This is a genomic window from Paracoccus sp. BR5-17, from assembly GCF_055693925.1.
The window spans coordinates 2,510,231-2,622,419 of sequence record NZ_JBVFUV010000003.1; the positions used below are offsets into that span (position 1 = coordinate 2,510,231).

97 protein-coding genes, 1 tRNA gene, 1 other RNA gene and 10 pseudogenes (2 of these 109 cut by a window edge) are annotated in these 112,189 nt (G+C 68.8%); 47 read left to right on the forward strand and 62 right to left on the reverse strand.

What is annotated here, in order from left to right; all coding sequences use genetic code 11:
- Positions 1-121, forward strand: partial view of a DsbA family protein gene (locus tag ACZ1HC_RS13970; RefSeq protein ID WP_472700495.1) — the final stretch only. Its footprint begins 479 nt before the window's first position; only the last 121 of its 600 coding nucleotides appear in the window; the start codon falls outside the window, past its left edge; the stop codon is at positions 119-121.
- On the forward strand, positions 118-894 hold the full coding sequence (locus ACZ1HC_RS13975) for an alpha/beta fold hydrolase (protein ID WP_472700496.1): 777 nt from the start codon (positions 118-120) through the stop codon (positions 892-894). Before ACZ1HC_RS13970 ends, ACZ1HC_RS13975 begins: the two co-directional genes overlap by 4 nt.
- On the opposite strand, the gene ACZ1HC_RS13980 is transcribed toward ACZ1HC_RS13975, so the two are convergent.
- From ACZ1HC_RS13980 to rsmI, 3 genes and pseudogenes are all read right to left on the reverse strand, one after another.
- Positions 891-1,238 carry an H-type lectin domain-containing protein gene (locus ACZ1HC_RS13980; protein WP_472700497.1) on the reverse strand — a complete coding sequence of 116 codons (348 nt, stop codon included), beginning with the start codon at positions 1,236-1,238 and terminating at the stop codon, positions 891-893. The two genes, ACZ1HC_RS13975 and ACZ1HC_RS13980, sit on opposite strands and share 4 nt — an antisense overlap.
- Positions 1,239-1,311: 73 nt before the next feature.
- Positions 1,312-1,662, reverse strand: a complete 351-nt coding sequence (locus ACZ1HC_RS13985; RefSeq protein ID WP_472700498.1) for a YraN family protein — start codon at positions 1,660-1,662, stop codon at positions 1,312-1,314.
- An 89-nt stretch (positions 1,663-1,751) separates the two neighbouring features.
- Positions 1,752-2,667, reverse strand: a pseudogene (rsmI, locus tag ACZ1HC_RS13990) (16S rRNA (cytidine(1402)-2'-O)-methyltransferase).
- 89 nt (positions 2,668-2,756) lie between these two features.
- On the opposite strand from rsmI, the gene ACZ1HC_RS13995 reads away from it, so the two are divergent.
- The 3 genes and pseudogenes from ACZ1HC_RS13995 to murJ all read left to right on the forward strand — a co-directional run bounded on the left by ACZ1HC_RS13995 (position 2,757) and on the right by murJ (position 8,286).
- Positions 2,757-3,965, forward strand: a complete 1,209-nt coding sequence (locus ACZ1HC_RS13995) for a penicillin-binding protein activator (RefSeq protein WP_472700499.1) — start codon at positions 2,757-2,759, stop codon at positions 3,963-3,965.
- Between the two features lie 92 nt (positions 3,966-4,057).
- Positions 4,058-6,751, forward strand: coding sequence for a [protein-PII] uridylyltransferase (locus tag ACZ1HC_RS14000; protein ID WP_472700856.1), 2,694 nt, complete (start codon positions 4,058-4,060; stop codon positions 6,749-6,751).
- Positions 6,752-6,755: 4 nt separating this feature from the next.
- Positions 6,756-8,286: pseudogene (gene murJ, locus ACZ1HC_RS14005) on the forward strand (murein biosynthesis integral membrane protein MurJ).
- On the opposite strand, the gene ACZ1HC_RS14010 reads toward murJ, so the two are convergent.
- The gene (locus tag ACZ1HC_RS14010) at positions 8,283-8,984 is read right to left on the reverse strand and encodes a rhomboid family intramembrane serine protease (protein ID WP_472700500.1); all 702 of its coding nucleotides are present in this window, start codon (positions 8,982-8,984) and stop codon (positions 8,283-8,285) included. The pseudogene murJ and the gene ACZ1HC_RS14010 sit on opposite strands and share 4 nt — an antisense overlap.
- Before the next feature lie 74 nt (positions 8,985-9,058).
- On the opposite strand from ACZ1HC_RS14010, the gene trpS reads away from it, so the two are divergent.
- Positions 9,059-10,093 (forward strand): tryptophan--tRNA ligase, encoded by a 1,035-nt coding sequence (trpS, locus tag ACZ1HC_RS14015; protein WP_472700501.1) that lies wholly within the window; start codon positions 9,059-9,061, stop codon positions 10,091-10,093.
- Between the two features lie 56 nt (positions 10,094-10,149).
- Here trpS and ACZ1HC_RS14020 read toward each other — a convergent pair whose 3' ends face one another.
- The 4 genes from ACZ1HC_RS14020 to rplU form a co-directional block, all read right to left on the reverse strand.
- Entirely contained in the window at positions 10,150-11,136 is a 987-nt protein-coding gene (locus ACZ1HC_RS14020; protein ID WP_472700502.1) for an LLM class flavin-dependent oxidoreductase, read from the reverse strand.
- A gap of 141 nt (positions 11,137-11,277) precedes the next feature.
- Positions 11,278-11,826, reverse strand: a complete 549-nt coding sequence (locus ACZ1HC_RS14025; protein WP_472700503.1) for a GNAT family N-acetyltransferase — start codon at positions 11,824-11,826, stop codon at positions 11,278-11,280.
- Positions 11,827-11,937: 111 nt separating this feature from the next.
- On the reverse strand, positions 11,938-12,210 hold the full coding sequence (gene rpmA / locus ACZ1HC_RS14030; protein ID WP_472700504.1) for a 50S ribosomal protein L27: 273 nt from the start codon (positions 12,208-12,210) through the stop codon (positions 11,938-11,940).
- A gap of 12 nt (positions 12,211-12,222) precedes the next feature.
- Positions 12,223-12,585 carry a 50S ribosomal protein L21 gene (rplU, locus tag ACZ1HC_RS14035; protein WP_472700505.1) on the reverse strand — a complete coding sequence of 121 codons (363 nt, stop codon included), beginning with the start codon at positions 12,583-12,585 and terminating at the stop codon, positions 12,223-12,225.
- Positions 12,586-12,849: 264 nt separating this feature from the next.
- Between rplU and ACZ1HC_RS14040 the strand changes: the two genes are divergently transcribed.
- Positions 12,850-13,824 carry a zinc-binding metallopeptidase family protein gene (locus ACZ1HC_RS14040; protein WP_472700506.1) on the forward strand — a complete coding sequence of 325 codons (975 nt, stop codon included), beginning with the start codon at positions 12,850-12,852 and terminating at the stop codon, positions 13,822-13,824.
- Here ACZ1HC_RS14040 and ACZ1HC_RS14045 read toward each other — a convergent pair.
- Complete coding sequence (locus ACZ1HC_RS14045; RefSeq protein WP_472700507.1) at positions 13,821-15,629, reverse strand: ABC-F family ATP-binding cassette domain-containing protein; 1,809 nt, start codon at positions 15,627-15,629, stop codon at positions 13,821-13,823. The genes ACZ1HC_RS14040 and ACZ1HC_RS14045 overlap by 4 nt on opposite strands.
- A 112-nt stretch (positions 15,630-15,741) precedes the next feature.
- Here ACZ1HC_RS14045 and ACZ1HC_RS14050 point away from each other — a divergent pair, with 112 nt between their 5' ends.
- Positions 15,742-16,680 carry a nucleoside hydrolase gene (locus ACZ1HC_RS14050; protein WP_472700508.1) on the forward strand — a complete coding sequence of 313 codons (939 nt, stop codon included), beginning with the start codon at positions 15,742-15,744 and terminating at the stop codon, positions 16,678-16,680.
- Positions 16,681-16,687: 7 nt separating this feature from the next.
- Here ACZ1HC_RS14050 and ACZ1HC_RS14055 read toward each other — a convergent pair whose 3' ends face one another.
- The 8 genes and pseudogenes from ACZ1HC_RS14055 to pyrH form a co-directional block, all read right to left on the reverse strand.
- Entirely contained in the window at positions 16,688-17,344 is a 657-nt protein-coding gene (locus tag ACZ1HC_RS14055) for an OmpH/Skp family outer membrane protein (protein WP_472700509.1), read from the reverse strand.
- Positions 17,344-19,655, reverse strand: a pseudogene (gene bamA / locus ACZ1HC_RS14060) (outer membrane protein assembly factor BamA). The gene ACZ1HC_RS14055 and the pseudogene bamA overlap by 1 nt, the downstream one beginning before the upstream one ends.
- 104 nt (positions 19,656-19,759) lie before the next feature.
- A complete protein-coding gene (rseP, locus tag ACZ1HC_RS14065) occupies positions 19,760-21,091 on the reverse strand; it encodes an RIP metalloprotease RseP (protein WP_472700510.1) in 1,332 nt (443 codons plus the stop codon).
- The gene (dxr, locus tag ACZ1HC_RS14070; protein WP_472700511.1) at positions 21,088-22,245 is read right to left on the reverse strand and encodes a 1-deoxy-D-xylulose-5-phosphate reductoisomerase; all 1,158 of its coding nucleotides are present in this window, start codon (positions 22,243-22,245) and stop codon (positions 21,088-21,090) included. The genes rseP and dxr overlap by 4 nt, the downstream gene beginning before the upstream one ends.
- Positions 22,246-22,248: 3 nt before the next feature.
- Complete coding sequence (locus tag ACZ1HC_RS14075) at positions 22,249-23,094, reverse strand: phosphatidate cytidylyltransferase (RefSeq protein ID WP_472700512.1); 846 nt, start codon at positions 23,092-23,094, stop codon at positions 22,249-22,251.
- A complete protein-coding gene (gene uppS, locus ACZ1HC_RS14080; RefSeq protein ID WP_472700513.1) occupies positions 23,091-23,825 on the reverse strand; it encodes a polyprenyl diphosphate synthase in 735 nt (244 codons plus the stop codon). The genes ACZ1HC_RS14075 and uppS overlap by 4 nt, the downstream gene beginning before the upstream one ends.
- 9 nt (positions 23,826-23,834) lie before the next feature.
- Positions 23,835-24,398 carry a ribosome recycling factor gene (frr, locus tag ACZ1HC_RS14085; RefSeq protein WP_472700514.1) on the reverse strand — a complete coding sequence of 188 codons (564 nt, stop codon included), beginning with the start codon at positions 24,396-24,398 and terminating at the stop codon, positions 23,835-23,837.
- A 119-nt stretch (positions 24,399-24,517) separates the two neighbouring features.
- Positions 24,518-25,252 (reverse strand): UMP kinase, encoded by a 735-nt coding sequence (gene pyrH, locus ACZ1HC_RS14090; protein WP_472700515.1) that lies wholly within the window; start codon positions 25,250-25,252, stop codon positions 24,518-24,520.
- An 87-nt stretch (positions 25,253-25,339) separates the two neighbouring features.
- Here pyrH and miaA point away from each other — a divergent pair, with 87 nt between their 5' ends.
- The 3 genes from miaA (at position 25,340) to ACZ1HC_RS14105 (ending at position 27,394) form a co-directional block, all read left to right on the forward strand.
- Positions 25,340-26,218, forward strand: coding sequence for a tRNA (adenosine(37)-N6)-dimethylallyltransferase MiaA (gene miaA / locus ACZ1HC_RS14095; protein WP_472700857.1), 879 nt, complete (start codon positions 25,340-25,342; stop codon positions 26,216-26,218).
- A 106-nt stretch (positions 26,219-26,324) separates the two neighbouring features.
- Positions 26,325-27,188 carry a hypothetical protein gene (locus ACZ1HC_RS14100; protein ID WP_472700516.1) on the forward strand — a complete coding sequence of 288 codons (864 nt, stop codon included), beginning with the start codon at positions 26,325-26,327 and terminating at the stop codon, positions 27,186-27,188.
- 35 nt (positions 27,189-27,223) lie between these two features.
- Positions 27,224-27,394 carry a helix-turn-helix domain-containing protein gene (locus tag ACZ1HC_RS14105; protein WP_472700858.1) on the forward strand — a complete coding sequence of 57 codons (171 nt, stop codon included), beginning with the start codon at positions 27,224-27,226 and terminating at the stop codon, positions 27,392-27,394.
- Here ACZ1HC_RS14105 and ACZ1HC_RS14110 read toward each other — a convergent pair.
- Both ACZ1HC_RS14110 and ACZ1HC_RS14115 read right to left on the reverse strand, forming a co-directional pair.
- Positions 27,385-28,134: an RlmE family RNA methyltransferase gene (locus ACZ1HC_RS14110; protein ID WP_472700517.1), complete on the reverse strand. Its 750-nt coding sequence runs from the start codon at positions 28,132-28,134 to the stop codon at positions 27,385-27,387. The two genes, ACZ1HC_RS14105 and ACZ1HC_RS14110, sit on opposite strands and share 10 nt — an antisense overlap.
- Before the next feature lies 1 nt (position 28,135).
- Positions 28,136-29,257 (reverse strand): Ppx/GppA phosphatase family protein, encoded by a 1,122-nt coding sequence (locus ACZ1HC_RS14115; RefSeq protein ID WP_472700518.1) that lies wholly within the window; start codon positions 29,255-29,257, stop codon positions 28,136-28,138.
- A 165-nt stretch (positions 29,258-29,422) separates the two neighbouring features.
- On the opposite strand from ACZ1HC_RS14115, the gene ACZ1HC_RS14120 reads away from it, so the two are divergent.
- Positions 29,423-29,869: a PaaI family thioesterase gene (locus ACZ1HC_RS14120; protein WP_472700519.1), complete on the forward strand. Its 447-nt coding sequence runs from the start codon at positions 29,423-29,425 to the stop codon at positions 29,867-29,869.
- Positions 29,870-29,938: 69 nt separating this feature from the next.
- Complete coding sequence (gene gndA, locus ACZ1HC_RS14125; RefSeq protein WP_472700520.1) at positions 29,939-31,339, forward strand: NADP-dependent phosphogluconate dehydrogenase; 1,401 nt, start codon at positions 29,939-29,941, stop codon at positions 31,337-31,339.
- Positions 31,340-31,382: 43 nt separating this feature from the next.
- Here the strand turns inward: gndA and ACZ1HC_RS14130 are convergent, their stop codons facing one another.
- Complete coding sequence (locus ACZ1HC_RS14130; RefSeq protein WP_472700521.1) at positions 31,383-31,640, reverse strand: PepSY domain-containing protein; 258 nt, start codon at positions 31,638-31,640, stop codon at positions 31,383-31,385.
- 49 nt (positions 31,641-31,689) lie between these two features.
- Between ACZ1HC_RS14130 and ssrA the strand changes: the two genes are divergently transcribed.
- The 3 genes and pseudogenes from ssrA to ACZ1HC_RS14145 all read left to right on the forward strand — a co-directional run bounded on the left by ssrA (position 31,690) and on the right by ACZ1HC_RS14145 (position 33,927).
- Positions 31,690-32,043, forward strand: a transfer-messenger RNA (tmRNA) gene (gene ssrA, locus ACZ1HC_RS14135).
- Between the two features lie 141 nt (positions 32,044-32,184).
- Complete coding sequence (locus tag ACZ1HC_RS14140; RefSeq protein ID WP_472700522.1) at positions 32,185-32,646, forward strand: SspB family protein; 462 nt, start codon at positions 32,185-32,187, stop codon at positions 32,644-32,646.
- 520 nt (positions 32,647-33,166) lie between these two features.
- Positions 33,167-33,927: pseudogene (locus tag ACZ1HC_RS14145) on the forward strand (IS5 family transposase).
- A 361-nt stretch (positions 33,928-34,288) separates the two neighbouring features.
- Here ACZ1HC_RS14145 and ACZ1HC_RS14150 read toward each other — a convergent pair.
- A complete protein-coding gene (locus tag ACZ1HC_RS14150; protein ID WP_472700523.1) occupies positions 34,289-35,884 on the reverse strand; it encodes a peptide chain release factor 3 in 1,596 nt (531 codons plus the stop codon).
- Positions 35,885-35,942: 58 nt separating this feature from the next.
- Entirely contained in the window at positions 35,943-36,728 is a 786-nt protein-coding gene (locus tag ACZ1HC_RS14155; protein ID WP_472700524.1) for an IclR family transcriptional regulator, read from the reverse strand.
- A gap of 196 nt (positions 36,729-36,924) precedes the next feature.
- Here ACZ1HC_RS14155 and ACZ1HC_RS14160 point away from each other — a divergent pair, with 196 nt between their 5' ends.
- The 10 genes from ACZ1HC_RS14160 to ACZ1HC_RS14205 all read left to right on the forward strand — a co-directional run bounded on the left by ACZ1HC_RS14160 (position 36,925) and on the right by ACZ1HC_RS14205 (position 47,479).
- On the forward strand, positions 36,925-38,145 hold the full coding sequence (locus tag ACZ1HC_RS14160; RefSeq protein WP_472700525.1) for a CaiB/BaiF CoA transferase family protein: 1,221 nt from the start codon (positions 36,925-36,927) through the stop codon (positions 38,143-38,145).
- A gap of 13 nt (positions 38,146-38,158) precedes the next feature.
- Positions 38,159-39,325 carry an acyl-CoA dehydrogenase family protein gene (locus ACZ1HC_RS14165; protein WP_472700526.1) on the forward strand — a complete coding sequence of 389 codons (1,167 nt, stop codon included), beginning with the start codon at positions 38,159-38,161 and terminating at the stop codon, positions 39,323-39,325.
- Positions 39,326-39,356: 31 nt separating this feature from the next.
- The gene (locus tag ACZ1HC_RS14170; RefSeq protein WP_472700527.1) at positions 39,357-40,631 is read left to right on the forward strand and encodes an acetyl-CoA hydrolase/transferase family protein; all 1,275 of its coding nucleotides are present in this window, start codon (positions 39,357-39,359) and stop codon (positions 40,629-40,631) included.
- The gene (locus ACZ1HC_RS14175; protein ID WP_472700528.1) at positions 40,624-41,715 is read left to right on the forward strand and encodes a CaiB/BaiF CoA transferase family protein; all 1,092 of its coding nucleotides are present in this window, start codon (positions 40,624-40,626) and stop codon (positions 41,713-41,715) included. Before ACZ1HC_RS14170 ends, ACZ1HC_RS14175 begins: the two co-directional genes overlap by 8 nt.
- A gap of 173 nt (positions 41,716-41,888) precedes the next feature.
- Entirely contained in the window at positions 41,889-42,473 is a 585-nt protein-coding gene (locus ACZ1HC_RS14180) for a TRAP transporter small permease (protein ID WP_472700529.1), read from the forward strand.
- Complete coding sequence (locus tag ACZ1HC_RS14185) at positions 42,470-43,753, forward strand: TRAP transporter large permease (RefSeq protein WP_472700530.1); 1,284 nt, start codon at positions 42,470-42,472, stop codon at positions 43,751-43,753. Before ACZ1HC_RS14180 ends, ACZ1HC_RS14185 begins: the two co-directional genes overlap by 4 nt.
- A 36-nt stretch (positions 43,754-43,789) precedes the next feature.
- Positions 43,790-44,887 (forward strand): TRAP transporter substrate-binding protein, encoded by a 1,098-nt coding sequence (locus tag ACZ1HC_RS14190; RefSeq protein WP_472700531.1) that lies wholly within the window; start codon positions 43,790-43,792, stop codon positions 44,885-44,887.
- A 113-nt stretch (positions 44,888-45,000) separates the two neighbouring features.
- Entirely contained in the window at positions 45,001-46,275 is a 1,275-nt protein-coding gene (locus ACZ1HC_RS14195; protein WP_472700532.1) for an MFS transporter, read from the forward strand.
- Positions 46,272-46,745 (forward strand): MaoC family dehydratase, encoded by a 474-nt coding sequence (locus ACZ1HC_RS14200; RefSeq protein ID WP_472700533.1) that lies wholly within the window; start codon positions 46,272-46,274, stop codon positions 46,743-46,745. Before ACZ1HC_RS14195 ends, ACZ1HC_RS14200 begins: the two co-directional genes overlap by 4 nt.
- On the forward strand, positions 46,742-47,479 hold the full coding sequence (locus ACZ1HC_RS14205; protein WP_472700534.1) for a nitroreductase: 738 nt from the start codon (positions 46,742-46,744) through the stop codon (positions 47,477-47,479). The genes ACZ1HC_RS14200 and ACZ1HC_RS14205 overlap by 4 nt, the downstream gene beginning before the upstream one ends.
- A gap of 80 nt (positions 47,480-47,559) precedes the next feature.
- Here the strand turns inward: ACZ1HC_RS14205 and ACZ1HC_RS14210 are convergent, their stop codons facing one another.
- The gene (locus ACZ1HC_RS14210) at positions 47,560-48,966 is read right to left on the reverse strand and encodes a class II 3-deoxy-7-phosphoheptulonate synthase (protein ID WP_472700535.1); all 1,407 of its coding nucleotides are present in this window, start codon (positions 48,964-48,966) and stop codon (positions 47,560-47,562) included.
- 130 nt (positions 48,967-49,096) lie between these two features.
- On the opposite strand from ACZ1HC_RS14210, the pseudogene ACZ1HC_RS14215 reads away from it, so the two are divergent.
- A pseudogene (locus ACZ1HC_RS14215) lies at positions 49,097-50,073 on the forward strand (GlxA family transcriptional regulator).
- Between the two features lie 53 nt (positions 50,074-50,126).
- Here ACZ1HC_RS14215 and ACZ1HC_RS14220 read toward each other — a convergent pair.
- From ACZ1HC_RS14220 to ACZ1HC_RS14245, 6 genes and pseudogenes are all read right to left on the reverse strand, one after another.
- Positions 50,127-50,576, reverse strand: a complete 450-nt coding sequence (locus ACZ1HC_RS14220; RefSeq protein ID WP_472700536.1) for a F0F1 ATP synthase subunit epsilon — start codon at positions 50,574-50,576, stop codon at positions 50,127-50,129.
- A gap of 9 nt (positions 50,577-50,585) precedes the next feature.
- A pseudogene (atpD, locus tag ACZ1HC_RS14225) lies at positions 50,586-52,011 on the reverse strand (F0F1 ATP synthase subunit beta).
- 17 nt (positions 52,012-52,028) lie between these two features.
- Complete coding sequence (locus tag ACZ1HC_RS14230; RefSeq protein ID WP_472700537.1) at positions 52,029-52,907, reverse strand: F0F1 ATP synthase subunit gamma; 879 nt, start codon at positions 52,905-52,907, stop codon at positions 52,029-52,031.
- 12 nt (positions 52,908-52,919) lie between these two features.
- Complete coding sequence (atpA, locus tag ACZ1HC_RS14235) at positions 52,920-54,455, reverse strand: F0F1 ATP synthase subunit alpha (RefSeq protein ID WP_472700538.1); 1,536 nt, start codon at positions 54,453-54,455, stop codon at positions 52,920-52,922.
- Complete coding sequence (locus tag ACZ1HC_RS14240; protein WP_472700539.1) at positions 54,455-55,021, reverse strand: F0F1 ATP synthase subunit delta; 567 nt, start codon at positions 55,019-55,021, stop codon at positions 54,455-54,457. The genes atpA and ACZ1HC_RS14240 overlap by 1 nt, the downstream gene beginning before the upstream one ends.
- Before the next feature lie 492 nt (positions 55,022-55,513).
- Positions 55,514-56,359, reverse strand: a complete 846-nt coding sequence (locus tag ACZ1HC_RS14245; RefSeq protein ID WP_472700540.1) for a class I SAM-dependent methyltransferase — start codon at positions 56,357-56,359, stop codon at positions 55,514-55,516.
- A 58-nt stretch (positions 56,360-56,417) separates the two neighbouring features.
- Between ACZ1HC_RS14245 and gloB the strand changes: the two genes are divergently transcribed.
- Positions 56,418-57,164, forward strand: coding sequence for a hydroxyacylglutathione hydrolase (gene gloB, locus ACZ1HC_RS14250; protein WP_472700541.1), 747 nt, complete (start codon positions 56,418-56,420; stop codon positions 57,162-57,164).
- A gap of 209 nt (positions 57,165-57,373) precedes the next feature.
- Positions 57,374-59,695 (forward strand): ATP-dependent Clp protease ATP-binding subunit ClpA, encoded by a 2,322-nt coding sequence (gene clpA, locus ACZ1HC_RS14255; RefSeq protein WP_472700542.1) that lies wholly within the window; start codon positions 57,374-57,376, stop codon positions 59,693-59,695.
- Between the two features lie 134 nt (positions 59,696-59,829).
- On the opposite strand, the gene ACZ1HC_RS14260 is transcribed toward clpA, so the two are convergent.
- The 4 genes and pseudogenes from ACZ1HC_RS14260 to ACZ1HC_RS14275 form a co-directional block, all read right to left on the reverse strand.
- Positions 59,830-60,465, reverse strand: a complete 636-nt coding sequence (locus ACZ1HC_RS14260) for an aminotransferase class IV (RefSeq protein ID WP_472700543.1) — start codon at positions 60,463-60,465, stop codon at positions 59,830-59,832.
- On the reverse strand, positions 60,426-61,553 hold the full coding sequence (locus ACZ1HC_RS14265; RefSeq protein WP_472700544.1) for an aminodeoxychorismate synthase component I: 1,128 nt from the start codon (positions 61,551-61,553) through the stop codon (positions 60,426-60,428). The genes ACZ1HC_RS14260 and ACZ1HC_RS14265 overlap by 40 nt, the downstream gene beginning before the upstream one ends.
- Positions 61,550-65,013, reverse strand: a pseudogene (mfd, locus tag ACZ1HC_RS14270) (transcription-repair coupling factor). The gene ACZ1HC_RS14265 and the pseudogene mfd overlap by 4 nt, the downstream one beginning before the upstream one ends.
- A gap of 36 nt (positions 65,014-65,049) precedes the next feature.
- The gene (locus ACZ1HC_RS14275) at positions 65,050-65,622 is read right to left on the reverse strand and encodes a hypothetical protein (protein ID WP_472700545.1); all 573 of its coding nucleotides are present in this window, start codon (positions 65,620-65,622) and stop codon (positions 65,050-65,052) included.
- An 82-nt stretch (positions 65,623-65,704) separates the two neighbouring features.
- On the opposite strand from ACZ1HC_RS14275, the gene hemB reads away from it, so the two are divergent.
- Both hemB and ACZ1HC_RS14285 read left to right on the forward strand, forming a co-directional pair.
- Positions 65,705-66,709: a porphobilinogen synthase gene (gene hemB, locus ACZ1HC_RS14280; RefSeq protein WP_472700546.1), complete on the forward strand. Its 1,005-nt coding sequence runs from the start codon at positions 65,705-65,707 to the stop codon at positions 66,707-66,709.
- 150 nt (positions 66,710-66,859) lie between these two features.
- The gene (locus tag ACZ1HC_RS14285) at positions 66,860-67,450 is read left to right on the forward strand and encodes a lipid-binding SYLF domain-containing protein (protein WP_472700547.1); all 591 of its coding nucleotides are present in this window, start codon (positions 66,860-66,862) and stop codon (positions 67,448-67,450) included.
- A 5-nt stretch (positions 67,451-67,455) separates the two neighbouring features.
- On the opposite strand, the gene ACZ1HC_RS14290 is transcribed toward ACZ1HC_RS14285, so the two are convergent.
- Positions 67,456-68,115, reverse strand: coding sequence for a GntR family transcriptional regulator (locus tag ACZ1HC_RS14290; RefSeq protein WP_472700548.1), 660 nt, complete (start codon positions 68,113-68,115; stop codon positions 67,456-67,458).
- 71 nt (positions 68,116-68,186) lie between these two features.
- Entirely contained in the window at positions 68,187-68,885 is a 699-nt protein-coding gene (locus ACZ1HC_RS14295) for a M48 family metallopeptidase (protein WP_472700549.1), read from the reverse strand.
- Positions 68,886-68,997: 112 nt separating this feature from the next.
- Between ACZ1HC_RS14295 and ACZ1HC_RS14300 the strand changes: the two genes are divergently transcribed.
- Complete coding sequence (locus ACZ1HC_RS14300) at positions 68,998-69,312, forward strand: FYDLN acid domain-containing protein (RefSeq protein ID WP_472700550.1); 315 nt, start codon at positions 68,998-69,000, stop codon at positions 69,310-69,312.
- A gap of 57 nt (positions 69,313-69,369) precedes the next feature.
- Here the strand turns inward: ACZ1HC_RS14300 and guaB are convergent, their stop codons facing one another.
- Entirely contained in the window at positions 69,370-70,824 is a 1,455-nt protein-coding gene (guaB, locus tag ACZ1HC_RS14305; RefSeq protein WP_472700859.1) for an IMP dehydrogenase, read from the reverse strand.
- 255 nt (positions 70,825-71,079) lie between these two features.
- On the opposite strand from guaB, the gene ACZ1HC_RS14310 reads away from it, so the two are divergent.
- The 6 genes and pseudogenes from ACZ1HC_RS14310 (at position 71,080) to ACZ1HC_RS14335 (ending at position 76,876) form a co-directional block, all read left to right on the forward strand.
- The gene (locus tag ACZ1HC_RS14310) at positions 71,080-72,222 is read left to right on the forward strand and encodes an OmpP1/FadL family transporter (RefSeq protein WP_472700551.1); all 1,143 of its coding nucleotides are present in this window, start codon (positions 71,080-71,082) and stop codon (positions 72,220-72,222) included.
- 102 nt (positions 72,223-72,324) lie between these two features.
- Positions 72,325-73,188 (forward strand): ATPase, encoded by an 864-nt coding sequence (locus ACZ1HC_RS14315; RefSeq protein WP_472700552.1) that lies wholly within the window; start codon positions 72,325-72,327, stop codon positions 73,186-73,188.
- A 1-nt stretch (position 73,189) separates the two neighbouring features.
- Positions 73,190-74,115, forward strand: a pseudogene (locus ACZ1HC_RS14320) (homoserine O-succinyltransferase).
- Positions 74,116-74,118: 3 nt separating this feature from the next.
- Entirely contained in the window at positions 74,119-74,997 is an 879-nt protein-coding gene (ppk2, locus tag ACZ1HC_RS14325) for a polyphosphate kinase 2 (RefSeq protein ID WP_472700553.1), read from the forward strand.
- 10 nt (positions 74,998-75,007) lie between these two features.
- Positions 75,008-75,730, forward strand: coding sequence for an SDR family NAD(P)-dependent oxidoreductase (locus ACZ1HC_RS14330; protein ID WP_472700554.1), 723 nt, complete (start codon positions 75,008-75,010; stop codon positions 75,728-75,730).
- Positions 75,731-75,823: 93 nt separating this feature from the next.
- A complete protein-coding gene (locus tag ACZ1HC_RS14335; protein ID WP_472700555.1) occupies positions 75,824-76,876 on the forward strand; it encodes an ABC transporter substrate-binding protein in 1,053 nt (350 codons plus the stop codon).
- A 65-nt stretch (positions 76,877-76,941) separates the two neighbouring features.
- Here ACZ1HC_RS14335 and metH read toward each other — a convergent pair whose 3' ends face one another.
- The 8 genes and pseudogenes from metH to xdhA form a co-directional block, all read right to left on the reverse strand.
- Positions 76,942-79,659, reverse strand: coding sequence for a methionine synthase (gene metH, locus ACZ1HC_RS14340; RefSeq protein WP_472700556.1), 2,718 nt, complete (start codon positions 79,657-79,659; stop codon positions 76,942-76,944).
- Entirely contained in the window at positions 79,652-80,695 is a 1,044-nt protein-coding gene (locus tag ACZ1HC_RS14345) for a homocysteine S-methyltransferase family protein (RefSeq protein ID WP_472700557.1), read from the reverse strand. Before ACZ1HC_RS14345 ends, metH begins: the two co-directional genes overlap by 8 nt.
- Before the next feature lie 153 nt (positions 80,696-80,848).
- Positions 80,849-82,282 carry a mannose-1-phosphate guanylyltransferase/mannose-6-phosphate isomerase gene (locus ACZ1HC_RS14350; protein WP_472700558.1) on the reverse strand — a complete coding sequence of 478 codons (1,434 nt, stop codon included), beginning with the start codon at positions 82,280-82,282 and terminating at the stop codon, positions 80,849-80,851.
- 133 nt (positions 82,283-82,415) lie between these two features.
- Positions 82,416-82,679 carry a DUF1236 domain-containing protein gene (locus tag ACZ1HC_RS14355; RefSeq protein WP_472700559.1) on the reverse strand — a complete coding sequence of 88 codons (264 nt, stop codon included), beginning with the start codon at positions 82,677-82,679 and terminating at the stop codon, positions 82,416-82,418.
- Between the two features lie 91 nt (positions 82,680-82,770).
- Positions 82,771-84,063 (reverse strand): guanine deaminase, encoded by a 1,293-nt coding sequence (guaD, locus tag ACZ1HC_RS14360; protein WP_472700560.1) that lies wholly within the window; start codon positions 84,061-84,063, stop codon positions 82,771-82,773.
- A complete protein-coding gene (xdhC, locus tag ACZ1HC_RS14365; protein ID WP_472700561.1) occupies positions 84,051-84,791 on the reverse strand; it encodes a xanthine dehydrogenase accessory protein XdhC in 741 nt (246 codons plus the stop codon). The genes guaD and xdhC overlap by 13 nt, the downstream gene beginning before the upstream one ends.
- Positions 84,788-87,094 carry a xanthine dehydrogenase molybdopterin binding subunit gene (xdhB, locus tag ACZ1HC_RS14370; protein ID WP_472700562.1) on the reverse strand — a complete coding sequence of 769 codons (2,307 nt, stop codon included), beginning with the start codon at positions 87,092-87,094 and terminating at the stop codon, positions 84,788-84,790. Before xdhB ends, xdhC begins: the two co-directional genes overlap by 4 nt.
- Before the next feature lies 1 nt (position 87,095).
- Positions 87,096-88,552, reverse strand: a pseudogene (gene xdhA, locus ACZ1HC_RS14375) (xanthine dehydrogenase small subunit).
- Positions 88,553-88,677: 125 nt separating this feature from the next.
- Here xdhA and ACZ1HC_RS14380 point away from each other — a divergent pair.
- Complete coding sequence (locus tag ACZ1HC_RS14380; RefSeq protein WP_472700563.1) at positions 88,678-89,571, forward strand: LysR family transcriptional regulator; 894 nt, start codon at positions 88,678-88,680, stop codon at positions 89,569-89,571.
- Positions 89,572-89,575: 4 nt separating this feature from the next.
- Here ACZ1HC_RS14380 and ACZ1HC_RS14385 read toward each other — a convergent pair.
- The 3 genes and pseudogenes from ACZ1HC_RS14385 to ACZ1HC_RS14395 form a co-directional block, all read right to left on the reverse strand.
- A pseudogene (locus tag ACZ1HC_RS14385) lies at positions 89,576-90,837 on the reverse strand (urate hydroxylase PuuD).
- Between the two features lie 3 nt (positions 90,838-90,840).
- Positions 90,841-91,194, reverse strand: coding sequence for a hydroxyisourate hydrolase (gene uraH / locus ACZ1HC_RS14390; RefSeq protein ID WP_472700564.1), 354 nt, complete (start codon positions 91,192-91,194; stop codon positions 90,841-90,843).
- 118 nt (positions 91,195-91,312) lie between these two features.
- Entirely contained in the window at positions 91,313-92,791 is a 1,479-nt protein-coding gene (locus ACZ1HC_RS14395; RefSeq protein ID WP_472700565.1) for a nucleobase:cation symporter-2 family protein, read from the reverse strand.
- A gap of 304 nt (positions 92,792-93,095) precedes the next feature.
- On the opposite strand from ACZ1HC_RS14395, the gene bhcR reads away from it, so the two are divergent.
- Complete coding sequence (gene bhcR, locus ACZ1HC_RS14400; RefSeq protein ID WP_472700566.1) at positions 93,096-93,896, forward strand: HTH-type transcriptional regulator BhcR; 801 nt, start codon at positions 93,096-93,098, stop codon at positions 93,894-93,896.
- Positions 93,897-93,926: 30 nt separating this feature from the next.
- Here bhcR and ACZ1HC_RS14405 read toward each other — a convergent pair whose 3' ends face one another.
- A complete protein-coding gene (locus ACZ1HC_RS14405) occupies positions 93,927-95,228 on the reverse strand; it encodes an NCS2 family permease (RefSeq protein WP_472700567.1) in 1,302 nt (433 codons plus the stop codon).
- A 220-nt stretch (positions 95,229-95,448) separates the two neighbouring features.
- On the opposite strand from ACZ1HC_RS14405, the gene puuE reads away from it, so the two are divergent.
- Positions 95,449-96,855, forward strand: coding sequence for an allantoinase PuuE (gene puuE, locus ACZ1HC_RS14410; RefSeq protein WP_472700568.1), 1,407 nt, complete (start codon positions 95,449-95,451; stop codon positions 96,853-96,855).
- 125 nt (positions 96,856-96,980) lie between these two features.
- Positions 96,981-97,757 carry a bifunctional allantoicase/(S)-ureidoglycine aminohydrolase gene (locus ACZ1HC_RS14415; RefSeq protein ID WP_472700860.1) on the forward strand — a complete coding sequence of 259 codons (777 nt, stop codon included), beginning with the start codon at positions 96,981-96,983 and terminating at the stop codon, positions 97,755-97,757.
- A 60-nt stretch (positions 97,758-97,817) separates the two neighbouring features.
- On the opposite strand, the gene ACZ1HC_RS14420 is transcribed toward ACZ1HC_RS14415, so the two are convergent.
- The 3 genes from ACZ1HC_RS14420 to ACZ1HC_RS14430 are packed head-to-tail and all read right to left on the reverse strand — an operon-like array spanning position 97,818 to position 101,202.
- A complete protein-coding gene (locus tag ACZ1HC_RS14420; protein ID WP_472700569.1) occupies positions 97,818-99,290 on the reverse strand; it encodes a carboxypeptidase M32 in 1,473 nt (490 codons plus the stop codon).
- Positions 99,287-100,435 carry a heme A synthase gene (ctaA, locus tag ACZ1HC_RS14425; protein WP_472700570.1) on the reverse strand — a complete coding sequence of 383 codons (1,149 nt, stop codon included), beginning with the start codon at positions 100,433-100,435 and terminating at the stop codon, positions 99,287-99,289. Before ctaA ends, ACZ1HC_RS14420 begins: the two co-directional genes overlap by 4 nt.
- 38 nt (positions 100,436-100,473) lie before the next feature.
- A complete protein-coding gene (locus ACZ1HC_RS14430; RefSeq protein WP_472700571.1) occupies positions 100,474-101,202 on the reverse strand; it encodes an RNA methyltransferase in 729 nt (242 codons plus the stop codon).
- A 69-nt stretch (positions 101,203-101,271) separates the two neighbouring features.
- Between ACZ1HC_RS14430 and ACZ1HC_RS14435 the strand changes: the two genes are divergently transcribed.
- Positions 101,272-101,886 (forward strand): thiamine phosphate synthase, encoded by a 615-nt coding sequence (locus ACZ1HC_RS14435; RefSeq protein WP_472700572.1) that lies wholly within the window; start codon positions 101,272-101,274, stop codon positions 101,884-101,886.
- On the opposite strand, the gene purN is transcribed toward ACZ1HC_RS14435, so the two are convergent.
- Together purN and purM are read right to left on the reverse strand one after the other, a co-directional pair.
- Positions 101,883-102,473, reverse strand: a complete 591-nt coding sequence (gene purN, locus ACZ1HC_RS14440) for a phosphoribosylglycinamide formyltransferase (protein ID WP_472700573.1) — start codon at positions 102,471-102,473, stop codon at positions 101,883-101,885. The two genes, ACZ1HC_RS14435 and purN, sit on opposite strands and share 4 nt — an antisense overlap.
- Positions 102,470-103,510: a phosphoribosylformylglycinamidine cyclo-ligase gene (purM, locus tag ACZ1HC_RS14445; protein ID WP_472700574.1), complete on the reverse strand. Its 1,041-nt coding sequence runs from the start codon at positions 103,508-103,510 to the stop codon at positions 102,470-102,472. The genes purN and purM overlap by 4 nt, the downstream gene beginning before the upstream one ends.
- Positions 103,511-103,622: 112 nt before the next feature.
- Here purM and ACZ1HC_RS14450 point away from each other — a divergent pair.
- Positions 103,623-103,695, forward strand: a tRNA-Ile gene (locus tag ACZ1HC_RS14450).
- On the opposite strand, the gene modC is transcribed toward ACZ1HC_RS14450, so the two are convergent.
- The 4 genes from modC to ACZ1HC_RS14470 all read right to left on the reverse strand — a co-directional run bounded on the left by modC (position 103,693) and on the right by ACZ1HC_RS14470 (position 106,934).
- On the reverse strand, positions 103,693-104,817 hold the full coding sequence (modC, locus tag ACZ1HC_RS14455) for a molybdenum ABC transporter ATP-binding protein (protein WP_472700575.1): 1,125 nt from the start codon (positions 104,815-104,817) through the stop codon (positions 103,693-103,695). The two genes, ACZ1HC_RS14450 and modC, sit on opposite strands and share 3 nt — an antisense overlap.
- Entirely contained in the window at positions 104,814-105,524 is a 711-nt protein-coding gene (gene modB / locus ACZ1HC_RS14460; protein WP_472700576.1) for a molybdate ABC transporter permease subunit, read from the reverse strand. Before modB ends, modC begins: the two co-directional genes overlap by 4 nt.
- Positions 105,521-106,282, reverse strand: a complete 762-nt coding sequence (gene modA / locus ACZ1HC_RS14465; RefSeq protein ID WP_472700577.1) for a molybdate ABC transporter substrate-binding protein — start codon at positions 106,280-106,282, stop codon at positions 105,521-105,523. The genes modB and modA overlap by 4 nt, the downstream gene beginning before the upstream one ends.
- A gap of 199 nt (positions 106,283-106,481) precedes the next feature.
- Complete coding sequence (locus tag ACZ1HC_RS14470) at positions 106,482-106,934, reverse strand: Hsp20 family protein (RefSeq protein WP_472700578.1); 453 nt, start codon at positions 106,932-106,934, stop codon at positions 106,482-106,484.
- Between the two features lie 166 nt (positions 106,935-107,100).
- On the opposite strand from ACZ1HC_RS14470, the gene ACZ1HC_RS14475 reads away from it, so the two are divergent.
- On the forward strand, positions 107,101-107,862 hold the full coding sequence (locus tag ACZ1HC_RS14475) for a DUF599 domain-containing protein (protein ID WP_472700579.1): 762 nt from the start codon (positions 107,101-107,103) through the stop codon (positions 107,860-107,862).
- Here the strand turns inward: ACZ1HC_RS14475 and ACZ1HC_RS14480 are convergent.
- On the reverse strand, positions 107,783-108,967 hold the full coding sequence (locus tag ACZ1HC_RS14480; RefSeq protein WP_472700580.1) for an MFS transporter: 1,185 nt from the start codon (positions 108,965-108,967) through the stop codon (positions 107,783-107,785). The genes ACZ1HC_RS14475 and ACZ1HC_RS14480 overlap by 80 nt on opposite strands.
- A gap of 96 nt (positions 108,968-109,063) precedes the next feature.
- Positions 109,064-109,462: a hypothetical protein gene (locus tag ACZ1HC_RS14485; RefSeq protein WP_472700581.1), complete on the reverse strand. Its 399-nt coding sequence runs from the start codon at positions 109,460-109,462 to the stop codon at positions 109,064-109,066.
- A gap of 55 nt (positions 109,463-109,517) precedes the next feature.
- Between ACZ1HC_RS14485 and ACZ1HC_RS14490 the strand changes: the two genes are divergently transcribed.
- Positions 109,518-110,291, forward strand: a complete 774-nt coding sequence (locus tag ACZ1HC_RS14490) for an alpha/beta fold hydrolase (protein WP_472700582.1) — start codon at positions 109,518-109,520, stop codon at positions 110,289-110,291.
- Here ACZ1HC_RS14490 and ACZ1HC_RS14495 read toward each other — a convergent pair.
- From ACZ1HC_RS14495 to ACZ1HC_RS14505, 3 genes are read right to left on the reverse strand one after another with little or no spacing between them, the layout of a single operon-like run.
- Positions 110,269-110,595 carry a hypothetical protein gene (locus tag ACZ1HC_RS14495; RefSeq protein ID WP_472700583.1) on the reverse strand — a complete coding sequence of 109 codons (327 nt, stop codon included), beginning with the start codon at positions 110,593-110,595 and terminating at the stop codon, positions 110,269-110,271. The genes ACZ1HC_RS14490 and ACZ1HC_RS14495 overlap by 23 nt on opposite strands.
- Before the next feature lie 35 nt (positions 110,596-110,630).
- A complete protein-coding gene (locus tag ACZ1HC_RS14500; RefSeq protein ID WP_472700584.1) occupies positions 110,631-110,993 on the reverse strand; it encodes a cell division protein ZapA in 363 nt (120 codons plus the stop codon).
- Entirely contained in the window at positions 110,993-111,490 is a 498-nt protein-coding gene (locus ACZ1HC_RS14505; RefSeq protein ID WP_472700585.1) for a hypothetical protein, read from the reverse strand. Before ACZ1HC_RS14505 ends, ACZ1HC_RS14500 begins: the two co-directional genes overlap by 1 nt.
- Positions 111,491-111,605: 115 nt before the next feature.
- Here ACZ1HC_RS14505 and hisB point away from each other — a divergent pair, with 115 nt between their 5' ends.
- Positions 111,606-112,189: the 5' portion of an imidazoleglycerol-phosphate dehydratase HisB gene (hisB, locus tag ACZ1HC_RS14510; RefSeq protein WP_472700586.1), read on the forward strand. 4 nt of this gene lie beyond the right edge of the window; the window shows 584 of its 588 coding nt (coding positions 1-584); its start codon is at positions 111,606-111,608; its stop codon lies off the right edge, out of view.

Genomic DNA, 112,189 nt, shown 5'->3' on the forward strand with positions numbered 1-112,189 from the left:
GGAACAGGCGGTCGAGGCGGGCGTCTTCGGCGCGCCCTTCTATGTCGTCCGCGAAAGCGGCCAGAAGTTCTGGGGCCAGGACCGGCTCGATTTTCTCGACCGGCACCTCGCCACGCTATGACGGGCATTTACAGGTGGCACTGGGCGGGCGACCGGGATCGCCCCGCCCTTGCCCTTCATTGCATGATGGGCAGTTCGGCCTATTGGGGGCCCATCGCCGAGCGGCTGGAAGGGCGGATCGACCTGAGGAGCTTCGACATGCCCGGCCACGGGCGCAGCGGCCCCTGGCTGCCCCAGCCCCAGGGGCCCGACTTCCACACCTCGGTGACGCGCATCGCCGCCAGCTTCATCGACCGGCCGCTGGACCTGATCGGCCACAGCATGGGGGCGACCGTCGCCCTGCGCCTGGCCGTCGCCGCCCCCGAGGCGGTGCGAAGCCTGACCCTGATCGAACCGGTGCTGTTCGCGGCGGCACCCGACGCCGATCAGGCCGCCCGCGACCGCGCGGTGGCCGGGCACCTTGCGCGAGGCCAGGCCGAAGAGGCCGCGCGCGCCTTCCTCGACGTCTGGGGGGCGCTGCCGTTCGACAGGCTGCCGCCAGCGGTCCGCCGCGCGGTGACGGATCAGGTCACGCTGGTGGCGGAAACCGACGAGACCCTGACGCGGGATCGCGCGGGCATCCTGCGCGCCGGCGGGCTCGAGGCCATCGATGCGCCCGTCATGATCGTCTCGGGACGGGACTCGCCCGCCGTCATCCACCGGATCGCGGATGCCTTGGCAGCGCGTCTGGCCGACGTGGGACGGGCGGTGGTTCCGGCTGCCGGGCACATGCTGCCCCTGACCCATCCAGACCAGACGGCGGCGCTGATCGCCCTCAACCTCGACCGGGGCTAAAGGCTGAAGTCGTCCGCATGAGCCACCGGACCGATCGCCAGCCATTCGGCCCGGATCCGCGCCACGCGGGTATCGCCCCAGGTCCTGAACACGATGTCGAAGCCCTGCCCTGCGATCGCCTCGGCCGAGATGTCCGCCCGCTGGTTGGCCCGGCCGTCGATATCCCACATGGCGATCGAGACATGCACCGCCGGCGCGCCTGAAAAGGCGCTGTCGAACGTGATCGGGTGGCGGATGGCGCGCTGTCCCTCGCCGACCCACATCTCGCCCTGATCCTCGAAGGCCGAAAACAGCAGCACCGATCCCTGGCAGATGCCGACAGCATGATGATCCAGCCGCTTCATCCCGACCTTCCCCCACAGCCAAGGGGTCTGATGAAGGTGACTTGCCCGCCCGGGCAGAAGCGCCCGCGGCCCATCACATGCAGCAGTCCTCGAAGGCGCGCTCGAGGATCTCGATCCGGCCCAGGGCATCGACGAGAGCCGCATCGAACCGCATCTCGGGCAAGGGCGCCTGCCCCATCGTCTCGCAATACTCCAACGCGGCGCGCATGATGCGCCCACGCTGGGCGGCGCCAAGCCTTTGGGCCGCCGCCTCGTGGGTCGAAGACCGCTTGACCTCGACGAAGACCAGGCATCGGCCGTCGCGGGCGATCAGGTCGATCTCGCCGACCTTGCCGCGCCAGCGCTGCGCCAGGATCGTCATGCCGCGCCGTTCCAGCAGCCGCGCGACGCCGTCTTCCGCAAGATTGCCCGACAGGTTGGCCATGCGTCCCCGCGCCGTCCGCACCGGCGACACCCGCCCGGCGGGGACAGCCACGGCCCAGGGCAGTTCAGGCGATCTTGCAACGCATCCCATCATCCATTCCCGTCTTCAGCCAGGCCCAGGGCGATCTGATAGACATCGCGCCGTGCCAATCCCATCTCTGCCGCGACCTCGCGGGCCGCGTCCTTCACCGTCATCCGTCCAAGCCGTGCCCGCAGCGCGGCCTGCACCGTCCGGTCGTCCGCAACAGCCGCCCCGGCCCGGTCGATCAGCACCACCACCTCGCCCTTCAGGGCGGCCATCCGCGGATCCGCCGCCAGTTCGGCCGCCGTGCCGCGGATCACCTCCTCGAACTTCTTGGTCAGTTCGCGCGCCACCACCGTAGTGCGATTCGCATCAATCTCGCAGATCTCCTTCAATGTCTGATTAACGCGCCGGGGGCTTTCGAACAGGATCAGCGTCGCATCGACCGCCATCGCGTCGCGCAGCCAGGTCATGCGGGCGCCCCGGCCGGTGGGCGGAAATCCCAGGAACAGGAAGCGGTCGCTGGGCAGGCCCGACAGGCTCAGCGCGACCAGGGGCGCCGAGGGGCCGGGGATCGCCTGCACGCGGTGCCCCGCGGCCGCGGCCTCTCGGGCCAGGCGATAGCCGGGATCGGCCACCAGCGGCGTTCCCGCGTCCGAGGCATAGGCGATCTCTGGCGCCGCCTGCCAAGGCCGCCAACAGCCCCGGCCGCGCCCGTTCGCCGTTGTGGTCGTGATAGGGCAGGATCCGGCGGCCGCGCAGGGGAATGCCGTGGATGTCCAGAAGGTGGCGCAGCACCCGCGTGTCCTCGGCCGCCAGCAGATCGGCGGCGTTCAGCACGTCCAGGGCGCGCAGCGTGATGTCGCGGGCCGTGCCGATGGGGGTGGCCACCAGGTAAAGGCCCGCCTCGAGCCGCGGCGCCTCGACATGGGCGGACAGGCGCTGCGGCGGCTGAGGCCGGCTGTCGTCGCGTTTCCCGGTCATCGCCTTCTCCTTCCGACTGATTGCCAAGCCCGGACGATGGTCCTAGGCTGACCGCAGCTCGCCGATATCCTACAGCAGGGAAGTTTCATATGGTCGTTTCCGCAACAACCCGGCCCGGAACCGGATTGCGCCGCATCCTTGCCCGCGCGGCCGCCGTGCTGTCGGCCTTCGTCCTGGCCGCCTGCGACCCCGGCGCGGGATCGCAACAGGCCAGCGGCCCGGCCATCGGCCCCCTGATCGCGCCGGGCGAGCCGGTGCGGGTGGCGCTTCTGGCGCCCGGCGGCAGCGGTTCGGCGGATCTGGAATGGCTGGCGCGCAGCCTCAAGAACGCGGCGCGCATGGCGGCGGCCGATGCCCAGGGCGCCAGCATCGACCTGCGGGTGTACGACACCGGCACCAGCACCGAACAGGCCGTGGCCCAGGCCAATGCCGCCGCCGACGCGGGCGCGCAGATCATCGTCGGCCCGCTGTTCGCAGAGGGCGCGAATGCCGTCGGAAACGCCATGCGCCCGCGCAACATCAACGTGCTGTCCTTCTCGAACAACGCCGAGATCGCGGGCGGCAACGTCTTCATCCTGGGCAACAGCTTCGCCAACATCGCCGATCGCCTGGTCGGCTATGGCGTCCGGCAGGGCAGGCGCAACATCTATGTCGTGGCCGAATCCGACGTGGCGGGCCAGATCGGCGGGCGCGCCATCCAGACGGCCATCGCCCGCAACGGCGCGCGCATGGCCGGGCGGATCGACCACCCCGTATCGGTCACCGGCATCGACGCGGTGGTGCCGCAGATCGCGGCGGCGGCGCAGTCGGGCCAGGTGGATGCGGTCTTCATGACCGCAAACAACCAGGCGGTGCTGCCCTACCTGACGGAACGGCTGGCGGCGGCGGGCGTCCGCTCGCCGGTGACGCAGATGATGGGGCTGACCCGCTGGGACCAGCCGCCCGCCCGGATGACGATGCCGCAGCTGCAGGAAGGCTGGTTCGCGATCCCCGACCAGGGGCTGCGGGCGCAGTTCGACGCCCGCTATCGCAGCGCCTATGGCGAACAGCCCCATGAGCTGGCAAGCCTGGCCTATGACGGGGTGGCGGCCATCGCGTCGCTGGTGCGCAGCGGGCAGCGCAACGCCCTGACGACGACCGGGCTGACGCAGCAGGCGGGCTTTGCCGGCGTGGGGGGCGTCTTCCGGCTGCGGCCCGACGGGACCTCGGAACGGGCGCTTGCGGTGGCGACGCTGCGCGGCAACCGGCTGGTGATCCTCGATCCCGCGCCGCGCGGCTTTGGTGGCGCCGGGTTCTGATCTTGGCCGCTCCGTCCTCCACGGCGATCCTGCAAAGCGCCCCGGCCCTGTCCGGGGCGCATCCCGTCTTCGACCCCCCCAGCTTCCTGCCGATGCTGGACGCGGCCCTGCACGGCCTGACCGACGGGCGAGAGATCCGCGCCCGGACCGTCGCCATCCTGTCCGAGGCCCGCGCCGAGGCCATGCGCGCGATCGAGGCCGGGCTGGCCAGCCACCCCCGCGCCGCCCGCGAGACGGTCCGCGCCATCGCCAGCCTGACCGACGGCATCATCATCGCCGCCCACCACGTCGCGACCACCCGGCTGCATCCCCAGCAGTCGCCCTCGGAGGCCGAGCGGCTGGCCGTGCTGGGCGTGGGCGGCTACGGGCGGGCGGAAATGGCCCCGGCATCGGACGTGGATCTGCTGTTCCTGACGCCCTGGAAGATCACCGCATGGGCCGAAAGCGTGGTCGAATCCATGCTGTACATGCTGTGGGACCTGAAGCTGAAGATCGGCCATTCGATCCGCAGCGTGGACGACTGCATCCGCCTGGGCGCCGGCGACATGACCATCCGCACCTCGCTGGTCGAACACCGGCTGGTCACGGGCCATGCCCCCCTGGCCGAGGAACTGCGCGAACGGCTGTGGGTCGAGCTGTTCTCGAAGACCGTCCCCGCCTTCATCGAGGCCAAGCTGGAGGAACGCGCCGCCCGCCACCAGCGGCAGGGCGGGCAGCGCTATGTGCTGGAGCCGAACGTGAAGGAGGGCAAGGGCGGGCTTCGGGATCTGCAGACGCTGTACTGGATCGCCAAGTACATCCACCGGGTCGATCGCGCGGTCGAACTGGTGGATCTGGGCGTCTTCACCCGCGAGGAACACCTGGCCTTCTGGCAGGCCGAGGACTTCCTGTGGGCGGTGCGCTGCCACCTGCACCTGATCGCAGGCCGGCCGGCCGACGTGCTGTCCTTCGACATGCAGGTCGAGGTCGCGCGTCGCATGGGCTATCGCGACACCTCGGCGCGGCGGGGCGTGGAATACTTCATGCAGGACTATTTCCGCCACGCCACCCATGTGGGCGAACTGACGCGGGTCTTCCTGACCGAGCTTGAGGCGCGCCATGTCCGCAGCGCCCCCTTCCTGGGCCGCCTGTTCCGCCGCCGCCGCAAGCTGCGCGCGGGGTTCGTGGACAATCTGGGCCGGCTGGGCATCAGCGACGAGGTCGCCTTCCTGCGCGATCCGCTGAACATCCTGCGCCTGTTCGAGGAGGCGCTGCGCACCGGCATCCTGATCCACCCGGACGCCATGCGCCTGGTGGCGGCCAACCTGCATCTGATCGACGACAAGGTGCGCGCCGACCCCGAGGCGATCCGCATCTTCATGGACATGCTGCTGAAGCACGGCAACCCCGAACGGGGGCTGCGCCGCATGAACGAACTGGGCGTGCTGGCCGCCTTCATCCCCGAATTCGAGCCGATCGTGGCGATGATGCAGTTCAACATGTATCACCACTACACGGTGGACGAACATTCGATCCAGTGCGTCGCGGCCCTGGCCGAGATCGAGCGCGGCGAGCATCCCGACGACCTGCCCCTGTCCAGCGAGATCATGGCCACAACCATCAACCGCCGGGTCCTGTATCTTGCGACGCTTCTGCACGACATCGGCAAGGGACGGCGCGAGGATCACTCGATCCTGGGGGCGCGTCTGGCCCGGCGGGTCGCGGCGCGCTTCGGCTTTCCGCAGGACGACATCGACACCGTCGAATGGGTGGTGCGCCATCACCTGCTGATGTCGGACGTGGCGCAAAAGCGCGACATCGGCGACCCGCGCACCCTGCGCGATTTCGCCAAGGCGGTGAAGACCCGCAAGCGGCTGGACCTGCTTCTGGTCCTGACGGTCTGCGACATCCGCGGCGTCGGTCCCGGCACCTGGAACAACTGGAAGGCCGCGCTGCTGCGCAAGCTGCACACCGAGACCGCGCTGGTCCTGGAAAACGGCCTCGAGGAATTGAACCGCGGCCGCCGCCAGAACGAGGCAAAGCGCAGCCTGCGCCACTTCCTGGCCGCCAAGGGCTGGGAGGCGCGCGACATCCGCGCCGAACTGGGCCGGCACTACGACAGCTACTGGTCTGGCCTGCCGACCGAGACGCAGGCAAGCTTCGCCGAACTGCTGAACGGCATCGGCCCCGACGAGATCCGCATCGACCTGCGCGCCGATCCCGACCGCGACGCCACGCGGGCGGCCTTCGTGCTGGCGGACCATCCGGGCATCTTCTCGCGCCTGTGCGGGGCGCTGACGCTGATGGGCGCGAACGTGGTGGACGCGCGGACCTACACCACCCGCGACGGCTTCGCCACGGCGGTCTTCTGGGTGCAGGATCCCGACGGCAGCCCCTTCGACGAGGATCGCCTGCCCAAGCTGCGCCAGACCATCCTGCGCATCCTGAAGGGCGAGATCGTCGCCCGCGAGGCCTTTGCCAGCCGCGACAAGCCCAAGAAGCGCACCCGAGAGTTCCGCTTTCCCACCCACGTCACCTTCGACAACGAAGGCAGCGACATCTATACCATCATCGAGGTCGATACCCGCGACCGCCCCGGCCTGCTCTATGACCTGACCCGGACGCTGGCGGCCAACCATATCCAGATCGTCAGCGCGGTGATCGCGACCTTCGGCGCGCAGGTGGTGGACAGCTTCTACGTCAAGGACATGTTCGGCCTGAAACTGCACAGCGAGGCCAAGCGCGACGCCTTGGAAAAGAAGCTGCGCGCGGCTATTGCCGACGGGGCGAAACGGGCAGAGGCATAAGGTCATGAAATCGGGATTGGTGCGCGGGTTCCTCTCGGTGGGGATCTGGACCTTCGTTCTCGCGCGTCTCGGGCTTTGTCCGCGATATCCTGATGGCCGCCTGGCTGGGCAGCGGCGCGGTCGCCGACGCCTTCTTCGTGGGCCTGTCGCTGCCCAACATGTTCCGCCGGTTCTTCGCGGAAGGGGCCTTCAACACCGCCTTCGTGCCGATGTTCGCCAAGAAGCTGGACGACCGGGCGGACGCGCAGCGCTTCGCCTCCGAGGCGTTCTCGGGGCTGCTGATGGCGGTGCTGGTGCTGTCGGCCCTGGCGATGGTCTTCATGCCCGGGCTGGTCTGGCTGATGGCCTCGGGGTTCGCGGGCGACGAACGCTTTGCCCTGGCCGTGCAATACGGCCGGATCATGTTTCCCTATATCCTGCTGATCTCGCTGGCCTCGATGATCTCGGGCGTGCTGAACGCCAACGGCCGCTTCATGGCGGCGGCGGCAGCGCCGGTGCTGCTGAACCTGCTGTTCATCGCCGCGATGGCGGTGGCCTGGTGGCGGGGATGGGACGTGGGGCTGACGCTGGCCTGGTCCACGCCGCTGACCGGGATCGCGCAACTGGCGCTTGTCTGGTGGGACGCGCGGCGCACCGGCTGGTCCTTTCGTCCGCAGCGCCCGCGCCTGACCCCCGACATGCGCCGCCTGCTGGCCGTGGCCCTTCCCGCGGCCTTCGCGGGCGGGGTCGTGCAGATCAACCTGCTGGTGGGCCGTCAGGTCGCCAGCCATTTCGAGGGCGCGATTTCCTGGCTGTCCTATTCGGACCGGCTGTATCAACTGCCGCTGGGCGTGGTCGGCGCCGCCGTGGCCGTGGTCCTGCTGCCGGAACTGGCCCGCCGCCTGCGGGCGGGCGATCACGCCGGCGGCCAGTCGGCCTATTCCCGGGCCACCGAATTCGGGCTGTTCCTGACCCTGCCCGCCGCCTTCGCCATCGCCGTCATCGCCGAGCCGATGGTCCGCACCCTGTTCCAGCGCGGCGAATTCACCGCCCATGACACCACCCAGACCGCGCGCGCCCTGGTCGTCTATGCCTTCGGCCTGCCCGCCTTCGTGCTGCAGAAGATCCTCCAGCCGCTGTATTTCGCGCGCGAGGACACGCGGACGCCCTTCCGCTATGCCCTGTGGTCGATGGTGGTGAATGCCGTCGTGGCCTTCGGCCTGATGCCCTTCCTGGGCTTTCTGGCCGCGGCGCTGGGAACCACCATCGCCGCGTGGATCATGGTCGCGCAACTGTGGTGGGGCACCCGCGCGATGGGCGACGCGGCCCGCGCCGACGGCCGGCTGCGCCGCAAGGCGCCGCTGATCGTGCTGTCATCGGCGCTGATGGCCGGGGGATTGTGGCTGGCGATGGACTGGCTGGACGGCGCCGGCATCGGCCGGGTGCCTAGCCTGGCGATCCTGGTCTTCGGCGGGGCGGCGGTCTACTTCGCGCTGAGCTTCCTGACCCGCGCCTATCGGCTGTCCGACCTGAAGGCGGCGGTGCGGCGCGGCTAGCGCGCGCGGATCTGGCGCAAGACCCGCTGCACGCCGCCATCGACCAGCACGAAGCTGAGCAGGAAGCCCGCGCCGAAACCCGCGATCTCGGCGATCCAGCCATAGCCCGCGCCGCCGAAGACGATGCCGAAGACCAGCTGGAAGGCCAGCAGCATCCCGATCAGCGTGAAGGCGCGCAGCCGGTTGGCATGGACCGCCCCCAGCCGCGACCACAGCAGGAAGGTGAAGGCGCCGACCAGCCCATAGACCGCCGGATAGCCGCCGATCAGCGGCCCCGGACGCCCCGGCAGGACCGAGATCGCCGCCGTATAGACCAGCGCACCGCCGATGGCCGACCCCAGGAACAGCGCGACCACGGCCCAGGGGCGGAACTCGCGCGCGATCATGTTGCCAAGCGCCAGCGTAAAGACCACCACGAACAGCGCATGGGTGAAGGACGTGTTGACGAAGCTGTAGGACAGGATGCGATAGGCCTGGTCCCAGTCGATCGCGCCCAGCTGCCACATGCGCTGCACCATCTCGGGGGCGAAGGCGGTCATCTGCATCGCGTTCAGCCGCAGCCCGACGCCTTCGGCCCCGCCGATCAGGCCCGTGCGGCCCAGCAGGAACACCACCTCGCCCGCGATGGCCGGCAGGGCCAGGGCCCACAGCACGACAGGCAGCGGGTTGAGGGGCGAGACGGGGTTGGCCTGGCGCATCGGTTTTCCTTCGCGGTTGCGGACGCTGTGGCCAAGGGCTAAGCCACTGGCAGCGAAAATCCAAGCAGGCCGACATGACCGAGACGACGAAATCCCGTTTCACGCCGCGCATCTTCTCGGGCATCCAGCCCTCGGGCGGGCTGACGCTGGGCAACTATCTGGGAGCGCTGAAGCGCTTCGCGGCCCTGCAGGGGGGCGAGGCCCAGACGATCTATTGCCTTGTGGACCTGCACGCGATCACCGTCTGGCAGGAGCCCGAAACCCTGCGCCGCAACATCCGCGAAGCCGCCGCGGCCTTCATGGCGGCCGGCGTCGATCCCGCGCAATCGGTCCTGTTCAACCAGAGCCAGGTTTCCGCCCATGCCGAAATGGCCTGGCTGTTCAACACGGTCGCCCGCGTGGGCTGGATGTACCGGATGACCCAGTTCAAGGACAAGGCCGGCAAGAACACCGAAAACGTCAGCCTGGGCCTGCTGGCCTATCCCGCGCTGATGGCCGCGGACATCCTGACCTACCAGGCAACGGCCGTGCCCGTGGGCGAGGATCAGAAGCAGCACCTGGAACTGACCCGCGACATCGCCGCCAAGTTCAACCACGATTACGGGGTCGAGCAGTTCCCGATCACGGAACCGCTGATCGAAGGCGTCGCCACCCGCGTCATGTCGCTGCGCGACGGCAGCAGGAAGATGTCGAAATCCGATCCCTCGGACGCCAGCCGCATCAACCTGACCGACAGCGCCGAGGCCATCGCCCAGAAGATCCGCAAGGCCCGCACAGACGCCGATCCCCTGCCCGGCAGCACCGAAGGCCTGAAGGACCGCCCCGAGGCGCGCAACCTGGTCAACATCTACGCGGCCCTGGCCGACCAGACCCCCGACGCCGTCCTCGCGCGGTTCGAGGGTCAGGGCTTCGGCGCCTTCAAGCCCGCGCTTGCCGAACTGGCCGTGGCCTCGCTGGAACCGATCACCCGGCGGATGAACGACTACATGGCCGACCCGGCCGAAATCGACCGCATCCTGGGCCAGGGCGCCGTTCGCGCGGACGAAATCGCCACCCCGATCCTCGAGCGCACCAAGGAGATCATGGGCCTGCTGCGCAGCCGGCCCTGACCGGCGCGAACCGGGCCGCCACCCGGGACAGCCCCCGCAGCGGGCTGCCCTTGCCTTCAGATCGCCTTCATCACGTCGGCGGCAATCTGGAAACTGCGCAGCCGCGCCTGATGGTCGTGGATCTGGCCGGTCAGGATCACCTCGTCGGGGCGATAGGCGGCGATCAGGCCGCGCAGTTGCGCCTCGACCTCATCAGGGCTGCCGACCGCGCTGATCCTCAGCGCCTCGTCCACCATGCGCCGCATCGGACCGCCGATCTCGGCCTCCAGATCGCGGACCGGCGCCGGAAGCTTGCCCGGCATCCCCGTCCGCAGCCGGGCGAAGGCCAGTTGCATCGAGGTCCGCAGGAAGCGCGCCTCCTCGGCGGTTTCGGCGGCGAAGACGTTGATGGCCAGCATCACCTGCGGGCGGTCGTTCCACGGCCCAGGCCGGAACCGTTCGCGATAGATGGCGATGGCGCGGTCCAGATCCCCGGGCGCGAAATGGCTGGCAAAGGCATAGGGCAGCCCCAGATGGGCGGCAAGCTGCGCGCCGAACAGGCTGCTGCCCAGGATCCAGACCGGTACGTTGGTCCCCTCGCCCGGCAGGGCGCGGACCGCGGCGCCGGGGCGTTCGGGGCCCAGATAGTCCAGCAGTTCGACCACGTCCTGCGGAAAGCTGTCGGCCATCGGATCGCGGCGCAGCGCCCGGATCACGGCGCCGTCGCCCTCCGGGGCGCGGCCCAGGCCCAGGTCGATGCGGTCGGGGAAGACGGTCGCCAGCGTGCCAAAGGCCTCTGCCACGGTCAGCGGCGCATGGTTGGGCAGCATGATCCCGCCGGCGCCGACGCGGATGCGCGAGGTCGATTGCGCCACCAGCCCGATCAGCACGGCGGTCGCGGCGCTGGCGATCCCCGGCATGTTGTGATGTTCGGCCAGCCAGAAGCGGCGATAGCCCCAGTCCTCGGCGTGGCGGGCCAGGTCAAGGGTGTTGCGGATCGCATCGGCCGCCTCGAAACCCTCGGGGACCGGCGACAGATCAAGAAGAGAATAAGGAGTGCTCATGACGGACGAGGTATGGCGGGTGCATCGGTTTGCAAGGCCGGCATCTGCATAAACTGCAACCTGGCCATCTTCTGTGCCCAAATATCCTCGGGGGTGAATGGCGCCGCAGGCGCCAGAGGGGCGCGAGCGCCCCCTTCGCCATCACATCCTGCGCAGATAGGTCCAGGTCGGAACCCGCGCGTTGCGGGCAACCGACCAGCTTTCGGCATCGCCCAGATAGACGAAGCCGCAATTGGTCAGCACCCGCGCCGAACCCGGATTGTCTTGGAACGCCTCGGCGAACAGGGTGCGGGCGTTGTGGGGGTTGGCCCGCACCAGGGCATCCACGGCTTCGGTGGCAAAGCCCGTGTTCCAGAACCCCGCGCCGATCCAGAAGCCCAGTTCGGACTGGTCGTCCTCCATCCGGGTCAGGGACACCACCCCCAGCAGTTCCGCCAGGCGGTTGGCCGAGCCGTCGATGGCCCAGACATCCTCGGTCCGGTCGGCGGACAGGGCGCGGGCGACGAAGGCCTCTGAAGCCTTGGGCGGCAGCGGATGGGGGATGGCGCGCGTACCCTCGGCCACCCGCTTGTCGGCGGTGTAATGGGCGATCATCCCCGCATCCGAAGGACGCAGGGGACGCAGGACGAACCGTTCGGTGGTGATGACGGGCTGGTTCAGCGTGGCGGCCGCAACATTCAGGTCGTCCAAACGCGTTCCTTCCCTCATCGGTGCTGACATGACCAATTTTCCCTCCCCGGAAAACAGGCGGGGGACCGGCTTCCGCCGATCCCCCTCTAACAGTGAAATGTTAAGCTCGGGTTACTCGGCCGCTTCGAGGGTCGCGGGAACCACCGAAATGAAGGTGCGCCCCTTCAGACCCTTCTTGAAGGTCACGTGGCCGTCGGCAAGGGCGAACAGCGTGTGGTCCTTGCCCATGCCGACATTGGCGCCCGCCCACCATCTGGTGCCGCGCTGACGCACGATGATGTTGCCGGCGACGGCTTCCTGGCCGCCATACAGCTTGACGCCCAGACGGCGGCCAGCCGAATCGCGGCCGTTGCGGGACGAACCGCCTGCTTTCTTGTGTGCCATGGCTCAGTCTCCTTACGCGTTTTCTTTGGTGCGCGCGCCGACGGCGGTCTTCACGCCGGTCGATCCCGCGCCTTCGGCCAGCACATCGGTCACCCGCAGCAGGGTCAGTTGCTGGCGATGCCCGCGCGTGCGCTGCGAACTGTGCTTGCGGCGGCGCTTGACATAGGTGATGACCTTGTCGGCCTTGATCTGGTCGATCACTTCGGCCTGCACGCAGGCGCCGTCCACCAAGGGTGCGCCCAGGGTCGAGCCGACCATGAGGATTTCGTTGAACTGGACCTTGTCGCCAGCCGCGGCATTCAGCTTTTCAACGCGCAGGACGTCGCCCGCCTGCACCTTGTACTGCTTGCCGCCCGTCTTCAAAACCGCGAACATCGCTTCGTTTTCCTTCGTTGCCGCGTCCTTCGGCCCCAGATCGCTCTGGCGTTGGGGTTTCCCGCCTTCGGACAGCGCATCCCGCGCGGCGGGATGTCATTGAAAATAACATGCCGGCCAAGGGCGGATGCCCGGCCGGTCAGGCTGCATATGTCCGATCGCGCGGCCGAAGTCAAGCCGGCAGGGGCCGCACCATTTTTGTCAGTCGCGCCGGAACCCGGGCGGGGGGCAGCGTTTTCCTAGAGCCCGCCAAGGACATCGCCCATGCAAAGCCTCACCTGCCCCGTCTGCCATACCCGCGTCTATTTCGACAACCTGTTCTGCGCCTGCGGCACGCCGCTGTTCTACGACCCCGAGGCGCGCGCGATGGTCAACGACGCCGCGCCCTGCGCCCATCGCGACACCATCCAGTGCAACTGGGTGGCCGCCCCCGGGGGAAGCCTGTGCCGGTCCTGCGCCATGTCCGATACCGTGCCGGCGCTGAACGTGGGCGACAACCAGCAGCTTCTGGCCCGGGCGGAACGGGCCAAGCGATGGGTTCTGGCCAACCTCTCCAACTGGGACTGGTTCACCGATGCCGACCGCGGCAGGCGGCCGCGCTTCCAGATGCTGTCGGAAAACACCGGCACCGGGCGGGCCGAACAGATCATGATGGGCCACGACAACGGCGAGATCGTCATCAACGTCACCGAGGCCGACGACCTGATCCGCGTCCAGCGAAAGCACCAGCTTGGCGAACAGTACCGCTCGATGGTCGGGCATTTCCGGCACGAGCTGGCGCATTTCCTGTTCGACCGGCTGGCGCTCGCCCCCGGCTTCCTGCCCGCGTTCCGGGCGCTTTTCGGCGACGAGACCGCGGATTACGCCGCAGCCCTTCAAGCCCATTACGACAATCCCAAGGACCCGGGCGACGACTACATCACCGCCTATGCCACCGCCCACCCGCACGAGGACTGGGCCGAGACGGTCGCGCACATGCTCCACATCGTCGATTTCACCGACAGCTTCGTGAACGCGGGGCTGCTGATGAAGGACGTCCCCGAAGGCTATCAGCCCTATACGGAACGCGACGGCGACAGGCTGCTGACAATCGCCGCGCCCATCGCCATCGCCATCAACGACATCAACCGCGCCCTAGACAATTCGGACCTGTATCCCTTCGTCCTGACGCCGAAGATCCGCGAAAAGATCAAGTTCGCGCATGGCTGGATCAGCCAGCACGGCGGCCGGGGCGCCTAGCCTTCGGCCTTTTCCTCAAGGGTCAGCCATTCCTCCTCGGCCTGGGCCAGCGATGCCTGGCGCTCCGCCAGGGCCTCGGTCGCCTTCTGGAACTTGGCAGGGGCGGTCTGGAACAAGCCGGGCTGGGCCAGAAACTCGGACAGCTTGGCGATCTCGGCCTCCAGCCGCTCGATCACGGCGGGAAGCGCCTCGAGACGGTGGCGTTCGGTGAACGAGAGGCCGGGCTTGCCCGTCCGGGGCCGTTCCGGCGCGGCTTCGGGCTTGCGCGCGGGTGCGGGCGTGGCAAGGGGCGTGCCCTCGCCGCGCTGCGCGCGGTAATCGCTCCAGCCGCCGGCATAGACGGTCGCCTGGCCGTCGCCCTCCATCGCCACAGTGGTGTCGGCCACGCGGTCGATGAAGTCGCGGTCGTGGCTGACGAGCAGCACGGTGCCTTCGTAATCGCCCAGCAGATCCTGCAGCAGGTCCAGCGTTTCCACATCCAGGTCGTTGGTGGGTTCGTCCAGCACCAGCAGGTTCGACGGCCGCGCCATCAGCCGCGCCAGCAGCAGCCGCGCCTTCTCGCCCCCCGACAGGCTGCGCACGGGCGCGCGGGCCTGCGCCTCGTCGAACAGGAAGTCCTTGAGATAGGCCACGACATGCCGGGGCTGGCCGCGCACCATGACCTGATCGGCCCGGCCCGAGACGCGCATCTCGGGGTCGCCGGTCAGCGATTCCCACAGCGTCTGGTCGGGGTTCAGCGCCGAGCGGGTCTGGTCGAAGACCGCAAGTTCAAGATTGGTGCCCAGCGTCACGCCGCCCTGGTCGGGTTCGATTTCCCCGGTCAGCATCTTGATGAGCGTGGTCTTGCCCGCGCCGTTGGGACCCACGAAGGCCACGCGGTCGCCCCGGTTCACCAGCAGGTCGAATGGCCGCAGGATCGTGCGGCCGCCGAAGGACTTGGCGATGCCCCTGGCCTCGATCACCTTCTTGCCCGATTGCTGCCCGGCATCGAAGGCCATCGCCGCCGTGCCCTGCCGCCGGATCTGGGCGCCGCGTTCGGCCCGCAGCGCGGCAAGCGCGCGGACCCGGCCCTGGTTGCGCTTGCGCCGCGCGCTGATGCCCTCGACCGCCCAGCGGGCCTCGGCCCTGATCTTGCGGTCCAGCTTGTGGCGCGCGTCATCCTCGGCCGCCCAGACCGCCTCGCGCCAGTCCTCGAAGGCCTCGAAGCCCTTTTCCTGGCGGCGCACCTCGCCCCGGTCGATCCACAGGGTCGCGCGGGTCAGGCGGCGCAGGAAGGCACGGTCGTGGCTGATGATGACATAGGCCGCGCGGGTCTGGGACAGGTGATCCTCGAGCCAGCCGATCGCCTGGATGTCCAGGTGGTTGGTCGGCTCGTCCAGCAGCATCAGTTCGGGCGCCTGCGCCAGCAGCCGGGCCAGGGCCGCACGGCGGCGTTCCCCGCCCGAGGCGGTGGCGACCGGGCGCGCGGGATCGAACTTCAGCCCCTCGGCCGCCATCGCGACGCGGTAGGCTTCGGCCTCGGGCAGGCCGGCGGCCGCGAAGTCCCCCAGGGTCGCGAAGCCCGACAGGTCGGGATCCTGCTCCATGTAGCCGGTGGTCACGCCCGCGGCCAGAACCACCTCGCCCCGGTCAGGCTCGACCAGGCCCGCCATGACCTTCATCAGCGTCGATTTTCCCGATCCGTTCCGGCCGACCAGGGCCACCCGGTCGCCGGGCTGGATGGTCAGGGAAAGCCCTTGGAAGACGGGGTCGCCGCCATAGGTCAGGGAAATGTCGGACAGTTGGAGAAGCGGTGCGCGTGCCATGCCTGCGGCCCTAGCGCGGGGCGCGCAGGCGGTCAATGGCGGGCGGACATACAGGGGGCTTGCGCCGCCCCGGTTTCCCTTTCAAAACAACCGCAGGTTTCACGAGGTTCAGATGGCCCGCAAGATCATCATCGACACGGATCCCGGCCAGGACGACGCCGTGGCGATCCTTCTGGCCTTGGCCAGCCCCGAATTGCAGGTGCTGGGACTGACGGCCGTCGCCGGCAACGTGCCGCTGGCGCTGACCGAACTGAACGCGCGCAAGGTCGTCGAACTGGCGGGGCGCGGCGATGTTCCGGTCTTTGCCGGCTGCGAGCGCCCGCTGCAACGGCGCCTCGTCACCGCCGAACATGTGCATGGCAAGTCCGGCCTCGACGGGATCGACCTGCCCGCGCCTTCGGTCGCCCTGCAGCCGCGGCACGCCGTGGACTTCATCATCGAGACCCTGCGCCGCGAACCCGCGGGGACGGTGACGCTGGTGCCCATCGGCCCGCTGACCAACATCGCCCAGGCCTTCCGCCAGGCCCCCGACATCATCGCCCGCGTCCAGGAGATCGTCCTGATGGGCGGCGCCTATTTCGAAGTGGGCAACATCACCCCCGCCGCCGAGTTCAACATCTTCGTCGATCCCGAGGCCGCGGCCGAGGTCTTCGCCACAGGCGCGCCGCTGGTGGTCATGCCGCTGGACGTCACGCACGAGGCCATAACCTCGCGCGACTGGGTCGAGGGGATGCGCGCCCAGCCCGGCCGCTGCGGCCCCGCCATCGCCAGCTGGACCGACTTCTTCGAGCGTTACGACAAGGAGAAATACGGCAGCCAGGGCGCCCCCCTGCACGACCCCTGCACCATCGCCTGGCTGCTGCGGCCCGACCTGTTCACCGGCCGCCACATCAATGTCGAGATCGAGACCGCCGGCAAGTTCACCACCGGCATGACCGTGGCCGACTGGTGGCGCGTGACCGACCGTCCGGCCAATGCCGACTTCATCCGCCACGTGAACCGCGACGGCCTGTTCGCGCTGCTCAGCGACCGGCTGTCGCGCCTGCCGTGACCTTTATTTAGGGGCCCGCGGCGGGCAGCGGCACCGTCCCGGCGCCGTCGCCCAGGTCGGCGTTCAGGCGGGCCACCAGATCCTGCGTCATGTCGATGGCATCCATCGACACGAACACCGTGCGCCGGTCCAGGACCGCCACCGCCCCGCGTTCCTGCATCATCTCGCCCATCAGCGGCAGGGCGGCGCGATAGAAGGCGGCGCGGTCGGATTCGGCCCAGGCGTTCAGATCCTGGACCACCTGCGCGCGTTCGCGGCGCACCTCGGTCGCGCGGGCGTCGAAGGCCTCGGCAAGCTGGCGGAAGCGGGCCGGGTCCAGCGTCGCCCGCTGCTCGGTCAGGGCCGCCTCCTCCTGCGAGAGCTGGGCGGCCAGACGCTCGTTCTCGGCGGCGATCTTGCCACCCTCCTCCTCCAGCATCCGCTGGGTGCGCTTGCCCCAGTCCGAGGCCGCGAACAGAAGGTCCTGATCCACGGTCAGGATCGGCGCGGCGGCGGGCCCGGCGTCGCCCGGGGTCTGGATGGTGCGCGACGGCAGCGGCGCAAGGTCGGGCAGCTGCGGGGCATCGGCGGGGGCCGTGGGCGCGGCCTCTGGGACCGCCTGCGACAGGGCAAGGTCTGGCAGGGCCAGCAGCGCGCAGACCGCAAGACCGCGCGCCAGCCGCATCAGAACCGCGTCGAGATGGTCAGGTCGAAGTTCTGCTCCTCGTCGTAGTCTTCCTTCAGCAGCGCCTTCGAGAAGTTGAACCGCAGCGGACCGATGGGCGTGGTCCAGAAGATCGACGCGCCCACCGAGGCGCGGATATCCATGCTGTCGTCGATGTTGATCGTCTCGCCAGCCGCATTTTCGTAGCTGGTCTCGTCCAGGCCCCAGATCGACCCGACATCGGCGAACAGGCCGCCGGTGATGCCGTATTCCTCGGGCAGCCCGATCGGGAACTGCGCCTCGGTGCGCACCGCCCAGAAATAGTTGCCGCCCAGCCCGTCCTCGTTCTCGGCCGCCAGGTCGCGGGGGCCGATGCCGTTCGGCTCGAAGCCGCGGATGCGCGTGCCGCCGCGATAGCGGTCCAGGATCCAGGTCGAATAGTCGTCGAGGGAATGGATCGCGCCCACCTCGAACTCGGCCCGCAGGCTGACCTCGTCGCGCCAGGCGTTGCTTTCGACGCCGGCCAGCGCACTGGTCGTCACGCTTTTCGTGTCGCCCCCCAGCCCCGCGAAATCCTGCGAGAAACGCAGCTTGTAGCTGGTCAGCGGGTCCAGGCCGGTGATGCGCGTGTCCCACAGATAGCTGTAGCCCAGCGCCGAGGTGACGCGCTGCCCCTCCTCGGCCTGCAGCAGGGGGAACTGTCCTCCTCGACCCCGCCAAGCGTCTCTTTCGAGATGCGATAGCGCAGTTCCAGGCGGCCGTTCTGCGAGATCGGAAACTCGATCGACGGACGAACTCCCACCGACCGGGTGTTGTAGTCCGAGTTCAGGCTTTCGGTTTCGTTGTAATAGACGTTGAAGCCGAAGCGCAGGTCGCGGCCCAGGAAGTAGGGCTCGATGAAGGTCAGCGACGAGGCCTGGTCGCCGTCCGCCGTCGACAGCGACAGCCCAAGCGTCTGGCCCCGTCCCAGGAAGTTGTTTTCCTGCAGGGCGGCGTTCAGGCCGACGCCCGATGCCACGCCGTAAGACGCGCCGAAGGACAGCGAACCGGTCGGCTGTTCCTCGACGTTCACGTCCACGATCACCTGTTCGTCGGTGCTGCCCGGACGGCTTTCCACCTGCGCGTCGCTGAAATAGCCAAGCGCGCGGATGCGTTCGGCGGCGTTGCGGATTTCGCGCGGGTTGAAGGGATCGCCTTCAACGGTGTTGAACTGGCGGCGGATCACCTGGTCCAGCGTGGTCGTGTTGCCCTCGATGTCGATGCGCTCGACGAAGACGCGCGGGCCGCGGGTCAGCGCGAAGGTCAGGTCCAGCGTCTGGTTCTGCGGGTTGCGCGTCACCCGCGGCTCGATGTTGACGAAGTTCAGCCCCTGCTGCAGGGCGATCGTCTCCATCCGCCGGATGGTGTTGTCGATGGCGGCGGGGTTATAGACATCGCCGCGGTCCACCCGGTTCTGCGCCGCGAAGGGGGCGGCGTCCACGCCCGGGATCTCCGAGACGGTGCTGACCTGCGCGAAGCGATAGCGCGGGCCTTCCTGGATATTGAAGGTGATGTAGAAGGCGTCGCGTTCGCGGGCGATTTCCGGCGCCACCGCCTGCACCCGGAAGTCGGCATAGCCGCGGGACCGGTAGAAGTCGGTCAGAAGCTGTTCGTCCAGTTGCAGCCGTTCGGGCGCGAAGGTGTCGCGGCGGATGAAGGTGCGCAGGATGCCCGCCTGCTTGGTGTCCAGGACGTTGCGCAGCTGGCGGTCGCTGAAGGCGCGGTTGCCGGTAAAGCCGATGCGCTCGATCTCCGTGACGTCGCCCTCGCGGATCTCGAAGACCAGATCCACCCGGTTGTCGCTGCGGCGGATGATGCGCGGATCGACGCGCGCGGCCAGGCGGCCCTGCGCGGCATAGGCCTGGGCGATGTTGTTGGCGTCCTGGATCGCCTGGCTGGGCTGATAGACCCGGCGCGACTGGCTTTGCACGACCTGGGCCAGCTGCTCGTCGTCGATGCGGCGGTTGCCCTCGAAGCTGATCTGGTTGATCGTCGGGTATTCGCTGACGCGGATCACCAGGACATTGCCCTGCGGCACGATCTCGACAGTCTCGAACAGGCCCGAGTTCTGCAGCCGCTGCAGGGCGTCGTTCAGTTCCCCCGCCGACACGTCCTGGCCGCGGGCGATGTTGGCATAGGACAGGACCGTGGCGGGCTCGACCCTGGAAGCCCCCTCGATGCGCACGTCGTTGAAGACATAGGCCGCCGCACTGCCCGGGATCAGCGCCGCCGGAGCGGCGATCGCCAAGGCCGTCACCAGGGCGACCGCGCCCCTGCCCAGTTTCCGTGTCATTGCTGCCCCTCTTGTCGTCAGCCTGCAACGGCGCCCTTAGCGGCGCCTTCTTTTGTGTCAAGCTTGTGCCTCAATCCGCCTGTCCTGTCAAAACGCATCGCGCGTCAGGGGCAGAAAAGATCGTTGGTCAGGCCGAAAATCATCAGCGACAGAACCGCCGCCATCCCCATCGCCGTCAGAAGGTTCAGCGCCTTGTCCGACGGCGGGCGGCCGGTGACGGCCTCCCACGTGTAGAACATCAGGTGCCCGCCATCCAGCACCGGGATCGGCAGCAGGTTCAGAAACCCGATCGCCGCCGACAGCACCGCGATCCACCACAGGAAATTGCCGCCGCCCGCGCTTGCCGCCTGGCCGGTGCTTTCGGCGATGCTGATCGCGCCGCCCAGGTTGCAGGTGTCGATCTGCCCCGAGATCATCGCCCACATCCCCGACAGCGACGACAGGATGATCCCCCAGGTCTGCCGGACGCCCAGGCCCAGCGATTCCAGCAGGCCGGCATCGCGGGTCGCGGGCGAGAAGAAGCTTTCCCCGCCCGTGACGCCGATCAGCCAGCGGCGTTCGTAGCCGCCGCCTTCGGCGGGAAGATCCTGCATCTTGGGCACCAGCGTATAATCCGCCACCCCTTCGCCCGGCCGCCAGACCTGCAGCGAAACCGGCCGGCCCTCGGCGGCCTCGACGGCCTCGCGCATCTGCGTGAAGCGGGTCACGGGCCGGCCCTCGATGGCCACCACGACATCGCCCGCCCGCAGCCCCGCATCGGCTGCCGCGCTGCGCGGCGCGACGCCGCTGATCCGGGCGGGAACCGGGTCGGGGCCGGGGACGGTGATCTCGGCGCCGTCGCGCAGCACGGTCCAGTCCTGGTGGTCGGCCAGCGGCAGCGTGCCGGCGATGCGGCCGATGTCGCTCCAGTCCCGGACGGGCTGGCCCCCCAGGGCCAGGATCCGGTCGCCGGGCTGCAGCTCGTTGACCACGCCGGGCGGCGCGGGGGCGATCGCGCCCACTTGCGGCTCGTCCGTCGGCAGGCCCTGGAACAGCGCGAAGCCGCCGAAGATCAGGATCGACAGGATGAAGTTGAACACCGGCCCCGCCAGCAGCGTGGCGAAACGCGCCCACAGCGGCGCCCCGGTCAGCGTCTGCCGGCGCAGCGCCGGATCGACCGCCTGCCCCGGGCCCGCGCTTGCCGCGTTGGCATCGCCCAGGAAGCGGACATAGCCGCCCAGCGGGATGGCCGCCACCTGCCACAGCGTGCCGCGCCGGTCACGCCGCGACGCCAGCCGCGGCCCGAACCCGACCGAAAACACCTCGGCGCGGATGCCCGAAAGCCTGCCGATGTAGTAGTGGCCGAATTCGTGGACGGTGACGATCACCGCCAGGGCCACGAAGAAGGCCGCCAGCGTCCACAGCATCCCTCCGAATTGCGGGATCAGGTCGGTCATGCGGCGGCTTCCCTGCGTGCTTCGCGGTCCCAGTGCAGGACCGTCTCGAGATCAGGCGGATCATCGCCGAAACCGGCGCGCCCCGACAGGGCCTGCAAGGTCATTTCCACGCGAGGCGCCATCGCCGTGAAGCCGATCCGCCCGGCGATGAAGTCGTCAAGCGCCTGTTCCTTGGCGGCGTTGAACACCGCCCCCGCCATGCCGCCCGCCGCCATCACCTCTCGCGCGAGGCGCAGGGCGGGCCAGCGGACCTCGTCGGGCGCCCGGAAGGTCAGGCTGCCCAGCGCCGCCAGATCCAAGGGCGCCACCGGCAGCGGCGCGCGGTCGGGCCAGTGCAGCGCGTAGCCGATGGCATGGCGCATGTCGGGCGCGCCCAGATGCGCGATGGTGCCGCCGTCCACATGGCTGACCATCGCATGAACGATGGATTCGGGATGGACCAGGACCTTGATCCGGTCGGCGGACAGGCCGAAGAACTCCTTGGCCTCGATGACCTCCATGGCCTTGTTGAACATCGAGGCGCTGTCGATGGTGATGCGCTGGCCCATCGCCCAGTTGGGATGGGTCGAGGCCTCGGCCACGGTCGCCGCCGCCAGCCGTTCCAGCGGCCAGTCGCGGAACGCCCCGCCCGATGCGGTGATGGTCACGCATTCGACGGTTTCAAGATCTTCCGCACCAAGCGCCTGGAATATCGCGGAATGTTCGGAATCCACCGGCAGGATCGTCGCGCCGCTGGCGGTGGCCGCGCGGCGCAGCAGCGGGCCCGCGCAGACCAGCGATTCCTTGTTGGCAAGCGCCAGGATGCGGCCCTGCCCAAGCGCGGTCAGCCCCGGCACAAGGCCCGCCGCGCCGACAATGGCCGACAGCACCCAGTCGGCCGGGCGCGCGGCGGCCTCGACCAGGGCCTCGGGGCCGGCTGCGGCCTCGACTCCGCTGCCGGCAAGGGCCTGGCGAAGGTCGTCCAGCAGGTGGGCATGTGCGGTCACCGCCACCTCGGCCCGCAGGTCACGGGCCATGCCGGCCAGCCGGGCGATGTTGCGGCCCCCCGTCAGCGCGACGGTGCGATAGGCCTCTGGCCCGCCCGCCCGGCGGATCAGGTCAACGCCATTGGCGCCCACGGACCCGGTGGCCCCGAAGATCGAGATGCGCCGCATGGATCAGTTCACCACCGGCAGCGCCGCCAGAACGCCGATCAGCATGGTGGCCAGAACCGCCCCGGTCACCGCGTCGAAGCGGTCCATGAAGCCGCCGTGGCCGGGGATCAGGTTGGAGCTGTCCTTGACGCCCGCCCGCCGCTTGAGCCAGCTTTCCGCGATGTCGCCCATCTGCCCGGCAAAGCAGACGATCGGCGAACACCAGATCAGCGCCGCGTTGCCGTAGCCCAGCCGCCACAGCAGCAGGCCCAGCAGAAAGGCGCCGATCCAGCCCGCAACGGTCCCCGACCAGGTCTTCTTCGGGCTCAGCGAGGGCCAGAACTTCGGCCCGCCGATCATCCGCCCGAAGAAATACCCCGCCGTGTCCGAGATGATGACGATGCCCATCAGCCACAGCACGAAGCCCAGGCCATAGATCTCGCGGAAGCCGACCAGCCCGTAGGCCACCAGCATGATCGCCAGGCCGAAGACCGCATAAGTCCAGCGGTCGCGCGTCGCGGCGCCTGGGATGCCGGCGATCAGCGGGAACAGCAGCGCAAGGATCGCCAGCGGGTGATCGAACATCGTCGCCACGACCTGCGACATGAAGGCGATGACGGCCAGCGCGAAGGGACGCCAGGCCCCGAAGATGCCCGGATGCAGCCGCGGGTTGCGCCAGCCGGTCATGGCGGCCAGTTCCCAGAAGGTCACTGCCGAAATCAGCGCCATCCCCAACCGCAGCCAGATGCCCGTCGCCACCGCCAGCACGACGCCGATCCCCAGCAGCACCAGCGTCGAGGCGACGCGCCGCGACAGGTCGCCCCACTTCCCGGGCGGAGGCTTCAGCGCGCTGCCCCGCCCCGCGCTCATGCGCCGCCGAAGCGCCGGTCGCGCAGCCCGAAGCGGTCCAGGATCTGCGCAAGGTGGTCGGGCGTGAAGTCCGGCCACAGCACCGGCGTGAATTCGTATTCGGCATAGGCCGCCTGCCAAGGCAGGAAGTTCGAGGTCCGCGTCTCGCCCGACGTGCGGATCACCAGGTCCGGGTCGGGGTGGCCGGCCGTGTCCAGGCAGGCGGCCAGATCGGCCTCGGTGGGGGTCTCGATCTCGCCCCGGGCGATCTTCTGGGCCAGCCGGGCCGAGGCGCGGGTCAGTTCGTCCCGCCCGCCATAGTTGATGGCCACCGTCAGGTTCAGGCGGCTGTTGCCGGCGGTCCGCGCCTCGATCGACGACATCAGCGCCTGCAGCTTGTCGTCCAGCCGCTCGCGGCCGCCGATAAAGCGCAGCCGCACGCCTTCGGCGGCCATGCCCTCGGCCTCGTACTGGATATAGCGGCGGAAGATCTTCATCAGCCCAAGGACTTCCTCAGTGGTGCGCTTCCAGTTCTCGGTCGAGAAGGCATAGACCGTCAGCCAGTTCACCCCCAGATCGGGACAGGCGCGGACGATCTGCTTGACGCGTTCGGCCCCCCGCCGGTGACCGACAAGGCGCGGCCAGCCCTTGCTGGTGGCCCAGCGGCCGTTCCCGTCCATGATGATGGCGATGTGCCGGGGCCGCTGATCGACCCCGCCCGATAGCAGCAGCGGTGCGGTTTCAGCGGCCATGTTCGTTCCTCAGACCTGCATAATTTCGGCTTGCTTGCCTTCAAGCGCCTGATCGACCTGCCCGATCATCCTGTCGGTCAGATCCTGCACCGCGGATTCCCAGAACTTCTGGTCGTCCTCGGGCATCCCGCTGGCCTTGGCCTTCTTGATCTGGTCCATGCCGTCGCGGCGGATGTTGCGGATCGCGACCCGGGCGCTTTCGGCATACTGGGCCGCGACCTTGGTCAGCTCGCGGCGGCGTTCCTCGTTCAGTTCGGGGATGGGCAGCATGATGATGGTGCCGTTCAACTGGGGGTTGATCCCAAGGCCGGATTCGCGCAGCGCCTTCTCGACCTTTCCCACCATCGCCTTGTCCCAGACGTTGATGGTGACCATGCGCGGCTCGGGGACGTTGACGGTGCCCAGCTGGTTGATCGGGGTCATCTGGCCATAGGCCTCGACCTGCACCGGGTCGATCATCGAGGCCGAGGCGCGCCCGGTCCGCAGGCTGGAGAACTCGTGGCGCAGGCTGTCCATCGCGCCCTTCATCCGCCGTTCCAGATCGTCGATGTCGATTTCGATGTCCTCTGCCATGGAAAACTGCCTCTGCATTGAATTTTGTCTGCTTGTAGCGGCAGACGCATGGCTTGGCAAAGACTTTGCCCCCGGATCGGGCAAGCCTTCGCCGGCCATCGCGCGCGCGGCGCCGGGCGTCAGTTATGCACGCGGGTATAGGTGCCGCGGCCCTCCAGGATGGTCCTGAACCCGCCCGGCTCGTCCAGCGAGAAGACGATGATCGGCAGGCGGTTGTCGCGGGCCAGCGCGATGGCCGAGGCGTCCATCACCCCCAGGTGCTTCTGCAGCACCTCGTCATAGCTGACTTCGCCGTAGCGCCTGGCGTCGCCGTGCTTCTTGGGGTCCTTGTCATAGACGCCATCGACCTTGGTGCCCTTGAAGATCGCCTCGCAGTTCATCTCGTTGGCGCGCAGGGTGGCGGCGGTGTCGGTGGTGAAATACGGGTTGCCGGTGCCGGCAGCGAAGATCACGATGCGCTTCTTTTCCAGATGCCGGATGGCGCGGCGGCGGATATAGGGCTCGCAGACCTCGTCCATGCGGATGGCGCTGATGACGCGGCAATGCAGGCCCTTCGCCTCCAGCGCCGATTGCATGGCCAGCGCGTTCATCACGGTGGCCAGCATCCCCATGTAGTCGGCGGTCGTGCGCTCCATCCCCTGGGCGCTGCCCTGCAGGCCGCGGAAGATGTTGCCGCCGCCGATCACCATGCAGACCTCGACCCCCATCTTCTGGACCGATTCCACCTCGTCGGCGATGCGCGCCACGGTCGGGGGATGCAGCCCGTAGCCCTGGTCGCCCATCAGCGCCTCGCCCGAGATTTTCAGCATCACCCTGCCGTATTGCGCGGGGGCCGTGCCCTGATGATCGGTCATGTCGGTTCCTTCGTGTCAGCGCCGGTCGCTTTCATCGCGGCGCAAAATGTCGCAAAAGGCGGCCGTGTTCAACCGCCCGAAGGCCGCCTGCCCGTGATCCGTCTGGACCAGATCGACCCCAAGCGCCACCTGCTGATCGCCGGCCCGACCGCCAGCGGCAAATCGGCGCTTGCCCTGCGCGTGGCGCGGGCGCAGGGCGGGCTGATCGTGAACGCGGACGCGCTGCAGATCTGGTCCTGCTGGCGGGTGCTGACCGCGCGTCCCACGCCCGAGGACGAGGCCGCCGCCCCCCATGCGCTTTACGGCCATGTCGCGCCGGGCGCGCTCTATTCGGTGGGCGACTGGCTGCGCGAGGTCGAGCGGCTGCTGGACCGGCGGCTGATCGTGGTGGGCGGCACCGGGCTTTACCTGTCGGCGCTGACCCAGGGGCTGGCCCCCGTGCCCCCCACCCCGCCCCGCATCCGGGCCGAGGGCGATGCCCGGCTTGCCGGGGACGGCGGGCTGGAACGCATGGTGGCGGAACTGGATACCGCCACCCGGGCGCGCATCGACGTGCTGAACCCCGCCCGCGTCCAGCGCGCCTGGGAGGTGCTTCAGGCCACCGGACGCGGCCTTGCCGCCTGGCAGGCCGACACGCCCCCGCCCCTGATCGCCCCGGACCAGGCGCAGCGCCTTGTCGTCACCGCCGACCGCGACTGGCTGGCCCGGCGCATCGCCCTGCGCTTCGACGCGATGATGCGGCACGGCGCCCTGGACGAGGTTCGGGCGATGCTGCCGCTCTGGGATCCGGCCCGGCAATGGGCCCGCGCCATCGGCGCGCCCGAACTGGCCGCCCATCTGCGCGGGGACCTGGATCTGCCCACCGCGACGGAGCGCGCCATCATCGCCACGCGCCAGTACGCCAAGGCGCAGCGGATCTGGTTCCGGGGCCGCATGAAGGACTGGCTGCCCGTTGCCGCCGTTTAGGATGTTGCGAAAATTGCATCCCCCGAACTGATCTTTTTGCCGCCGATTGAGTTTATGATGTCCATAGGCAATAATCCGCCTATATGGGCGGTGTCAGGCGGTGCTCATGTCGTCACTCGATCACAAGCAATGGACGGGCTTTCCCTTCTCGGCCAGCCGGATCCGGGCCGGTCGCCGCCTGCAGGACAGCAAGATCACCGCGCCCGCGATCCCGGATGCCGTGTCCCTGCCCGCCGATCCCGCGCCTATCGCCCCTCTGCTGCCGGTCCGGCCGGCCGCCGGGATGCGCCCGGGACTGCGGGCCGGCCAGCCGGTCGGGCGCCAGACGGGGCTGCGGCTGCTGCCCTTGCAGGCCTTCACCTGGGGCAGCGGGATCACGGCCCCGCAGCCGCGGACGCGGCCCGACCACACCCTGATCTGGGTCAGCGACGGCCAGGTGCAACTGGATCTTATGGACAGCCGGGACAGGCTGGGGGCCGGCGATCTGCGCCTTGTCCCGGCGGGCACCGCCTTCGCGGCCCTCCCCGCGGCGGGGGCGCAGGGCCATGTCGCGCTGATCTCGGCCGAACTGGCGGCGCGGGCGCACCCGCCCCTGCCCAGGCGGGGCATGGCCGTGCATGTCGGCGCCCATGCGGCGCAACTGCAGGCCACGCTGCACGAACTGGCCGTCGAGGCCCGCAGTCCCCGGCCGGAAACGCTGGACTGCCTGATGAACCTGCTGTCCTTGCGCCTGGGCCAGTTGACCCCCGACCGCCGCCGGGCCGAGGCAGCCGGGGACGGGGCGCCCGACCTGACGCCGCCCGACCTGCCGCCGCCCGATCTGCCCCTGATCGACAGGTTTCTGGCGCTTGCGGATCAGCACCTGGGATCGGCAAGATCGCTGCCCGAACTGGCCGCCGACCTGGGCTGCACCACCGGCGCGCTGGACCAGGCCTGCCTTGCCGCGCTGGCAAGCGCGCCATCGAACTGATCCACGACCGCAGGCTGGCCCGCGCGGCGGATCTGCTGCGACACAGCGATCGCCCGGCCCAGCGTATCGCCGCCGAGCTTGGCTATTGCAGCCAGGCCCATTTCATCCGCAGCTTCGCCGCCGCCACCGGCCGCACGCCCGAGGCGTTCCGCGCGCAGTCGCGCGGGCGGCCGTCCGGCCCGTCAGCCCCGCAGCGTCACGGCTGAGCGTCGTCCGGGGACGGGCGGCCGCGAAAGCCGGTGGCCACGACGAACTTCTCGGATGAATCGCTGCGGCTGGCGGGGGGCTTGACGTTGGCGACCTTGTCGAAGTTGCGCTTCAGCATCGCCTGCATGTCGGATTCCGCGCCCCCCGCCAAGACCTTGGCAACAAATGTTCCACCGGGTTCAAGCACGTCGAAGGCAAAGGCCGCCGCGGCCTCGACCAGGGCCACGATGCGCAGGTGATCGGTGCCCTTGTGCCCCGAGGAAGCCGCCGCCATGTCCGACATCACCACATCGGCGGGACCGCCCAGCCATTCCTTGACGCGCGCATCAGCGCCCTCGGACAGGAAATCAAGCTGGTGGATCTCGGCGCCGGCGACCGGATCGACCTCTTGCAAGTCGATCCCCAGAACCTTGCCCACGGGCTTCCCGCCCCTCTCGCCCAGGGCATTCACGCGCGCCACCGCAACCTGGCACCAGCCGCCCGGCGCGCATCCCAGATCGACCACCCGGGCGCCGGGCACCAGGAAGCGGTACTTGTCGTCCAGTTCCAGGATCTTGTAGGCCGCGCGGCCGCGATAGCCTTCGCGCCGCGCGCGGGCCACATAGGGGTCGTTCAACTGCCGTTCCAGCCACAGCTTGCTGGACAGCTTCCGCCCCTTGGCCGTCTTGACGCGCACGCGCAGGTCGCGCTGCCCGCGCCCGCTGGATTTCCCCTCGCGGCTGCCCGGTGCCTTGGTCATATCATGCCACTCCGTTCAATCCTTCGGCCGCCAGCACGCCATCGCGCACCATCTGGGCGTAAAGCAACCCCTCGCGCAGGCCGCGGTCGGCCACCGACAGCTTGTCGGTGGGCCAGATGCGCATCAGCGTCTGCAGGATCGCCGCGCCGGACATAATCAGCGCGTGGCGTTCGCGGCCGATGCGGGGATCGGCGCGGCGGCCTTCGGGGCCAAGCTGCAGATAGGAATGGATCACCCGGTCGATCTGGTCGCTGGTCATCTCGAGCCCGTCCACCTTGGTCCGGTCATAGCGGCGCAGGCCCAGGAAGCTGGCGGCGACGGTGGTGACGGTGCCGGATGTGCCGATGATCTGGAACCCCTCGTCCGGAGAGCCCTGGGCATAGGGGGTGAAGCCCGCCAGCATCTCCTCGAAATACCAGCTCATCAGGGCGAAGCGGCCCTGGTCGTCCTCGACATCGGCGAACTGGTCGCGCAGCGTGGCCACGCCCAGCGGCACGCTGATCCAGTCCACCACCCGCGCCCCGCCGGGCTGGGGATTGCCGAACCCGTCCGCCAGGCGCATGATCGCCCGCGGCCGTTCCTTGGGCTCGACATCCTCGAGGTCGATCCAGACCAGTTCCGTCGATCCGCCGCCAATGTCCACCACCATCAGGGTCTCGGTCTTGTGGCTGACCAGCGGCGCGCAGGAGATGACGGCCAGCCGCGCCTCCTCCTCGGCGCCGATGATCTCGATCGGCAGCCCGGTCTCGCGGCGGATGGTCCGCATCAGGTCGCGGCTGTTCTTGGCGCGGCGGCAGGCCTCGGTCGCGACCAGGCGCATGTTGCGCACGCGGTGCTGTTCCAGCTTGCGCCGGCAGACCTGGAGGGCGTGGATCGTGCGCGCCATCGAACTGCGCGACAGCCGCCCAGACGCCTCCAGCCCCTGGCCAAGCTGCACCGGCTTGGAGAAGCTGTCGATGACCTGGAACTGACTGCCCTTCGGTCGGGCAATCAGCATCCGGCACGAATTTGTGCCAAGGTCGAGGGCGGCATAAAGCGCCCCCTCCTCGGGGTGGCGGGCGACGGACGGCTCTACCGCAATGTTCGGGAACGCGTCCGCACCCGCAGGACGCTTGGGCGTCATCTGAACACGCCCTCCGATATCAAGTTGGTTAAAAGGTAGCCTGCAGCCCCGTCGCGTTCAAGGGGCGGCGAACGCCGCATCGAAACGCTGTCGCCCTGCGGGGGCGCGTGCTATCACGGCCGGGCGATCCCGCCGCCCTGCGGACCCTTGCAGCCCGGAGAACCCATGGACATCGGCAGCACCCTGCCCGCCCCGACCGAGAGCCGGATCCGCGACAGCTTCACCCGTCAGGGGCTGATGCGCCATCTGGGCGCGGAACTGGCCGACCTGAAGGCCGGGCTGGTCGCGATCCATATGCCGTTCCGCCCCGAACTGACCCAGCAACACGGCTATTTCCACGCCGGCGGAACCTCGGCCATCGCCGATTCGGCGGGGGGCTATGCCGGGGTGACGCTGCTGCCCGAAGCCAGCACGGTCCTGACGGTCGAGTTCAAGCTGAACCTGCTGAACCCGGCCCGGGGCGACCGGCTGGAGGCGGTGGGCCGGGTCGTCAAGTCCGGCCGCACCCTGACCATCTGCCAACTGGACGTCTGGGCGGTCACCGGCACCGAACGCACCCATGTCGCGGCCGGGATGCAGACGCTGATCTGCGTGGCGGATCCGGCCGCCTGACCGCGCCGTGACAAGCCGCGGCCGCCGCCGTAAACAGCCCCGGAACCGCCATTGCAGAAGGACCGCACGATGACACAGGCTCGGATCGGGGTGATCGGACTGGGGACGATGGGCGCGGCGCTGGCGCTCAACATCGCGGAAAAGGGCTTTCCGGTCGCGGTGTGGAACCGCACCACCGCGGTGACGCGCGCCTTCGCGGCGGGCGCGGGGGTTCTGGCCGACAGGATGATCCCGACCGAGAGCCTGCCCGAACTGGTGGCGGCCATCGCCCGGCCCCGCGCGATCATCCTGATGGTGCCCGCCGGCCAGCCGGTCGATGACCAGCTTGCCGCCCTGGCGCCCCTGCTGGAGCCCGAGGATCTGGTGATCGACGCCGGCAATGCGGATTTCCACGACACCAACCGGCGCAACGCGGCGGGCCTGCCCTTCCGCTTCCTGGGCATGGGCGTCTCGGGCGGAGAGGAAGGCGCCCGCCACGGGCCGGCGATCATGGGCGGGGGCGATGCCGCCGACTGGGACCGCGTGGCCGAGGTGATGACCGCCATCGCCGCGCGGGCCGAGGACGGCAGCCCCTGCGCGGCCCGCATGGGCGACGCGGGCGCGGGACATTTCGTGAAGATGGTCCACAACGGCATCGAATATGCCGACATGCAGATGATCGCCGAGGTCTACGGCCTGATGCGCGACGGCATGGGCCTGGACGCCGCCGCCATCAGCCAGACCTTCGCGGCCTGGAACGAGGGCGCGCTGAAGTCCTATCTGATCGAGATCTCGGCCATCGTGACAGCCGTCCCCGATCCCCATACCGGCCGCCCCATCGTGGATGTGATCCTGGACCTGGCAGGCCAGAAGGGCACCGGCCGCTGGACCGCCATCGAGGCGCAGCACCTGTCCGCCCCGATTCCGGTCATCGAGGCCGCCGTCATGGCGCGCAACGTCTCGGCCCGCCTGGACGAGCGGCTGGCCGGCGAGGCGCGCTTCGGGGCCGCGCCGCAGCCCTGCGCGGTCCCCCCCGAGGCGCTGGAGCAGGCGCTGATCGCGGGCAAGATCCTGTGCTATGCCCAAGGCTTCGCGATGATCGCGGCCGCGTCCGAACGGTTCGGCTGGACCCTGGATTTGCCGGGGATCGCCCGGGTCTGGCGGGCGGGATGCATCATCCGCTCGGCCATGCTGAACGACATGGCCGCCGCCCTGGCCGAGGATCCGGCGCGCAACCTCATCCTGGCGCCGTTCTTCGCCAGGCTGATCGACGCGACCATGCCGGCGCTGCGGCAGGTGGTCTCGCAGGGGGCTGCGGCGGGCCATGCGATGCCCGCGCTGGCGTCCGGGCTGATGTGGTTCGACCTGACGCGCACCGGACGCGGCACCGCCAACCTGATCCAGGCGCAGCGCGACTTCTTCGGCGCGCACGGCTTCCAGCGGCGCGACGGCATCCCCGATCCGCACGGTCCCTGGACCGGGACCGACTGACGCCTGTGGACACCCTGAGGGGCCTCGCCGCGCCTGCGGGCGACTAGCGCCGCACCTCGCCGGTGGCCGGATCGACCTCCACCTCGACCTCGTCCCGGTCGGTGGTGACGTATTCCACCTCCCAATGGCCGTCATCGTCCCAGGACACTTCGCTGATGAAGGCCAGGCTGGCGCCCAGGTCGGTTTCCAGCGTCGTCACCACCTGCGACAGCGGCATCGCCCCTTGCGGGGGCGTTTCCTGCGCCATCAGCGATGTCGGGACGGCAACCAGGGCCGCCAGGGCAATCATGCGTATGGTCATCGGCAATCTCCTTCTGCGCTGCCCAACGATCCTGTCCGGCCCCGGTTCCGCCCTTGCAGCCTTGGGTCCGAGAGCCTATAGTCAGGCTGTCCGGGGCGACCCGGACTATGGACATAAACGCGCATGGAATAAGCGGATCGGACCCGGGGGCGGTACCCGGCGACTCCACCAGATCACCCTCGTTGGGGGGCCTTGGGGTCGAAACAGGATCGACGAACGTGTAAAGATGTTGCTTTGTCTCGGTGAGCTACCACCGTTATCGGTGCAAAATGTACAGTTGCCAACGACAACCGTGCTCCGGTCGCGCTGGCTGCGTAAGCAGTCCGCAAGATCGAAACCTAAGCCCTTGCGCCTAGCAGCGTAAGGCGGGGCCCGCAGGAGCCTGGCAACAGAATCCTGCACTTTCAACCTTTTGCGCAATTTGTCTGCCTGCGGCGGTTTCCCCTTGCCGCGACGGGTGGGCGTTTCTTTTCCCGCCCCCGGCCGCCCCCCTTTTCAACAGCGGTCATATCCCTATGCTGGCCGGGATTCGAAGGGGACGGGCATGGCGCGATCGGGAATTGACTACGGCGGGATGATGCACCGCGCGATGCAGGGGGTGATCGCGGAGGTCCTTGACCGGGTGTCGCGGCACGGCCTGCCGGGCGACCACCACTTCTTCATCACCTTCGACACGCGCGATGACGGCGTCCAGATGGCCGACTGGCTGCGCGAGCGTTACCCCGAGGAAATGACCATCGTCATCCAGCACTGGTTCGACAACCTGACCGTGGACGATGAGGGTTTTACCGTCACGCTGAACTTCGGCAACTCTCCCGAGCCGCTGCGCATCCCGTTCGACGCGCTGCGCACCTTCGTCGATCCCTCGGTCGAGTTCGGCCTGCGCTTCGAAACCCAGGAATCCGAGGATGACGAGGACGAGGACAGCGGCGAGGACGGCGACGACAACCCCGACGGCCCGAACGGCGGCGGCGAGGTGGTGCAACTGGACAGGTGGCGGAAATAGCGCATTGAGTCTAGGCAGACTGTGATCACGGAGCGCTAAAGATGATTCGTCACGTGTCTGGTACAACTCAATTGACGACAAAGTGAAGAGCCTCTGGGGTACTTCGAGACCGCCGCACCGGAGGCACCCTGCACACCAATAACTGGTCTTCAACTCTTTACCGCCAAGATGTTTGGAAGTACCCTTTGAATCACAACATAACTTTTTAGAAGATATTTTTGTTTAAAAGAGTTACTATTTTATGAGTGATCAGGAGGTGTTTTGCCATGTTAGTTCTAAGAAAGCTCGCAATCTTTTTCTTGGCCTCGGCCACATGTCTGCTGCTTAGTCCTATTGCTGCACTGTCACAATCGTGCCCAGACTTCAATAATGATGCTGGTCATATTTTCTCGGTAACATCCAGCAATCTCTTCAGTCAAGTGCGAATACCTAGGTGATGTTGACAAAAGGGGTTCCACCGGCGTTCGCGCTGTGATTCAAGCTGCTCTCTACGTAGGAGATGAGCTTGGCACGCAACCTGATGTCCGACGACGAATGGGGATTCTTTGAGGGCTTCATCCGAGCCGTCCGGCATCCGAACGGGCGCAAGCCTGCGGACCATCGTCTTGTTCTGGATGGCATTTTCTGGATCGCAAGGACTGGTGCGCCGTGGCGCGACCTGCCCGAAGAGTTCGGCAAGTGGTCCTCGGTCTACCGGCAGTTCCGCCGTTGGACCCTTGCCGGGCTGTGGGAGGATATCCTGGACGCGCTGAACCACGCTGGGATCGCGCCGGACAAGCTGCAGATGATCGACAGCACCGTGATCCGCGCCCATCATCATGCGGCGGGCGCAAAAGGGGGACTCCGAAAGAGGCTCTTGGCCGTTCGAGAGGTGGCTTCTCGACCAAGATCCATCTCCGCGTCAACGGCGCTGGCCTCCCGATGAGGACCGAGATCACGCCGGGGCAGGATTCCGACTACACCGGCTATGATCTGGTGATGGCCGACAACCTGCCGCAGCCAGCCGTCCTGGTCGCAGACAGGGGCTATGACTCTGATAAAATTCGGGAAGACATCGAGAGCCGCAACGCCCTCCCCATGATACCGATGCGAAAGAACCGAAGGGTGCGCAAGGCTGTCGACATGACCATCTACACCCTGCGCAACATGGTCGAGCGCTGCTTCAACAAGCTGAAAAACAGCCGTCGGCTGGCAACCCGCTACGACAAAACCGCAGAAAGCTTCCGCGGCTTCATCGACATCGCATGCATCAAGCTCTGGCTCCGCCATTTGTCAACATGACCTATTCAGGCAGGTGGCGAGATTGACTTAGGTCAATGCATTTCTGCACCTGGGCACGGATTTGTTCAGGAGGCACCAAATGTGAGGATTGCCTACGACTCCGAAAATCTCGGCCGAAGATTAGATATCGGTATCCTTGGAGACTGTGATACTGTGGTTTTGGTGAACTTACCTAACGGTGATTATTTGTTTATGGATGATGTCGAGGGGAACATGGATCCCGTAATGCAACTAGAGGGAGCTAGTTCGGGAACCTATGACATATGGGTCGGAACATACGGATCTGGAGTTTGCTCTGCAATGTTGACATTAGAAACGTTCTAGCGGGCCGATCAGAAAGCCTTTTATGGGGTTTTCTAGATTAAACCATCATTTCCTTCGTGGCCGTCAGCCGCAATTCCGGGTGATCGCGGCTTACGCGGTCGATGTCCCATTGCAGCCGCGTCAGATAGACCATGTCGCCGTCGTGATCCTGGGCGATGTGGCCCTTGTTGGCCTGCACGAAGGCATCGACCTTGTCCTTGGGCCCTGCGACCCAGCGGGCGCTGGTGAACTGGGACGCCTCGAAGCGGACCGGGATGCCGTATTCGATCTCGATCCGGCTGGCCAGGACCTCGAACTGCAGGGCGCCCACGACGCCGACGATGAAGCCCGATCCGATCATCGGCTTGAAGACCTTGGCCGCGCCTTCCTCGGCGAACTGCATCAGCGCCTTTTCCAGGTGCTTGGCCTTCATCGGATCGGTGGCGCGCACGGTCTGCAGCAGTTCCGGCGCGAACGAGGGAATGCCGGTGAAGCGCAGCGCCTCGCCTTCCGTCAGGGCGTCGCCGATGCGAAGCTGGCCGTGGTTCGGGATGCCGATGATGTCGCCTGCCCAGGCTTCCTCGGCCAGTTCGCGGTCGGCGGCCAGGAACAGCACGGGGTTCGACACCGCCATCGGCTTTTTCGACCGCACATGGGTCAGCTTCATGCCCCGTTCGAAATGCCCCGAGGCCAGGCGCACGAAGGCCACCCGGTCGCGGTGCTTGGGATCCATGTTGGCCTGCACCTTGAAGACGAAGCCGGTGACGGATGGCTCCTCGGGGGCGATCTCGCGCTCGGCGGCGTTCTGCGGCTGCGGCTGGGGGCCGAACTCGCCGATGCCGACCATCAGCTCCTTCACGCCGAAGCTGTTGATGGCGCTACCGAACCAGATCGGCGTCATGTGCCCTTCCAGGAAGGACTTGCGGTCGAAGGCGGGCAGCAGTTCGCGCGCCATCTCGATCTCTTCGCGCAGCTTTCCCAGCAACTCTGCGGGTACGTGCTGGGCCAGCCTGGGATCGTCCAAGCCGCTGATCCTGATCGATTCGGCCACCCGGTTGCGGTCGGCGCGGTCCATCAATTCGAGCCGGTCGTGCAGCAGGTCGTAGCAGCCGACGAAATCGCGCCCCGACCCGATCGGCCAGCTTGCCGGGGCCACGTCGATCGCCAGGCTTTCCTGGATTTCGTCGATGATCTCGAAGGTGTCGCGGCTTTCGCGGTCCATCTTGTTGCAGAAGGTCAGGATCGGCAGGTCGCGCATCCGGCAGACCTCGAACAGCTTGCGGGTCTGGCTTTCCACGCCCTTGGCCCCGTCGATGACCATGATCGCCGCATCCACGGCCGTCAGCGTGCGGTAGGTATCTTCGGAAAAGTCGCTGTGGCCGGGGGTGTCCACCAGGTTGAAGCGGTAGCGGTCGAAGTCGAAGGACATCGCCGAGGCGCTGACCGAGATGCCGCGGTCCTGCTCCATCTTCATGAAGTCCGACCGGGTGCGCCGCGCCTCGCCCTTGGCGCGGACCTGCCCGGCCATCTGGATCGCCCCGCCGAACAGCAGGAACTTTTCGGTCAGGGTGGTCTTGCCGGCGTCCGGGTGCGCGATGATCGCGAAGGTGCGGCGGCGGGCGATTTCGGGCGGAAGGTCGGGGCGGTTTGTCATGCGCGGCCTGTAGCCTGCACGGCAGAAATGCGCAATCGCCAAGGGCCCTGCGGGTCCTTCAGGACGCCGGGTCCAGCAGCCGGTGCAGGTTCGGGATCTGCTTGCGGAAATAGTCCTGGCCCAGATGACGCGCGACGGCCCGGTGGATCTCGATGGCGATCTCGTCCATCCGCGGCTCGATGCGGAACAGCGGACCCGCCACCGTGACCGAGAAGATGCGGCCGCCCAGGACCAGCGGCACCGACACCCCGCCCAGGTCGCGGCTGAAGGTCGAGGCGCTGCGGAACGTCCCCCGCCGCAACGAGGCGGCGATGCCCTGCTCGACCTCCTCGACGCTCATCGGGGTGCCGGGGCCGAAGCGCTCGAACACCGCCCGGCGCAGGATCGCGGCCTTCTGCGGCGCGGTCATCTGGCTCATGATCGCCTGCCCCGAGGCGGTGCCGTGGACCGGCATCCGCTTGCCCGGCTCGCCGGCATAGCGGATGGCCTGCTTGGACTGGATCACCGACAGCAGGACCGCGTGCTGCCCGGCGGGCGCGCTGATCCAGACGGTCTCGCCCGTGGTGTCGGCCAGATCGCGAAGCAGCTCCAGCGCGGCGGGCGGCAGCGGCTCGGCCTCGGCCACCTCCTGCGCAAGCGCCAGCCAGCGTCCGGTGGGATAATAGCCGCCGCGCGGCCTGGGCTCATAGAGAAAGCCCCGCTCGACCAGGGTCTGGATCAGGTTGAAGGTGCTGGACCTCGGCCAGCCGAAATGGGCCGACAGTTCGGCCTGGGTGGCGGCCTTCCGCTCGCGCGCGAAGTATTCCAGCAGGGCCAGAACATTCGCAGCCTGCTTCACCAGCATCGGGCCATCCCTGTCGAATCCACATATGTGAACATAGAATCCCGGATTTTGCAAATCAATGCCATTTGCGGTTGACTCGTGGCCGGTGACGGCGGGTATGCTGGGTGGCAGGAGGGCCGTCTCTGCACCAGAGGCGGCACGGGGACGACCTTTCCCGGACAGGGGAAACGGCGTCCTGATCGGGGGAGGAACGGTCATGGGGCCCCTGTCGGGCTTGCGCATCATCGACATGTCATCGGTGCTGATGGGGCCGTTCGCGACCCAGATGCTGGGCGACTTCGGCGCCGACGTCATCAAGGTCGAGGCACCCGATGGCGATCTGGTGCGTCAGATCGGCCCCGGACGCCACGCGGACATGGGGCCGCTGTTTCTCAACGCCAACCGGTCCAAGCGGTCGATCACCCTGGATCTGAAGCGCCCCGAATGCCGCGAGGCGCTGCTGCGGCTGTGCAAGGACGCCGATGTTCTGGTCTACAACGTCCGGCCCAAGGCGATGGCCCGGCTGGGGCTGTCCTACGAGGATGTGCGCGCCATCAACCCGGGCATCATCTATGCCGGCATGTTCGGCTATTCGCAGGACGGACCCTATGCCGACCGGCCGGCCTATGACGACCTGATCCAAGGCGCCTCGACGATCCCCTACCTGTTCTCGCGGGTGAACGACGGCAAGCCGCGCTATGTCCCGACCGCGGTGGCGGACCGGGTGGTGGGGCTGGTCGCGGCAAGCGCGATTCTGGCCTCGGTCGTCGAACGGTCCAGAAGCGGCCAGGGACAGCGGCTGGACGTGCCGATGTTCGAGACGATGGTCTCGTTCGTGCTGGGCGACCACATGGGCGGGCTGACCTTCGAGCCGCCGCTGGATCGCGGCGGCTATGCCCGCCAGCTGTCCAGCGACCGCAGGCCCTATCCGACCCGGGACGGGCATATCTGCGCGCTGATCTATACCGACGGCCACTGGAGGCGCTTCTTCGCCGCCATCGGCCGCCCCGAGATGCCGCAGGCCGATCCGCGCTATCGCAACTTCGTCTCGCGCATGGCCCACATCAACGAGGTCTACAGCGAACTGGCCCAGATCTTCCTGACCCGGACCACGGCCGAATGGATGGATCTTCTGGAACGGGCCGATGTCCCGGCCATGCCGATGTATGACTTCGAAGGGGTGCTGAACGATCCCCACCTGGTCGCAACGAACTTCTTCCGCACCGTCGAACATCCCAGCGAGGGCACCATCCGCCAGATGGGCGTGCCCGCGCAGTGGTCCCGCACCCCCGCCGTGCCGGACCGCCTGGCCCCCCGCCAGGGCGAACACGGAGCCGAGATCCTGCGCGAAGCCGGATTTTCCGAGGAGGAGATCGCCATGATCGCCGGAACCGAGGCCGAACAGGACGCCGCGCCGCCGGCCGCCACACGCGCTTGAAAGGACGTCTGCCATGAATTTCGAACTGACCGAGGAGCAGGAGGCGATCCGCGACGCGGTGGCCGCCATCTGCGCGCGCTTCGACGACGACTACTGGCTGACGCGGGACCGCGAGGGCGGCTTTCCGCACGACTTCTACGACGCGCTGGCGCGCGAGGGCTGGCTGGGCATCTGCACGCCCGAAGAACACGGCGGCTCGGGCCTGGGCATCGTCGAGGCGGCGCTTGTCATGCGCACCATCTCGGAATCCGGGGCGGGCATGACCGGCGCCTCGTCGGTCCACATCAACATCTTCGGCCTGAACCCGGTGGTCGTCTTCGGCACCGAGGACCAGAAGACGCGGATGCTGCGGCCGATGGCCGAGGGGCGCGAGAAGGCCTGCTTTGCCGTGACCGAGCCCAACACCGGGCTCAACACCACGCAGCTGAAGCTGCGCGCGGTCAAGACGGGCGACCGCTACGTGGTCAACGGCCAGAAGGTGTGGATCTCGACCGCCCAGGTAGCCGACCGCATCCTGCTGCTGGCGCGGACTACGCCCCTGGACGAGGTCGAGAAGCCGACGCGGGGGCTCAGCCTGTTCTACACCCGCTTCGACCGCGACCGCATCAGGGTGCGCGAGATCGACAAGATGGGCCGCAAGGCGGTCGATTCGAACGAGCTGTTCTTCGACGACTTCGAGATCCCCGAGGAGGATCTGATCGGCGAGGAAGGCCGCGGCTTCGAATACATCCTGCACGGCATGAACCCCGAACGCGTCCTGATCGCCGCCGAGGCCGTGGGCCTGGGGATGCTGGCGGTCAAGCGGGCGGCAAGCTATGCCAAGGAACGCATCGTCTTCAACCGGCCCATCGGCCAGAACCAGGCAATCCAGCATCCGCTTGCCAAATGCTGGGCGGAACTGGAGGCCGCCTGGCTGATGGTGATGCACGCCGCTTGGCAATACGACCGCGGCCTGCCCTGCGGCGCGGCCGCGAACGCCGCCAAGTATCTGGCCGGGGAAGCGGGCTTCAACGCCTGCCAGACGGCCGTCATGGCCCATGGCGGCTTCGGCTATGCCAAGGAATACCACATCGAGCGCTATCTGCGCGAGGTGTTCATCCCCCGCATTGCGCCGATCAGCCCGCAGCTTTGCCTGTCCTACCTGGCCGAGCGCGTCCTTGGGCTGCCGAAGTCCTACTGAGCCGCGGACAGCCGTCGAAAGGGGGTCGCCGATGCCGAAACTGCCCGATCCGGTCGCGGCCCCGCTTGCCGATCCCGGCCGCTGGCTGCGGGATGGCGACCGGATCCTGCTGGGGCAAGGGTCGGGCGAGCCTGCCACGCTGATGCGCCTTCTGGGCCAGGCCGCCCGCGAACGCAGCGGGCTGGTCGCCATCATCGGCGCGTCGCTGGGGCGCATCCCCGGCGCCGAAAACGGCCTGCGCTACGAAAGCTATGGCGCCATCGGCGCGGCGGCGCGCCTGCCGGAAGCCTCTCTGACGGTCATTCCGCTGCATTATTCGCAGTTCGTCGGCCGGATCGTCGATGGCCGCCTGCCCTGCGACGTGGTGATGGTCCAGCTTTCGGCGCCCGACGACAACGGCGACCTGTTTCTGGGCATGGGCGATCTGCACCTGATCGACGCGGCCCGCCGCGCCCGCAGGGTGATCGCCGAGATCAACCCGCACACGCCCCGCACGCCGGGCAGCCGCTGGCCGGGCGACGTGCCGATCCACGCGGCGGTGATGGCCGACAGCCCGCCCCCCGCCCCGCCCGCGGGCGAACCCGCCCCCGAGGATCGCGACATCGCCGCGCGGGTCGCGGCCCTGATGCCCGATCGGGCGGTCATCCAGATCGGCGTGGGGCGGCTGCCCGACACGATCGCCGAGGCGCTGTCGAACCACCGCGACCTGGGCCTGCATTCGGGCGTGCTGACGGACGGATGCGCCACGCTGGTCCGGTCCGGCGCGCTGACCAACGCCGCCAAGGAAATCGACGCGGGCCTGTCGGTCGCCGGCGTCATCATCGGCGGGCCCGCGCTTCTGGACCATGTGCGGCAGGATCCGGCGATCCGGATCCGCCCGACCGCGCACACCCATTCCGCCGCCGCCATCGCCAGGCTGTCCCGGTTCTTCGCCATCAATTCCGCCATCGAGGTGGATCTGACCGGGCAGATCAACGCGGAGTCGGCGGGCGGCCGCCGCGTCGGCGGCGCCGGGGGGCAGATCGACGTCACCCGCGGCGCGCAGGCATCGGCGGGCGGCAGGGCGGTGGTCGCCCTGCAATCGACCGCGCGGGAAGGATCGGTGACGCGCATCGTTCCGCGGGCCTCCAGCGTGACGCTTGCCCGCACCGACGCCGATACCATCGTCACCGAATGGGGCGTGGCCGAACTGGCCGGCCGCCCGCTGGCCGAGCGCGCCCGCCAGATGATCCAGATCGCCGCGCCGCCGTTCCGCGAGGAGTTGTCGCGCTACTGGCACGACCACGAGAGGCACCGTCATGGCTGAACGCGGGCCCCTGCACGGCATCCGCATCGTGGAGATGGTGGGCATCGGCCCGGCGCCCTTCGCCGCGATGATCCTTGCCGACCTGGGGGCCGAGGTCATCCGCATCGACCGCCCGACGCCTTCGGGCAACGGCATCCCGCGGCCGGCACGCTTCGATCTGGTCGCGCGGGGGCGGCGGACGGTCATGCTGGACCTCAAGCAGCCCCAGGCGGTCGCCTGCGCGCTGGATCTGGTGGCCGCGGCGGACGGCCTGATCGAGGGCTTCCGCCCCGGCGTGATGGAGCGGCTGGGCCTGGGGCCGGAACCCTGCCTTGGCCGGAACCCGCGGCTGGTCTATGGCCGGCTGACCGGCTGGGGCCAGGACGGGCCCTTGGCGACCACGGCGGGCCACGACCTCAACTACCTGGCGCTTGCCGGGGTGCTGGACATGATCGGCCGAGAGGGCCAGCCCCCGGTGCCGCCGCTGAACCTGGTCGCAGATTATGCCGGGGGCAGCCTGATGCTGGTCGCGGGGATGCTTGCCGCGCTGCTGCACGCGCGCGACAGCGGCAGGGGACAGATGATCGACGCGGCCATGGTCGATGGCGTCGCGCTGCTGGCCACGGCCATGACCGGGCTGCGGGCCTCGGGACTTCATGACGGGCCGCGCGGCACCAACCTGCTGGACGGCGGGGCCCCCTTCTATGACGTCTATCCCTGCGCCGACGGCCGGTATCTGTCGGTCGCGCCGATCGAGCCGAAGTTCCGCGACATCTTCCTGCGGGGGCTGGGCTTCGATCCGGGCGCCTTTCCCGACATGGACGACACGGCCTCATGGCCCAAGGCCCGCCGCCTGATCGCCGCCCGCCTGGCGCAGCGGCCCCGCGACGACTGGTGCGCGGTGTTCCAGGGCCAGGATGCCTGCGTGGCCCCGGTGCTGTCGCCGCAGGAAGCGCCGCACCACCCGCACAACGCCGCCCGCGCCGTCCACGCGCCGATCGGCGGCATCGTCCAGCCGGCTCCGGCGCCGCGCTTTGCCGAAACCCGTCCCCCCTGCCCGCGCCGCCCGAGGATCCCCCGGGCGCCGCGGGGGCTGAGGCGCTGAAGGACTGGGGCATCGACGCCGACCGCATCGATGGCCTGATCGCAACCCGGGCGCTGCGCCTGCACCGATGAAAGGAGAATCGCGATGACGGAACCTTCTCACCGACAGCCGCAGGCCAAACGGGGCTTCAGCCGCCCGCCGCGCCGGACCGCTGCCAGAAAGGTCTGCGACCGATGCTGAGCCCGACCAGTGACAGGAAGGAGGCCGGACTTTCCGCGATCCTGGCCCGCACCGAGACGGCGCTCGTGTTCCTGTCCGGGGTGGCGCTGGCGGTCATCATGGTCGTCGTCGTGGCCGACGTCATGCTGCGCTATGCGTTCCGCAGCCCCCTGGGCTGGAGCTATGACCTGATCGGCACCTACCTGATGGTCTGCGTGTTCTTCTTCGCGCTGTCGGACACGCTGCACCATCACGGCCACATCGCCATCGACATCTTCACCCCGCGACTGCCGCGCTGGTTTCTTCATGCCTCGCTGGGGATCGGCTATGCGGTGTCGGCGCTGCTTCTGGCGATGATCGCCTGGCAGGCCTGGTATCGCACGACGGCCGCCTGGAACGCCAACAACCTGATCAGCGCGACCGTGCCCTGGCCCACCTGGCCGTCCTATCTGATGGTGGTCATCGGCTCGGCGCTGATGACGCTGCGCTGCGGGTTGCGCACGATCGCCCACGCGGCCTCGGCCGCCACCGGGCGCGAACTGGCCGATCTGCCGCCCGAGCCGAACACCGACACCCCCGGACCGGAGCATGGCGCATGACCGTCTGGATCGTCCTTCTGATCCTTGTCTGGTTCCTGGTGGTCGGGCTGCCCGTGGCGCTGGCCATGACGGTGTCCGGCGCGGTCGGGCTCTACATGCTGGGGGGGATGCAGTTCCTGAGCGGCATCCTGAGAACCGCGCCGCTCTCCACCGCCAACAGCTACGAGATCATCACCATCCCGATGTTCATCCTGATGGCCGAGTTCGTCATCATCTCGGGCGTGGCCAACGACCTGTTCCGGTCGGCAAGCATCTGGGTGGGCCGCCTGCGGGGCGGCCTGGCGATGGCGACGGCCCTGGCCGGGGCCGGCTTCGGGGCCATATCGGGATCCTCGACGGCCGCGGCGGCGACGCTGGCCTCGACCTCGATGCCGGCGATGCTGCGCGAGGGCTACGAGCCCAAGCTTGCGGGCGGGGTGGTGGCCATCTCGGGGACGCTGGCCATGCTGATCCCGCCGTCGATCGCGCTGATCCTCTATGGCATCATCGCCGATGTGCCGATCGGCGACCTGCTGATCGGCGGCATCATTCCCGGGATCATCGTCACCCTGGCGATCATCCTGACGGTCGCCGTGCTGGTGCGCATCGACCCGGCGGCAGCGCCGGCGGGACGCGCCTACACCCTGCGCCAGAAGGTCGCCTCGCTGCGCACGGTAGGGCCGATGCTGATCCTGCTGATCGCGGTCAGCGGCTCGATCTATTCGGGCTTCTCCACGCCGACCGAGGCCGCTGGCCTCGGCGCCTTCGTGGCCATGCTGATCGCGTTCTGGGAACGCAAGCTGACGCTGCACGGCTTCTGGCACGCCCTCAGAAACACCGCGCAGACCAGTTGCATGATCCTGTTCATCATCCTGGGGGCGCATGTCTTCGGATATTTCCTCACGCTGTCGCGCGTGACCAACGACCTCAGCATGTGGATCGGCGGGCTGGAGATGTCGCCCACGGCGATCATGGTCATCATCCTGTTCGGCTACATCATCCTTGGCTTCTTCATGGACCAGATCGCCATCCTGATCCTGACTGTCCCGGTGATGCTGCCCATCGTCGTCCAGCTGGGGTTCGACCCGGTCTGGTTCGGCGTCATCGTCGTCGTCACCGCCGAGGTCGGGATGGTGACGCCGCCGATGGGCATGAACGTCTTCGTCGTCGCCCGATACACGCGAAGGCCGCTGGGCGAACTGTTCCGCGGGGTGATGCCGCACGTCTGGGCGCATCTGATCGTCATCGCGCTGATGCTGGCCTTCCCCGCCCTGATCCTCTGGCTGCCATCGACCATGTGACCAACCCATGACCACAAGCACAACCGGGAGAAAAAAATGAACCAGAAAGCCACCTTCATCGCCGCCGCTCTGTGCAGCACGGCGACGCTGGCCGCAGGCGCCGCCACGGCCGAGACGCTGCGTGTCGCCGACAGCTTCCCCGTCGGCCACTACATCGCCGAGAACATGACCAAGGTCTGGATGGACAGGGTCACCGAACTGACCAACGGCGAGATCGACTTCGAATACTACCCCGCCGAGCAGATGGGAAAGTCCAAGGACCTGATGTCGCTGGCGCAGACCGGCGTGGTGGACATCGGCTATGCCGGCGTGTCCTACCTGGCCGACAAGCTGCCGCTGGCCGCGGTGGGCGAACTGCCCGAAGCCTTCACCCAGGCCTGCCACGGCACCAACGCCTACTGGAGCATCGCCAAGCCGGGCGGGATCCTGGATCAGGCCGAACTGGCGCCGCAGGGCGTGCGGATGCTGTTCGTCCTGGTCCTGGCGCCCTATCAGGTGATGACCGCCCGCCAAGAAATCACCGGCGCCGACAGCTTCCGCGGGCTCAAGCTGCGCACCACCGGCGGCACCAAGGAAATCGCCGTCCAGCTTCTGGACGCCACCCCCATCTCGATCCCCGCGCCTGAAACCCGCGAGGCGCTGTCGCGCGGCACCATCGACGGCGTGCTGTTCCCCCATTCCAGCGTCCTGCCCTACGGGCTGGAGCCGGAACTGAAATGGGGCACCCAGGACATGAACTTCGGATCCTTCGTGGCCAGCTACGTCATCAGCGAGGACCGCTGGCAGCAGCTTTCCCCCGAGGTCCAGGAGGCGATGTCCCAGGCGGCCGAGGAGGTGATCCTTTCCGCCTGCGCCGTCACCGAGGAACTGGACCAGCAGGACAAGCAGAAGATGGTGGACGCGGGCGTGACCTTCGTTTCCCTGCCCGAAGCCGACAAGGCCAAGATCGAGGCCGATCTGGCCGGCATCGGCGAACGCTGGGCCGCCGATCTAGACGCCCGCGGCCTGCCGGGCACCGAGGTCCTTGCCGCCTTCCGCGACGCGCTCGAGAAGACGGCCGGCAGCGCGGCGCCCGCCACCACGGACACGGCCGCCGCCCCGACGCCCGCCAACGAGACGGCCGAGAGCCAGTAACCCCAGATCACGGCCGTCCGGCCCTGCGCCGGGCGGTCTTTCTTCCAGCCGCGTGGCGCCTTTTGTCAGACAACCTTTCCCTTGAAGCGCCGCCCCCTCGCGCGGCCATCGTCATGGCCGGCGTGGTGGTCGCGACGGGCTTTCTGTTCAACTTCGTCACGCGCGGGGTCATGGATACCTTCATGGTGTTCATCCTGCCGCTGGAAGCCGAGTTCGACTGGAGCCGATCGACCCTGACCGGCGTCTATTCGGTCTATCTGATCGTGGCGGGCCTGATGTCGCCGCTGTCGGGCACGCTGCTGGACAGGTGGGGGCCACGCTGGACCTATGGGCTGGGGCTGGCGGTCCTGGCCGCCGGGATGGGCGCGGCCTCGACCGCAGACAGGCTGTGGCAGATCTATCTGTTCCACGGCGCCTTCGGCGGCGTCGCCGCGGCCTGCCTGGGGATCGTGCCCGCCGCGGCCCTGATCGGGCGGTGGTTCGACCGCAAGCTCAGCCTGGCGGTGGCCTTCGCCTATGCGGGCTTCGGATCCGGCATCCTTGTCATCGTGCCGCTGGCCCAGGGCATGATCGACGCCGAGGGCTGGCGCGCCGCCTACCGGATGCTGGCCCTGGGCCTGGTCGCGCTGTTGCCCGTCCTGATGCTTCTGCCCTGGGAACGCATCGCCCGGGGCGACCCCGCGCTGATGGCCGCGCGCCGCGAGCCTGCGGACGCGGATGCGCCGCCCGCCCCCGACCGGGGGACGCGCGGCTGGACCATCCCCACGGCGATCCGCACGCCCGAATTCTGGCTGCTGGTGCAGTGCTTCTTCTTCACCGCCTGTTCGACCTACAGCGTCGTGGTCCAGACCGTCAGCTTCCTGGTGGACGAGGGCTATCCGCCGCTGCAGGCGGCCTTCGCCTTCGGCGCCTCGGGGATGCTGTCGATCGTGGGGGTGCTGGGCGCGGGCTGGCTGGCGGCGCGCAAGGGCTTCCGCTTCACCGTCACCCTGTCCTTCAGCGCCACGCTGGTGGGAATCCTGGCGCTGCTGGGCTTCTCGGTCATGCCCTTCGGGGCGCTTGTGCTGATCTACGTCCTGGCCTTCGGCCTCAGCCAGGGCGCGCGCGGGCCGGTGATCTCGACCCTGTCGGCGCGCATCTTCGCACGCGGGCAGGTCGGCGCGATCTTCGGGGCGATCTTCATGACCATGTCCTTCGGATCGGCGCTTGGCGCCTGGATGAGCGGCTTCCTGCACGACGTGACCGGCGATTACCGCGCCGCCTTCCTGTTCTCGGCGGCAAGCGTCGTGGGCGCCGTCTCGCCGTTCTGGTATTCCGCGCGCCTCAGAAACCCCCAGCCCCTGCCCCGGCCCCCGGCCCCGGCACGACACAAGGAGAACGCCGCATGAAACTGCTGGGCCAAGGCTTCCACTGGGACGACCTGACGGTGGGCGACCGCTTCCGCACCTTCGGTCGCACGATCACCGAAACCGACATCGTGGGCTTCGTGTCTGCGGTTGGGATGCTGGAATCGCTGTTTCTGGACGCGGAATACCGCGCCGCCCATTCCGCCATCCCCGGCCAGCCCGCGCCCGCGGCCCTTGTCTATGCGCTTGCCGAAGGCCTGACGCTCAACGCCACGGGCCAGGGGACGGGGCTGGCCTTTCTGCACATGGAACTGAACGTCGAGGCTCCGGTGATGCAGGGCGACACCATCCATGTCGAGATCGAGGTCACCGAGATCCGCCCCGCCCGGAAGAACAACCGCGGCCTTGTCCGCACCACCAACCGCATCGTCAACCAACGCGGCGAAACCGTCATCACCTACACGCCGCTGCGCCTGATGGCGGGCCGCGGCGGCCCGGAAACCCCTGCATGAGCGCGTCTGACGCCGCCGTTCTGGACGCCATCACCGGGCGGCGGTCCATCCGGGCGTTCCTGCCCACGCCCGTGGCGCGCGAGACCGTGGAACAGATCCTGCAGGCCGCCGCCCGGGCGCCGTCGGGGACCAACATCCAGCCCTGGCAGGTGGTGGTGCTGACCGGCGAGGCTCTGGCCAAGTTCGGGGCCCATCTGTCGGCGATGTCGCTGGCCGGAACGCCGTCCGAACAGGAATACGCCTATTACCCCGAACGCTGGCGCGAACCCTATCTGGCGCGTCGGCGCAAGGTGGGCTGGGATCTGTACGGCGCGCTCGGCATCCGCAAGGGCGACCGAGAGGCCACCGCCCGCCAGCACGCGCGCAACTATGCGTTCTTCGACGCGCCGGTGGGCATGATCTTCACCATGGACCGCGACATGGAGATCGGAAGCTGGCTGGACATGGGGATGTTCCTGCAGAACGTCATGATCGCCGCCCGCGCCTGGGGGCTCGAGACCTGTCCGCAGGCGGCCTTCGCCAACTACGCGCAGACGGTGGCGCGGCTTCTGGAGATTCCCGCGGATCGGCAGGTCATCGTCGGCATGGCGCTTGGCCATCCCGATCCCGCGGCGCCCGAATACCGCTTCCAGACCGACCGCGAGCCCGTCAGTTCCTTCGCCCGCTTCGTGACGACCTTGCCGCAGACCCCCGGCGTTGCCCGGCCCGAGGGCGGCGGCCCGCCGGCCGCCTAGGATCGTGGCGGGCGGCGGGCCGTCAGCCGCCCCGCATCCGCGTCGAACGGACGGGGCGCGTGGCCCGAACGGCCGGCCCCTCAGACCGCCACGGCGTCGGGCGTCTGGACGGCGCCTTCGCGGCGGTTGCGCAGTTCCTCGGCCACCAGGAAGGCCAGTTCCAGCGACTGGCTGGCGTTCAGGCGCGGGTCGCAGGCGGTGTGATAGCGGTCGGACAGATCCTCGTCGGTGACGGCCCGGACGCCGCCGGTGCATTCGGTGACGTCCTGGCCGGTCATCTCGAAATGCACGCCGCCGGGGATGGTCCCTTCCGCCTTGTGGACGGCGAAGAACTCGCGCACCTCGCGCAGGATCGAATCGAAGGCCCGCGTCTTGTAGCCGGTCGAGGACTTGATGACGTTGCCGTGCATCGGGTCGCAGGACCACAGGACCTTCGAGCCCTCGGCCTTCACCGTGCGGATCAGGCGCGGCAGGTGATCGCCGACCTTCCCGGCGCCGAAGCGCGCGATCAGCGTCAGCCGCCCCGGTTCGTTGTCCGGGTTCAGCTTGGCCATCAGCACACGCAGATCCTCGGGGGTGGTGGTCGGCCCGCATTTCAGCCCGATGGGGTTCTGCACGCCGCGGCAGAACTCGACATGCGCGCCGTCCGGCTGGCGGGTGCGGTCGCCGATCCAGATCATGTGGCCCGACCCCGCCACGGGCAGGCCGGTGGTCGAATCGATGCGCGCCAGGGCTTCCTCGTATTCCAGCAGCAGCGCCTCGTGGCTGGTGTAGAAGTCCACCTGGGACAACTGGTGCGCCGTTTCCGAACTGACCCCCGCCGCCTGCATGAAGGCCATCGCGTCGCTGATCCGGCTGGCGATGGTGCGGTACTTCGCGGCCTCGGGGCCGCCCACGAAGTCGGCGATCCAGCTTTGCACCCGGTGCATGTCCGCAAAGCCCCCGGTCGAGAAGGCGCGCAGCAGGTTCAGCGACGCCGCCGCCTGGGTATAGGCCGCCAGCATCCGCTGCGGATCGGGGATGCGCGCCTCGGCGGTGAAGTCGAAGCCGTTGATGATGTCGCCCCGGTAGCTGGGCAGTTCGACGCCGTTCATCACCTCGGTAGGCGCGCTGCGCGGCTTGGCGAACTGGCCCGCCATGCGCCCGACCTTGATGACGGGAAGCTGCGCCCCCCAGGTCAGCACCACGGCCATCTGCAGCAGCACCTTGAAGGTGTCGCGGATGTTGTCCGCGCTGAATTCGGCAAAGCTTTCGGCGCAGTCGCCGCCCTGCAACAGGAAGGCGCGGCCCTGGGCCGCCTCGGCAAGCTGCGCCTTCAGGCGCCGCGCCTCTCCGGCGAAGACCAGCGGCGGGTAGCGGCGCAACTGCGCCTCGACCGCCTGCAGCGCCGACTGGTCCAGATAGTCCGGCATCTGGACACGGGGATAGGCGCGCCAGCCGGCCTTGTCCCAGGTGCGGGCGGCGGTCTTGCGGTTCTCCTGCGTCATGGCACGGACTCCTTGAGGGAATGATCGCGCTGATATAGACGGGTTCGGCCCCGGGGGGAAGGCGGCGGATCCCCTTGCGGCAGCCGATATTTCCTGATGATGTCGCCCGACCACGCGCGCGACCCCCTTCATGACCCCTGACAAGCCCCGCCGATTCACCTTCCTGCTGCTGGACCGCTTCACCATGCTGTCGTTCACGGCGGCGATCGAGCCGCTGCGCCTGGCCAATCGCGCGGCCGGGCGCGAGCTTTATTCCTGGCGGCTGGTCGGTCCCCGCGGCGACTGGGCCGCCTGTTCCAACGGCACGCGCGTGGCCCTGGACGGGGGCCTGGAGGCCGACCCCCGCCCGAGCGCGAGGACGTGATCCTGGTCTGCGGCGGCACCGACATCGCCCGCGAGGCGACCAGGCCGGTGCTGAACTGGCTGCGCCGGCAGGCCCGCGGCGGCCCGACCCTGGGCGCGGTCTGCACCGGCGCCTGGATCCTGGCCGAGGCGGGGCTTCTGGACGGCCGCAAGGCGACGATCCACTGGGAAAATCACGACGGCTTCGCCGAGGCCTTTCCGCAGGTCGATCTGTATCGGTCGGTCTTCGTCAACGACGGCAACCGCCTGACGGCCGCGGGCGGGACCTCGCCCATCGACATGATGCTGAACCTGATCGCCACCGCCCACGGCGACGCCATCGCCGCCGAGGTCGCCGACCAGATGCTGCACACCACCATCCGCACCAACCAGGACCGCCAGCGGCTGTCGATCCCCACCCGCATCGGCGTCCGCCACCCGCGCCTGGCCGCGATCATCGCGCGGATGGAGGGCAACCTGGAGGACCCCATCAGCCCGGCGCGTCTGGCCGAGGACGCCGGCATGTCCACGCGGCAACTGGAACGGCTGTTCCGCCGCTATCTGAACCGCAGCCCCAAGCGGTACTACATGGAAACCCGCCTGGCCCGCGCCCGCAACCTGCTGATGCAGACCGAGATGTCGGTCATCGAGATCGCGCTGGCGTCGGGGTTTTCCAGCCCGTCGCATTTCTCGAAATGCTACCGGGCGCTTTACGGCAGCACCCCCTATCGGGAACGCGGGACGGGCCGGACGCCGCAGCCGTGAAAAAAGGCCCCGGCGCGGGCGGCGCGCCGGGGCCTGACGTCCAAGGTCCCGCCTCAGGCGGGGACGGTGGCCTGGTTCGGGTCCAGCCCGATATGGGTGCCCATCGCCTCCATGTCGGCCAGCAGCTTGACGGCGGCGGTCACGACGTCCTCGCCCGCGGCGTCGCGCCGGGCTTCGGCGCTGCGGCGTCGGCGATGCGCCTCGGTCATCATGTCGTTGAACAGCTCCTGGGTCATCTCCTCGCGGGCATGACCGCGTTCGGCCAGCAGGCTGACGGAATCGGGGGCGATCTCGACGAAGCCGCCGGTCACGGCGAATTCGCTCTGCGACCCGTCGGCCGCCACCACAGTGACCAGACCGGGCCGCAGCGTGACGATCGTGGGCGCATGGCCGGGCATGGCGGTCAGGTCGCCGTCCGTGCCCGGCAGGCGAACCTCGCGCACGGGAACGGAGGCGAGGCTCCGTTCCGGCGACACGAGGTCGAACTGCATGGTATCGGCCATCCTGCCCCCTTACGCGGCTTCTGCCGCAAGACGCTGGGCTTTCGCCTTCACGTCCTCGATGTCGCCGACCATGTAGAAGGCCGCTTCCGGCAGGTGGTCGTATTCGCCGGCCACCACGGCCTTGAACGAGGCGATGGTCTTTTCCAGCGGCACCTGGACGCCGTCGGACCCGGTGAACACCTTGGCCACGTCGAAGGGCTGCGACAGGAACCGCTGGATCTTGCGGGCGCGGGCCACGGTCAGCTTGTCCTCCTCGGACAGTTCGTCCATGCCCAGGATGGCGATGATGTCCTGCAGCGACTTATACTTCTGCAGGATGCCCTGCACGTCGCGGGCCACCTGGTAATGTTCCTCGCCGACCACGGCCGGGTCAAGGATCCGGCTGTTGGAATCCAGCGGGTCCACGGCCGGGTAGATGCCCAGCTCCGAGATCGCCCGCGACAGCACCGTGGTGGCGTCGAGGTGGGCGAAGGTCGTGGCCGGCGCCGGGTCGGTCAGGTCGTCGGCCGGAACATAGACCGCCTGGATCGAGGTGATCGAGCCGTTCTTGGTCGAGGTGATGCGTTCCTGCATCGCGCCCATGTCGGTGGCGAGCGTCGGCTGATAGCCCACGGCCGAGGGGATGCGGCCCAGCAGCGCGGACACTTCGGAGCCCGCCTGCGTGAAGCGGAAGATGTTGTCCACGAAGAACAGCACGTCCGTGCCGGTCGCGTCGCGGAACTGTTCAGCCACGGTCAGGCCGGTCAGCGCCACGCGCATCCGCGCCCCCGGGGGTTCGTTCATCTGCCCGTAAACCAGGGCCACCTGGCTTTCCGACAGGTTGTCGGGCTTGATGACGCCCGATTCCACCATCTCGTGATACAGGTCGTTGCCCTCGCGGGTGCGTTCGCCCACGCCCGCGAACACCGAATAGCCCGAGTGCACCTTGGCGATGTTGTTGATCAGTTCCATGATCAGAACCGTCTTGCCCACGCCGGCGCCGCCGAACAGCCCGATCTTGCCGCCCTTGGAATAGGGCGCCAGCAGGTCGATGACCTTGATGCCCGTGACCAGGATCTCGGACGAGGTGGCCTGCTGCGAGAATTCGGGGGCGGGCTGGTGGATGGCGCGACGTTCGGTCACCGCCAGCGGCGCGCCCTCGTCGACGGGCTCGCCCACCACGTTCAGGATGCGGCCCAGCGTCACGTCGCCAACCGGCACCGTGATCGGACCGCCGGTGTCGGTCACGCGCTCGCCGCGGACCAGGCCTTCGGTCGAGATCCATGGCGATGGTGCGGACGGTGTTCTCGCCCAGGTGCTGGGCGACTTCCAGGACCAGCTTCTTGCCGTTGTTGGTGGTTTCCAGCGCGTTCAGGATCGCGGGCAGGTGATTGTCGAACTGCACGTCAACGACGGCGCCGATCACCTGCGTGATTTTGCCAGTGGCCTCTGCCATGTGATTACCCCTACGTGTCAGAGCGCCTCGGCGCCCGAGATGATTTCGATGAGTTCCTTGGTGATCGCGGCCTGACGCGAGCGGTTGTACTCGGTCGTCAGACGGTCGATCATCTCGCCGGCGTTGCGCGTGGCGTTGTCCATGGCCGTCATCCGCGCGCCCTGTTCGGACGCCGCATTTTCCAGAAGCGCCGCGAAGATCTGCGTGGCGACCGACCGCGGCAGCAGTTCGGCCAGGATCGCATCCTCGCCGGGCTCGTAGTCATAGAGCGCCGAGGCGCCGCCCGCGCCGTCGCCTTGCGGCACTTCGGCGGGGATGATCTGGCGCGCGGTAGGGACCTGGCTGATGACGGATTCGAAGCGGTTGTAGAACAGCGTGGCCACGTCGAAATCGCCCGCCTCGAAGCGGTCCAGCACGTCGTCGGCAATGGCGCGGGCGTTGTCATAGCCCACGCGCTTGACGTCGGACATGTCCACATGGCTGACGAACAGGCTGCCGTATTCGCGCTTCAGCTGCTCGCGGCCCTTCTTGCCGACGGTCAGGATCGCGACCTCCTTGCCCTCGGCGCGCAGGCGGTCGGCGTGCTGCCGGGCCAGCTTGACGATGGTGCTGTTGAAGCCCCCCGCCAGGCCGCGTTCCGAGGTCATCACCACCAGCAGATGCTTGCGGTCGGCGCCGGTGCCGGCCAGCAGCCGCGGCGCGGTCGCCGATCCGGCCGCATTCGCGGTCAGACCGGCCATCACCGCCGCCATCCGGTCGGCATAGGGCCGCGCGGCCTCCGCCGCCTCCTGCGCGCGGCGCAGCTTGGCGGCGGCGACCATCTGCATGGCCTTGGTGATCTTCCGCGTGTTCTTGACGCTTCCGATCCGGTTCTTGAGATCCTTGAGACTGGGCATCTATTCCCCCTCTCAGGCGCGGGTCTTGTTGTATGCGTCCAGAGCGGCCTTGATCGCTTCTTCCAGATCGCCCGACACCTTGCGGTCGTTGCGGGTCATGTCGTCCAGCAGGTCGGACTTCTGGTTGCGCAGGAACTGGATCAGCCCGTCTTCCCAGGCGACGACCTCGCGGACCGGGATATTGTCGATATAGCCCTTGGTTCCCGCATAGATCACGATCACGATCTCGGCGTTGGTCAGAGGGCGATACTGCGGCTGCTTCATCAGTTCCGTCAGGCGCGCCCCGCGGTTCAGCAGGCGCTGCGTCGCAGCGTCCAGATCCGATCCGAACTGCGCGAAGGCCGCCATCTCGCGGTACTGCGCCAGTTCCAGCTTGACCGGGCCGGCGACCGACTTCATCGCCTTGGTCTGGGCCGCGGATCCCACGCGGCTGACCGACAGGCCGGTGTTCACGGCCGGGCGGATGCCCTGGAAGAACAGTTCGGTTTCCAGGAAGATCTGGCCGTCGGTGATCGAGATGACGTTGGTCGGGATATAGGCCGACACGTCGCCCGCCTGCGTCTCGATGATCGGCAGCGCGGTCAGCGAACCCGCGCCGTTGGCCTCGTTCAGCTTGGCCGAACGCTCCAGCAGGCGGGAATGCAGGTAGAACACGTCGCCCGGATAGGCCTCGCGCCCGGGCGGGCGGCGCAGCAGCAGCGACATCTGGCGATAGGCCACGGCCTGCTTGGACAGGTCGTCATAGATGATCAGCGCGTCCATGCCGTTGTCGCGGAAGTATTCGCCGATCGCGGTGCCCGAATAGGGCGCCAGGAACTGCATCGGCGCCGGGTCCGAGGCGGTCGCGGCCACCACTGTCGTGTAGGCCATCGCGCCGGTTTCCTCCAGCTTCTTGACAAGCTGGGCCACGGTCGAACGCTTCTGGCCCACCGCGACATAGATGCAGTGCAGCGTCTTCATCCCGTCGGCCTCGCGGCCGTTGTAGTTCTGCTGGTTCAGGATGGTGTCCAGGACGATGGCGGTCTTGCCGGTCTGGCGGTCGCCGATGATCAGTTCCCGCTGGCCGCGGCCAACGGGGATCATCGCGTCAACCGCCTTCAGCCCCGTCGCCATCGGCTCGTGGACCGACTTGCGCGGCATGATGCCGGGGGCCTTCACGTCGGCGATGCGGCGCTCGGTCGCCTCGATCGGGCCCTTGCCGTCGATGGGGTTGCCAAGCGCGTCCACGACCCGGCCCAGAAGACCCTTGCCCACCGGCACGTCCACGATCGACCGGGTGCGCTTGACGGTATCGCCTTCCTTGATGTCGCGGTCGTCGCCGAAGATCACGATGCCGACGTTGTCGGTTTCCAGGTTCAGCACCATGCCGCGCACGCCGCCCGGGAACTCGACCATCTCGCCGGCCTGCACCTTGTCGAGGCCATAGACGCGGGCGATGCCGTCACCGACGGACAGCACCTGGCCCACCTCGGCCACTTCGGCTTCCTGGCCGAAGTTCCTGATCTGATCCTTGAGGATCGCCGAAATCTCGGCTGCCTGGATTCCCATTATCCGACCTCTTTCATAGCATTCTGGAGGGAAGCGAGCTTCGAGCGGATCGACGAGTCGATCATCTGCGAACCCAGCTTGACAATCATGCCGCCGATAAGACCCTCATCGACGCGGGTGTTCAACTTGACCTTCTTGCCCGACTTCTGCGCCAGGGTATCGCGCAGCCGCGCCTGCTGGTCGTCGGTCAGGGCAACGGCGCTCGTCACCTCGGCGGTGACTTCGCCGCGTTCCTCGGCGATCAGCGCCTGCAGGCGGCGCACCAGTTGCGGCAGCACGAACAGGCGGCGGTTCCTGGCCATCAGCTGCAGCGTGTTGGACAGCACCGGCGACAGACCCATCTTCTGCGACAGGGCGCCGATGGCGCGGGCCTGGTCGTGGCGGCTGTAGAGCGGCGAACTGATAAGGGCGCGCAGGTCGGCGCTGTCGTGCAGCGCGGCGCCCAGATCCTCGGTCTGCCGGGCCAGGGCGTCCAGCCCCCCGTCTTCCTTGACGATGTCGAAGACGGCCTGCGCATAGCGCCCGGCGATGCTCTGGGACATGGAAACAGAGTTGGCCACGGTCATCCTTTACGGTTTGCGCAAACCCCACTGGCGGGCCGGGTTTCAGCCGGTCTGTCGCGGGGTGCGGGTCGCAGTCGCACGGCTTGTGGAGGGCCGTTCGTAAATCTGCGGCGTCTCTAGCAGGTGAATCCGGGACGGGCAACCGGATAGCGCACGGAAATGAGAGGCTTGGACCCCCGGATTTGCCGGGCACGGATCTTCACCGGGCCCCGAGGCCACCGGGTGCGACGCCCTGTCGCAGGCCGCCTCACCGGCTTGCCGCGGGATGGTGCGCCCGCCCGCCCGTCCGGCCGAGCCAACGACTGCAAAACGCGTGGAAAACTGCCCGGCGCAACGACAGGCCGTAGCCTGCGCGGGCGCCGGGCAGCCGGATACACGACCCTGGCCGCTCTCCGGCCACCACCACGCACCCGCAAGCCGTGGGCATCGGGCGGGGCGGAAAGCGGCGAACTCGTTACCCCTCCCCTATAGACGACCGGACCGGCGGCCGTCAGTTCACCTTATGGACAGGTCTGGCGATACGGACAGGTCTGGCGATTCGATGTCCGTCACCCCGTCCTGCCTGCAATGCCCCTGGTTCCGGCCCAGCGGGGCGCGGGCGGGACGCGGGGCCACCACCCCATCCAGGATCTTCTTCGGGCTGGGAACCTGCACCCGCATTCCGGGGCCGACGGGCGCGCGGATCTGCTTGCGCAGCTCGATCAGGACGACGCCGGCGATCAGCACGCGGCTGATCCGCGCGCCCGTCCGTTCCCACATCTGGGCGCTGCCCAGCCAGAACCGGCGGTCCGAGGGCGGGATATAGACGGCCGAGCCGTGCCATTCCGCCACGAAACCCGCGCGGCGCGCCTGGATCTGGATCTGGCCGGTGGTGTAGCTGCGGCCCAGGCCGAACGGCGTGCGGTCCGATGCGGCCCAGAGTCCGGCGCGGTTCGGCACCATGACGATCATCCGTCCGCCCGGACCGAGGACGCGCCAGGCCTCGGCCAGAAGGGCGAAGGGGTCGTCGCTGGTTTCCAGCCCGTGCAGGATCACCAGCCTGTCGACGCTGCCGGTCTCCAGCGGCCAGGCCGTCTCGTCGCACAGGACGCTGTGGTTGGGCAGCCCCGCCGGCCAGGCCATCACCCCCTGCGGCCCCGGCATCAGCGCCGTGACCCGCCGCGCCGTCGCCAGATAGGGGCGCAGCATCGGCGCGGCGAAGCCGAAGCCCGCCACCGTCATGCCGCTGCAACCCTCTGCCGGCCAGCGGGCAAGCAGGCGGTCGCGCAGGATCCGCTGCACGACCCGCCCCAGCGGCCGCTGGTAATAGAACTGGCGAAGATCGGCGATATCGTGATGCATTGCGCCCAGGGCCGGGTTTTGACAGGCTTCAGCACATCACACGGAAGGGACTTTGCCAATGCCGCTGGAACTGGTCACGCTGCGCTGCCTCAAGGACAACTATGCCTATCTGCTGCACAGCGACGAGGGCACGGTCCTGATCGACGCGCCCGAACCCGTCCCGATCCTGCGCGAACTGGCGGCGCGGGACTGGGCGCTGTCGGCGATCCTGCTGACGCATCACCATTCGGACCATGTGGACGGCGTGGACCGGATCGTGGCCGAAACCGGGGCCAGCGTGATCGGCGCCGCCGCCGACGCCCATCGCCTGCCGCCGCTGGATCTGCGCGTGGTCCCCGGCGAGCCGCTCGAGGTGCTGGGCGAGCCGGTGCAGATCATCGACGTGTCCGGCCATACCGTCGGCCATCTGGCGTTCCATTTCCCGCAGTCGGCCTTCGCCTTCACCGCCGACAGCCTGATAGCCCTGGGTTGCGGGCGCCTGTTCGAGGGCACGCCCGAGATGATGTGGGCCAGCCTGTCGCGCCTGAACGCCTTGCCGGCCGACACGCTGATCTGTTCGGGCCACGACTACTGCGCGGGCAACGGCGCCTTCGCGCTGTCGGTCGATCCCGAAAACCAGGCGCTGCGCGACCGGCTCGAGGCGGTGCAGGCGAAGGAAAAGCCCTGCGCCCCCGCGCCCCTGTCGCTGGAACGCAAGACGAATCCCTTCCTGCGCGTCGCCCGGCTGCGCGACCGCCTGGGCATGGCAGAGGCCCCCGATGCCGCGGTGTTCGCCCGCCTGCGCGCCATGAAGGACAGCTTCTGACCGCAGCCTCGTGCTGCCCGGCGCAGCGGCGCTTGAAATCCGCGGCGCAAGGCATCACATCTGCCTCAACCGTGGGAAAAACGCGGCATCTGGATAAAAAAACCACTTGATGCCGACCGAAATCCACCAAATCTTAACTGTATCGTGACAGTCTGGGCAGGTGGGCACAACATATGCCCATACCGCCAGTCGACTGACAGGAGACGACCGTGCCAAGCTTCTCGACCTCACTGGAACAGGCCATCCACCAGGCGCTTGCCCTGGCCAACGAACATCGACATGAGCTTGCCACGCTCGAACACCTGCTGCTGGCCTTGACCGAGGAACCGGATGCGGTCAAGGTGATGCGCGCCTGCAATGTCGACCTGGACGAACTGCGCAAGCTGCTGATCGACTTCATCGAGGACGATCTGTCCACCCTCATCACCGATGTGGAAGGATCCGAGGCGGTGCCCACCGCCGCCTTCCAGCGGGTGATCCAGCGCGCCGCGATCCATGTCCAAAGCTCGGGCCGCCAAGAGGTCACGGGCGCCAACGTGCTGGTCGCGATCTTCGCCGAACGCGAATCCAACGCGGCCTTCTTCCTGCAGGAAATGGACATGACCCGTTACGACGCGGTCAACTTCATCGCGCATGGCGTGGCCAAGAACCCCTCGTTCAACGAGAACCGCAAGGTGGTGGGCTCGGACGAGCCCGAACAGAAACAGGCCGAGGCCGCGCCGGAAGCCAAGGACGAAACCGCGCTTGGCAAGTACTGCGTCGATCTGAACGCCAAGTCCAAGAAGGGCGACATCGACCCCCTGATCGGCCGCGAGGCCGAGGTCGAGCGCGCCATCCAGGTGCTGTGCCGCCGCCGCAAGAACAACCCGCTGCTGGTGGGCGATCCGGGCGTGGGCAAGACCGCCATTGCCGAAGGTCTGGCGCTGAAGATCACGCGCGGCGAGACGCCCGACGTTCTGGCCGGCGCCACGATCTTCTCGCTGGACATGGGCGCGCTGCTGGCGGGCACCCGTTATCGCGGCGACTTCGAGGAACGGCTGAAGGCGGTGGTCAAGGAACTGGAGAACCATCCCGACGCGATCCTGTTCATCGACGAGATCCATACCGTGATCGGCGCCGGGGCGACCTCGGGCGGGGCGATGGATGCCTCGAACCTGCTCAAGCCCGCGCTCTCGGGCGGCAAGCTGCGCTGCATGGGCTCGACCACCTACAAGGAGTTCCGCCAGCACTTCGAAAAGGACCGCGCGCTGTCGCGGCGCTTCCAGAAGATCGACGTGAACGAGCCCTCGGTGGCGGATACCGTCAAGATCCTGATGGGCCTGAAGCCGTCCTTCGAAAAGCACCACGACCTGCGCTACACCAACGACGCGATCCGGTCGGCGGTGGAACTGGCCAGCCGCTACATCAACGACCGCAAGCTGCCCGACAGCGCCATCGACGTGATCGACGAGGCCGGGGCCGCGCAGCATCTGGTCAGCGAAAGCAAGCGGCGCAAGACCATCAGCCCCAAGGAGATCGAGGCGGTCGTCGCCAAGATCGCCCGCATCCCGCCCAAGAACGTCAGCAAGGACGACGCCGAGGTTCTGCGCGATCTGGAAACCACCCTGAAGCGCGTGGTCTTCGGCCAGGACGCGGCGATCACCGCGCTTTCGTCGGCCATCAAGCTGGCGCGGGCCGGTCTGCGCGAGCCTGAAAAGCCCATCGGCAACTACCTGTTCGCGGGCCCGACCGGAGTCGGCAAGACCGAGGTCGCCAAGCAGCTGGCCAGCACCTTGGGCGTCGAACTGCTGCGCTTCGACATGTCGGAATACATGGAGAAGCACGCGGTCAGCCGCCTGATCGGCGCGCCTCCGGGCTATGTCGGCTTCGACCAGGGCGGGATGCTGACCGACGGCGTGGACCAGCATCCGCATTGCGTGCTGCTGCTGGACGAGATCGAGAAGGCGCACCCGGATGTCTACAACATCCTGCTGCAGGTGATGGACCACGGCAAGCTGACCGACCACAACGGCCGGCAGGTGGACTTCCGCAACGTGATCCTGATCATGACCTCGAACGCGGGCGCCTCTGATATGCAGAAGGCCGCGATCGGCTTCGGCCGCGACAAGCGCGAGGGCGAGGATACCGCCGCCATCGAACGGACCTTCACGCCCGAGTTCCGCAACCGCCTGGACGCGATCATCAGCTTTGCGCCGCTGTCGCGCGAGGTGGTGGTTCACGTGGTCGAGAAGTTCGTCCTGCAGCTGGAGGCCCAGCTCATGGATCGCAACGTCCATATCGACCTGACCCCGGAAGCCGCCGACTGGCTGGCCGAAAAGGGGTACGACGACAAGATGGGCGCCCGCCCCCTGGGCCGCGTGATCCAGGAGAACATCAAGAAGCCCCTGGCCGAGGAACTGCTGTTCGGCCGCCTGACGAAGGGCGGCGTGGTCCGCGTGAAGATCGAGGACGACAAGCCCGCCTTCGACATCACCGGCCCGGATGCGCCGCGCATCGGCAAGTCCAAGACGCCGCTGCTGACGGCCGACTGACGCCCGGCAAGCCCGGTTCTGGAAAAATGAAGCCCCGCCCGACCCTGTCGCGGCGGGGCTTTTCCGTGGTGCCGCCGCTTCAAGCCGCAGGCTTGGCGTTTGCCGTCCCCTCGACGGGGGCGGCAAACGCCGCCTCAGCCCAGGCGCGCCGGGATCAGGCCGCGCAGCGCGTTGCCCATGAGGATCTGGCCCTCCTGCAGATCCTCGGGCCAGAGCGGCGCCTCCTCGGCCCGGCCAGCCTCGAGCAGCGACCGGCGCAGCACGCCCGGCAGCAGGCCGCAGGACAGGGGCGGGGTCAGAAGCCTGCCGCCCCGGCGCAGGAACAGGCTGGTGATCGTGCCCTCGCAGACCTGGCCCTGTCGGTTCAGCAGGATCGCCTCGTCCGTCCCCGCCGGCAGGGCCGCGCGCGCGCGGTCATAGACGGGCCGGTGCGACGTCTTGACCCGCAGCCAGGGGTCGCCGCTGTCAAGCCTCTCGGCCGCGACGGCCACCCGCCAGCGATCGGGGTTCGGCGGCAGCGGCTGATGCGTCAGCGCCACCCCGCCGTCCGCGCCGACCGCCAGCCGCGCCCGCAGCACCCGGCCCCGCGGCAGCCCGGCCAGAACCTCGGCGACGCGGGCCTCGTCCAGGGGAAAGCCCACCGCGCGGCAGCCGTCCCGAAGCCGGTCCCGATGCAGCGCCCACAGCGCGATCCGGCCGTCGGGATCGGCGCGCATCGTCTCGAAGACCGTCAGCCCCTCGGGGACAGGTCCAGGAATGCGGCCTTGCACAGCGCCTCCTCCCATTCCAGGCCGGCGCGGCTGTCATGCGTGATGCCGCCGCCGACGTTCAGCCTCAGCCGGTCGGGCGTCTCCAGCACGGGCGTGCGGATCGCCACCGAAAACCGCATCGGCCCGCCAGGGTCGATCCAGCCGATCGCGCCGCAATAGACCCCACGCGGCGCCCCCTCCAGTTCGGCGATGATCTGCATGGCGCGGATCTTCGGCGCGCCGGTGATCGAGCCGCAGGGAAAGATCGCCCGCAGGATGTCCAGAAGGCCCAAGCCCGGCGCCAGCCGGCCCGTCACCGCCGAGATCATCTGGTGGACCGTCGCATAGGTCTCGACATGAAACAGCTGCGGGACACGCACGCTGCCGGGCAGGCAGATGCGCGACAGGTCGTTGCGCAGCAGGTCCACGATCATCAGGTTCTCGGCCCGGTTCTTGTCCGAGGCGGCCAGATCGCGGGCGTTGGCCGCGTCCTCGGCGGCGTCCCCGCCCCGGGCTGCGGTGCCCTTCATCGGCCGCGTCTCGATGCGGCCGGCGGCATCGACCGCGAAGAACAGCTCGGGGCTGCGCGACAGGATCGCCGGCCCGCCCAGATCGACGAAGGCCCCCTCGCCCACGGGCTGCCGCGCGGCCAGCGCCGCGTAAAGCGCCAGGGGATCGCCCGACACCTCGGCCAGCATCGGGAAGGTCAGGTTGATCTGATAGCAGTCGCCGGCCGCGATATAGGCACGGGCCCTGTCGATGGCCGCGTCATAGCGGTCCCGCGACCACATCGGCCGGGGCGCGCCGATCCGCACGCCTGCAGGGTCGGGCAAGGCGGGCGCAGGGCGCGGCGCGTCGAACACGCCCATCAGGATCAGCGGACAGTCGCGCCTGGCGGGCATCAGCGGCGCCAGCTTCGGCGTCAGGGCGTGCCCCAGTTCATAGGACAGGTAGCCAGCCACCCACTGCCCCTGCGCGCGCGCGGCCTCGACCGCCATCAGGGCCGGGCCGATCCCCGCCGGGCTGTCGGCGCGGATCACCATGCGCGGCGCGGCAAACAGCGTGCCGCCCGGCAGAGGCCCCCGGTCGAAGCGGACCTGCCCCGTCACGCGGCGGCCTTGGCCTTGGCCTTGGCGGCCAGATCGCGGGCGATGGCGAAGGCCCCCTTGATCCGTTCGGCATCCGATTTCCAGTCCCGGGCCACGAAGATCCTGTTGTCGGTGATCCTGGCCTGCCCGTGCTGGTCGGTGAGGAAATCGACAAGCCCTGCGGGGTTCGGGAACTTGTCCATGTGGAACTGCACCGTCGCCCCCTTCGGACCCGCATCCAGGCGCGAGATGTTGGCCCGCTTGGCCATCGCCTTGATGCGGATCACCAGCAGAAGCGTGTTCACCTCGCGCGGCAGGGGGCCGAAGCGGTCGATCAGTTCCGCCGCGAAGCCTTCAAGCTCGACCTTGGTGGTCAGGCCGGACAGGCGGCGATACAGGCCCAGCCGCACGTCCAGGTCGGGGATGTAGCTTTCCGGAATCGTGACCGGCACGCCCAGGTTCAGCTGCGGCGCCCATTCGTCCTCGGGCGTGCCCTCGATCTCGCCGGATTTCAGCTTGGCGATGGTTTCTTCCAGCATCTGCTGGTAAAGCTCGAAGCCCACCTCCCTGATGTGGCCCGACTGTTCCTCCCCCAGCAGGTTGCCCGCGCCACGCAGATCCAGATCCTGAGAGGCAAGGTTGAAGCCCGCCCCCAGCCCGTCGATGCTGCCCAGGAACTTCAGCCGGCGCATGGCCTGCGGGGTCAGGGGCTGGCGCGGCTTGGTGGTCAGATAGCAATAGGCCCGCGTCTTGGACCGGCCCACCCGGCCCCGGATCTGGTAAAGCTGGGCCAGCCCGAACATGTCGGCGCGCCAGACGATCATGGTGTTGGCGGTCGGGATGTCCAAGCCCGATTCCACGATGGTGGTGGCCAGCAGCACGTCGTGGCTGCCGTCGTAGAAGGCGTTCATGCGCTGGTCCAGATCGCCCGCCGCAAGCTGGCCATGCGCGACCAGATAGTTCAGTTCCGGCACGTTCTCTTTCAGCCAGTGTTCGACATCGGGCAGGTCCGACAGGCGCGGGACCACGAAGAAGCTTTGCCCGCCGCGGTATTTCTCGCGCAGCAGCGCCTCGCGCACGGTGACGCTGTCGAATTCGCTGACATAGGTGCGGATCGCCAGCCGGTCCACGGGCGGCGTGCCGATGACCGACAGATCGCGGACCCCGGTCAGCGACAGTTGCAGCGTGCGCGGGATCGGCGTGGCGGTCAGGGTCAGCACATGGATGTCGCTGCGCAACTCCTTCAGGCGTTCCTTGTGGGCGACGCCGAAATGCTGCTCCTCGTCGATGATGAGCAGGCCCAGGTTCTTGAAGCGCACCCCCTTGGCCAGAACCGCGTGGGTGCCGACGACGATATCGACGCTGCCGTCGGCCAGCCCCTCGCGCGTCTTGGCGGCGTCCCGGGCGCCGACGAAGCGCGACAGCGGGCGCACGTTGATCGCGGTGCCGCGGAAGCGTTCGGCGAAGGTCTTGAAGTGCTGGCGCGCCAGCAGCGTGGTGGGCGCGACCACGGCCACCTGCATCCCCTGGCTGGCGGCGACGAAGGCCGCGCGCATCGCCACCTCGGTCTTGCCGAAGCCCACGTCGCCCACGATCAGCCGGTCCATCGGCCGGCCCGCGGCCAGATCGGCCAGCACGTCCTCGATCGCGGACAACTGGTCGTCGGTCTCGCTGTAGGGGAAGCGGGCGGCGAAGGCCTGCCACTCGTGATCCTCGGGTTCCAGCACCGGGGCCGGGCGCAGCAGGCGTTCCGCGGCCACCCGCATCAGCTTGTCAGCGATCAGCTTGATGCGTTCCTTCAGCCGCGCCTTGCGGGCCTGCCAGGCCCCGCCGCCCAGCCGGTCCAGTAGCCCTTCCTCGTGGCCGTAGCGCGACAGCAGTTCGATGTTCTCGACCGGCAGGTAAAGCCGGTCGCCGCCCGCATATTCCAGCGCCACGCAGTCATGCGGTACGCCCATCGCCTTGATCGTCTCCAGCCCGGTATAGCGGCCGATGCCGTGTTCGACATGGACCACCAGATCGCCCGGAGTCAGGCTGGTGGTGTCCTTCAGGAAATTGTCGGCCCGGCGCCTTTTCCGCGCGCCGCGGATCAGCCGGTCGCCCAGCACGTCCTGTTCCGAGATCACCGCGATCCTGCCAAGCGCCCGGCCGTCGGCCACGAAGCCCTCGTCCAGCGGCCAGACGGCCAGACCGACCGTGCCGGGGCCGTCAGCCAGATCGCGGATGTCGGCGATGGGCCGCGCGCCCGCCAGCCCCTCATCGGCCAGCAGCCCCGCCAGCCGTTCCCTGGCGCCGTCCGAGAAGCTGGCGACCACCACCCGGTGATCTTTGGAAAGCGCCTTCACATGATCGGCCAGGGCCTTGAACAGGTTGATGCTTTCGGCCTGGCGTTCCGGCGCGAAGTTGCGGCCCGCGCGGCCCCCCGCGTCCAGCACGCCCGGCCCCGGCGGCTGCGGCAGCACGGCCAGCCGCAGCACCCGGTGGGCGCCCAGCCAGGCGGACCATTCGCCCTCGGTCGGGAACATCGCGTCGGGCGGGACGGGCTTGTAGACCGTGTCGCTGCGGCCCTTGGCGGCCATCGCGGCGCGGCGGGCGTCGAACTGTTCGCGGATCATGGCGCGGCGGGCGTCGATCACCTGCGACAGGTGGTCGTCCAGCACAAGCGAGGCGCCCGGCACATAGTCGAACAGGCTTTCCATCCGGTCGTGGAACCAGGGCAGCCAGTGTTCCATGCCGGCGGTCTTGCGCCCGGCGCTGACGCTTTCGTACAGCGGGTCGTTCGTGCCGCCGCCGTATTCGCCGCGATAGTTCTGGCGGAACCGGGTGATGGCGTCCTGGTCCAGGATCACCTCGGACATGGGGGCCAGCTCGATCCGCGACAGCTTTTCGGTGGTGCGCTGCGTGTCGGCGTCGAAGCGCCGCGCGCCATCCAGGACGTCGCCGAACAGATCCAGCCGCACCGGGCCAGAGTCGCCGGGCGGATAGATGTCGATGATCCCGCCGCGGACCGCGTAATCGCCCGGCTCGGTCACCGTGGGCGACTGGGTGAAGCCCATGCGGACCAGGAAATCGCGCAGCGCGGCTTCGTCGATGCGGTCGCCCACGCGGGCGGCGAAGCTGGCCCCGGCCACGACATCACGGGCCGGCACCCGCTGCAGCACCGCGTTCAGCGTCGTCAGCAGCACGAAGGGCCCCCGGACCGCCCCCGCGCCAGACCCGCCAGCGTCGCCATCCGCGCCGCCTGGATGTCGGCCGAGGGCGAGATGCGGTCGTAGGGCGTCGTGTCCCAGGCGGGGAAGTCCAGCACCGGCAGCCCCGGCGCCAGGAAGGCCAGGGCCGCCCGCATCGCGGCCATGCGGCGGTCGTCCCGGGCGATGTGGATGACCGGCCTGCCGGCTTTCTCGGGGCGCGCCGCCTCGCGCGCGATCAGCGCGGCGTCATAGCCCTCGGGCGCGCCGGAAAGGATCAGATGTTCGGCCATGAGCGTGAGGTAAAGCGCGGCGCGCCGGTGTCAAGATCAGAACCCATAGGGATGGATCACCGACCACAGCGCCCCCCAGATGGCCGTCAGCGCCACGGCCAGCATCGACAGCAGCGTGACCAGCCGGCGGTGGACCACCATGCGGCGGATCGCCTCGGCCGCGGCTTGGGGGATCGGCCGGGCGCCCTGCTCGGCCTCGGCCAGAAGCGGCATCAGGCGGCGGGCCAGCCTGACCCGCATCCAGAACAGGATCGCCAGGGGAAACAGCAGCAGAAGAGAGGCAAGCGCCAGTTCCAGATCGTAGCCGATGCCCATGATCGCCAGCGAGGTCAGCCCGAAGCCCGCAAGACCCAGCAGCACCGCCCCCTCGCGCCCGCCCAGCCGCCAGCGGGGCAGCACCAGCGACAGCCAGTCCAGCAGATGCAGCACCACCGGAGCCTCGGCCTGCCCCTGCGACAGGGCGGTGCGCGCGCGGCCCAGGATCTCGACCGGGACGCCGATCACGGCGCGGCCGGTGAAGGACCACAGGCCGATCACCAGCAGCCAGTACCAGACCGTGCCGAAGGACCGGCTGTCCAGAAAGCCGATCAGGCTGTCGAATTGCGGCACGCGGGCTTCCTTGTCCTTGATCGTGCGCGACCTTAGAACGGCTGTTGCCGAAGGAAAAGCCGCCCCGGAAAGGACGCCCGCCATGCCCACGCCGATCATCGCCCCCTTCCCCGCCTCGCGGCTGCGCCGGCTGCGCCGGACGCCGGCGATCCGCGCGATGGTGTCGGAAACCGACGTCACGCCGGGCAACCTGATCTGGCCGATCTTCGTGACCGAGGTTTCCGGCGCCGAGGGCGAGATCGCCTCGATGCCCGGGGTGGAACGGCTGACGCTGGACGGCGCGCGCCGGGCGGCGGAACGCGCGGCCCGGCTGCACATCCCCGCGATCTGCATCTTTCCCCATTCCGATCAGGATCTGCGGACCGATACCTGCGAACGCGCCTGGGACCCCGACAACATCGGCAACCGCGCCATCCGCGCGGTCAAGGAAACCGTGCCGGACCTGGCGGTGATGACCGATATCGCGCTTGATCCCTACAACGCCAACGGCCACGACGGCATCGTCGTCAACGGCGAGATCCTGAACGACGAAACCGTCGAGGCCCTGGTGCGCATGGCCTTGGTCCAGGCGGACAGCGGCGCCGACATCCTGGGACCAAGCGACATGATGGACGGGCGCATCGGCGCGCTGCGCGCCGCCCTGGAACGGGCCGGCCACAAGCATGTGGCGATCCTGTCCTATGCGGCCAAGTTCGCCTCCAGCTTCTATGGGCCGTTCCGCGATGCGGTGGGGGCCTCGGGGCGGCTGGTGGGCGACAAGAAGACCTATCAGGTCAACCCCGCCAACCGGGGCGAGGCGATCCGCTGCGTGGCCCGCGACCTGGCCGAGGGCGCGGACATGGTGATGGTCAAGCCCGGCCTGCCCTATCTGGACATCTGCCGGGCCGTGAAGGACCAGTTCGGCGCGCCGACCTTCGCCTATCAGGTCAGCGGCGAATACGCGATGCTGGAAGGCGCGATCCGCAACGGCTGGCTGTCGCGAGAGGCGATGTTCGAAAGCCTGCTGTGCTTCCGCCGGGCCGGCTGCGACGGCATCCTGACCTATTTCGCCCCCCTTGTGGCCCAGGCCATCGCCGCCCGCGCCTGATCCGGGGCGATCCGGCCCGCCGCGCCGCGAATGCGGCGGGTGACAGCTCCGGCCGAATCCCCTACAGTCGCCGAAAAATGCCGGGACACCCGGCGCAGGACATGGGGACACAAGATGAGCAGCGGTTTACAGACCAGGATCGGCCGGCGGATGTTGCTTGCGGGCGCGGGCAGCGCCCTGGCACTTGCCGGGTGCAGCAATGCGGTCGGCACGAATGCCAGCGCCCAGCTGGATGCGCGGGTCGATGCGACGCACAACTATCTGGTGCAGAACTATCCCTCGGCACAGGCCCTGGTGCAGAACGCGCGGGGCGTCCTCTACATGCCGCTGATGACCGAGGCGGCGCTTGGCGTCGGCGGCGCCTATGGGCAGGGCGCGCTGCGCATCGGCGGGGCCACGGTGGACTATTATTCCGCGACCCGCGCGACCGTGGGCCTTCAGGCGGGCGCCCAGCAATACGCGCATGTGCTGATCTTCCAGACCGACGAGGCGCTTGCCGCGTTCCGCGCCTCGCCCGGCTGGATGGCCGGCGCCAACGCCTTCTATGCGATCCCGCAGGGCGGAATGGCGCTTGGCGCGGACACGATCACCGCGCAATTGCCGGTGGTGGCAATGATCTTCGGCCAGGCCGGTCTGATGGCGGGCGCCTCGATCGAGGGGACGAAATACACCCGCGTCATCCCGTCCGAGATCCCGACGCTGGGCTTTGGCGGCATGGGCCTGCCGCAGATGCGGCGCTGATCCCCCTACCCCGAGGTCAGGTGCCGCAGCCCGTGCGTGACATCGGCGCGCACCGCCAGCCGCAGGGCGGGTTCGTCGCCCGCCCGCAGCGCGGCCAGGATCATCCGGTGGTGGCGCGGCGGCTCGTTGCGCTTCACCCGGCCATAAAGCGCCCGCATGGTCGGGCCCAGTTGCAGCCAGATCGTCTCCAGCATGGCCAGCATCGCGGGGGCCTGCGCGCGCAGATACAGCATCCGGTGGAAGTCGAGGTTGCAGCGGATATAGCCGACCGCATCGTGGTTTTCCACCGCGTCGGCGATCCGCGCGTTCATCTGCGCCAGACGGTCGATCAGCGCGAAATGGGCCCGCGGCAGGGCGCGGGCGGCCAGTTCGGGCTCGATCAGGGCGCGCAGCGCCGCCAGTTCCTCGATCCGGTCGTCGGACAGGGCGGGCGTGGTGATGCGCCCCGATGCCGACAGCGTCAGCGCGCCTTCGGCCACTAGGCGGCGCACCGCCTCGCGCGCGGGGGTCATGGACAGGTGGTATTCGCGGGCGATGCCGCGCAGCGTCAGGGGCTTGCCGGGCGGCAGTTCCCCCAGCATGATCCGGCTGCGCAGGTTGCGATACAGCTTTTCATGGGCCGAGGGATCGCTCGGGCGCGCGAGGGTGTTCAGGGGGGCGTTCATGAGGCGGTTGTGATCACAATCGGCCGCCCCGTCAATCCCGTCCCCTCATTCCCCTCCTGCCAGCCCGGGAGTCAGTCCGCGGCCGCCTCGCGGAACCGCCAGGCCATCAGCCCCGACCCGTGACGGCGCAGCCAGTCCCGGTGCTGTCCATAGTCGGGCATCAGCCCGGCCACCGCGCCCCAGAAGCGCGGCGAATGGTCCATGTGGCGCAGATGCGCGACCTCGTGGGCGGCCACGTAGTCCAGTACCTCAGGCGGCGCCATCGCCAGCCGCCAGGAAAACATCAGCCGCCCGTCCGAGGTGCAGCTGCCCCAGCGTGACCGGGTGTCGCGCAGCACGATGGCCCGGTAGGGCCGCCCGATCGCCGCGGCATGGCGGTCGCAGGCGGCGCGCAGATCGGCCATCGCGCGATGCTTCAGGAAGGCCTGCGCCACCACCCCGGCGGGGCGGCCTGCGGGCAGCAGCAGGGCCTCGGGGGTGGCGGCGGCGGCGCGGACGGCGGCCGGGGTCAGGGTCAGGCCCCTGCCCGCGACGGGAAGCACGGCGCCGTGGCGGACGACGCTGGGTTCGGGCCGCCGCTGGGTGGCCTGCATCAGCCAGCCGGACTTCGCCTCGGCGAAGGCTGCCCCGTCCGACAGCGCGACATGGGCGGGAAGGGTCAGGACCACGGGCCCGCCGTCGCGCGGCACCCGCAGCGTCATGCGCCGCGCCCGCCCCGACCGGCGCAGCGTGATCCTCAGCCCGTTGGCGATGGTGAAGGTCTCGGCCATCCTGATGCCCTTGCCCTGCCCTGCCGTTCCTGCCAGAAAAGCCTTTGACACCCGCCGGCGCCTGTGGCAGGGGGACCACCGATTTCCCTAAACGCGGCGGAAGGAGAATGCCATGCCCAAAGAGGAATGGGGCACGAAACGCCTGTGCCCGCACTGCGCGACGCGCTTTTACGACCTGCGCGCCAATCCGATGACCTGCCCCGCCTGCGGGAACACGTTCACGCTGGAAAGCCTGACCGACAGCCGCGGCAAGACCCTGGTGACCGAGAAGGCCGTCGTCCGCGACGAGGATGACCTGGTGGAGGAGGACGACGACCTGGGCGATGACGCGGGCGAACTGGACGACGATCTGCTGGAAGACGACGACGACGACGGCGACGTGTCGCTGGACGACATCGCCGACGTGGCCGACAACGACGAGGAATAGGATGCAAAGGCCGGTCGCTCGACCGGCCTTTTCCGTCGCGTTAGCCCATCCGCCGCGTCAGCCCATCCGATAGTTCGGGCTTTCCCGCGTGATCTGCACGTCGTGGACGTGGCTTTCCTTCAGCCCGGCGCCGGTGATGCGCACGAACTGGCAGTTGTGGCGCATCTCCTCGATGGTGGCGCAGCCGGTATAGCCCATCGCCGCGCGCAGCCCGCCGACCAGCTGGTGGATGACGGCATTGGCGGTGCCCTTGTAGGGAACCTGCCCCTCGATCCCCTCGGGCACCAGCTTGTCGGTCGCGGCGTCCTTCTGGAAATAGCGGTCGGCCGAGCCGCGCGCCATCGCGCCCAGGCTGCCCATGCCGCGATAGGACTTGAAGGACCGGCCCTGATACAGGATCACCTCGCCGGGGGATTCATCCGTTCCGGCGATGGCGCTGCCCACCATCGCGCAGCTTGCCCCCGCCGCGATCGCCTTGGCGAAATCGCCGGAAAACTTGATGCCGCCGTCGGCGATGATCGGCACGTCGCCCGCCGCCCCGGCCGCGTCCATGATCGCGGTCAGCTGCGGCACGCCCACGCCGGCGACGATCCGCGTGGTGCAGATCGAGCCGGGGCCGATGCCCACCTTGACCGCGTCCGCGCCCGCGTCGATCAGCGCGCGGGTGGCCTCGGCGGTGGCGACGTTGCCGGCCACCACCTGCACCTCGTTCGAGAACAGCTTGACGCGCTCGACCGCCCTGGCAACGCCCGCGGAATGGCCGTGGGCGGTGTCGATCACCACCATGTCCACGCCCGCCTCGATCAGCGCCTGGCTGCGCTCGAACCCCTCGTCGCCCACGGTCGAGGCCGCGGCGACGCGAAGCCGGCCCAGGTCGTCCTTGCAGGCCAGCGGGTTCAGGACCGACTTTTCGGTGTCCTTCAGCGTCAGCAGCCCGGTCAGCTTGCCGCGGCTGTCCGCGATCAGCAGCTTTTCGATGCGCCGCTCCTTCATCAGGCCGATCGCCTTCTGGCGGTCCGCCGGCTCGGTCAGCATGGCCAGGTTCTCGGAGGTCATCACGGCGCGCACCGGGGTGCGGTCGTCGCTGGCAAAGCGCATGTCGCGGTTCGTGACGATGCCCACCACGCGGCCTTCCTCGTCCACGACCGGAAAGCCGGTGACGTTGAAGCGTTCCTGGAAGGCGCGCGCGTCGCCCACCGTCTGGTCTGCGCGCAGGGTGATCGGGTTGTAGACGATGCCGCTTTCGAACCGCTTGACGCGGCGCACCTCGTCGGCCTGCTGTTCGGCCGTCAGGTTGCGGTGGATCACGCCCATGCCGCCTGCCTGGGCCATGGCGATGGCCATGCGGCTTTCCGTGACCGTGTCCATCGCCGAGGACAGCAGCGGGATGTTCATGGCGATGGTCCGCGTCACGCGCGTCGTCACATCGGCGGTCGAGGGCATGACCGTCGATGCGGCGGGAACCAGAAGCACGTCGTCGAAGGTAAGGGCCTCGCGAGATCTGCATGGCAGTTGTCCTTGCGGCAAGTTCGTCTGGCAGTTTCCCCTTTCACGCGCCGCGCCCGTTGTCCAGTGCGGTCGCACGGTTTTCTGGCCGTCCAGGACGGCCCCCGCGACAACCAGGGGTTGCTCAGCCGCCACGGGCGCCAACTAAATGACGCGCGGACGCGGCGTCATGCTGCGCCGTCAATTGATTCATAACACTTGGGCGCTATGGGTTGTCCGGCGGTCGCATGACTGTCGCATGACTGGCAAGGGAGGAAACCTATGAAAAGAATCGTGTCCGGCAGCGCGGTTGTGCTGATGATCGCGTCGCCCATCATGGCCGGCGGGATCGAACGCGCGCCGCAGTCGCTGGCCATCCTGTTCGAGCAGGGCAACTACGCGGAACTCAGCTTCGGCGGCGTCGATCCGACCATCGAGGGGACGGACAGCCTGGGCTTCGACACCGGCGACGTCGCGCAGGGCTTCGGCTTCGTCGGCCTGGCCTACAAGCACCAGTTCAACGACAACCTGTCCGCGGCCTTCATCATGGAACAGCCGTTCGGCGCGGATGTCCTCTATCCCGGCGACGGCTCGATCCTGCTGGGCGGAACGAGCGCCACCGTCGATTCGACGACGCTGACCGCCCTGGGCCGCTATCGCTTCGACAACAACGTGTCCTTCCACGGCGGCATCCGCGGATCGAAGGCCGACGCCCTGGTGGACCTGCGGGGCCTGGGCTATGGCCCGGTCAACGGGTACACGGTCGATCTGGATGACGCCTGGGGCTTCGGCTATGTCATCGGCGCCGCCTACGAGATCCCCGAAATCGCGGCCCGCGTCTCGCTGACCTACAACTCGGCCATCGAGCATGATTTCGACACCACCGAAAGCGGCCCGCTGGTCGATCCCGACGGCCCCGGCGCCCTGCCCGGGCTTCCGCTGCTGGACGGAGAGTCCGAGACCGCCGTCAAGACCCCGCAATCGGTGACGCTGGAGGCCCAGACCGGGATCGCCGCCGGCACGCTGCTGTTCGGGTCGATCCGCTGGGTGAAGTGGTCCGAGTTCGAGGTCGATCCGGTGAACTTCACCCGCGTCACCGGCGATGGCCTGGTCGATCTGGAGGATACCACGACCTATACCCTGGGCATCGGCCGCCAGTTCACCGAGAACTGGTCGGGTTCGGCCTCGCTGCTCTACGAGCCGAGCGGGGACGATCTCGTCTCGCCGCTGGCGCCCAGCAACGGGCGCAAGGGGATCACCCTGGCGGCCATCTACACGATGGACAACATGAAGATCACCACCGGCATCAGCTATGCCAAGCTGGGCGATGCGCAGCCGGAAACCGGCACCCCGGACACCGAGCGCGCCCGGATGGAGGACAGCGAGGTGTGGGGCATCGGCGTGCGGATCGGCTATCGCTTCTGATCCCGCCCGACCCGCAAGACCGGCAAGGCCCCGCCCCACGGCGGGGCCTTTGCTTTCGCCATGCCGCGCATTACCTATGCCTGCGGAACGAAGGGGCATCCGATGATCTATGGCAGCGGCAGCGAATGGCTGGGCTCGGGGACCAGGCGCGTCGTGCTGTTCGGGATGTCGGGCCTGGGCAAGACCCACCTGGCCAACATGCTGCGCGAGGCCGGCGACTGGTTCCACTATTCCGTCGATTACCGGATCGGCACCCGCTACATGGGCGAATTCATCGCCGACAACTTCAAGCGCGAGGCGATGAAGGTTCCCTTCCTGCGCGAGCTGCTGCTGTCCGACAGCATCTATGTCGCCAGCAACATCACCTTCGACAACCTGGCGCCGCTGTCCACCTACCTGGGCAAGCCCGGCAGCCCGTCGCGCGGGGGCCTGCCCTTCGACGAATACTGCCTGCGCCAGAACCAGCACCGCCGGGCCGAGATCGCCGCTCTGCTGGACACCCGGCACTTCATGGACCGCGCCCGCGACATCTACGGCCTGGCCCATTTCGTCTGCGACAGCGGCGGCTCGATCTGCGAGGTGGTCGATCCCGACGATCCCGACGACCCGGTTCTGGCGGCGCTTGAACGCGACCTGCTGATGGTCTGGATCAGGGGGTCCGATGCCCATACCGCCGAACTGGTGCGCCGCTTCGACCGCGCGCCGAAGCCCATGTATTACCAGCCCGAGTTCCTCGAGAAGGCCTGGATCGCCTATCGTGTCGAGAAGGGGCTGGAGGGAGACGAGGTCAATCCCGACGACTTCATCCGCTGGACCTATGCGCGCGCCCTGAACCACCGCCAGCCGCGCTACCGGGCGATGGCGCGGCGCGGCGTCACCGTCCTGGCCGAGGAGGTGGCCCAGATCCGCAGCCCCGCGGATTTCGACCGCCTGATCGCCCGCGCCATCGACCGCAAGGAAGACTGACATGCCCATCACCCTGAACGAGAACCTGCCCGCCTATCGCATCCTGTCGGACGAAGGCGTGATGGTCATGTCCCCGGGCCGGGCGGCGACGCAGGACATCCGGCCCTTGCGCATCGGGCTTCTGAACCTGATGCCCAAGAAGATCCAGACCGAGAACCAGTTCGCCCGGCTGATCGGCGCCACGCCGTTGCAGATCGACTTCCAGCTGATCCGCATGTCCGACCACGAAAGCCGCAACACCGCGGCCGACCACATGGAAAGCTTCTATCGCCCCTTCCGCGAGGTCGAGGCCACGGGCGAGAAGTTCGACGGCCTCATCATCACCGGCGCCCCGGTCGAGCTTCTGCCCTTCGAGGAGGTCACCTACTGGGACGAACTGACCCGCGTCTTCGACTGGACGCAGCGCCATGTCCATTCGACCTTCGGCGTCTGCTGGGGGGCATGGCGATGGCCTGGCATTTCCACCGGCTGGAAAAGCATCCGCTGGACCGCAAGGCCTTCGGCTGCTTCCGCCACCGCAACCTTGCCCCCGCATCGCCCTATCTGCGGGGCTTTTCCGACGACGTGCTGGTGCCGGTCAGCCGCTGGACCGAGATCCGCCAGGCCGACGTGGATGCCCGCCCCGCCCTGCGCACGCTGCTGGCCAGCGACCAGTGCGGCCCCTGCCTGCTGGAGGATCCGGGGCACCGCGCGCTCTATATCTTCAACCACCTGGAATACGACAGCACCACCCTGAAAGAGGAATACGACCGCGACCGGGCCGCGGGAAAGCCGATCGACGTGCCAGCCAACTACTATCCCGACGACGACCCCGCGCGCGTCCCCTTGAACCGCTGGCGCAGTCATGCGCATCTGCTCTATGGTAACTGGATCAACGAGATCTACCAGACGACGGACTACGACCTGTCCCGGATCGGCGAGGGATAAGCGATGGCGGACATCCCGGACCTGCCGCTGGTCGGCCAGATCACCCAGGCGCTGAAGGCCGCGCCCAGGGACATCCGCAAGGCCCTGGAACAGGCCGCCGAGGACGACATCCTGGACCCGGCCTATCCCTATCGCACCCAGATGGACAAGAAGACCTACGAGGCGCAGATGGACCGGCTGCAATTGCAGCTGGTGCGCCTGATGCACGACGTGGTGGCGACCGGCAAGCGGCTGGTCGTGCTGTTCGAGGGCCGCGACGCCGCCGGCAAGGGCGGCACCATCGAACGCACCCGCGAGAACCTGAACCCGCGGTCGGCCAGCATCGTGGCGCTTCCCACCCCCACCGAACGCGAGGCGGGCCAGTGGTATTTCCAGCGCTACGTGGACTGGCTGCCCGCGCGGGGAGAGATCGCGCTGTTCGACCGAAGCTGGTACAACCGCGGCATCGTCGAACGGGTCTTCGGCTTCTCGACCGAACAGCAGCGCAACGCCTTCTTCCGCCAGCTTCCGTCCTTCGAACAGATGCTGGTCGATGACGGCATCATCCTGGTCAAGCTGTGGCTGGACGTGGGCCGGGCCGAACAGATGCGCCGCTTCCTGGACCGCGAGGCCGACCCGCTGAAGCAGTGGAAGCTGTCGCGGATCGACGTCGAGGGGCTGGGCAGATGGGATGACTATACGGTGGCGATCCGCGACGCGCTGAACCTGTCGCATTCGCCCATCGCCCCCTGGACGGTGATCCGGTCGGACGACAAGCGCCGGGCGCGGATCGCCGCCATCCAGACGATCCTGGCCGCGGTGGATTTCGCGGGCAGGGACATGGCCGGGATCGGTTCGCCCGACCCGGCGATCACGGGCAGCCCCGAGCTGCTGGTCCGATGAGGAGGAAAGAATGGAGTTGAAGAACAGCCGGGCGATCGTCACCGGCGGCGCCTCGGGCCTGGGGGCCGCGACGGCCGCCTGGTTCCGCGCGCAGGGCGCGTCGGTGGTGGTGCTGGACCGCGCCGCGGCCGAGGATCCGAACCATGTGCAGGCCGACGTGACCTCGGCCGACAGCGCGGCAGCCGCGGTCGAACGCGCGGTGCAGATCATGGGCGGCATCGACATCTGCGTGAACTGCGCGGGCATCGCGCACGGCGAAAAGGCGGTGGGCCGCAACGGGCCGCACGCGCTTGACGCCTTCCGCCGCGTGATCGAGGTGAACCTGATCGGCAGCTTCAACATCCTGCGCCTGGCCGCGGCCGAGATGGCCCGCAACGGCCGCGCCGAAAACGGCGTGATCGTCAACACCGCCTCGGTCGCGGCCTTCGACGGCCAGAAGGGCCAGGCGGCCTATGCGGCGTCCAAGGCGGGCATCGCCGGGATGACGCTGCCGCTGGCGCGCGACCTGGCCGGTCTGGGCATCCGCATCTGCGCCATCGCGCCGGGCATCTTCGGCACGCCCATGCTGCGCGGCCTGCCGCAAGAGGTGCAGGACGGCCTGGCCGCCGAAGTGACCTTCCCGGCGCGGCTGGGCGAGCCCGAGGAATATGCCCGGCTGGCCGCCCACATCGTCGAGAACGGCTATCTGAACGGCGAGGTGATCCGGCTGGACGGCGCGCTGCGGATGCGCTGATCAAGCATCCTTGACCGGCGCGCGACATGCTTGCGCGACGGTTTTCCCGCCGCTAGCGTCAGTCCCATCCCGCCCAACAGGAAGGCCCACTTCATGCGCTTGCTGACCACCTCTGCCCTCGGCACGGCCCTTGCCTCTGCCCTTGCGCTGCCCGTTCTGGCGGCGGACCCGGAACTGACGGTCTTCGACTGGGCCGGTTTCGAGGAGCCGTCGATCTTCCAGGCCTATATCGACAAGCACGGCGACAGCCCCACCTTTGCCTTCTACGGCGACGACGACGAGGCGTTCCAGAAGATCGCCTCGGGCTTCAAGGCCGACGTGGCCCATCCCTGCAGCCAGATGGTCAGCAAGTACCGCGACGCGGGCCTGATCGAGCCCTGGGACACCACGAAGATCCCCAACTTCGACAAGATCGACCCGCAGTTCCTGGCGTCCGACGTGTTCAGGGACGACGAGGGCGTCTGGTACATCCCGACCGACTGGGGCGCGACCGCCATCGCCTATAACCCCGAAACCGTCCCTGCCGAGGACGTGTCCACGCTGCAGGTCTTCGTCGATCCCAAGTACCAGGGCCGCACCTCGCTGCCGGATTCCTCGGACGACGTGTGGGCGCTTGGCTATCTGGCGACCGGGACGACCGACTGGACGGACGTGACCGACGAACAGTTCCAGGCCGCCGCCGACTGGCTGCGCAAGGCGCACCAGAACGTCGCCGCCTACTGGGCCGACCCGTCCGAGCAGGCGCAGCTGATGGCATCGGGCGCGGTGGACATCGCCTGGTCCTGGAACGACGGCGTCGTCTATCTGCAGAACGACAACTATCCCGTCGCCTTCCAGAGGGCGCCCAAGGAGGGATCCTCGACCTTCTTCTGCGGCTTCATCAACCTGAAGGACGGGCCGGGCAACGAGGAAAAGGCCTACGACTTCATCAACGCCTGGCTCGAGCCCGCGGCCGGCAAGGCGCTGCTGGACACGATCGGCTACGGCCACACCTCGACCGAGGCGATGGCGACCATCGCCAATGAGCCCGCGGTCAAGGAGGGCCTGGGCGAGGTCGATGCCCCGATCCTGGCCCAGACGCCCAACGATCCGGCGCAGCGCGAACGGCAACTGGCCGAGTTCGAGAAGATCAAGGCCGGGTTCTGAGGCGAAGGCGGGGGGCCGGCCCCCCGCACCCCCGGGGTATTTGCACAAAGAAGAAGGGCAAGGCCTCAGGCGGCCTCGTCCTTCTTGCGCGGCGCGTAGTTCAGGATCGGCGCCAGCCAGCGTTCGACCTGGGCCAGATCCATCCCCTTGCGGGCGGCGTAGTCGCGGGCCTGGTCTTCCTCGATCCGGGCCACGCCGAAGTAGTAGCTGTCGGGGTGGCCGATATAGAGGCCCGAGACCGAGGACCCCGGCCACATCGCCATGCTTTCGGTCAGCCGCACGCCGGTGGCGTTTTCCGCGTCCAGAAGCCGGAACAGGGTCAGCTTTTCGGTATGGTCCGGCTGGGCCGGATAGCCGGGCGCCGGGCGGATGCCCCGGTAGGGTTCGCCGATCAGGTCCTGGGGCGCGAAATCCTCGTCGGGGGCATAGCCCCACAGTTCCTTGCGGACGCGTTCGTGCAGCATCTCGGCCATGGCTTCGGCGATGCGGTCGGCCAGGGCCTTGACCATGATCGCGGCATAGTCGTCGTTGGCGCGTTCGTAGCGGGCGGCGATCTCGCTTTCCTCGGGGCCGGCGGTGACGACGAAGCCGCCGACATAGTCGGGATGGCCTTCAGGCGCCACGAAGTCCGACAGCGCGACATTCGGGCGGCCGCCGCGTTTCGTCACCTGCTGGCGCAAGGTGTGCAGCGTGGCCAGAGGCTGTCGCCGGTCATCGCCGGTGAACAGGCGGATGTCGTCGCCCACCGCGTTGGCAGGCCAGAAGCCCACCACCGCGCGCGGGTTGAACCATTTGCCCTCGATGATGCGGGCCAGCATCTCCTGCGCCTCGGCGAACAGGGCGCGCGCGGCTTCGCCCTGCCTTTCGTCGTCCAGGATGCGCGGATAGACGCCCTTCAGTTCCCAGGTCTGGAAGAACGGCGTCCAGTCGACATAGCGGGCGATCGCCGCCAGATCCCAGTCCTCGATGATCCGGGGCCCGGTGAACCGCGGGGTGGTGGCGCGGTAGTCCGACCAGTCCAGCCGCAGCGCGTTGGCCCGCGCGGCGGCCAGCGGCAGGCGCTGCTTGGCGGCCTCGGCGCGTTCGTGGCGCTCGGCCACCTCGAGGTATTCGGCTCGGACCGCCTTGACGTAATCGGCCTGCTGGTCCGGCGACAGCAGCGCGGACACCACCCCCACCGCGCGGCTGGCATCGGTCACATAGACCGCCGCGCCCTGATGGTAGCGCGGCGCGATCTTGACCGCCGTGTGGATCTTCGAGGTGGTGGCCCCGCCGATCAGCAGCGGCACGCGAAATCCCTCGCGCTCCATCTCGGAGGCGACATGGACCATTTCGTCCAGGCTGGGGGTGATGAGCCCCGAGAGCCCGATGACATCGACCTGCCGTTCGCGCGCGACCTCGAGGATCTTCTGCGCGGGCACCATCACCCCCAGGTCGATGACCTCGTAGTTGTTGCAGGCCAGCACGACGCCGACGATGTTCTTGCCGATGTCGTGGACATCGCCCTTGACCGTGGCCATCAGGATCCGTCCCGCCGCCTGCCGTTCGCCGCCGCCGCCGTTGGCGGCCTTCTCGGCCTCCATGTAGGGCAGCAGCACCGCCACCGCCTGCTTCATCACCCGGGCCGATTTCACCACCTGCGGCAGGAACATCTTGCCGGCCCCGAACAGGTCGCCCACGACGTTCATCCCCGCCATCAGCGGGCCTTCGATGACATGAAGCGGGCGTTCGGCCTGCTGGCGGGCCGACTCGGTGTCGGCCTCGATATATTCGGTGATGCCGTTCACCAGCGCATGTTCCAGACGCTTTTCGACCGGCCATTCGCGCCAGGACAGGTCCTTCTCGCGCGCCTTCTGGCCGCCCTCGCCCTTGAAGCGCTCGGCGATCTCCAGCAGGCGCTCGGTGGCGTCGGGGCGGCGGTTCAGGACCACGTCCTCGCAGGCCTCGCGCAGGTCGGGCTCGATCTGGTCATAGACGGCCAGCTGGCCCGCGTTGACGATGCCCATGTCCATGCCCGCCTGGATGGCGTGATAAAGGAACACGGCGTGCATCGCCTCGCGCACCGGCTCGTTGCCGCGGAAGCTGAAGGAGAGGTTCGACACCCCGCCCGAGACATGGGCATGAGGCAGGTTCCGGCGGATCCAGCGCGTCGCCTCGATGAAGTCGACGCCATAGTTGTTGTGCTCCTCGATCCCGGTGGCCACCGCGAAGATGTTGGGGTCGAAGATGATGTCCTCGGGCGGAAAGCCCACCTCCTCGGTCAGGATGCGATAGGCGCGGGTGCAGATCTCGATCTTGCGGGCGGCGGTGTCGGCCTGGCCCTGTTCGTCGAAAGCCATGACCACGACCGCCGCGCCGTAGGCCAGGCACAGGCGGGCCTGATGGCGGAACGGCTCCTCGCCCTCCTTCATGCTGATCGAGTTAACGACCGGCTTGCCCTGGACGCATTGCAGGCCCGCCTCGATCACCTCCCATCTGGAGCTGTCGATCATCACCGGGACGCGGGCGATGTCGGGTTCGGCTGCCAGCAGGTTCAGGAACTCGACCATGGCGGCCTTCGAATCGATCAGCCCCTCGTCCATGTTGATGTCGATGATCTGCGCGCCATTTTCCACCTGGTCGCGCGCTACATCCAGCGCGGCGGCATAGTCGCGATTGGTGATGAGCTTGCGGAAACGGGCACTGCCGGTGACGTTGGTGCGTTCGCCGATGTTGACGAAGGGGATGTCGGGCGTCAGGACGAAGGGTTCCAGGCCCGACAGGCGCAGCAGGCGATCAGACATGTTCGGGAACCTTCCGGGGGGCGAAGCGGGCCACCGCCTCGGCGATGGCGCGGATGTGGTCGGGCGTGGTGCCGCAGCAGCCGCCCACGACGTTGACCAGCCCCTCGCGGGCGAAATCGGCCACCTGCGCGGCGGTATCGGCAGGGCCTTCGTCATACTGGCCGAAGGCGTTGGGCAGGCCGGCATTGGGGTAGGCGCACAGATGCGTGTCGGCCACCGCGGACAGTTCCGCCAGATGCGGCCGCATGGCGGCGGCGCCAAGCGCGCAGTTCAGCCCCACCGACCAGGGCCGGGCATGGCGCACGGAATACCAGAAGGCGGTGGGCGTCTGCCCCGACAGCGTCCGCCCCGAGGCATCGGTGATCGTCCCCGAGATCATCAGCGGCAACGCCCGCCCCTGCGCCTGCATCGCCTGGAGGGAGGCGAAGATCGCCGCCTTGGCGTTCAGCGTGTCGAAGATCGTCTCGATCAGCAGGATGTCGGCACCGCCGTCGATCAGCCCCTGCGCCTGTTCCAGATAGGCGGCGCGCAGATCCTCGAAGGTGACGGCGCGATAGCCGGGGTTGTTCACGTCGGGGCTGATGGATGCGGTGCGGTTGGTCGGCCCGATCGCGCCGGCCACAAAGCGGGGCCTGCCGTCCTGCGCCGTCGCCCGATCAAGCGCCCGCCGCGCGATCCGGGCGCCTTCCACGTTCAGGTCGCGCACGGCGGCGCCCATCCCGTAATCGGCCTGGGCGATGGTGGTGGCGGAAAAGGTGTTCGTCTCGACGATGTCGGCGCCCGCCATGGCATAGCGGTAATGGATGTCCTCGACCGCCTCGGGCTGGGTCAGCACCAGAAGGTCGTTGTTGCCCTGCTGCGGATGGTCCGAATGATGCCGGCAGGCATGGCCGGACCCGCGGCCGGCATAATCCTCCTCGACCAGGCCAAGCTGCTGGATCTGCGTGCCCATCGCCCCGTCCAGGATCAGGATCCGTTCGGATGCCGCGCGATCGAGCGCCTCGGATGCGGGGGATCGGGACAGTCTGCCGGTCATGGTCTCACCTTCGCCAGGAAGGCGCAGCTATAGCGGCCCGTGGCCCCGCCGGCAAATTCATAATCCTACAGAAGATTATGAAGCATGGCGATAAAGCCTCCTGCATTGGACCACAAATATCCCGCGGGGGTCCGGGGGCGCGAAGCCCCCGGCTTACTCCGCGCTGCTGCGGGCATAGACATCCTCGTAGCGGATGATGTCGTCCTCGCCCAGATAGCTGCCGGTCTGCACCTCGATCAGGACCATCGGCACCTTGCCGGGGTTCTCCATCCGGTGGACCGCGCCCAGCGGCACATAGATCGACTGGTTTTCCGTCACCAGCGTCACCTTGTCGTCCACCGTCACCCGGGCGGTTCCCGACACCACGACCCAGTGTTCGGACCGGTGGACATGGCTTTGCAGCGACAGCGCTGCGCCGGGCTTGACGACGATGCGCTTGACCTGGAAGCGGTCGGCCAGGGCCAGCGTCTCGAACCAGCCCCAGGGGCGGTGGTCGCGGGGAAACGCGGTGGCCTGCTTGCAGCCCTTGGCCTTCAGGGCGCTCACGGCCTGGCGCACGTCCTGCGCGCGGCTCTTGTCCGCCACCAGCACCGCGTCCGAGGTCGCGACCACCACCAGGTCGCTCAGGCCGATGCCGACCACCTGCAGATCCTCGCTGTCCGACCGCAGCAGGACATCGCGGCAGTCGATGGCGGTAGAGTTGCCATCCGCGACCACCCCCGTGTCCGAGGGCTGTTCCAGCAGCGCCTCGCGCCAGACGGCGTCCCATCCGCCCAGGTCGGACCAGCGGTCCGAAAACCGCACCACCGTCAGGTTGTCCGCCTTCTCCATCACCGCATAGTCGATGGACTGGTCGGGCAGGCTTTCCCACGGGGTGCGCGCCAGGCGCAGAAAGCCGATGTCGTCGCGCGCCTCGTCCAGAGAGGCCAGCACCGGCGACATGAATTGCGGCGCATGGGCGCGGAAGGCGTCGATCATGGTGTCGGCGCGGAACAGGAAGATCCCGGCGTTCCACAGGAAGTTGCCCTGCGCCAGCATCTGCGCCGCCGCCGCTGCATCGGGCTTTTCGACGAAGCGGGCCAGGGGCTGCGCCCCCTCGCCCTGCCCCGCCAGTTCCAGATAGCCATAGCCGGTTTCGGGCCGGTCGGGCGCGATGCCGAAGGTGACGATGCGATCTTCCGAGGCCGGCCCCACGCCGTCGCGCACCGCGCGCAGGAAGGCCGCGCCGTCCGGGATCACGTGGTCCGAGGGCGCCACCAGCAGCAGGCCCGCCGGATCCTTGGCCGCGACCATCAGCGCCGCGACCAGGATCGCCGGGGCGGTGTTGCGGCCCGCGGGCTCGATCACGATGGCGCCGGGACGGATGCCCGCCTGTTCAAGCTGTTCGGCGACGATGAAGCGGAAGTCGGATCCGGTCATCACCACCGGATCGGCGAAGTCCGGCCCCGACAGCCGGCGGGCCGAAGCCTGAAACAGCGTCTCCTCGCCCACCAGGGGCGCGAACTGCTTGGGAAAGCTCTGGCGCGAGACCGGCCACAGCCGGGTGCCCGAACCGCCTGCCAACAGGACGGGGGTGATCTTGGTCATGGACTGTCCCTTGCAACGGTCGCCTTTGGCAAGGGATAGCCTGCCGCGCCCCGCCGGGAAAGCCCGCCGGCGTGGCCTTGAACGAAAAAGGCCGGCCCAAGGGGCCGGCCTTCCGACAGGCTGGACCGTCCGTTCACTCGTAGATGTAGATGATCTTGCGGGTTTCGGGCTCGACGACCACCGGACGGTCGTTGACATAGACGTATTGCAGGCCCGACTCCGGGACGGTCTGGATCGGCGCGCCCTCGGGCACCACGGCGCCAACCGCCAGGTCGCCGTCCAGAACCACGGATTCCGTGCGGTTCTCCATGATGTAGGTCCGCGTCTCGGGGGTGGCCGCGTCTTCGCTGACATCGCCGAGGATCGCGCCGGCGGCAAGGCCCGCCAGGGCCGTCACGGTCAGAAAGGCTTTCGTGGTGATCTCCCTTTCCGTATCTGCCTGGAAATCCGCCAGGGCGCCGGAAGTTCACGCCCATCCGCCTTCGAGGTTAACGCGGCGGTGCGCCCCGCTTCATCGCCTTGCCCGCCACGTAGGTCTGGGCGATGCTGCGGTCGTCGCCCATGATCTGAAGGACGAACAGTTCCTGTTCCAGCGTCTCGGCGCGGTCCATGCGCAGGGCCATCGCCGGGGTGGCGCGGGCATCCAGCACCACCAGATCCGCCATGCTGCCCGGATCCAGCGTGCCGATGCGGTCGGCCATCTCCAGGGCCAGGGCGTTGCCGCGGGTGATCCAGTGGAAGGCCGCAAGCGGCGTCAGCGTCTGGCCGCGCAGCTGCAGGATCTTGTAGCCCTCGTTCAGGGTCTGCAGCATCGAATAGCTGGTGCCGCCACCCACGTCGGTGGCGATGGCGCGGGTGACGCCCGCGGCGCGCAGCCCGGATTCGTCGAACAGCCCCGATCCCAGGAACAGGTTCGAGGTCGGGCAGAACACCGCCCGGCTGCCGGTCTCGGCCATCCGCGCGATCTCGCGCGGGCGCAGGTGGATGGAGTGGCCCAGAAGCATCCGGTCGGACAGAAGGCCGTGGCTTTCGTAGATGTCCAGATAATCCCGCGCCTGCGGATAGAGCGACAGGGTATAGTCGATCTCGTCGCGGTTTTCGGACAGATGCGTCTGGACGTGGCAATCGGGATGTTCGCGCGCAAGCTGTCCCGCCACGGCCATCTGTTCGGGGGTCGAGGTGATCGCGAAGCGCGGCGTGATGGCGTAACGCTGGCGGCCGGTGCCGTGCCAGCGGGCGATCAGCGCCTTGCTGTCGTCATAGCCCTGCTGCGGGGTGTCCAGCACCTCGGGCGGGGCGTTGCGGTCCATCATCACCTTGCCTGCCACCATCGCCATGTCGCGGGCATGGGCTGCGGCGAACAGCGCCTCGGCGGATTCGGGATGGACGGAACAGAAGGCGACGGCGGTGGTCGTGCCGTGGTCGGTCAGCAGGTTCAGGAAAGCCTCGGCCATGGCGGGGGCGTGGCCCTGCTGGCGGAAGCGCGCCTCCTCGGGGAAGGTATAGCTGTTCAGCCAGTCCAGCAGTTGCGCCCCCCAGCTGGCGATCACCTGGACCTGCGGGAAATGGATATGCGTGTCGATGAAGCCCGGCATCACCAGGTGCGGGCGGTGGTCGATCTCGGCCAGGCCGGGGCGGGCCAGACTTGCGTAGTCGTCCACGGCGAGGATCCGGCCGTCCTGAACCAGGATGGCGCCGTCCTCAAGGTAGCGATGGTTGTCGGCGGTGTCGTGGGGGTCGGCGTGAAAGCCCAGAACGCGGCCCCGGATCAGCTGTTGCATGGGTATTTCTTCAAAGAAGAAGCGGCAGTCAGCCGCGCGATCAGTTCGGCGGCGGTGAAGGCGGCGATGACCGCGGGGCGCTTGTCGCGCGAAAAGCCCGCGCCGATGGGGCAGGTCAGCGGGCCTGGGTCGAGGCCGCGGTCGCGGGCGAAGCGGGCGAACTGCGCGCGCTTGGTGGCGCTGCCGATCATGCCGACATAGGACAGGTCGCCGCGCGACAGCGCCTCGGCGGCCAGCAGGAAGTCGAGCGCGTGGTCGTGGGTCAGGATGACCACGGCGCTGCCGGGGCGGGCGGCGCGGAGCGATGCCTCGGGCAGCGGCGTCAGGCAGGTGGCGATGCCGGGGTCGGCGCGCGCCAGTTCCTCAGGGCGGCTGTCGATCAGGGTCGGGTTGACCGGCAGGGGCTGCAGCGCCCGGGCCAGGGCGCGGCCGACATGGCCGGCGCCGAAGATCAGCGCGTCGGGACGATCCTCGGGCGTGGGGCCGTGGCGGTCCAGGTGCAGCACCACCCGGCCCCCGCAGCACTGGCCGATCTCGGGGCCGAGGGGGATGTTCATTTCCGCCCGCTCCTCGCCCGAGGCCAGCATGGCGCGGGCGCGGTCGATGGCCATGTATTCCAGCTGTCCGCCGCCGATGGTGCCGTCCACGCGGTCGGGGCCGACGAACATCTCGGCCCCGGCATCGCGGGGGGTGGAGCCCAGGGCCTTCATGACGCGGACGCGGATCATCCCCGCAGCTTCTCGATGGCCATGAGGACGCGTTCGGGCGTGGCCGGGGCGTCCAGCCGCGGATGCTGGCGATAGTCGGCGAAGGAGGCGACGGCCATGTTGATCGCCGCGAAGACGCTGATGCCCAGCATGAAGGGCGGCTCGCCCACAGCCTTGGACCGCTTGATGCTGCGTTCGCTGTTCTCGGACCAGTCGGCCAGGCGGACGTTGAAGACCCGCGGCCGGTCCGAGGCCAGCGGCACCTTGTAGGTCGAGGGGGCGTGGGTGCGCAGCCGGCCCCTGTCGTCCCACCACAGTTCCTCGGTCGTCAGCCAGCCCGCGCCCTGCACGAAGGCGCCCTCGATCTGGCCCTTGTCGATGGCGGGATTGAGCGAACGGCCGACATCGTGGATCACGTCGGTGCGGTCGATCGCGTATTCCCCGGTCAGGGTATCGACCGACACCTCGGACACCGCGGCGCCGTAGGCGAAGTAATAGAAGGGCCGGCCCCGTCCGGTGGCGCGGTCCCAGTGGATCTTGGGCGTCTTGTAGAAGCCCGCCGCCGACAGGTGGATCCGCGCCATGTAGGCGGCGGCGATCACCTGGCGGAAGGGGATCTCGTGGTCGCCCGCGCGGATGTGGCCGGGGACGAAGCGCACCGCGTCCCGGGGCTGCTGCCAGCGTTCGGCGACGAAATCCACCAGCCGCGCCTTGATCTGTTCGGCCGCGTCAAGCGCCGCCATGCCGTTGAGATCGGTCCCCGACGACGCCGCCGTGGCCGAGGTGTTGGGCACCTTTTCCGTTGTCGTCCGGGTGATCTTGATGTTGGAGATGTCGCACTGGAAGGCCTCGGCCACGACCTGGGCGACCTTGGTGTTCAGGCCCTGCCCCATCTCGCAGCCGCCGTGGTTCAGCGCGATCGAGCCGTCGTTATAGACATGGATCAGCGCGCCCGCCTGGTTGAACCAGGTTGCGGTGAAGCTGATGCCGAACTTCACCGGCGTCAGCGCGATGCCCTTGCGGATCACCCCGCCCTTCGCGTTCCAGTCCAGCACCGCGCGGCGGCGGGCGTGATAGTCGCTGGAGGCTTCCAGTTCTTCGAAGATGCGCGGCAGGATCTGGTCGGTGACTTCCTGGTGATAGGGGGTCAACTGCCCGTTGCGGTAGAGGTTGGCCTTGCGGATCTCCAGCGGGTCGCGGCCCAGGGCATAGGCGATTTCCTCGACCATGCGTTCGGCCACGATCACGCCCTGGGGGCCGCCGAAGCCGCGGAAGGCGGTGTTGCTGACGGTGTTCGTGCGCATCGGATGGCTGCTGACGCGCACATCCGGATAATAATAGGCGTTGTCGCAATGAAACAGCGCCCGGTCCGTCACCGGCCCCGACAGGTCCGCCGAAAAGCCGCAGCGGGCATACCAGTCGCCCCGGACGGCGCGGATGCGGCCGTCGTCGTCGAAGCCCACCTCGTAATCCACGACGAAATCGTGGCGCTTTCCGGTGGCGGTCATGTCGTCGTCGCGGTCGGGGCGGATCTTGACGGCCCGGTTCCAGCGCTTGGCGGCGATGGCCGCCACGCAGGCGAACAGGTTCATCTGCGTTTCCTTGCCGCCGAAGCCGCCGCCCATGCGGCGCACGTTCACCACCACCGCATTGGCCTGGCAGCCGAGGGCATGGGCCACCATGTGCTGGACCTCGGACGGGTGCTGGGTCGAGACGTTGATGGTCACGTCCTCGTCCTCGCCCGGGATGGCCATGGCGATCTGGCCCTCCAGGTAGAAGTGGTCCTGCCCGCCGATCCGGAAGCGGCCCTGGATGCGGCGGGGGCTGGCGGCCATGCCCGCATCGGCGTCGCCCCGGCGCAGGGTCAGCGGATCGGTGACATAGCCCAGCCCCGCGTCCTTCGCCGCCATCGGGTCCAGCGCATGGGGCAGCACGTCGCAGGCGATGCGCGCCTTGTGCGCCGCGCGGCGCGCCTGATCGCGGGTCTCGGCGATCACCGCGAAGATCGGCTGGCCCCAGAACAGGACCTCGTCCTCGGCGAAGATCGGGTCGTCGTCCTTGCCGTTGGGGGACACGTCGTTGACGCCCGGGATGTCGCGGGCGGTCAGCACGCCGACGACGCCGGGATGGGCCAGGGTTTCGGAAAAGTCCATGCCGGTGATCCGGCCGTGGGCGCATTGCGACAGGCCCAGATAGGCGTGCAGCAGGCCCTGCGGTTCGGGCAGGTCGTCGGTATAGTCGGCGCGGCCGGTCACGTGCTTGACGGCGCTGTCGTGGACGGTGTCCTGATGCGCCTGGCCGCGGAGGGTGGTGTCGTCTTTCATCTCAGGCTGCTCCAACGGCGTCGTGCAGGCGGACCGGCAGGCCGGGTTCGGACTGTTCCAGCCAGAAGCGGCGGAACAGGTTGGCGGCGACGGTGCGGCGGTAATCGGCGCTGGCGCGCCAGTCGGACAGGGGCGCGAAGTCCTGGGCCACCGCGCGGGCCGCAGCCTCGAAGCTGGCCTGGGTGAAGGGCTGGCCGGTCAGCGCGGCCTCGGCCCCGGTGGCGCGTCGGGGGTGCCGGCCATGCCGCCAAAGCAGATGCGCGCCTCGGCGATGGTGCCGGCTTCGACCGTCAGGCAGAAGCCCGCGGCGACCGCGGTGATGTCGCTGTCGCGGCGCTTGCTGACCTTGTAGGCGGCGATGCGGGCCTGCGGGCGGGTGGGGATGATGACCTGCTCGATGAACTCGCCCGGGGCGCGGTCCTGCCGGCCGTAGTCGATGAAGAAATCCTCAAGCGGCAGTTCGCGCCGCGCGGTCCCCTTGCGCAGCACGATCCGCGCGCCCAGTGCGATCAGCAGGGGCGGCGTGTCGCCGATGGGCGATCCGTTGGCGATGTTGGCGCCGATGGTGCCCATGTTGCGCACCTGCCAGCCGCCGATGCGCCGCCAGTAGTCGCCGGCGGCGGGGATGTGGCGGCGGATCAGCGGCTCGGCCTCGCTGTAGGTGACGCCCGCGCCCAGGCGGAGCTCGTCGCCCTCCAGGCGCCTGTCCTTCATCAGATGCCCGATGAACACCGCCGGGGAGATGTCGCGCATCAGCTTGGTGACCCACAGGCCGACATCGGTCGCGCCCGCGACGATGGTGGCGCCGGGCTCGGCCTGCAGCAGGGCGGCCAGGTCGTCGGTGTCGGCGGGGATGACGGCGCGCGCGGCCCCCCGGGACAGCTCCACCCGCGGCCCGCGCATGGCGCGCAGGCTTGCGGCCACCCGGTCGCGTTCCACCGCCAGCGCGTCCATCGCCTGCCCGCCCGCGCGGCCCGCGGCAAGGGCAGCCTTGACGATCGGCTCGTATCCCGTGCAGCGGCAGATGTTGCCCTGCAGGGCGGTCTCGATCTGGGCCACGCCCGCATCCGGGTCCGTCATCCACAGGCCGTAAAGCGCCATCACGATCCCCGGCGTGCAGAAGCCGCACTGGCTGGCATGGTGGTCCACCATCGCCGCCTGGATCGGGTGCAGCCCGCCGTCGGGGCCGCGCAGATGTTCGACCGTCACCACATGGCAGCCGTGGCAGGAGGCCAGGAAGCGGATGCAGGCATTGACCGGCTCATAGACCAGCCCGGCCTCGTCGGTCAGGCGGCCGACCAGAACCGTGCAGGCGCCGCAGTCGCCCTCGGCGCAGCCTTCCTTGGTGCCGGTCAGGTGGCGGTCGATGCGCAGGAAGTCCAGCAGCGTGTCCGAGGGGGCGACCGCCGTCAGTTCGACCGGTCGGCCATTCAGCAGAAAGCGCAGCGCGGATGTCATGGCGGTCCTTCGGGGCTGTGGGGCGTGTCTTGCGGGCGGTCCAAGCCTAGGCGGAAAAAAACGGTTGCGTAATCGGTGCGGACCCGGAAGACTTTACACGATTCCTTGAAAAAGTCCCACCACCCATGTCCTATCTTGAAAGCCTGCGCGTCTTCGTCCGCGTGGTCGAACTGGGCTCGATCACGGCGGGGGGCCGGGATCTGCGGCTGTCCCCGGCGGTGGCGTCGAACCGCATCAAGGATCTGGAGAACCGCTTCGGGGTGCGGCTGCTGAACCGCACCACCCGCACCCTGACCCCGACCGAGATCGGCCGCGCCTTCTATGACAACGCCCGCCGCGTCATCGACACCCTGGACGAGGCCGAGGCCCTGGTGTCCAGCTATTCGGGCCGGCCGCAGGGGGTGATCCGGCTGACCGCGCCGCTTGGGCTGGGGCGGCGGCTGATCGCGCCGCTGATCCCGCCCTTCTGCGCGGAAAACCCCGGCGTGGATTTCCGCCTGCGCCTGTCCGACCGCAACGTGAACATCGTCGAGGACGCCATAGACCTGGCCTTCTTCCTGGGCGAGCCCGCCGATTCGGCGCTGAAATGGCGCAAGATCGCCGATTGCCCGCGCGTCCTGGTGGCCTCGCCTGCCTATCTGGCCCAGCACGGCACCCCCCAGCAGCCCGAGGATCTGGTGGACCACAACTGCCTGCTGCTGCGCTATCCGCGCAGCCCGGAATACTACTGGGTGCTGCAGGGCGCTGACGGGCCGCAGAAGATGATGGTCGGCGGGCGCTTCGACACCGACGACGGCGACGTGCTGACGGCCTGGGCGCTTGGCGGCCAGGGCATCGCGAACCGCCCGCTCTACGAGGTTGCGGCCGACATCCGGGCCGGCCGCCTGGTCGAGGTGCTGCCCCGCAACCTCCCGCTGCCCGCCCAGTTCGGCTGCCTGACGCCGCACCGGCGGCTGCAGGATCCCAAGGTGCGGATGTTCGCGGATTTCGCGGTGCGCGAACTGAAGAAGGTGTTCTGACCGGCTACATCCCCGCCGGCCCAGCCCCGTCCGCCCCGCGGAACCAGCGGATGATCTGCGCCCGCTCCTGCGGCTCCATGAAGGTGACGTTGGCGGGGGGCATGGCGTCGGTCAGGCCGGCCTGGACATAGATCTCGCGCGCGTGCCGGGCGATGTCGGCAGGGGTCTCCAGGAAGACGCCCTTGGGCGCGTGGTGGATGCCCTCGTAGCCCGGTTCCCGGGCGTGGCACATCGAGCAGCGGCCCAGCACCGTGTCGCTGACCTGCCCGAACCCCTCGGCCTGCGCGAAGCGGGCCTCTGGCGCGGTCAGGGGCCGGGCCTCGGCCTGGTCCAGGCTGTCCTGGTTCAGGCCGGCCGAGGACAGCCACATCACCATGATGAACAGCACGACCGTGACCGCCCAGGTCCACCAGGGCCGCCCCTTGCGGGCGTGCATGGTGTTGAAGAAATGCCGGATGGTCACGCCCATCAGGAAGATCAGCGCCGCGATCAGCCAGTTGTAGCGGCTGGCGAAGGCCAGCGGATAATGGTTCGACAGCATCAGGAAGACGACCGGCAGCGTCAGGTAGTTGTTGTGCGTGGACCGAAGCTTGGCGATCTTGCCGTATTTCGGATCGGGCGCCCGCCCGGCCTTCAGATCCGCGACCACGATCCGCTGGTTGGGCATGATGATGAAAAAGACGTTCGCCGTCATGATGGTGGCGGTGAAGGCCCCCAGGTGCAGCAGCGCCGCCCGGCCGGTGAAGACCTGCGCATAGCCCCAGCCCATCACCACAAGCGCCACGAACAGCAGCAGCATCAGGATCGTCGGCGTCTCGCCCAGGGGGACTTGCAGAGCCTGTCATAGATCAGCCAGCCCAAGGCCAGCGACCCGGCGGAAATTGCGATCGCCTGCCAGACGGCCAGATCCGCCTTGGCGGGGTCGATCAGATACAGGTTCGCCCCCGCCCAGTACGTCACCATCAGCAGCGCCGCGCCCGACAGCCAGGTGGAATAGCTTTCCCATTTGAACCAGGTCAGATGCTCGGGCATCCGTTCGGGCGCCACCAGGTATTTCTGGATGTGATAGAAGCCGCCGCCGTGGACCTGCCATTCCTCGCCATGCGCGCCCGGCGGCAGGTGAGGCGCCTTCTGCAGGCCCAGATCCAGGGCGATGAAGTAGAAGGACGATCCGATCCAGGCGATGGCGGTGATGACATGGGTCCAGCGGACCGCGAAGGCCAGCCATTCCCACAGGACGACGTGATCGGGGACCAGGTGCAGCATGGGTCAGCTTCCGCGATAGGTGGAATAGCCGAAGGGAGAGATCAGCAGCGGGACATGGTAATGATCGTCCCGCGACATGCCGAAGCGGATCGGGATGACGTCCAGGAAGCGGGGGCTTTCGGGGTCCACCCCGGTCGCATCCATCCAGGCCCCGGCGTGGAACTCCAGCTCGTAGATGCCGGTGGCGAAGTCCGCTTCGGGCAGGATCGGGCTGTCGGTGCGGCCGTCCGCGTTGGTCCTCATCCGCGCGATCCGGGTGCGGCCGCCGCGCTCCAGGCGGAACAGCGCCACCTCCATGCCCTGCGCGGGGCGGCCGCGCGCGGTGTCCAGCACATGGGTGGTCAGGTATCCAGGCATCCTTGCCCCTTCCGTGTTGTCGCGCTTCGCTGATAGCCGATCCCGGCCCCCCGGCACGAGGGGGCCGCCGGCAAGTCAGTCTCAAGATTTCGGGGAAAATGCCCAGGCCAAGCGCGTCCTAGTGGTCGGCGACATGGCCGGCCTCGCGGATGGCGGCCTCGTCGGCGCGGGCCGCGCCGTTGTAGAACCAGTTCAGCAGCACCGCCGAGATCGCCGCCAGCAGGATGCCGGAATGGATCAGCGGGTGGATCGCATGCGGCATCCACTGGTTGAAGCTGGGCGCCACCAGCGGGATCATCCCCATCCCGACCGAGATCGCGACGATGAACAGGTTGTGCCGGTTGGTGGCAAAGTCCACCCGCGACAGGATCCGCACCCCGGTCGCGGCGACCATGCCGAACATCACCAGCCCCGCGCCGCCCAGAACCGTGGTCGGCAGGCTTTCGACAAGCGCGCCCATCTTCGGGATCAGCCCCAGCACGATCATGATCGCGCCCCCCGCCACGCAGACATAGCGCGACCGGATGCCGGTCACCCCCACCAGCCCGACGTTCTGGCTGAACGAGGTATAGGGGAAGGTGTTGAAGATCCCGCCGATCATCGTGCCCAGACCGTCCGCTCGCAGCCCGGCGGCCAGCGATTTCTGTTCCAGCGGCTTCTTGCAGATGTCGGACAGGGCCAGGAACATCCCCGTCGATTCGATCAGCGTGACCAGCAGGACCAGCACCATGGTGGCGATCATCACCGGATCGAAGGTCGGCATCCCGAAGTGGAAGGGCTTGATGACCGCGAACCATTGCGCGGCTCCGACCTTGTCGAAGTTCATCATGCCCATCATCGCCGCGACGACGCCGCCCACCACGATGCCGACCAGCACCGCGATGTTGGACAGAAAGCCGCGGGCGAACTTCGACACCAGCAGGATCGTGCCCAGCACCAGCACAGCGATCAGGATGTTGGGGCCGGCCGCGTAAAGCGGGTTGGGAACCGTAGGCGCCAGCGTCACGCCGGCGGGGACGGTGCCCGCCGCCCGCGCCGCCTCGAGCCAGGCGGCTGCTTCGGGGTCCACGATCCTGGGCGCGGTCGGCCCCGCCTGCAGGCCGAAGATCCAGTTGATGCCGATGGGCATCAGGCTGATGCCGATGGTCAGGATCAGCGTGCCCGTGACCACCGGCGGAAAGAACCGCAGCATCCGCGAGATGAAGGGCGCGATGAAGATGCCGATGACGCCCGCGGCGATGATCGACCCGAACAGGGCGCGCGCGCCGTCATGGCCCGGCAGCGACGTCGCCACCGCCACCATCGGCCCGACCGAGGCGAAGGTGACGCCCATCATCACCGGCAGCCTGATGCCGAAATAGGGGGTGGCGCCAAGGCTCTGGATGATGGACACGATCCCGCAGACGAACAGATCGGCGGAAATCAGGAAGGCCACCTCCTCGGGCGGCAGTTGCAGCGCGCGGCCGACGATCAGCGGGACCGCGATGGCGCCCGCATACATGACCAGCACGTGCTGGAACCCAAGCGTCAGCAGCCTGGGCGCGGGCAGCATCTCGTCGACGGGATGCGCGATCCGCGGGCGGGTGGCGTCAGACATGGCGGACCTTCCTTTCCAAGGTTGTCCTGTTTCGATCGGCCCGGCGACGGGCCGGCGCTGCGTGCCGGTGTCGCATGGGCAAGGCTGCAAGGACGGGGCCGAACCGGGAATGTCTGCCGCTCATGGTTCCTCCTGCGATGGCGCATGATAGAAGCTGCAGGGCGGATGCGGCAATTTTTCTGGAACTGGCTTCCATCATGGCCGATAAGCCGGAATCGGATGGACGGTCAGAGGCTTGGCGGCTTTCCGGCCGCCCCGCCGATTTTCGCGGAATCCGGGATAAAGCCTTAAGAAAAGGGGAAAGATGTCGGAACCCACCCGCCGCCGGGGCCGTCCCCGCAGCGCCAAGGAGGCCGTCGGGACCGTGCAGGTGCTGGACCGGGCGCTTGACATGCTGGATCTGCTGGCCGCGCATCCCGGCCTGACCCTGTCCGAGGTGGCCGAGCGCATCGACCAGCCGCCCTCGACCGTCCACCGGCTGCTTCACGCGATGGCGGCGCGCGGCATCGTCGAAAGCGACCCCTCGACCCAGGCCTGGAACATCGGACCGGCGACCTTCCGGCTGGGCTCGGCCTTCATGCGCCGGTCGGGCATCGTCGAACGCGCCCGGCCGGTGCTGCAGGCGCTGATGCGGCACACCGGGGAAACCGCCAACCTGGGGATTCTGAACGGCGACGCGGTGCTGTTCGTCAGCCAGGCCGAAACGCAGGAAACCATCCGCGCCTTCTTCCCGCCCGGCACGCGCTCGCCGCTGCACGCCTCGGGGATCGGCAAGGCGCTGCTGGCCTTCGGCCGCCCCGAGATCCTGCGCGCCTGCCTGGAGGGTCCGGGGCTGGCGCGCTTCACCGACAAGACCCTGACCAGCCCCGATGCGCTGATGGCGGATCTGGCGCGGATCCGGTCGCGCGGCTTTTCCTTCGACGACGAGGAACGCACCACCGGGATGCGCTGCATCGCCGCCCCCGTCTTCGACCTGACCGGCGAGGCGGTGGCCGGCGTCAGCGTCAGCGGCCCGACCAGCCGCATCGGCCTGGAACACGTCAAGACGCTGGGCGCGGCCGTCGCCGCCGCGGCCGCCGACCTGACCCGCGCGATGGGCGGGTAAGCCCCCGATGCGCCGCGCCGCGCGCCGGGATCATTCGCCGCCGAAGAAGGCGAACCTGACGACGAACAGCGCCGCGACGATCCAGGTCGCGGCATGGACATGGGACGCCTTGCCGGTCAGCAGCTTGATCGCCGCATAGCTGATGAAGCCGAAGGCAAGGCCGTTGGCGATGGAATAGGTGAAGGGCATGATGAGGGCGGTCAGCACCGCCGGGGCCGCCTCGGTCACGTCCTCCCAGGCGATCTCGGCCAGTTCGCGCACCATCAGGGTGGCGACATACAGCAGCGCCGGGGCGGTGGCATAGGGCGGCACCGCCCCCGCCAGCGGCGCGAAGAACATCGCCAGCAGGAACAGCACCGCCACCACAAGCGCGGTCAGCCCCGTGCGCCCGCCCGCCTGCACGCCCGAGGCGCTTTCCACATAGGCCGTGGTCGAGGATGTCCCCAGCATCGAGCCCAGGGTGATCGCGGTCGAATCCGCCATCAGCGCCCGCGACAGGCCGGGATTGGTATGGGCCGGGCCCTCGGTCAGCAGGCCCGCGCGCTTGGCCACGCCGATCAGGGTGCCGGTGGCGTCGAAGACCTCGACCAGGACCATGACCAGGATGACGTGGAAGATGCCGAAGCCAAGCGCCCCCCAGACGTCAAGCTGCAACAGCGTCGGCGCGATCGACGGCGGCATGGACAGGACGCCGCCGAACTGGCTGACGCCCAGCAGGATCGCCGCCAGGGTGATGACCAGGATGCCGATCAGGATCGCCCCCGTCACCCGCAGCGCGTCAAGCGCCACGATGATGAAGAAGCCCGCGACGGCCAGCAGGGCGCCCGGCGCGGTCAGGTCGCCCAGGGCGATCAGCGTGGCGGGGCTGTCCACCACGATGCCCGCGCTTTGCAGCGCGATGATGCCCAGGAACATCCCGATCCCCGCCGCGACCCCGCTGCGCATCGACGCCGGAATCCCCGCCACCAGCCAGCGGCGGATGCCGGTCGCGGACAGAAACAGGAAGATCAGGCCGCTGATGAAGACCGCGCCCAAGGCCTGCTGCCAGGTGAAGCCCATCGCCCCCACCACCGTGAAGGCGAAGAAGGCGTTCAGCCCCATGCCTGGCGCCATGCCGATGGGCCAGTTCGCCCACAGCCCCATCACCGCCGATCCGATGGCGGCGGCCAGGCAGGTCGCCACGAAGACCGCGTCGCGGTCCATGCCGGTGGTGGACAGGATGTCGGGATTGACGAAGATGATATAGGCCATGGTCAGGAAGGTGGTGAGGCCTGCGATCACCTCGGTCCTGACGGTGCTGCCGTGCTGCGACAGCCTGAAATAGCGTTCCATGCCCTGTTCCCCCCTCGCGCGGTCGGCCGACCGCCATGCGCGCAGCTTAGGGATGGCCCGGCCGCCCCGGCAAGCGCCGCCAGCCCGCAAGTCTTTCAACAGCGGATTGAAACCGCTGGCGATCTTTCCCGATCCGTTGATAAAGAATTGCGCCCCTGCCCGCTTGCCGCGCGGGTCCGGACGCGGTTCTGTGGGCAGGCTGCCACTGAAAGGATGCCCGATGCGCTACAGCCGCGACCTGCGAGGATATGGCGAACATGCCCCCGACCCCCGGTGGCCCGGCGGCGCCAGGATCGCGGTGCAGATCGTCGTCAACTACGAGGAAGGCGGCGAGAACAGCATCGAACACGGCGACGCCGCCTCCGAGGCCTTCCTGTCCGAGATCATCGGCGCCCAGCCCTGGCCGGGCAAGCGGCACTGGAACATGGAATCGATCTACGACTATGGCGCGCGGGCCGGGTTCTGGCGGCTGCACCGGCTGCTGCGCGATATCCCCGTGACCGTCTACGGCGTCGCCACCGCCCTGGAACGCAGCCCCGAACAGGTGGCGGCGATGCAGGAGGCGGGCTGGGAAATCGCCACCCACGGCCTGAAGTGGATCGACTATCGCGACGTCCCGCGCGAGGTCGAGGCCGAACACATCGCCCGCGCCGTCGCCCTGCACCGTGCCGTCACCGGCGACCGGCCGCGCGGCTTCTATCAGGGGCGCTGCTCCATGAACACGGTGGCGCTTGGCTGCGAGGAAGGCGGCTTCGAATACCTCTCGGACACTATCGCGGACGACCTGCCCTACTGGCACGTCCACGACGGCCGGCCGCAGCTGATGGTGCCCTATACGATGGACGCCAACGACATGCGCTTTTCCAGCGGCCAGGGCTTCGGCACCGGGGTCGAGTTCTTCGATTACCTGCGCGACAGCTTCGACATGCTGTATGCCGAGGGCGCGGCGGGGGCGCCGAAGATGATGTCGGTCGGGCTGCACTGCCGGCTTGCCGGGCGACCGGGACGCGCCGTGGCGATCCGGCGGTTCCTGGACCATGCCCGCGCCCATGACGGCGTCTGGTTCGCCACCCGCCTGGACATCGCCCGCCACTGGGCCGAGACGCATCCCTTCCAGCCGCGCCTGCGCCCCTCGCAGATGGACCGCGACAGCTTCGTGGCCCGGTTCGGCGGCATCTATGAACATTCCCCCTTCATCGCAGAACGGGTCTGGGACGCCGAAATGGGGCCCGTCCACGACAGCGCCGCGGGGCTGGCCGCGCGGATGGCGCAGGTCTTTCGCAGCGCCTCGGACGAGGAACGGCTGGGCGTGCTGAAGGCCCATCCCGATCTGGCGGGCAAGCTGGCGCGGGCCAAGCGGCTGACGGCCGACAGCGCCGCCGAACAGGCAAGCGCGGGCCTCGACAGCCTGACCGACGCGGAACGCGACACCTTCACGCGCCTGAACGAGGCCTATGTCGCGCGGCACGGCTTCCCCTTCATCATCGCCGTGCGCGACCACGACAAGGCCGGCATCATGGCCGCCATGCAGACCCGCATCGCCAACGACACCCGCACCGAACGCGCCGAGGCCGAACGCCAGGTCATGCGCATCGCGGAACTTCGCCTGACAGAGGCCCTGACATGACCGCACCCAGCCCGGATCTTCCCCCCGCCGGCGCGCCCACGGGCGACGTGGCCCCCGTCCTGGTCCAGGACGCCAACCGCGTGCCCTATGCCGGACCCGTCGCGGGCCTGCCGCCGCAGACCGGCATGACCACCGACACGGCGGTGTTCACCGAAGCCTATGCGGTCATTCCCCGCACCGTCATGCGCGACATCGTCACCAGCTATCTGCCCGGCTGGGAGGGGATGCGGATGTGGATGATCGCCCGGCCCCTGTCGGGATTTGCCGAAACCTTCAGCCAGTACATCGTCGAACTGGCCGAGGGCGGCGGTTCGGCGCGCCCCGACGACGACCCGGAAATCCAGCACGCCCTGTTCGTCACCGGCGGGTCGATGTCGGTCAGCATCGACGGCACCGACCACCTGCTGCGGCCCGGCGGCTTCGCCTATGTCCCGCCGGGCTGCGCCTGGTCGGTCCGCAACACCACGCCCGGCAACACCGGCTTCCACTGGTGGCGCAAGCGGTGGCAGCCGGTCGCGGGGCTGGCCCGTCCCGACCCGATCGTGGCGCAGGAACAGGACATCGCCCCCTCGATGATGCCCGACACCGACGGCGCCTGGGGCACCACCCGCTTCATGGACCCGGCCGACCTGCGCCACGACATGCACATCACCCTGGTGACGTTCAAGCCGGGCGGCTCGATCCCCTTCGCGGAAACGCATGTGATGGAACACGGGCTGTTCGTGCTGGAGGGCAAGGCGGTCTATCGCCTGAACCGCGACTGGGTCGAGGTCGGCCCCGGCGACTACATGTGGCTGCGCGCCTTCTGCCCGCAGGCCTGCTATGCCGGCGGTCCGGGGCCGTTCCGCTATCTTCTCTATAAGGACGTGAACCGCCACGCGCCCCTGTGGCCGAACCGCTAGGGGGCAGGCCGGGCGCCTTGCCCCTGCCGGGCAGCGCCGCGGCCTGCCGGCGCCCCGGTTTCAGAGCGCGTAGATGGCGGCGAATTTCTCCTCGAGATAGGTGAGCAGCGGCTCGGGCGAGATCGCGGCGCCGGTCGCCTCCTCGATCAGGGCGCGGGGCTCCATCAGGGCGCCGTGGCGCTGCACGGCTCCGCGCAGCCATTCCACCGCGGGGGCGGCGTCGCCCGCGCCAAGCGCCGCGTCCAGGTCCGGCACCGCGTCGCGCAGCGCCCGGTGCAGGCAGCCGGCATAGACATTGCCAAGCGCATAGCTCGGGAAATAGCCGAACAGCCCCACCGCCCAATGCACGTCCTGCAACACGCCGTTGGCGGGACGGTCCACCGCCACCCCGAAGTCGCGCAGGAAACGGGCGTTCCAGGCTTCGGGCAGGTCGTCGGTGGACAGCCGCCCTGTGATCAGGTCACGTTCCAGATCGAAGCGCATCATGATGTGCAGGTTGTAATGCACCTCGTCGGCCTCGGTGCGGATGAAGCCCGGGGTGACGCGGTTCACGGTCGCGTGGAAGGCATCGGCATCGGCGATGTTCAGCCCGTCGAAGGCGCGGGACATGCGATCGAACAGCCAGCCGGAAAAGGCGCGGCTTCGGCCAAGCTGGTTTTCGAAGATGCGGCTCTGGCTTTCGTGAACGCCCATCGAGACACCCCGCCCCAGCGGGGTGAAGGCGTAGTCGGGGTCGATCCCCAGTTCATAGCAGGAATGACCGACCTCGTGGATGGTGGAATAGAGACAGTTGAAGGGATCCGTCTCGACCACGCGCGTGGTGATGCGGCTGTCCTGCCAGCGACCGCTGCTGAAGGGATGGACGGCGATATCCATCCGGCCGCGCGTCCAGTCATAGCCGAAGGCCGTCGCGCAGGCGCGCGCCAGCCGGATCTGGGATTCCTGCGGAAAATGGCCCGCCAGGGGCACGGGCTGCCGATCGGCGCCCAGAACCTCGTCGCGCAGGGCGACCAGGCGCGGGCGCATGGTGTCGAACAGGCCGACGATCTCGGCCGCCGTCATGCCCGGTTCATAGTCGTCCAGCAGCGCGTCATAGGGATCGCCGCCATCGGCCAGGGCGGCGGCCTCGTCCTGCTTCAGGACCAGAACCTGATCCAGCGTGGGCAGGAAATCGCCGGGCGCGTTCTTGGCCCGGGCGTCGGCCCAGATGCCCTGCGCCAGCGATGTCAGCCGCGCCAGTTCCTGCGCCAGCTTCGCCGGGATGCGGCTGGCGCGGCCGAAATCGCGGGCGATCAGCTCGACCGACCGGACCTCGGCCCTGGTCCGCGGCTCGGCCAGATCCAGCCATTCGCCGATGCGCGGATCGGTGCGGCGTTCGTGCAGCACGGATCCGATGGCGGCCATTTCCTCGGCCCGTTGTTCCACCGCGCCGCGCGGCATGACGGTTTCCTGGTCCCAGCCCAGCCGCTCGGCGATCGAGGACAGGGCCTCGGTCTGGCGCTGGAAGGCAAGCAGCTCGTCGATGGGCGTCATCGGATGGTCCCCCTGACCGAGGTTTCGTGCGGAAAGCGCGCGTTATGGCGCGCCCGGATGATCAGCGAAAACAGCACCACCGCGCCCAGCTGGTGGGTCAGCGCCAACCCCAGCGGCGAGGCATGGATCACGTTCAGGATGCCCAGCCCCACCTGCACGGCGACCGCCGCGATCATCGCCGTGAAGGCGCCGCGCGTTACCGGATGCGGGGACCGGCGGGCGCGCAGCCAGACGACCACCGCGAAGATCGCCAGCAGATAGCCTGTCATGCGGTGGACGAACTGCACCAGGGCGGGGTTTTCGAAGAAGTTGCGCCAGCCAAGGGCCGGATCCCAGATCAGCGCCGGGATCCATTCCCCGCCCATGGTGGGCCAGCCGGTATAGGTGCGGCCGGCGTCGATGCCCGCCACCAGCGCGCCGATCAGGATCTGCACGAAGGCCAGGTGCATCAGGCCGGTGGACATGGAAAACAGCTTCGGCTCGCCCGCGCGGCGGGCGCGCAGCAGATCGGCCTCGGACCGGCCCAGCAGCAGGGCGTACCAGACGATCAGCCCCAGGATCACGAAGGCCAGGCCCAGATGCGTCGCCAGCCGGTACGAGGCCACGCGCGTCATCCCCTCGACCAGGCCGGAACTGACCATCCACCAGCCGATGGCGCCCTGCAGCCCGCCAAGCGCGCCAAGGCCCAGCAGGCGCGGGGTCCAGCCCACTGGGATGCGCCTGGTCGCCAGGAAGAACATGAAACCGCCCGCCCAGACCAGCCCGATCAGCCGGCCCAGCAGGCGGTGCGCCCATTCCCACCAGTAGATCCGCTTGAAGCCCGCCAGATCCATGTCCGGGTTGACCTCGACATATTGCGGGATCTGCTGGTAGGCCTCGAACTCGGCCTGCCAGTCCGCCTCGGTCATGGGCGGGATGGTGCCGGTGACGGGCGCCCATTCGGTGATGGACAGGCCCGACCCGGTCAGGCGGGTCGCGCCGCCCAGGGCGATCATCGCCAGCACCATCGCGAACAGCACCATCAGCCACAGGCGGATCGCGCGGCGTGCGCCGCGCGGCGCGGCGTCGATCATGCCGGTCGTGGTCACGGGACGGCTGCTGGCGGCCGGGTCGAGGACTTCCTGGAAAACGGGGCGCTTGGCCATCGCTTGCTCCTTCAGGTCGGGCGGAGGGTAGGTGGGGGTCAGCGCCGGGTCAACTGCCGCAGCATCCCGTGCAGGATGCGCACGTCGCCGCGCGTCAGCGCCAGGCGTGACCACATGTTGCGCAGGTTCAGCCGCATGGAAGCGGCCTTGGTTTCGGGAAAGAAGAAGCCGGCCTCGGCCAGCCGCTCCTCGAAGTGGTCGCCCAGCCTCTCGATCTCGAGGCGGTCCGCCAGGGCGATGGCCTCGGGGCGGGCATGGTGGGGCGAGGGTTCGGCGGGCAGGATGTCGCGCCCGTATTCGTAACCCATCAGCAGCACGGCCTGGGCCAGGTTCAGCGACGGGAAGTCCGGATTGACGGGCACCGTGACGATGGCATTGGCGCGCGCCACGTCGTCGTTTTCCAGCCCGGTGCGTTCGGGGCCGAAGATGATCGCGCAGCGGCCCTGGTGCGCCCGCGCCATCTCCATCGCCGTCGCCGGGGTGTGGACGGGCTTGGACAGTTCGCGCCCCCGCGCGGTGGTGGCGAAGGCGAAATCCACGCCTTCCATCGCGTCGGCCAGGCTGGGATAGATGCGGGCGCGGTCCAGCACCTGCCCCGCCGCGCCCGATGCCATGGCGACGGCGCGCGGGTTGGGCCAGCCGTCGCGGGGATCGACCAGGCGCATCTCGGTCAGGCCGAAGTTCAGCATGGCGCGGGCGGCCGCGCCGATGTTCTCGCCCATCTGCGGGCGGACCAGGATGATGACGGGCTGGCGGGTGCTGTGCATGGGCAGGCAGATAGTCCGTCTGGCGGCGGGCGGCAAGCTGCGCTATCTGCGGGCGAAAGGAGTTTGCCCATGTCCGACGCCGCCCCAGACGCCCCGCAGCTTTACCTGATGACCCCGGCCGGCGCGCAGGCCTCGGCCCTGGGTCCGCAGCTTTCGTCGGTGATGGATGCCTTTCCGGTGGCCTGCCTGCGCATCCGCGCCGGCGCCGAGGAGGACGAGCTGGGCCGGCTGGCCGACCTGGCGCGCGAGATCGCCCATGCCCGCGACGTGGCGGTGGTGATCGACGACCATGTGGCCCTGGCGCAGCGGCACGGGCTGGACGGGGTGCATCTGACCGACGGGGCGAAGGCCGTGCGCTATGCCCGCAAGGAACTGGGCGGCGATGCCATCGTCGGCTGCTTCTGCGGCGGCTCGCGCCACGATGGGATGACCGCGGGCGAGGCCGGGGCGGATTATGTCAGCTTCGGCCCGATCGGCCGGACGGCGCTCTATCGCGGCGAGCCGGTCGATCTGGACCTGTTCCAGTGGTGGTCCGAGACCATCGAGGTGCCGGTCGTGGCCGAAGGCGCGATCACCCGGGCCCTGCTGGAACAGCTGTCCCCGGTCAGCGACTTCATCGCCATCGGACCCGAGATCTGGTCGTCCGACGATCCCGTGGCGGCGCTGAAGGCGCTGTGGGGCTAGATGTCGAAGCGTTCGCGCTGACCCGCGGCAAAGCGGCGCAGGATCAGCGGGTAAAGCTGGTGTTCGCGTTCCAGGACGCGGGCGGCCAGCGTTTCCGGCGTGTCGTCCGGTTCCACGGCAACGCGCGCCTGTCCCAGGATCGGGCCTGAATCCAGATCGGCCGTGACCTCGTGAACGGTGGCGCCTGCCTCGGCGTCCCCCGCCCCAAGGGCGCGGGCATGGGTGTGCAGGCCCGGGTATTTGGGCAAAAGAGAAGGATGGATGTTCAGCATCCGTCCCTGGAAGCGGTCGATGAACCCGGGCGTCAGGATGCGCATGAAGCCCGCCAGGCACAGGATGTCGGGGCGCGCGTCCAGCAGGGGTTGCAGCAGGGCTGCCTCGAAGGCGGCGCGGTCGCCCCGATAGGCGCGGTGATCGACGGCGGCAGTCGGCACGCCCAGGGCGGCGGCCCGGGCAAGACCGGCCGCGCCGGGATCGTTCGAGGCGACCAGCACCGGGCGCGCCGGGTGGTCGGCCGACTGCATGTCCTGAACCAGGCGGGCCATGTTCGATCCGCCGCCGGAAATCAGGATCGCGACCCGTTTCACGCAAGCGTCCCGCTGTAGCGCACGCCCTGCCCCGCCGTGACGCGGCCCAGGCGGTGGACCGTCTCGCCCTGCGCGCCCAGCAGGTCGGTCAGCGCATCCGCCCGGTCGGAGGCGACGGCCAGGATCATGCCGATGCCGCTGTTGAAGGTCTTGAGCATCTCGGCCTGCTCGATCCCGCCGGCCCGGGCCAGCCAGCGGAACACCGGCGGCAGGGTCCAAGCGGTCAGGTCGATGTCGGCCCCCAGACCGTCCGGCAGAACGCGCGGCAGGTTTTCGGTGATGCCGCCGCCGGTCACATGGGCCAGGGCATGAACGCCGCCCGCCCGGATCGCCGCCAGGGCGGGCCGGACGTAGAGCCGCGTGGGCGCCAGCAGCGCCGCGCCCAGGCTGCCCTCGCCAAAGGGCGAGGCCGCGTCCCAGCCAAGCCCCGCGCGTTCGGCGACCTTGCGCACCAGCGAAAATCCGTTGGAATGCACCCCGTCCGAGGCAAGGCCCAGCAGCACGTCGCCTTCCGCCACGCCGGCAGGCAGGGCCGCGCCGCGCTGCATGGCGCCGACGGCAAAGCCCGCCAGGTCGAAGTCGCCGTCGTGATACATGCCCGGCATCTCGGCGGTTTCGCCGCCGATCAGCGCGCAGCCGGCGGCCTTGCAGGCGCGCGCGATGCTTTCGACGACGCGCGCGCCCTGGTCAACCGAAAGCCTGCCGGTGGCGAAATAATCCAGGAAGAACAGGGGTTCTGCCCCCTGGCAGACCAGATCGTTCACGCACATGGCGACCAGATCCTGGCCGATGCCATTCAGCCGGCCGGTGTCGATGGCGATGCGCAGCTTGGTGCCTACCCCGTCGGTCGCGGCCACCAGCACCGGATCGTCATAGCCCGCCGCGCGCAGGTCGAACAGCGCCCCGAAGCCGCCAAGCGCGTCCATCACCCCCGGGCGGGCGGTCGCGGCGGCGGCGGGCTTGATGCGTTCGACAAGCGCGTTGCCCGCGTCGATATCGACGCCCGCATCGCGATAGCTGATCCCGTTCCTGGTCATGGCGGCGGCCCCCGGCTGAATGCTGCGCACCGATAGCGGAAGCCGCCATGCGGGGCAACGGTGATCGCCGCTTGACCGAATGGCGCCCGGCGATTAACCCGGATGGACGGCCGGGCCTGTAGCTCAATGGTCAGAGCAGGGCGCTCATAACGCCTTGGTTGGGGGTTCGAGTCCCTCCGGGCCTACCGCAGCCGGGCGCTGCCCGAAGCGTCGCCTGCCGCCGGTTTCGCCAGGGCGGGCCCCAGATCGCCCGGGTCGAGCGCCACGGTCTTCAGGATCGCATGGCAGGTCTGTCCGGGCGCCAGGTCCATCTGCGCCAGCGAGCGGCGCGTGATGCGCGCGGTCAGGCGGTCGGTCCCGAAGGCCAGCGTGACCTGCGCATGGGGGCCCGGCTCGGGGGCGATGGCGATGATCTGGCCGCGAAGGATGTTCAGCGCCGAGATGCCCCTTGGGCAGGTGCGCGACAGGATGACGTTGCGCGAATCCACGCGCAGGCGCAGGCTCGCGCCCGGCGCCGCATCCAGCCGCGTCACGAAGACGGTCCCGCCCGCCGTTCCCAGCCGCGTCAGCCCGTCGTCCTCGTGCACGATCACCCGCGCCGCCAGGACCGAGGCGGTGTCGCCCCCCACCGCGCCCGCGTCCCCCAGCACCCGGTCGGGAGGGCCGACGGCGACGACCCGGCCCGCCCGCAGCGCCACGACGGTCGTGGCCAGCCGCGCCACCTCGGCCGTGGCGTGGCTGACATAGAGGATCGGCACACCCCCCTCGTCGCGCAGGCGTTCGAAATAGGGCAGGATCTCGGCCTTGCGGGGCTCGTCCAGGGCGGCCAGAGGCTCGTCCGCCAGGATCAGGCGCGGCGCGGCCAGCAGGGCGCGGCCGATGGCGACGCGGCTTTTCTCGCCCCCCGACAGGGCGCCGGGGCGGCGGTCCAGCAGCGGGCCGATGCCCAGCATCTCGACCACCCGCGCCATGTCCGGACGGGCTGTCCCGCGCGGCGCGAACCAGCCACCGTAAAGCAGGTTCTGGCGGACCGAGAGATGGGGAAACAGCCGCCCCTCCTGGAAGACATAGCCCAGGCGGCGGCGGTGGGGCGGCAGCGCCCGGCGCGCGGCGCTGTCCAGCAGCACCCAGTCGTCCACCGCGATCCGCCCCCGGTCGGGGCGCAGCAGCCCCGCCACGGCGTTGACGACCGTGGTCTTGCCCGAGCCCGACGGCCCGAACAGGACCGTCAGCCCCGGCGGGGCCTGGAAGTCCACGTCCAGCGTGAAGCCGGCAAGGCGGTGCGACAGCCGGACCTGAAGCGTCATGCGCCCGCCACCCGCCGGGCGACGCGGCGCGCGAGGTATTCCGACAGGATCAGCGCGCCCATCGCGATGGCCACCGACACCAGGACCAGCCGCGCCGCCGCGCCCTCGGCCCCCGGAACCTGCAGGAAGGCATAGATGGCGGAAGGCAGGGTCTGCGTCTGGCCGGGGATGTTCGACACGAAGGTGATGGTGGCGCCGAATTCGCCCAGAGCCTTGGCGAAGGCCAGGATCGCGCCGGCCAGGATGCCGGGCAGCATCAGCGGCAGCGTCACCGTCAGGAACACCATCGACGGGCGCGCGCCCAGGGTGCTGGCGGCCTGTTCAAGCCGGGGATCCACGGCCTCGATGGCCAGGCGGATGGCGCGGACCATCAGCGGAAAGGCCATGATGGCGGCGGCAAGCGCCGCGCCGGTCCAGCGGAAGGACAGCACGATCCCGAACCACTGATCCAGAAGCTGGCCCACCGGCCCGCGCCGCCCGAAGGTCACCAGCAGCAGATAGCCCGTCGCCACCGGCGGCAGGATCAGCGGCAGGTGGACAAGGCCGTTGAGGATCTGCCTGCCCGGAAAGCGCCAGCGGGCCAGGGCATAGGCCATCAGGACGCCCGCCGGCAGGCTGGCCAGCGTGGCGACCGCCCCGACCAGCAGCGACAGCCGCACCGCCTGCCACTCCGCGGGACCCAGCCAGCCCGACAGCGCCGCGATCATCGGGGAACGGTGAAGCCGAAGGCCCGCCAGACCGGCGCGGCGGCGTCCGAGGACAGGTAGTCCAGGAAGGCCTGCGCCGCGCCGCTGTCGGCTTGCGCGGTCAGGGCGGCGGGATAGGTGATCGGCGGGTGGCTGTCCGCGGGGAAGGTGCCGATGACGGTCACGTTGTCCTGCACGACCGCGTCGGTGGCATAGACGATGCCCAGCGGCGCCTCGTTCCGCGCCACGAAGGCCAGGGCGGTGCGCACGTTGTCGGACTGCGCGACCATCGGCGCGACGTCCTGCCACAGGCCCAGATGGGTCAGCGCCGCCTTGCCATAGATGCCCGCCGGCACGCTGTCCACCATCGCCATCGACAGCCTTCCGCCGTCCAGCAACGCGGGCAGATCCAGCGTCGCGTCGATGGCCACCGGCTTGGCCCGGCCATGCGCGATCAGCACCAGGCTGTTGCCCAGAAGGTCGCGGCGCGTGTCCTGCCGGATGTCGCCCGAGGCCTGAAGCCGGTCCATCCAGTCGGGGCTGGCCGAGATGAAGATGTCCGCCGGGGCGCCCTCGGCGATCTGCCGGGCCAGGACCGAGGACCCGGCATAGGAGAGAACGGCGGTGTGGCCCGTTTCGGCCTTCCAGTCGCGGGCCAGCCGGTCCAGGGCCTCGGTCAGGCTGGCGGCGGCGAAGACCGTCACCTCGTCGGCCAACAGCGGCAGCGGCGCGGCAGACAGCACGAGGCAGGCAAGCGTTATCCCGCGCGACGCGATCATGGCCCTCTCCGACGGGGATGTGTCCGGCGGGATATAACGCCGGAAGCCCGGGACGGCGCAAGCCTTATCTTGGGCTTGCGGGGGGGACGCCGGGCCCTGCGCGGCGCCGGGATCAGGCCCGAAGATCGCGGCATGGAGAATGCCCGCCGGGGGACCGGCGGGCATCGGGCTTCACGGAGCGGAAGCCGTCCGGTTGCCTTCAGGCGTCCAGATGTTCGACCTTGGGCGCGGCCTTGGCGATCTCGATCCGGCGGGGCTTCAGGGCCTCGGGGATCTCGCGGACCAGGTCGATGTGCAGCATCCCGTCCACATGGCTGGCGCCTTCGACGCGCACGTGATCGGCCAGGGTGAACTTGCGCTCGAACGCGCGGGTCGCGATGCCGCGATGCAGGTAGGTGCGGCCGTCGTCCTCCTCGGCCTTGCGGGCCGACACGATCACGGCGCCGTCGCGGACCTCGACGTTCAGATCATCGGCGGCAAAGCCGGCCACGGCGATCGAGATGCGATAGGCGTCCTCGCCCGTCTTCTCGATGTTGTAGGGCGGATAGGTCGGGGCCGAGACGTCGGCAGACAGGGCGCGGTCCATCACGTCGGCAAGGCGGTCGAAGCCGACCGAGGCACGATAAAGCGGGGTCAGGTCAAAATTGCGCATGGCGTACATCCTTCACAAGCGATGCAGTCTGTGCCCCCGGTAGCCGGGCGGCGGTGTCACCGGCGCCGATCCGGCCGCCGGTGACCTGAATCTAGAACCCGCCAGTGGCGGTTCAAGACCCCCGGACCGCCTTTTCAAGCATCTGTGAACGGCGCTAGAATGGGGCATGGAGCTGCTGTCTACCCTGCCCTCGTCGCTGTCGCTGCCCGATCTGGGGGCGCTTGTCCTGCTGTTCGCGATCTGGTTCGGAATCGGCTGGTTCACCGAGCGCCCGCCTGCGGGCAAGCCGTCGGTCTCGGTCCTGATGACGCGGTTCCGCCGCGAGTGGATGGAGCAGTTCGTCACCCGCGACCCGCGCATCTTCGACGGCAACATCCTGTCCAGCCTGCGCGAGGGGACCGCCTTCTTCGCGTCTGCCTGCATGATCGCCACTGGCGGGATCCTGGCGCTGATCGGCAACACCGATCCGCTGCGCGGGCTGGCGGAACGGCTGGCCCCTGACGGGGCGGGCGCGACCCTGTGGGAACTGAAGCTGCTGGTGACGCTGTTCTTCGTCGTCAACGCCTTCCTGAAATTCGTCTGGGCGCACCGGCTGTTCGGCTATTGCGCGATCATGATGGCCGCGGTGCCGAACGATCCCCGCGACCCGGTGGCGCGCGACCGGGCGATGCAGGCGGCGGATCTGAACATCACCGCCGCGCGCAGCTTCAACGCCGGCCTGCGCAGCGTCTATTTCGCGCTTGGGTCGCTGGCCTGGCTGGCGGGGCCCTGGGCGCTGATGCTGGGCATCGGGGTGGTGTTCTACGTGACTTGGCGGCGCGAATTCGCCTCGACCTCGCGCCAGGTCATCATGCGCAGTCTGCCACCGCCGCGCTTGCCCGATCATGCCAGACTGCCAGCGTCAGCACCACCGCCCCCGCCGCCGTAAGCGCGATGCCGACATAGCCGCTCGAGGCCCAGCCCCAGCCGGCGGCCAGGGCCAGCCCGGCCAGGAACGGCCCCAGCGCATTGGCGGCGTTGAAGGCCGCGTGGTTCATCGCCGCGGCCATGTTCTGCGCGCGTCCCGCCACGTCCATCAGCCGGGTCTGCAACGGGATCACCAGCCCCGCCCCCGCCGCCAGCAGGAACGACGACAGCACCATCATCTGCCAGTGGCCCACCGCCAGCGAGGCAAAGCCCTGCGTCGCCGCCATCGCGGCCAGCGTGACATAGGCCGCGCGGATCTGGCCCAGGCGTTCTGTCACCCGTCCCGCGGCCCAGGTGCCCAGCGTGCCGCCGATGCCGAACACCCCAAGAGCCAGCGGAATGGCATAGGCCGGCGCGTCGGTGGTGGCGATCATCGCGGCAGTGAGGAAGGCATACACGGCGAAGAACCCGCCAAAGCCGATCGCGCCGACGGCCAGCAGCCACAGGACGCGGGGATTGCGCAGGGCCTGAAGCTCGTCCCAGGGGCGGGCATGGGGGTTGCCGCCGGCGCGGGGCGCGACCTTCAGGATCAGCCAGGCCGACAGCAGCGCGATCAGGCCCGGCAGGGCGAAGCCCCACCGCCAGCCGACGCTCTGGCCCAGCCAGCCGGCCAGCGGCACCCCGACGATATTGGCGATGGTCAGGCCCATGATGACCTGCGCGGCGCCCCGCGCGCGGTGTTCGCGCGGCAGGGCGTCGGCCGCGTAAAGCATCGCCACCCCCAGGAACCCGCCATGCGGCAGGCCCGCCAGAAAGCGCATCCCGGTCAGCGCCGCCAGGCCCGGCAGGGCCGCCGCGGCCAGGTTCATCACCCCATAGAACGCCATCAGCGCTGCCAGATAGCGGCGGCGCGGCAGCCGCGCCCCCATCACCGAGGTCAGCGGCGCGCCGATCACGACCCCCAGGGCGTAGGCGCTGATGACATGGCCCGCCTGCGGCTCGGATATGCCCAGATCGTCGGCGAAATAGGGCAGAAGCCCCATCGCCGCGAATTCCGAGGTGCCGATGGCAAAGGCGCCAAGCGCCAGCGCCAGGACGGCATGGCGGAAGTTTCGCTGTGGGGTCATGCGCGTGTTCCCGTGGACGTTTGCCCTAACATCACGCTGCGGCGCAGCGAAGGCAAGGCCCCCGCCCGTAACCCTGCCTTGCAGGAAACGCAACCGTCACAGGTGGCCGCGCCAGACCATGATCCAGATCACCGCTCCCGCCAGCACCATCAGCCCCAGCGTGACCGAGGCGGCGAAGCCGATCGCCCGGCCCTGCCAGCGCGACAGTTCCCCAAGCGGCTGCAGATGGGCGACCAGCGCCTGATGGGCGCGCGACAGGCCCTGCAGGTCAAGCTGGTGGGCGATCCTGGGCTGGGCGGACTGCTGGTCGGCCACCGCCAGCAGCCAGGCCTTCTTGCGCAGCCTGCGCGGCAGCGCCCCGCCCCGGCGGCGCAGCATCACCGCCAGCGACGGCCGTTCGCCCCGCCGGGCGCCGCCAAGACGGGCGGCGATCAGGCGCGCGACCTCGTCTGCCATGTCGCGGATGTCGTCGGGGCCGGTTGCGTGTCGGGTCATGGCGGCATCCTAGCCGCACTGGCAGGGCCGCGCCAGACGATCTAGGATCGCGGCCATGATGCTGAATCACACCATCACCGGCGCCTCCGGGGGACTGCCGGTCCTGCTGGTCCACGGGCTGTTCGGACAGGGCCGCAACCTGGGCGCCCTGGCCCGCAGGCTGGCGGAAGGGCGGCGCGTCGTCGCCGTCGACATGCGCAACCACGGCGACAGCTTCCGCGATCCCGACCACGGCTATCCGGCGATGGCCGAGGATCTGGCGCGGCTGATCGAAGGGCTGGGCGGGCGGGCCGACGTGGCAGGACATTCGATGGGCGGCAAGGCGGCGATGGTGCTGGCCCTGACGCGGCCCGACCTGCTGCGCAAGCTGGCCGTGCTGGACATCGCCCCCGTCGCCTATGGCCACACCCAGGTGCATCTGATCGACGCGATGGAATCCGTGGATCTGGCGCGCGTGGACCGCCGCAGCACGGCCGACGCGCTGCTGGCCCGGCATGTGGACGACCCCGGGGTCCGCGCCTTCCTGCTGCAATCGCTGGATCTGAAGTCGGAAGCCAAGGCATGGCGGCTGAACCTGCCGGTGCTGCGCGACCAGATGGACCGGATCCTGGGCTGGCCCGCGGATCTGCCGAAGGCCAGCTTCGACGGCCCGGTGCTGGAGGTCGCGGGCGAGCGGTCGGACTATGTCACCGAGGATGGCCAGGCGGCGCTGCGCGCCCATTTCCCGCAGGCCCGCGTGGTCCGCGTGAAGGGCGCGGGGCACTGGCTGCACGCCGACGCCCCGGAAGCCGTGGCCGGGATCCTGGCTAGCTTCCTGGACGCGGGCTGAGGACGCCCCAGCAGTCCAGGTCGAAACGGGCCACCCCGGTGTCCCCGGAGACCAATGCCCTGCCGCTGAAGGGGATCACCTCGCATCCGGTGGTCCGGGCGGCGGCTTCGGCCATCAGGCGGGAGATGTCGCGGCTTCGGGGCCGGGTCACGAAGGTCATGCGGATCACCTCGGCCCGGTCGTCGCGGTGGAAGACGGCGAAATCGACGCCTTCCAGGCGGATGTCGTGGCGCAGCGCCCCCGCCATCCGGGGCGAGGGACTGGCGCAGGCGGACAGGATCATCAGCAGGACAAGGCAGCGCATGGCGCGACCCTGCCACCCCCGGCCTTAAGAAGCCGTTAACGGCCGCCCTGCTCCTCGAGCCGGTCGGCCAGGGATTCGGCCCGCGCCGCCAGTTCGGCCATCGCCTCCTTCAGATCCGAGGGGATCACCGGCACCTCGATCCGCGTCGGGTTGGCCTGCAGCCGGTTCAGGTGGCGTTCGGCCTTTTCGGCCCGCTCCTCGAGGGTGGCGACCTTGTCGGCCAGCATCAGCCCCGCCAGCAGCAGCAGGCGCGGCTCGGGCGTGCGGCCGGCCTGCGCCAGGATGTGCCTGGCCTCGGCATCCAGAAGGGCGGCGGCGCGTTGCAGCAACCGTTCCTCGCCGTCCTGGGCGGCCAGACGGTATTCCTTGTGCCCGATGGTGAAATCGACCTCGGCCATCAGCGGTTCTCCTCGGTCATGTCGTCGTCCTGGGTTTCCGGCACGCCGCCCGCATCGCCGGCGATCTCGGGGATGGTGGTGGCGGCGGGGGCTGCGGCCTGCATGACCTCCTCGCCCAGCAGCCGCTCGACCTCGGCCATCAGGGCGCCAAGCTGCGCGGCCTCGGCGGCGCGGGCGGCGCGCAGCGCCTCGATCTCGGCCTCCAGCGCCTGGCTCACGGCCTCGACCGCATTGTTTCCGCCCGCCACCGCCTCGATCAATGCCCGGTTCGCGGCCGCAAGCTCGTCATTGGCGGCGGCCAGCCGGGCGGCCTGTTCGGCCATGTCGTGCTGCCCCAGACGCTCGGTCAGCTCGTCGATGCGGGCCTGCGCCGCCTCAAGCTCGGCGCGCAGATCCTGATCGGGGCCCGGGGCGGCCATCCCGCCGCGGTCGAGAAACTGGCCTATCCGATCCAGGGCGGCACTGAGGCGGCGTTCGCTGACAGAGATATCGCTCATCGGCGGTCCTTTCTTGGCGTTCTCCGGTTGTGGCATCGCCACCGCCCCATGACAAGCCTGCCGGCTTGGCGCGCCGGCTGCCGCGCCCTATAAGGCGGCGACGAAAGGATCCCCCATGCGCGAAGCCACCCTCACCCGCACCACCGCCGAGACGCAGATCGAGGTCGCGCTGAACCTTGACGGCAGCGGCGTCTATGACAACCGGACGGGCGTGGGCTTCTTCGATCACATGCTGGACCAGCTGTCGCGCCATTCGCTGATCGACCTGACGATCCGCGCCAAGGGCGACCTGCACGTGGACGACCACCACACGGTCGAGGATACCGGCATCGCCATCGGCCAGGCCCTGTCGCGGGCGCTTGGCGACAAGAGGGGCATCCGCCGCTATGGCAGCTTTCTGCTGGCGATGGACGATTCGCTGGTGCGGGCGGCGCTTGATCTTTCCGCGCGGCCGTATCTGGTCTGGAACGTCGATTTCCCGACCCAGACGATCGGCAGCTTCGACACCCAGCTGGTGCGCGAGTTCTTCCAGGCGCTGTCCACGCATGGCGGCATCACCCTGCACGTGGATTGCCTCCACGGCATCAACAGCCACCACATCGCCGAGGCCGCCTTCAAGGCCGTGGCCCGCGCGCTGCGCGAGGCGGTCGAGCCCGACCCCCGCATGGCCGGCGTCCTGCCATCGACCAAGGGGGCGCT

Bases quoted from the DNA above. Each gene is read 5' to 3' on its own strand.
- ACZ1HC_RS13975 (WP_472700496.1), top strand. From the start codon at position 118: ATGACGGGCATTTACAGGTGGCACTGGGCGGGCGACCGGGATCGCCCC.
- ACZ1HC_RS13980 (WP_472700497.1), bottom strand. From the start codon at position 1,238: ATGAAGCGGCTGGATCATCATGCTGTCGGCATCTGCCAGGGATCGGTG.
- ACZ1HC_RS13985 (WP_472700498.1), bottom strand. From the start codon at position 1,662: ATGGCCAACCTGTCGGGCAATCTTGCGGAAGACGGCGTCGCGCGGCTG.
- ACZ1HC_RS13995 (WP_472700499.1), top strand. From the start codon at position 2,757: ATGGTCGTTTCCGCAACAACCCGGCCCGGAACCGGATTGCGCCGCATC.
- ACZ1HC_RS14000 (WP_472700856.1), top strand. From the start codon at position 4,058: ATGCTGGACGCGGCCCTGCACGGCCTGACCGACGGGCGAGAGATCCGC.
- ACZ1HC_RS14010 (WP_472700500.1), bottom strand. From the start codon at position 8,984: ATGCGCCAGGCCAACCCCGTCTCGCCCCTCAACCCGCTGCCTGTCGTG.
- trpS (WP_472700501.1), top strand. From the start codon at position 9,059: ATGACCGAGACGACGAAATCCCGTTTCACGCCGCGCATCTTCTCGGGC.
- ACZ1HC_RS14020 (WP_472700502.1), bottom strand. From the start codon at position 11,136: ATGAGCACTCCTTATTCTCTTCTTGATCTGTCGCCGGTCCCCGAGGGT.
- rpmA (WP_472700504.1), bottom strand. From the start codon at position 12,210: ATGGCACACAAGAAAGCAGGCGGTTCGTCCCGCAACGGCCGCGATTCG.
- rplU (WP_472700505.1), bottom strand. From the start codon at position 12,585: ATGTTCGCGGTTTTGAAGACGGGCGGCAAGCAGTACAAGGTGCAGGCG.
- ACZ1HC_RS14040 (WP_472700506.1), top strand. From the start codon at position 12,850: ATGCAAAGCCTCACCTGCCCCGTCTGCCATACCCGCGTCTATTTCGAC.
- ACZ1HC_RS14045 (WP_472700507.1), bottom strand. From the start codon at position 15,629: ATGGCACGCGCACCGCTTCTCCAACTGTCCGACATTTCCCTGACCTAT.
- ACZ1HC_RS14050 (WP_472700508.1), top strand. From the start codon at position 15,742: ATGGCCCGCAAGATCATCATCGACACGGATCCCGGCCAGGACGACGCC.
- ACZ1HC_RS14055 (WP_472700509.1), bottom strand. From the start codon at position 17,344: ATGCGGCTGGCGCGCGGTCTTGCGGTCTGCGCGCTGCTGGCCCTGCCA.
- rseP (WP_472700510.1), bottom strand. From the start codon at position 21,091: ATGACCGACCTGATCCCGCAATTCGGAGGGATGCTGTGGACGCTGGCG.
- dxr (WP_472700511.1), bottom strand. From the start codon at position 22,245: ATGCGGCGCATCTCGATCTTCGGGGCCACCGGGTCCGTGGGCGCCAAT.
- ACZ1HC_RS14075 (WP_472700512.1), bottom strand. From the start codon at position 23,094: ATGAGCGCGGGGCGGGGCAGCGCGCTGAAGCCTCCGCCCGGGAAGTGG.
- uppS (WP_472700513.1), bottom strand. From the start codon at position 23,825: ATGGCCGCTGAAACCGCACCGCTGCTGCTATCGGGCGGGGTCGATCAG.
- frr (WP_472700514.1), bottom strand. From the start codon at position 24,398: ATGGCAGAGGACATCGAAATCGACATCGACGATCTGGAACGGCGGATG.
- pyrH (WP_472700515.1), bottom strand. From the start codon at position 25,252: ATGACCGATCATCAGGGCACGGCCCCCGCGCAATACGGCAGGGTGATG.
- ACZ1HC_RS14100 (WP_472700516.1), top strand. From the start codon at position 26,325: ATGTCGTCACTCGATCACAAGCAATGGACGGGCTTTCCCTTCTCGGCC.
- ACZ1HC_RS14110 (WP_472700517.1), bottom strand. From the start codon at position 28,134: ATGACCAAGGCACCGGGCAGCCGCGAGGGGAAATCCAGCGGGCGCGGG.
- ACZ1HC_RS14115 (WP_472700518.1), bottom strand. From the start codon at position 29,257: ATGACGCCCAAGCGTCCTGCGGGTGCGGACGCGTTCCCGAACATTGCG.
- ACZ1HC_RS14120 (WP_472700519.1), top strand. From the start codon at position 29,423: ATGGACATCGGCAGCACCCTGCCCGCCCCGACCGAGAGCCGGATCCGC.
- gndA (WP_472700520.1), top strand. From the start codon at position 29,939: ATGACACAGGCTCGGATCGGGGTGATCGGACTGGGGACGATGGGCGCG.
- ACZ1HC_RS14130 (WP_472700521.1), bottom strand. From the start codon at position 31,640: ATGACCATACGCATGATTGCCCTGGCGGCCCTGGTTGCCGTCCCGACA.
- ACZ1HC_RS14140 (WP_472700522.1), top strand. From the start codon at position 32,185: ATGGCGCGATCGGGAATTGACTACGGCGGGATGATGCACCGCGCGATG.
- ACZ1HC_RS14150 (WP_472700523.1), bottom strand. From the start codon at position 35,884: ATGACAAACCGCCCCGACCTTCCGCCCGAAATCGCCCGCCGCCGCACC.
- ACZ1HC_RS14155 (WP_472700524.1), bottom strand. From the start codon at position 36,728: ATGCTGGTGAAGCAGGCTGCGAATGTTCTGGCCCTGCTGGAATACTTC.
- ACZ1HC_RS14160 (WP_472700525.1), top strand. From the start codon at position 36,925: ATGGGGCCCCTGTCGGGCTTGCGCATCATCGACATGTCATCGGTGCTG.
- ACZ1HC_RS14165 (WP_472700526.1), top strand. From the start codon at position 38,159: ATGAATTTCGAACTGACCGAGGAGCAGGAGGCGATCCGCGACGCGGTG.
- ACZ1HC_RS14170 (WP_472700527.1), top strand. From the start codon at position 39,357: ATGCCGAAACTGCCCGATCCGGTCGCGGCCCCGCTTGCCGATCCCGGC.
- ACZ1HC_RS14175 (WP_472700528.1), top strand. From the start codon at position 40,624: ATGGCTGAACGCGGGCCCCTGCACGGCATCCGCATCGTGGAGATGGTG.
- ACZ1HC_RS14180 (WP_472700529.1), top strand. From the start codon at position 41,889: ATGCTGAGCCCGACCAGTGACAGGAAGGAGGCCGGACTTTCCGCGATC.
- ACZ1HC_RS14185 (WP_472700530.1), top strand. From the start codon at position 42,470: ATGACCGTCTGGATCGTCCTTCTGATCCTTGTCTGGTTCCTGGTGGTC.
- ACZ1HC_RS14190 (WP_472700531.1), top strand. From the start codon at position 43,790: ATGAACCAGAAAGCCACCTTCATCGCCGCCGCTCTGTGCAGCACGGCG.
- ACZ1HC_RS14195 (WP_472700532.1), top strand. From the start codon at position 45,001: ATGGCCGGCGTGGTGGTCGCGACGGGCTTTCTGTTCAACTTCGTCACG.
- ACZ1HC_RS14200 (WP_472700533.1), top strand. From the start codon at position 46,272: ATGAAACTGCTGGGCCAAGGCTTCCACTGGGACGACCTGACGGTGGGC.
- ACZ1HC_RS14205 (WP_472700534.1), top strand. From the start codon at position 46,742: ATGAGCGCGTCTGACGCCGCCGTTCTGGACGCCATCACCGGGCGGCGG.
- ACZ1HC_RS14210 (WP_472700535.1), bottom strand. From the start codon at position 48,966: ATGACGCAGGAGAACCGCAAGACCGCCGCCCGCACCTGGGACAAGGCC.
- ACZ1HC_RS14220 (WP_472700536.1), bottom strand. From the start codon at position 50,576: ATGGCCGATACCATGCAGTTCGACCTCGTGTCGCCGGAACGGAGCCTC.
- ACZ1HC_RS14230 (WP_472700537.1), bottom strand. From the start codon at position 52,907: ATGCCCAGTCTCAAGGATCTCAAGAACCGGATCGGAAGCGTCAAGAAC.
- atpA (WP_472700538.1), bottom strand. From the start codon at position 54,455: ATGGGAATCCAGGCAGCCGAGATTTCGGCGATCCTCAAGGATCAGATC.
- ACZ1HC_RS14240 (WP_472700539.1), bottom strand. From the start codon at position 55,021: ATGACCGTGGCCAACTCTGTTTCCATGTCCCAGAGCATCGCCGGGCGC.
- ACZ1HC_RS14245 (WP_472700540.1), bottom strand. From the start codon at position 56,359: ATGCATCACGATATCGCCGATCTTCGCCAGTTCTATTACCAGCGGCCG.
- gloB (WP_472700541.1), top strand. From the start codon at position 56,418: ATGCCGCTGGAACTGGTCACGCTGCGCTGCCTCAAGGACAACTATGCC.
- hemB (WP_472700546.1), top strand. From the start codon at position 65,705: ATGCCCACGCCGATCATCGCCCCCTTCCCCGCCTCGCGGCTGCGCCGG.
- ACZ1HC_RS14285 (WP_472700547.1), top strand. From the start codon at position 66,860: ATGTTGCTTGCGGGCGCGGGCAGCGCCCTGGCACTTGCCGGGTGCAGC.
- ACZ1HC_RS14290 (WP_472700548.1), bottom strand. From the start codon at position 68,115: ATGAACGCCCCCCTGAACACCCTCGCGCGCCCGAGCGATCCCTCGGCC.
- ACZ1HC_RS14295 (WP_472700549.1), bottom strand. From the start codon at position 68,885: ATGGCCGAGACCTTCACCATCGCCAACGGGCTGAGGATCACGCTGCGC.
- ACZ1HC_RS14300 (WP_472700550.1), top strand. From the start codon at position 68,998: ATGCCCAAAGAGGAATGGGGCACGAAACGCCTGTGCCCGCACTGCGCG.
- ACZ1HC_RS14310 (WP_472700551.1), top strand. From the start codon at position 71,080: ATGAAAAGAATCGTGTCCGGCAGCGCGGTTGTGCTGATGATCGCGTCG.
- ACZ1HC_RS14315 (WP_472700552.1), top strand. From the start codon at position 72,325: ATGATCTATGGCAGCGGCAGCGAATGGCTGGGCTCGGGGACCAGGCGC.
- ppk2 (WP_472700553.1), top strand. From the start codon at position 74,119: ATGGCGGACATCCCGGACCTGCCGCTGGTCGGCCAGATCACCCAGGCG.
- ACZ1HC_RS14330 (WP_472700554.1), top strand. From the start codon at position 75,008: ATGGAGTTGAAGAACAGCCGGGCGATCGTCACCGGCGGCGCCTCGGGC.
- ACZ1HC_RS14335 (WP_472700555.1), top strand. From the start codon at position 75,824: ATGCGCTTGCTGACCACCTCTGCCCTCGGCACGGCCCTTGCCTCTGCC.
- metH (WP_472700556.1), bottom strand. From the start codon at position 79,659: ATGTCTGATCGCCTGCTGCGCCTGTCGGGCCTGGAACCCTTCGTCCTG.
- ACZ1HC_RS14345 (WP_472700557.1), bottom strand. From the start codon at position 80,695: ATGACCGGCAGACTGTCCCGATCCCCCGCATCCGAGGCGCTCGATCGC.
- ACZ1HC_RS14350 (WP_472700558.1), bottom strand. From the start codon at position 82,282: ATGACCAAGATCACCCCCGTCCTGTTGGCAGGCGGTTCGGGCACCCGG.
- guaD (WP_472700560.1), bottom strand. From the start codon at position 84,063: ATGCAACAGCTGATCCGGGGCCGCGTTCTGGGCTTTCACGCCGACCCC.
- xdhC (WP_472700561.1), bottom strand. From the start codon at position 84,791: ATGATCCGCGTCCGCGTCATGAAGGCCCTGGGCTCCACCCCCCGCGAT.
- xdhB (WP_472700562.1), bottom strand. From the start codon at position 87,094: ATGAAAGACGACACCACCCTCCGCGGCCAGGCGCATCAGGACACCGTC.
- ACZ1HC_RS14380 (WP_472700563.1), top strand. From the start codon at position 88,678: ATGTCCTATCTTGAAAGCCTGCGCGTCTTCGTCCGCGTGGTCGAACTG.
- uraH (WP_472700564.1), bottom strand. From the start codon at position 91,194: ATGCCTGGATACCTGACCACCCATGTGCTGGACACCGCGCGCGGCCGC.
- ACZ1HC_RS14395 (WP_472700565.1), bottom strand. From the start codon at position 92,791: ATGTCTGACGCCACCCGCCCGCGGATCGCGCATCCCGTCGACGAGATG.
- bhcR (WP_472700566.1), top strand. From the start codon at position 93,096: ATGTCGGAACCCACCCGCCGCCGGGGCCGTCCCCGCAGCGCCAAGGAG.
- ACZ1HC_RS14405 (WP_472700567.1), bottom strand. From the start codon at position 95,228: ATGGAACGCTATTTCAGGCTGTCGCAGCACGGCAGCACCGTCAGGACC.
- puuE (WP_472700568.1), top strand. From the start codon at position 95,449: ATGCGCTACAGCCGCGACCTGCGAGGATATGGCGAACATGCCCCCGAC.
- ACZ1HC_RS14415 (WP_472700860.1), top strand. From the start codon at position 96,981: ATGACCACCGACACGGCGGTGTTCACCGAAGCCTATGCGGTCATTCCC.
- ACZ1HC_RS14420 (WP_472700569.1), bottom strand. From the start codon at position 99,290: ATGACGCCCATCGACGAGCTGCTTGCCTTCCAGCGCCAGACCGAGGCC.
- ctaA (WP_472700570.1), bottom strand. From the start codon at position 100,435: ATGGCCAAGCGCCCCGTTTTCCAGGAAGTCCTCGACCCGGCCGCCAGC.
- ACZ1HC_RS14430 (WP_472700571.1), bottom strand. From the start codon at position 101,202: ATGCACAGCACCCGCCAGCCCGTCATCATCCTGGTCCGCCCGCAGATG.
- ACZ1HC_RS14435 (WP_472700572.1), top strand. From the start codon at position 101,272: ATGTCCGACGCCGCCCCAGACGCCCCGCAGCTTTACCTGATGACCCCG.
- purM (WP_472700574.1), bottom strand. From the start codon at position 103,510: ATGACCAGGAACGGGATCAGCTATCGCGATGCGGGCGTCGATATCGAC.
- modC (WP_472700575.1), bottom strand. From the start codon at position 104,817: ATGACGCTTCAGGTCCGGCTGTCGCACCGCCTTGCCGGCTTCACGCTG.
- modB (WP_472700576.1), bottom strand. From the start codon at position 105,524: ATGATCGCGGCGCTGTCGGGCTGGCTGGGTCCCGCGGAGTGGCAGGCG.
- modA (WP_472700577.1), bottom strand. From the start codon at position 106,282: ATGATCGCGTCGCGCGGGATAACGCTTGCCTGCCTCGTGCTGTCTGCC.
- ACZ1HC_RS14470 (WP_472700578.1), bottom strand. From the start codon at position 106,934: ATGCGCAATTTTGACCTGACCCCGCTTTATCGTGCCTCGGTCGGCTTC.
- ACZ1HC_RS14475 (WP_472700579.1), top strand. From the start codon at position 107,101: ATGGAGCTGCTGTCTACCCTGCCCTCGTCGCTGTCGCTGCCCGATCTG.
- ACZ1HC_RS14480 (WP_472700580.1), bottom strand. From the start codon at position 108,967: ATGACCCCACAGCGAAACTTCCGCCATGCCGTCCTGGCGCTGGCGCTT.
- ACZ1HC_RS14485 (WP_472700581.1), bottom strand. From the start codon at position 109,462: ATGACCCGACACGCAACCGGCCCCGACGACATCCGCGACATGGCAGAC.
- ACZ1HC_RS14490 (WP_472700582.1), top strand. From the start codon at position 109,518: ATGATGCTGAATCACACCATCACCGGCGCCTCCGGGGGACTGCCGGTC.
- ACZ1HC_RS14495 (WP_472700583.1), bottom strand. From the start codon at position 110,595: ATGCGCTGCCTTGTCCTGCTGATGATCCTGTCCGCCTGCGCCAGTCCC.
- ACZ1HC_RS14500 (WP_472700584.1), bottom strand. From the start codon at position 110,993: ATGGCCGAGGTCGATTTCACCATCGGGCACAAGGAATACCGTCTGGCC.
- ACZ1HC_RS14505 (WP_472700585.1), bottom strand. From the start codon at position 111,490: ATGAGCGATATCTCTGTCAGCGAACGCCGCCTCAGTGCCGCCCTGGAT.